This window comes from Nitratireductor sp. J20-h4, assembly GCF_056780505.1.
In genome coordinates, this window is record NZ_CM165557.1 from 3898477 (window position 1) to 4008981 (window position 110505).

A 110505-nucleotide genomic window follows, 5' to 3' on the forward strand; every position below is an offset into this window, starting at 1 on the left:
CTCTTCGGTGGCATGACCGCGCTGGAAAACCTGCTGGTGGCCCAGCACAACCCGCTGATGATCGCCTCGCTTTTTACCATTGGCGGCATTGTGGGCGTTCCCGGCTACAAGAAGGCGGAAAAGCAGGCGATCGAAAAGGCCAGATACTGGCTGGAGCAGGTGCATCTGACCGACCGCGCCGACGACCCGGCCGCCGACCTGCCCTATGGCGCCCAGCGCCGGCTGGAAATCGCCCGCGCGATGTGCACCGAACCGCTGCTTTTGTGCCTCGACGAACCCGCCGCCGGTCTTAATCCGCGCGAATCGCACGAACTCAACGAGCTTCTCAAATTCATCCGCGAGACCCACGGGACCTCGATCCTGCTGATCGAGCACGACATGGGCGTGGTGATGGAGATTTCCGACCATGTCATCGTTCTCGACTATGGCGTGAAGATCTCGGACGGCGACGCGCTGCATGTCAAAAGCGATCCGCGTGTCATCGCCGCCTATCTGGGCGTCGACGACGAGGCCGAGATCGACGTGCCGGAGATCCGGCACGATTTGGAAGAAGTGGTCGAGGAGGCCGAGGAACTGGCCGCGGCCGAAAAGCCCAAAGCCAAGCCAAAAAGGACACGGCCGTCCGCCAAGGCGAGCGCCGGCAAGCCGGCCGCCAAAAAGGCGGAGGCGCCGGCTGCCAGCGAAATCAAGATCAAGAACGCCGCCGATTTTCCAGGCCGCCAACCGCACGGCACCAGGAAACCCGGTCCGGACGGCGCCGACAATCTCACCCGCATCAAGGGTATCGGCCCGGCCAATGAAAAGAAGCTCAACGCGCTCGGCATCTGGCACTTTTCCCAGATCGCGGCCTGGAAGGCGCCACAGGTCGACTGGGTCGGCGCCTGGCTCGCCTTTCCCGGCCGCATCCAGCGCGAGGAATGGGTAAAACAGGCCAAGACGCTGGCCAAGGGCCGCGCAACCGCCTTTTCCAAACGTGTCGACAAAGGCGAAGTCCCCACAAGCAAGGCGCGAAAACCCCGTGCGGGCAGCAAGGGAGGCAAGCCATGAGTGAGGCCGGGCAACCCCTGTTGCGCATCCGCAATGTCGAAACCTATTACGGCAAGATCATCGCCTTGCGCGGTGTCGACGTTGATGTGTTTGCCGGCGAGATCGTCACGCTGATCGGCGCCAACGGAGCCGGCAAGTCGACGCTGATGATGACGATTTGCGGCAGTCCGCAGGCGCGCACCGGCGAGATCGTCTATGACGGCGACGACATTACCCAGGCTCCCACCCACGAGATCATGCGCCGTGGCATCGCCCAGTCGCCCGAGGGCCGGCGGATTTTCCCGCGCATGACGGTGATGGAAAATCTCCAGATGGGCGCGCTGCTCGTCGACGACGAACATTTCGACGGCGACCTGGAACGCATCTTCACCTTGTTCCCTCGCCTCAAGGAACGCGCCTCGCAGCGTGGCGGCACCTTGTCGGGCGGCGAACAGCAGATGCTGGCGATCGCCCGGGCGCTGATGGGTCGGCCGAAGCTGCTTCTGCTGGACGAGCCCTCGCTCGGCCTCGCCCCGCTGATCGTCAAGCAGATATTCGAGGTGATCGGCGAGCTTAACAAGCGCGACGGTCTCACCGTCTTCCTGGTCGAGCAGAATGCCTTTCACGCGCTCAAGCTGGCGCATCGCGGCTATGTCATGGTCAACGGCAAGATCACCATGAGCGGGTCGGGCACGGATCTGCTCAAGCGCGAGGAGGTTCGCGCCGCCTATCTCGAAGGCGGGCGGCACTAATGTTCCGGCACGCAAACCCGCATGTTTCGCCGACGGGCGCCATACGGATATCGGAGCCGGTCGCAACGTCGGCATAATCACGGGCAATGCCGCCGGCTTATCCAGTCGGCATCCCTGCCCGGACGGTTCGGAGAAGACGGAAGCCGCGTCTCGTTCCGAAACGGTAACGAAAACCAGGCGAGAGGGCGGCGTTCTCGTTTTCGCGGAGCGAAACCGCCCTACTCTCGATCGCTGCGGAGGCTTGGAACGCGCTATGGAAAACGAGAATTCGCTGCTTTGGGAAGTGACGTTTTGGGAGTTCCTGTTCGTCACCGTGCTGCTAGCGGGCGCCGCGGCCTTTCTGACCGGACGCGCCGCTGCGCGCAGCTGGCTGCCGAAGGCGCAGCTTGCCTTTTATGTCCTGCTTTTGACGGCGGCGACACGGTTCATCCATTTCGCCCTGTTCAACGGGACCCTGCTGTCCCTGCAATATTTCGTCGTCGACCTGATCGTACTTCTGGCGATCGCCTTTGCCGGCATGCGCATCACCCGCGCCTATCAGATGTCGACACAATACAGTTTCGCCTTTCTGCGCTCCGGCCCGTTCGGATGGAAGCAGCGGTGAAGCCGGGACATGGCGGTCAAACCGCCGACCAGGCGCGGCAGAAAGCCTTTATTTCCCCGCGAAATTGGGCTTTTATGTCGAGAGGCGGGAAGGGAACCCCGCATGCAACCGGACCGGAGAAAAAACACCATCGCCGCCGGTTTTTCCAATTGTCAGGTGTTTAAGGGAGTCACCATGAAAAAGGCATTATTGGCGAGCGTTGCGCTGACCTTCGCAATGTCGACCGCAGCGTATGCGGACATCGTAATCGCGACAGCCGGCCCGATGACCGGACAGTACGCGTCTTTCGGCGCACAGATGAAGGCCGGCGCCGAACAGGCCGTGGAAGACATCAACGCCGCCGGTGGCGTCAATGGCGAAATGCTGAAGCTGGAGATCGGCGACGACGCATGCGATCCCAAGCAGGCCGTGGCTGTCGCCAACCAGTTTGCCGGCTCGGGCGTTGTCTTCGTGGCCGGGCATTTCTGCTCGGGGTCGTCGATCCCGGCCTCGTCGGTCTATGCCGATGAGGGCATCGTGCAGATTTCGCCGGCCTCGACCAATCCGAAATTCACCGACGAGCGTCCGGGCGAAGGCGTGTTCCGCGTCTGCGGCCGCGACGATCAGCAGGGCGATGTCGCCGGCGCCTATCTGGCCGAAAACTTCGCCGACAAGAAGGTTGCCTTCGTCCACGACAAGACCGCCTATGGCAAGGGTCTCGCGGACGCCACCATGTCGGCCTACGAGAAGGCGGGCGGCAAGCCGGCCCTCTACGAGGCCTACACCGCCGGTGAAAAGGACTACACCGCGCTGGTCTCGAAGCTGAAGCAGGAAGGCGTCGGCGTGCTTTATGTCGGCGGCTATCACACCGAAGCTGGCCTGATGGCGCGCCAGATGCGCGAACAGGGCATGGACACCATCCTGGTTTCCGGCGACGCGCTCGTCACCGACGAGTATTGGGCCATTACCGGCGACGCCGGTGAGGGCACGCTGATGACCTTCTCGCCGGATCCGCGCAAGAACCCCGACGCAGCTCCGCTGGTCGAGAAGTTCCGCGCCAAGGGCATCGAGCCGGAAGGTTATGTGCTTTACACCTACGCCGCGATCCAGGCCTGGGCCGACGCGGTCAAGACGGGCGGCTCGACCGATTTCGAACCGGTGGTCAAGGCGCTCAACGACGGCAAGTTCAATACCGTCCTTGGTGAGCTGGAGTTCAACGAGACCGGCGACGTGACGCTGCCCGGCTACGTCTTCTACGAGTGGAAGGACGGCAAGTACGACTATCTCTGATCCCGGCATCGGCCAGGATCCTGTCCAACCGAAGGCCCGGGCGCGTCCCGGGCCCAGAGGCTCGAAAAACCCCGCCGATCTTCGGCGGGGTTTTTTCATCGGGGCGACGGTGCCGGTTTGTGGCGCGTCCCGGACTGATTGCCACCGTGGCGTGCGGTCTCCCAGCGATACCGCTGCGGCATTATCCACCGGATGATTGACACCAACTCGGCCGCCGCTGGCTGCGTCTCGAGACCGATCCGGTCTTGCACGACCGTCTTCGACATGCCCCTCGGGGCGAAGATCGGCAAGCGCCGGCAATCTGGCGCAATAAAAAAGCCCGGTCGGAAGTCGACCGGGCTTTCTCGCAAATGCTGACGGAAGAGAGCTTACGCGGCTTCTTCCTGCTCGGAATCTTCATTGTCGGCCTTGGCGCCGCGACGCGGACCCTTGGCCAGATTGGCCTCGATCAGGCGGACCGACTCCGTCTCCGACATCTTGTTGACGGCGGCGATTTCGCGCGCCATGCGGTCAAGCGCGGCCTCGTAGAGCTGGCGTTCCGAATAGGACTGTTCCGGCTGGTTCTCGGCACGATAAAGGTCGCGCACCACTTCCGAAATCGAGATCAGATCGCCCGAATTGATCTTGGCGTCGTATTCCTGCGCGCGGCGCGACCACATGGTGCGCTTGACGCGGGCGCGGCCCTGCACGACCTTCAGCGCACGTTCGACATAATCGGTTTCAGCGAGTTTGCGCATGCCCACGGAGGTCGCCTTGGCGACCGGCACTTTCAGCCGCATCTTGTCCTTCTGAAAGTCGATCACGAACAGTTCCAGCTTGTGTCCGGCAACCTCCTGCTCCTCGATCGCGACAATCTGTCCCACGCCGTGCGCGGGGTAGACGATGAATTCCGCGGTCTTGAAGCCCTGGCGGCTTGCGCTTTTCTTCTGCTGGGATGCCATACGCCCTAAACTCCTTGTTTGCGGCTCCGGCTTTTGTGCCGGATTCCTGTCCCGAACGACGAAATGCCGTCCGAAACCCTGGCAGGGACGCAAAACGAACTGTTTCCGGCAAACGGGCAGCGACCGGCGCGCAGGCGGTGAACCTGGCCAAGTCGCCTCGGACCGGAAACTGTAAGCACCTTTCGATGATTAAGGTTTTTGCGCCATCAAAAGACGAGGTAACGCCTATAGGATGATCACTTCTATCACAATTATGCGAAAGAATCAACAACTTGCCGCAACAGCGAACGCCTTCGCGGCCTTATGCTTAAGGTCGCGAAACGTTCAGTCGGCAAATTCGTCGGCCCGGCTGACGGATGCCTAATCGCCCTCTCCGGGCTCCGGAGAAAAATACTTCTCGAATTTATTGTCGACGCCGTCGAAGTCCTTGCCGTCGGCCGGCGGCTCCTTCTTGGCGGTAATGTTCGGCCATTTCTCGGCGTAGTCGGCATTGACCTTCAGCCATGAATCAAGGCCCGGCTCGGTGTCCGGCTTGATCGCGTCGGCGGGGCATTCAGGTTCGCACACGCCACAGTCGATGCACTCGTCGGGATGGATGACGAGCATGTTCTCGCCTTCGTAAAAGCAATCGACCGGACAGACCTCGATACAGTCCATGTATTTGCACTTGATGCAATTGTCGATGACGACATAGGTCATGAAGGCACTCCGGGAGCATGCGGCCTGCAACGTTTGCCGGTGAGGTAGCGCCTTTGCAATAGCCGTGCAAGAGGCGCCTTGTCGTCAATCCGGGACTGCGCGGAATGGTTTTGCGCCGACCGCTGGGGCGTTAGGGTTCGCCGCGCCATTTGTCCATCGCGCGGCGTTCCTTCTTGGTCGGGCGGCCTGCGCCGGCGTCGCGGAGACCGGCCACGACGGGCTTCTCGCTCGCCACCGGCTTCGGCGTCAGGTCCTCGTACAGCGCGCGCGCTTCCGTGGCCGGGCCGCGCCGCATGCCGGTGTCGAGGATGCGGTAGACCAGAATGTCGCGGGCACGCGCAATGGTCAGCACATCGTCGGCGCGCACCTGGTAGGCGGCCTGGGTGATCTTTTCGCGATTGACCCTGACACCGCCCGCCTGCACCAGTCTGGCCGCCAGGGAACGCGACTTGGCCACGCGGGCGTAGAACAGCCATTTGTCGATGCGTTGGCGCTCGGGCCCGGCCATGGTCTACTTCTTGAGCTGCTCCTTGAGCGCGGCCAGCTTGGCAAACGGAGAATCGGGATCGATGCGATCCCGTTTGTCGTCGCGCCGGGGCGTGAAATGCGGCTTGTCCTTGCCGCCTCCGCGCCGATTGCCGCCGCCCTTGCGGCCTGGTTTGCCGGCCCCGTCGCCATCGCCACCGCTCTTGGCGCGCCCGCCCTGGGCCTGGTCGCCTTTGGCATGCTTGTTGAAGCGCTGTCTGCCGTCTCCCTCGCCCGCCGCGTGACGATGTTTGCGCGCTGCGCCGTCGCGGCCGGAGCGGTTCCGGTTGCCGCCCGTGCGGCCGGGGCGCCACAGCGTCACCAGTTTCGGTTCGCCCGTCCCGGCGTCCGCCTCCGTCTGTGCCGCGCCGCCGTCCCCGGCGCTCGTCTGGTCGACGGCTTCGACGGCCGCTGCGGTCTGCCCTTCGCCCGGCCTGACACGATCGGAAGACTGCTTCTCTGCCGGATCATGCCCGACCACTGCCGGCGTTTCGTCGGCAGTGGTTTCCGACGCCTCCGGCGCGGCAACGGGCGCTTCGGCCTCCGCCGCGCCGTCATCCGCGGTCATCGGCGTTTCGACGCCAGCTACGGGATCCGTGTCGTTTGCGCTGAGCGGGTCCGCCTGCGGCGCGGCGCCTTCCGTTGCCGTTTCCGTCCGGCCGTCACCGGCTTCGGCGCCGGCTTCCGTTGTGCCCGTGCCCGAAGCAGGAGCCGGCTCTCCCTCGTCCGTTGCCCCGGCGGCGGCCTGGGCTGCGGCGGAAGCCTTCGCTGCGGCTTCGGCATCGAGCGCGTGGATCCGCGCTTTCACCTCTTCGGCCGGCTTGGGCTCGCCGCGATAGCCAAGGCCCTTGAGAATCTCGTCCATGTCCTCCGCGGTCGCGCCGAGGATCGACATCATCGCCGGCGTGACCACAAAGGCATTGCCGTCGAAGCCCCCGTCGGGGCGCGAGCCCGTACCCGGCCGCCATGCCAGCGCGGGGCGGATCAGATCGGCCAGCCGCTCGAGAATGTCGATGCGCACCGCCCGCCGTCCGAGTCGGCGAAAGCCCGCAAGGCGATAGAATTCCTTTTCGAAGCCCGGCTCGATGACCAGCGACGTCCGCCCGGTGGCGAGCCCGTTGACGACATCGCCGAAACCGGGCTTGTCCTTGCCGTCGTTCGGCAGCGCCCACAACAGCGTCACCAGCCCGGCCGGGCCGGGCTTCAGCAGCGCCGGCACGAAGATGTGATAGGCGCCGAAGCGCACGCCAAGCCGCCGAAGCGCGCCACGCGCCTCCTGATCGAGCCCGCGCACCTCGTCGGCCACCTCGCGGCGGGCGATCAGGCCGAGATTTTCAACCAGCCGGAACGCAATGCCGCGGGCGATGCCGGAAAGCTGTTCGGCGTCGCGCAAATCGACCAGCGGCTTGAGCAGACTGGCGATCTGGAAGGCGACGAAACGCTCGATGCGCGCCGCGATCTTGTCGCGCGCCGGGCCGGTCACCTGCTCGTCGGCCAGAAGCACCGCGCGCGGTCGCAGAATATCCTCGCCGGCCACCAGCGTGGCCACCGGCGCGCCGATCCAGCGCACGACGCCGTCGGACCCGAGCGCAAGGTCGCCGTTGCCGGTGGCCGCGAAGCGCTCGGCACGGGCCTCGAATTCCTGCGCCAGCGCCTTTTGCGCGGCCGCCTTCACCGCGCGCGCGTCCTCGCCGCCGGCCGACTGGTCGGCGGTGAAGCGGAATCCCTGCAATTCGCCGACATGATGGCCCTCCACAAGGACCTGTCCGGACGGATTGATTTCAGCGTCAAGCATCGTGTTTTCTCTCAGCCGCTTCATAAGCACGGAAGTCCTGCGGTCAACGAAGCGTTTCGTCAACCGCTCATGTAACGCATCGGACAGCCGATCCTCGATCTCACGCGTTTTTTCCTGCCAGTGTGCCGGATCGGCAAGCCAGCCAGGACGGTGGGAAACGAAGGTCCAGGTACGGATCTGCGCGATCCGCTGCGACAGCGCGTCGATCTCGCCCTGGGTCGTATCGGCCCGGCGCACCTGCTCGGCCATGTAGTTTTCGTCGACATGACCGCGGCGCACGATATCACTATAGATGGCGCCGATCAGATCGGCATGCTGGGCCGGCGCGATCCGGCGATAGTCCGGCAACGCGCACACATCCCACAAGGCCGCGACCCGCTCGCGCGTCGTGGCCAGGTCGCGGATGGCGGCATCCCGGATCACCGTCTCCAGCGCCTGCTGATCGACCGCCGGCGGCGCCCGGGTCAGCCCTTCGACCGGCGCCGCGGTCTCGATCGACCGGCGCAACGCGTCGAGACTGGAAAACTCGAACTCGGCGGTGCGCCATTGCAGCACCCGGACCGGCTCGAAATCGTGCGCCTCGATCTTTTCGACGAGGTCGTCGTCGAACGGATCGACCTGGCCGGTGACCCCGAACGTACCGTCGCGCATGTGACGGCCGGCGCGGCCGGCGATCTGGCCAAGCTCCGCGGCGGTGAGCTGACGGTACTGGTAGCCGTCGAATTTGCGGTTCTGCGCGAAGGCGACATGGTCGACATCGAGATTGAGCCCCATGCCGATTGCATCAGTGGCGACCAGATAGTCGACATCGCCCGACTGGTAGAGCGCGACCTGGGCATTGCGCGTGCGCGGGCTGAGCGCGCCGAGCACCACCGCCGCGCCGCCGCGCTGGCGACGGATCAGCTCGGCGATCGCGTAGACCTCGTCGGCGGAAAAGGCGACGATTGCCGTGCGCGGCGGCAGCCGTGTGATCTTCTTGGAGCCCGAATAGGCAAGATGCGACATGCGCGGCCGGGTGACGACCGACAGGCCCTTGAGCAGCTTTTCCAGAATGCCGCGCATTGTGGCCGCGCCGAGCAGCAGCGTTTCCTGCCGGCCGCGAAGATGCAGGATACGGTCGGTGAAGATATGGCCACGCTCCAGATCGCCGGCGAGCTGCACCTCGTCGATCGCCACGAAGGCGGCGTCGGTGTCGCGCGGCATCGCCTCCACCGTACAGACCGAGAAACGCGCGCCGGGCGGCTGGATCTTCTCCTCGCCGGTAATCAGCGCGACATTGTCGACGCCGACCTTCTCGGCGACACGCCCGTAGACCTCGCGCGCCAGAAGCCGCAATGGCAGGCCGATCACGCCGGTTTCGTGCGCGACCATCCGTTCGATGGCCAGATGGGTCTTGCCGGTATTGGTCGGTCCGAGAATGGCGGTCACGTCGCGCCCGGACACAATCAGCGGACCATGCTGTTTCGGCTGGATATTCATGAAATGGCAATCAGGCCCTTCGCGCCAATGCCCTTTTGTCGCCGTCCGATTGTTCCGGCGCCATGCACGGTGGGCGAAGTGAGGGCGGATTTCGCTACGAAGACATAGGTGCTTTCGTCTCCGAACACAATCGTCGGCGCACTCGACACGGTGTCCGCCGCAATTGGAACGAGACTGGAACGAATCGGCTACGAATCGCTCACACATGCTGATTCAGGTTTTGTTCCCTGCCCCCATATGGTGTCGACCCGACCGCCGGACACCAGATCGTGATTCAGCCGCCCTGCCGGTGTTGCGTATATCGGTGCCATCAGACTTGGCCTCGGGACGCGGCCGGTGCAGGATGCGGCCTATCGGCCAAACGGCTGCGGGACGGACCCGGGGTGGAGCCGGACATGCGCGGGCATCATCTTGAAACGGCAGTAGCCGGGACAGCGCCGCGATGGCTGTTTGCGGCGGCTTTGCTGCTCGGCGCCATCGCGCCGAGCGCGGGCTGGGCGGGCGACGAAACCCGGATCACCCGGCGTTATTACGCCATCAGCGGCCAATCCCGCGCCGAACTGGTTGCATCGGTGCGGCGCAATGCGCCCCGCGCCGGCTCGGCCTATGGCATCGGCTTCATCGATTTTGACCCGCGCTATACATTCACGCCGCACGCCAGGGGCTGCCGGGTCGACAAGGCCACGGTCGGCCTGCGGATCGTGTTGCGCCTGCCGCGCTGGAACGGAGCCGGGGACACGCCGCGCGCCGTCAGGCGGCTTGCCGCCCGTTTCGAGCGCGCGATCACAGCGCATGAAATGCAGCATGTGCGCATCGCCAAGCGTCATGCAAGACGCATGGCGCGCCAGATCGCTGGTCTCAAGCCGGCCGAGAACTGCTGGAGGTTGCGGCAAACGGCTCAGGCCCTGATCGCGCGACACAAAAAGGCCCACCGCGCCAGTCAGGCCGCCTTCGACCGGCGCACGCGCAAGGCCATCAAGCGGCTCTTGTGAAGACGCCGCGGCAGCGCCGTTCATTCTTCAGCTAAAATACTGTCCGCCATTGGCCGTGATCGTCGAGCCGGTGATGAAACCGGCATCGTCGGAGGCGAGAAAGACAACGCAGCGCGCGATCTCGTCCGCCTCGCCGAGGCGTCCGACCGGAATCTGGGCGATGATCGCCTCGCGCACCTTCTCCGGGACGGCCATGACCATGTCGGTCCCGATATAGCCGGGGCAGATCGCGTTGACGGTAATGCCGTTGCGCGCGCCTTCCTGGGCCAGCGCCTTGGTGAAGCCGAGATCGCCGGCCTTGGATGCGGAATAGTTGGCCTGGGCGAACTGGCCCTTCTGGCCGTTTATGGAGGAGATGGTGATGACGCGGCCGAACTTGCGCTCGCGCATACCGTTCCAGACCGGGTGGGTCATGTTGAAAACACCGTTGAGATTGGTGTTGATGACATCGGCCCACTGCTCCCTGGTCATCTTGTGGAACGGCGCATCGCGGGTGATGCCGGCATTGTTGACCAGGATGTCGACCGGGCCGAGATCGGCCTCGACCTGAGCGATGCCGCCGGCGCAGGCGTCGTAATCGGCCACCGACCATTTGTAGACCGGAATGCCGGTCTCGGCGTTGAAGTTCTGTGCCGCCTCGTCATTGCCGGCATAGTTGGCCGCAACCTTGCAGCCGGCATCCTTGAGCGCGACGGCGATTGCCGCCCCGATGCCGCGCGTTCCTCCGGTGACGATCGCCGTTCTGGCCATGTGGTCTTCCTCCCTGTCTGCGGAGAGGCTTGCGGCCTGCGGCGGCTGGCGAAGTGCGGGTGGAAGCCGCTTCGCTCTTGTCCCGCCGGTCCCGCGCGCCCTCCCTGCTTTCTTGGTTTGCTCAGTTCATCGCTTCCACGCACATGGCGACCCCCATGCCGCCGCCGATGCACAAGGTGGCAAGGCCCTTCTTCGCACCGCGCCGCTGCATCTCGTGCACCAGCGTATTGAAGATGCGCGCGCCGGAGGCGCCGATCGGATGGCCGATCGCGATCGCGCCGCCATTGACGTTCACGATCTCCGGGTTCCAGCCCATATCCTTGTTGACCGCGCAGGCCTGCGCGGCGAAGGCCTCGTTGGCCTCGACCAGATCGAGATCCCCCGCTTTCCAGCCGGCCCGTTCCAGCGCCTTGCGCGAGGCCGGGATCGGCCCCGTCCCCATCACCTTGGGATCGACGCCGGCGGTCGCCCACGACACGATGCGCGCCAAAGGCTTGACGCCGCGACGGGCCGCCTCGTCCTCGCTCATCAGCAGCGCCGCGGCCGCGCCGTCATTGATCCCCGACGCGTTCGCCGCCGTCACGGACCCCTCTTTGTCGAAGGCCGGCCGCAGCTTCTGCATGGCCTCGATGGTGGCGCCGTGGCGGATATATTCGTCGGCGTCGACCACGATGTCGCCCTTGCGCGTCTTGATCGTCACGGCCACGATCTCGTCCTTGAACCTGCCGGCCTTCTGGGCGGCTTCCGCCTTGTTTTGCGAGGCGAGCGCGAACTGGTCCTGGTCGTCGCGGGAAATCTGGAACTGGCGCGCCACGTTCTCCGCCGTCACGCCCATGTGATAGCCGTTGAACGCATCCCACAACCCGTCCCGGATCATGGTGTCGATCATGGCGTAGTCGCCCATCTTCACGCCGGCGCGCAGATGCTGGCAATGCGGCGACAGCGACATCGATTCCTGGCCGCCCGCCACGATGATCCGGGCATCGCCGCTGGCGATCTGCTGCATGCCGACCGCGATCGCCCGCAGGCCCGATCCACAGACCTGGTTCAGCCCCCAGGCGCTGGTTTCCTTGGGCATGCCGGCCGCCATCGAGGCCTGGCGCGCCGGGTTCTGGCCCTGTCCGGCCGTAAGCACCTGCCCCAGGATCACCTCGTCGACCTCGGCCGGCTCGACACCGGCCCGCGCCAGCACTTCCTTGAGCACGACCGCGCCGAGATCGTGCGCGGGCGTGGTGGCGAACGCGCCGTTGAAGGAACCAACCGCGGTGCGCGCGGCGCTGGCGATGACGATGGAGGGCGAAGCGGACATCCTGGTCTCCCTGTGTGCGGGCATCTGGCAACTTTGTTGCCCGTAGCATGGCGCGAGTCAAATTCGAAATGCGCGGCAGAGCGCCTCGCCGCCCCGCAAGCCCGGAGCGGCCGGGCGCTGTTTCCTGCAGCGCACAAATCGCTTTTCATTGATGCGGCTTTGCGCATATCGTGAAATATGCGACATGTCGCAACCGCGGACGAAGTATCGTTTCGGCAATCTGGGAGGTTCGCGTGCCTGGCAAGGACGATCCGGTGATCATCAAGAAATACGCCAACCGCCGCCTCTACAATACCGGCACATCCACCTATGTGACGCTTGAGGACCTGGCCGAAATGGTCAAGCGCGGCGAGGACTTCACCGTACAGGACGCCAAGTCCGGCGAAGACATCACCCATCCCGTGCTGACGCAGATCATTTTCGAACTGGAAAACAAGGACGGGCAGAACATGCTGCCCGTTTCCTTTCTGCGGCAATTGATCTCGTTTTACGGCGACCAGATGCAGATGATCGTGCCCAGTTTTCTGGAGCAGTCGATGTTCGCCTTCGCCAAGGAGCAGGAGCGGTTCCGCGAACAGATGAAGGATGCCATCGGCCAGGCTCCCATGGACATGATGGGCATGTCGACGCCGATGAAGGCGATCGAGGAACAGACCCGCCGCAACATGGAAATTTTCCAGAACGCGATGCGCATGTTCACGCCTTTTCCCGCGACCGCATCCCCGGACACGGCCGATAAACCCGAACAGGCGCCGGCCGCGTCCGGGGATGCGCCCGACGATCTGCGCGACCTGAAGGAGCAGATCGCCGCCATGCAGCGCAAGATCGATGCGATGGACAAGGGCTGAACCACCCGATCGGTTCAACGGCGATCACGAAATCCACGGTTCGAGGTCCGCCATGTGCGGTTTCACGGTGGCAGGCGCCCAGCTTCGGTGGCAGTGCCGTCTTCAACGACCGCGGACGAGCGCACCAACCAGACGAATTCCCGCCGAAAAACGCGCACCTGACACGACACCCTCCCGATTGGTGAAACTATTTCGACAGAACGCGCCGTACAGAACCGGCAGCGGGTCCAATACAGCTGTCACCACATGGAAACGGGAGAGACCCTTGAGCGACCTGAAACTCGAAACCGCCAACACCATCATCGAAACCGCCTTTGCCAAGGGAGCGGAGATCGGCCTGAAACCGCTCGCCGTAACCGTGCTCGATGCCGGCGGGCATCTCGTCGCCTTCCAGCGCCAGGACCTGTCCTCGCTGATGCGCTTCCAGATCGCGTTCGGCAAAGCCTATGGCGCGCTTGCGCTCGGCATGGGATCGCGCGGCATCGACGCCATGGCGCGCGCGCGTCCGCATTTCATGGCCGCGGTATCCGATGTCGCCGGCGGGCGCCTCGTCCCGGTGCCCGGCGGCGTCCTCATGCGCGACGCGGCCGGCCGTCTCGTCGGCGCGGTGGGCGTTTCGGGCGACACGTCCGACAATGACGAAGCCGCCGCGGTCGCCGGCATCGAGGGCGCCGGCCTCGTCGCGGATGGCGGCTGAGAAATCTGGTCGCCGACCACTCGAAAGCCGGCGCAGCGAGCGTGGCGACCGCCTCGACGACGGGCCAGCGACGGTAGGGTTCAGCGGTCTCGTGCCATGGTCCCCGCCTTCGCTCGATAGTGGCGCGCCTCCGGGCAAATCCGCGCCGGACGCTAAACTGTAACAAAATGTCCGCGAGGCCGTCTCCTTAACCGAGGCGGGACGATTTCGGGCGGCCGCGAATGGCGAGGCCGCTGCCGAAGATCCGCCGTGCAAACCGACAAACCGGAGCAAGACACGGAGGCTGCCAGATGCAAACACTCCAGGATGAACGCACAAATCGCCAAATCATCACGATCTACGCGCCGATCTTCATGGAGAAGCTGGAAAGGCTCGAAAGACGCGGACAAGGCCATTGCCTGGAAGCGGTCGAGCTTCGAAAAACCCTCGCGCTGATAGACCGCGCGCAGGCCCGATCCCGCCTTGAAGACGACGCCCGCCGTTTCTCGTCGCTGCCGCGTGACGGGGGCGCAGAGACCCGACCAAGTTGACGATGGCGAGCGCTCCATGTCGGTGAATCGCGAGATCGAATTGAAAGGGGCGATCCGATCCGAGTATCTCGACCGGGTCGAGACCCTTCCGGCAATCGAGCGACGCACGGTCGGGCGGACGAAAACGAGAAAGCTCGTGACCGTCTATTTCGACACGCCAAATTATGCGCTGCGTCGGCTGGGTCTGTCGCTGCGGGTGCGTAAGGTCGGGCGCGCCTATGTGCAGTGCGTCAAGCAGGCGCACAAGAAACTGGGTGGCATTCTGGTGCGGACGGAGTGGGAGGGCCCGGTCCCGAGCCAGGCCCCCGCTATTTCGGTTATCGAGAACAAGGCCCTTCGGCGCCGGATAAAGCGCGTCGGAATCGAGCATTTGCAGCCCGTCTTTCGCACGGACGTTCTGCGCCGCTCGCGAACCCTCAAATTCGAAGACGGCAGCACGGCCTCGATCGATATCGACGTCGGCGACATCCTGGCAGGCGACGCCTCCGAACCGATCGGCGAATTCGAGTTGGAGCTCGAAACCGGCGCCCCCGAACGGATATTCGAACTCGCCTCCGAAATCGGCAAGACGATCCCCTTTCGGCTTGCGGCGCCGAGCAAAGCCTCGCGCGGCTACGCGCTTTTGACCGGGGACGGGCCTCGACCGCGCAAATATGTCAAGGTCAAACTCGCCAAGGATGCGACCGTCGAGCAGGTCCTGACCGAGCTGGTTCAGAACTGCCTCGATCATCTGCAGGCCAACGAAGCCGCCACTCTGGCCACCGACGACACCGAGGGCGTACACCAGATGCGTGTTGCGCTGAGGCGGCTGCGCGCCGCGCTGAGGCTTTTTAAATCTACCCTTCCGGAGGATCAGTACGGCTGGGGCGCCCGCGAAGCGAAGTGGCTGACGGGCGAACTGTCAGAGGCGCGTGCATGGGATGTCTTCAGCGATGAATTCCTGGCGCCCGTGGCGCGGCTTTACGGCGAGGAGTGTGGTTTCCACGCCCTGACGGCGGCCGTCGAGCAGGCAAGGCGGCGCAGCCGCCGGCGCGCGCGCGATGCCATCGGAACGGAGAGGTACACCGAGTTCCTGCTGCACCTCAGCGCCTGGCTCTCCGGCCAGGCCTGGCGCGACCAGCCGGTTACGGAACGCACGACCCGCCTTCTCGATCCGATCGGCGCCCATTGCGTGCAACTGCTGCAGAAGCGGGACCGGAGCGTGCGAAGGCGGGGGCGGGATATCGCGAACCTATCCGGCGCCGCGCTTCACGAACTGCGCCTCGCGGTCAAGAAGCTGCGCTATGCGGTGGACTTTTTCGAGAGTCTCTATTCGAAAAAGCAGGTGAAGGCCTATCGCAGGCATCTTGCCGGCCTCCAGGACGGGCTCGGGTATCTGAACGATGTCGCGGCTGCGGACACGCTCCTGCGCGAACTGGCTCTCTCCGGCGGCGGTCAAACGCCTCCGGCCTGGGTTCACGCAGGCGGCCTGACGGTCGGCTGGCATCGCCATGCCGCGATCGCGGCCAAGGAACGCCTGGTCGAAACCATGACGGGCTTCCTGCGCACCGAACCGTTCTGGCATGACGGATGAGGGCGTGAAGATGGCCGGTCGAGGCACAGCATTCCTGGCTCGCGCGAAACCGCTCGCCGATCGATGAGCGCGGTCGTGGCCCTGATGATCGTCGGCGTGCTTATCGTGCTCGTGTACGACTATACGAACGGCTTGCAGGATGCCGCGAACATGCTGGCGACAATCGTGGCGTCGCGGGCCACAACGCCGATCCAGGCGGCGATACTCGTCTCCGCGTTCACCTTTCTCGGCCCCCTCCTCGGCGGCACGGCCGTCGCCAACACCATCGGCAATTTCGTCGACGTGACCGACCTGGAGACCGCCGCCTCGCTGACGGTCGTGCTTGCGGGGCTTGCAGGCGCCGTCGCGTGGAACCTGGTCACCTGGTGGTTCGGCCTGCCGGCATCGTCGTCGCAGGCACTCGTGGGCGGTCTCGTCGGCGCCGTCGTTGTCGCGGCCGGGCCGGGCTACGTCGTCTGGGGGTTTTCCGCCATGGCGCGCGGGCAACTCACCGGTGTCACCAAGGTTTTGGGCGCCCTCCTCGCCTCGCCGGTCCTCGGCTTCCTCCTTGGCTGGGTGACCCATCGGATCATGAGTTTCGCCTTGCGCGGCGCACGCCCTGGCGCCAACCGGTATCTTCGCGGCATTCAATGGCTGACCACGGCCGCGCTGGCCTTTTCCCACGGCACCAACGACGCGCAAAAAGGCATGGGCATGATCGCCATGCTGCTGGTGCTCGGCGGCGTCAATGCCGAATTCCAAGTGCCTTTGTGGGTTATCCTGGTCAGCGCGACGGCGATCGCGCTGGGCACGCTCGCGGGAGGATGGCGGATCGCGCGCACGCTGGGTTTCGGCATCTACAAGGTGCGGCCGATCCATGCGCTCGATGCCCAGCTGGCGTCGAGCGGCGTGATCCTGGCCGCCTCCGCCATCGGCGGGCCGGTATCGACCACGCAGGTGGTCAGCACCGCCATCATGGGCATCGGCGCCTCCGAACGGCCGAAATCCGTACGCTGGGGCACGGCCCAGCACATCGTCGGCACTTGGCTTATCACCATGCCGGGGGCAGCCGCCATATCGATCGGATTCTACGTCCTGATCCAGCTTTTCGCGCGAAATTTTTAGAAAAATCGAGCCGCGCATGGCCTGGAGAGGCAAAATATGATGGAAAATGAAGCAAATGCGAAGCCCGCCACATCGACATCGCGATTTTCACGGCTTTTGAACGCGATATTTCCCCGCATGCCAGATTTTTACGGTCTGCTCGATGACCAGTCAGCTCTCGCCGTGCGCGCAACCGCCGAGCTCGTCGCCTTCATGGAAACCGGGGACGAGGTCAGGGCGAGAGAAGTGCGCCGGCTCGAGCACGAAGGCGACAAACTCAAGGCACGAAACATCGACGTGCTTCATCGCTCCTTTTCGACCCCGTTCGACCGCGAGGATATCCACCGGGCGATCACGGCCATCGACGACGGGCTCAACTACGCCAAGACCACGGTGCGCGAGATGGAGATCCTCGAGGTCGAACCGGACGCGCGCATGCTCGAGATGGCGCGGTTCCTGCACCAGGGCGCGACGGCGCTGCAATCGGGATTCGGCAAGTTGAAATCGGGCCCCTCCGAGGCGGAACGCGACGCCGACGCCGTCCGAAAGGCCGAACGCCGGGCCGAAAAGGCCTATCGCAGGGCCATCGCCGAACTGTTCGATCCGCAACAATATGCGCGAGACCTGGCGGAACGGTGCAAGGAACCGGGAGAAGACCTCGGGCTTTTGCTGGAACCGATGGATCGGGTGGCGTGCGGCGCGGTCGTCCAGGGACTGTCCTTCGTCTTGGAAGCGTTGAAGCGTCGCGAGGTCTACCGGCACCTCTCCAACGCGTCCGACCACATGGCGCATGCCGGCGATATCTTGCACGACATCGTCGTCAAGTCAGGCTGAGAGACGCGGCGCAGCGACACAGCAAGGGGTTTGACGGATGAGCGAGAAAGCCAGGAAAAACGAAAATCCCGACGCCGGCCGCTACAAGGAGACCCTGAGACGGCTTCAGGTCGAACTGGTCAAGCTGCAGCGACATCTGATCAAGAACGACCTTCAGATCCTCATCTTGTTCGAGGGTCGCGATGCAGCAGGCAAGGACGGCGTCATCAAGCGCATCACCCAGCATCTAAGCCCGCGGGAAACCCGGGTCGTTGCGCTCGGCAAGCCGTCCGACCGAGACCGCCATTCCTGGTACTTCCAGCGCTACGTGCCGCATTTGCCGTCAACCCAGGAAATGGTGCTGATGAACCGCAGCTGGTACAATCGCGCCGGCGTCGAGCGCGTCATGGGCTATTGCAGCGACGACCAGGTTCAGGATTTCCTGAAATCCGTACTGCCCTTCGAGCACATGCTGGTGGATGACGGCGTCCAGCTGTTCAAATATTACCTGGATATCTCAAAAAAGGAGCAGAAGCGCCGGCTCAGGGACCGTCGCGTCGATCCACTCAAGCAGTGGAAGATCAGTCCGATCGACAAAGTCGCGATCAAGCACTGGGACGATTACAGCGCCGCCCGCGACGAGATGTTCGAGCGTACCCACAACGAGATCACGCCCTGGTATGTGGTGCGGGCCGATAACAAGAAACGCGCACGCCTCAATGTGATCCGTCATCTCATGTCTCTGGCCGAATGTCCCGACCGGGACGAGCACGCGGCCAGGCCGGATCCGGAAATCGTCTTCGCCTATGACGCGAGGCATCTCCAAAGCGGCGCGATTGCCCGGTAATGGTCGAGGCCGTCCCGGTCCTCTGTGTTCGCTGACACAGCGACGCATGCCGTGTGTGACAAACGCACGCCGATTGGCCGGCGTGCCGCTAGTGAAAGCTGACGTCGCGGCCGGCTGAACGGATCGACACCGAAAACCCGGCGATCAGGTCGACCAGCGTGATCACCATCAGGATGAAGAACACCGAGTGCGCGGCGCCGCGCACCAGCAGAAACTCGACCAGAAAGGCGACGAAGACGAAGGTGGACAACAGATGGTCGACCACCGACGCGTTCGAGGTGCGGGTCGACTTCATGATCTCCAGGAACAAGAACACCAGCCCGATCACGATCATCAGGTCGCCGAGGCTCATGACGAAGACCCCGCCCGACATCATGGCGAGCGAGAATATTTCCTGCGCCCAGGGATCGGCGCCGCCGCCGAACATGCCGGCAAGGCCGAGATTGTAGAGAATGAAGGGAATGATCAGCAGGGGGACGATGCCCAGCATGGCGCGGCTCCGTTGCGGCAAGGAACTCCTGGTTTCACCAAGAAGCGCGCCACGTCAAGACGGTGGTGCCGCCGCGTTACCCCCCTGCACCCGCATAAACGCGAAAAGACCGGCCGGAGCCGGTCTTCGATATGCGGTGCGAAAGAAAAGCCTCAGCTTTCCTTGGGCTCCAGCACCTGACGGCCGCGATACATGCCGGTCTTCAGGTCGATATGATGCGGGCGCCGCAATTCACCGGAATTGCGATCCTCGACATAGGTCGGCGCCTTGAGCGCGTCGGCCGCGCGGCGCATGCCGCGCTTCGACGGCGAAGTTTTTCGTTTCGGTACAGCCATGGACCTGCTCCATCACTCAAATCAATGCCTGTCGCGCCCTTCAGGAAAGGACCGTATCTCGACAGGTCGACATCTGGAAAGTTGGGTGCCTATACACGCTGCCACGGCCTTTGACCAGTCGAGCCCTTCACTTTTTTTCGTGCCCGCTGCCGCGATCCGGCCCAGGCCTAGCGCACGCACCCGACATAGTCGCCGGCGCCCGCCGCGCGCTTTTCGATAATGGAGGCGAGCCGGGCCAGCCCCTTGCCGGGTTTGGCCGGGTTCCGCTCGGCCGGATTGGGTAGCGTCACCGCGAGTAAGGCCGATTGGCGGCGCGTCAGCTTGGCGGCCGAGCGGTTGAAATGATGTTGGGCGGCCGCCTCGGCGCCATAGACGCCCGGCGCCCATTCGACGATGTTGAGATAGATCTCCATGATGCGCTTCTTGGGCACGATGGCGTCGAAAATCAGCGCCAGCGGCGCCTCGATCGCCTTTCTCAGCAACGACCGGCCGTGCCACAAAAACAGGTTCTTCACCGTCTGCATGGGGATCGTGGACGCCCCGCGCGTCGGCTCTCCCGACAGGGCGTCGTCGATGACCACGTTGAGTTCGCCCCAGTCGATGCCGCGATGCGAGCAGAACTGTCCGTCCTCCGACATCATCACCGAGTGGATAAGCACCGGCGCGATTTCCTCGATCGGCACCCAGCGCCGCTGATAGGCGGTGCCCGTCACCAGATCCCGGACCATCAGCGTCGAAACCGGATGGATTGCCGGCCAGACATAAAGCAGCGACAGCGCCAGCGGCAGCAGGGCGACCACAACACAGGCGGCGACCATGCGCCGCAGCCATGTCGTCCATCTCGATTTGCGCCGTTTGCGCCGTGCCATGCGCTCCTCCGCCAGCGGCCGCTTGCCCGCACACCGGGCCGGATCAACGTTGTCTAGCGCACATAAATCGGCGCTACCATCCATGGAACGCGGGCGCCCCTGCGGATTGCCGCGGCCGATGGACTTGACCGCGCGCGAAATTGTCGCCATCGCACCCTCATGACGACCGAGCTTTCCGCCCTGTTCGAACAGAGCCTCGCCATGCGCGCCGAAACCGTCGAATTGGTGCTGCGCGGGCTTTTCGACGATCGCACGCGCGCCGGCGAGATCGCGCGGCCACCCCGGCTCATGGCCGCGATCCGGCACGGCGTGCTCAATGGCGGCAAGCGCCTGCGCCCCTTTCTGGTCTTGGAGAGCGCGGCGCTGTTTGGCGGCGCATCCGACGCGGCGGTCCATGTCGCCGCAGCGCTTGAATGCGTGCATTGCTATTCATTGATTCATGACGACCTGCCGGCGATGGACGACGACGATCTGCGACGCGGCCAGCCGACCGTGCACCGCGCCTATGACGAAGCGACCGCCATCCTGGCCGGCGACGCGCTTTTGACGACAGCCTTCGATATCCTGACCGGCGGCGATTTCGAGCTCGCCGACACGACACGCCTGACCCTGGTACGGGGCCTGGCGCGCGCCGCCGGCATCGGCGGCATGGTCGGCGGACAGATGCTCGACCTGGCCGCCGCCGCGGCCCCGCCCGACGAAACGGGGGTCATCACGCTGCAGGCCATGAAGACGGGGGCGCTGCTGCGTTACGCCTGCGAGGCCGGCGCCGTCGTCGCCGGCGCGAGCGCGGCCGATCGGGAGCGCCTGTCCGAATTCGGCGCGGCTGTCGGTCTCGCCTTCCAGCTCGCCGACGACCTGCTCGACCTGACCTCCGACGTGGCGACCCTCGGCAAGGCCGCCGGCAAGGACGCCGGCGCCGGCAAGGCGACGCTTGTCGGGCTCAACGGACCGGCCTGGGCGCGACGCCAGCTCGACGGCCTGATCGTGCAGGCCGAAACGCTGCTGGAGCCGTTCGGCGCCGACGCCCGGATGCTGACGGCGGCCGCGCGCTTCGTCGCCACGCGCACGTCCTGACATAACGCCGGGCAGATCCTGGGTCGCGGACAAACGCAGGGCTGGCGGACAGGCCGGATTATCGGCCCAGGTCAACGACCCGGGCACGGCGCGCCCACCCGAGGTTGCAGCGCCCCTCCGGCACAGCGTTAAGCTGAATTTAATTTAGCGCATTCAATTTGAGCCATCTGTCTGAGTGCGGGGTGGACGTGTCGATGTCCTCAAAGTTTACGCGCGCCTATATGCGCGGGCGCCTCTATACGGTTCTGATCAGTTTCGTCCTGGCAGTCGCCGTCGGGACCGGCTTCATCTTGTGGAAGCTCGAAAACGCCAAGATCGACGTCAAATTCGGCGCGGTCATCGGCTATATGGCCGAAGCCACCAGCGACGTTATCTACCAGTCGCTGCGACTGGAACATTTGAGCGCCAGTCTGCAATCGCAAGTGCGAAACGCTACGACCGCACCCATGGCGCCGGTCGCCGGGCCAGCGCCGCTCGGAGCGGCCGGACCGGCCGACGTCAACGCCGTTCATGCCGAACTGGCGGCGGCCCTCAAGCGGTTGGAACGCGCCTACGACACGTTGGAGACATCGTCCGGCGCCGAGCGCCGAATGCTCGAAAGCCGGCGCATCGCCATCGAGGAAGGCGGCGATGCGGCCGAGGCGCCGCTGGAACACATCAACACCGTTTTTGACGCGATTTCGGGCCTTCGGGCTCCGTTGGCCGTGCGTCAGGTCTGGGATGACAGCGACAGCGGCATGTCGTTGAAAACCGAAATCCGTCAGGTGCTGACGCTGGCCAACCGCCTGGAGATTTTCGCCGACTACACCACGCCGAGCGCGCAACGCGTCTTCCGCGAGCTGCAGCAATTGGCCAACCGCACCATCAAGCCGCATCTGGCGCTTATCCAGGACGATCTGAGCGAGGACATGGCCTACAGCTACACCACCTTGCAGTGGTTCATGGTGCTGGTCGGACTCACGATCGTTCTGGCAAGCGCGCTGGTCGGCCTTCGTATCCTTGATCCGATGATGCAAAAGGTCGCCACCAGCCACGAAAACCTGCGCGAAGCCCACGAATTGATCGAGGCCGCGCTCGAGCGGGCAGAATCGGCCGACCGGGCCAAGTCCGAGTTCCTGGCCAATATGAGCCACGAGATCCGTACGCCGATGAACGGCGTGCTCGGCATGGCAGAACTCCTGTCACGCTCGGAACTCGACAAGCGCCAGGCGATGTTCGTCGATGTCATCTTGAAGTCGGGCAGCGCGCTGCTGACGATCATCAACGACATCCTCGATTTTTCCAAGATCGACGCAGGCCAGCTCGAGCTCGATCCCGCGCCCTTTCGCCTCGGCGAGGCGATCGAGGATGTCGCCACGCTGGTGTCGGCCCGCGTCGCCGAAAAGGATCTCGAGCTGATCGTGCGGGTCGATCCGAATCTGCCGTCCTCCGTCACCGGCGATGTCGGCCGTTTCCGGCAGATCATCACCAACCTCGTTGGCAATGCGGTGAAATTCACCGAAAAGGGTCACGTGCTGATCGACGTCTCGGGCACGGTCGACAAGGGCATCGCTACCGTCACCGTACACGTGGAGGACACCGGCATCGGCATTCCCGAAGCCAAGCTTGCCAGTGTCTTCGACAAGTTTGCCCAGGTCGACGCTTCCTCCACGCGCAGGCATGAAGGCACCGGCCTCGGACTTGCGATCGCCTCGCGCCTTGTCGAGCTGATGGACGGCCGAATCTCGGCTGACAGCGTGCTCGGCAAGGGCTCGGCCTTCTGGTTCACCGTCAGGTTGCCGGTCGACGAGACCGACACCGGCGACAGACCCGTGCCTTTCGACGTATCGGGCGCTCGAATCCTGATCGTCGACGACAATCCGATCAATCGGGACATTCTGTCCGAACAGATGCGCAGTTGGGGCTTCGAGTGCGCGGCCGTCGAGAACGGCGAAACCGGGCTCGCGTTCCTGAAACGCGCGTCGGAACTCGGCGCCCGGGTCGACTGCGTGGTGCTCGACTACCAGATGCCGGGTATGAACGGCGTCGAGACGGCCCGCACGATCACCGCCGATCCCGCCACCGCCGCGATCCCGATCCTGCTTTTGACCTCGGTCGATCAGTCCGATGTCGGCCGGCTTGCCGCCGAATGCGGAATCCGCGCGCAATTGCCCAAGCCCGCCCGCTCATCCGCGCTGCTGGAAGCAATCGTGACGATGCTGCAAGCCGCTCGGGCGGCCATGACGGCGCCTGAAGAAAAACCGGCTGTGCCGCCGCCCGGCCAGCGCACCGCCCCCCGTCGGGCGGCAGAGCGACGCATTTCGGCGGCTTCGCTGCGCAAATCCCCGGATCTCGACGTGCTGGTGGCCGAGGACAACGAAGTGAACCAGCTGGTTTTCCGGCAGATTCTCGACGGTCTCGACCTGTCCTACCGCATCGCCTCCAACGGCCGCATGGCGGTCGAGATGCACCGGTCCCTACGTCCCCGGATCGTCCTGATGGACGTGTCGATGCCGGAGATGAACGGACTGGAGGCGACCAGAACGATCCGGAAGGCCGAAGCGGGAACGGGCGAGCACACGCCGATCATCGGCATCACCGCCCATGCGCTGAAGGGCGACCGCGACAAGTGCATGGACGCCGGCATGGACGATTATCTGTCCAAGCCGGTGTCGCCGAACAAGCTCTCGATCAAGATCGAGACCTGGCTGCGCGGCGGCGACATGGCCCGCACCGCCTGACGGGGCGGGACGCTTTCCGCGTCCCGGGCCGGCGCCGCCCTATTCGGCCGCGTCGGCGCCGGCACGACCGAACCGGCGCTCGACATAGTCGGCGACCATCTGTTCGAATTCGGCCGCGATCGCCGGGCCGCGCAGGGTCGCCGCCTTGCGGCCGTCGATGAAGACAGGCGCCGCCGGCATCTCGCCCGTGCCCGGCAGCGAGATGCCGATATCGGCATGTTTGGATTCGCCCGGTCCGTTGACGATACATCCCATCACCGCCACCTTCAGCTCTTCCACGCCGGGATATTTGGCGCGCCAGACCGGCATGTTGCGACGCAGATCGCCCTCGATCTTCTGGGCCAGCTCCTGAAACACGGTCGACGTCGTGCGGCCGCAGCCCGGACAGGCCGCCACCACCGGCACGAACTGCCTGAAGCCCATCGTCTGCAGGAGTTCCTGCGCCACCTGAACCTCGCGCGTGCGGTCGCCGCCCGGCTCCGGGGTCAGCGAAATGCGGATCGTGTCGCCGATCCCCTGCTGCAGGAGCAGGCCCATGGCCGCCGACGAGGCCACCACCCCCTTGGTGCCCATGCCGGCCTCGGTCAGGCCCAGATGCAGCGCGTGGTCCGAGCGCCGCGCCAGCTCCGCGTAGACGGCGACGAGATCCTGGACCTGGCTCACCTTGGCCGACAGGATGATCCGGTCGCGCCCGAGCCCGATCTCCTCGGCGAGCGCGGCCGACAACAGCGCCGACTGCACGATCGCCTCGCGCGTGACTTCGGCCGCCGTCCGCGGCGAACCGGCGTCCTGGTTCTCGTCCATCAGCCTGGTGAGCAGCTCCTGGTCGAGCGAGCCCCAATTGACGCCGATCCGCACCGGCTTGTCGTGCCGGATCGCCAATTCGACGATATCGGCGAACTGGCGATCCCGCTTTTCCCTGAACCCGACATTGCCGGGATTGATGCGGTATTTTGCCAGCGCCTCGGCGCAGCCCGGATGATCGGCGAGCAGCTTGTGGCCGATATAATGGAAATCGCCGATCAGGGGCACTTCGATGCCGAGGCGCGCGAGGCGATCGCGGATTTTCGGGACCGCCGCGGCACTTTCGTCGCGGTCGACGGTGATGCGGACCAGCTCCGATCCGGCGCGATGCAGCGCGGCCACCTGCGCGACGGTAGCATCGATGTCGGCGGTGTCGGTATTGGTCATCGACTGGACCACGACCGGCGCTTCGCCGCCAACCAGGACGGACCCGACCGTTACGCCGACCGATCGGCGGCGCGGCAGCGGGGCGGAAAGATAGCCGGTCATGGCCGGGCTCCCGTGTGGAATTACCGTTATTGTCGAGTTGGCGAAGCGGCGTAGCGATGTCAACCGCGCCGGCCGATCATCCTTATCACGAAAATCGTGATGCCTGGCGACTGGAAATACCGCCGGGAGCTTGCCATTTGTGCATTGCACAAAGTTTGCTAATGCATCGCAGCATGACGCGCAAGACAACGAAGTCAATCGAACACGCAAGGAGATTCGACCCATGAGCCAGCGCAAGACCGCCCTCGTCACCGGGTCCACGTCGGGCATCGGCCTCGCCATCGCCGAACGGTTTGCCGCAGACGGCTTCAACGTGGTGCTGAATTCCTACACCGATGACGGCCAGGATCACGCGCTCGCCGCCGAACTGTCGCAAAAACACCCGGGCGCGGTGGTTTACATCCAGGCCGACATGTCGAAACCCGACCGTTGCCGGGCGCTGGTTGCGGCCGCCGCCGAGCGCTTCGGCACGGTCGACGTGCTCGTCAACAATGCCGGCATCCAGCATGTCGCCCCGGTCGAGGAGTTCGCGCCGGAAAAATGGGACGCGATCATCGCCATCAACCTGTCGTCGGCCTTCCACACCATCGCCGCGGCCGTGCCGCTGATGAAGAGGGCCGGCACCGGGCGTATCGTCAATATTGCCTCCGCGCACGGCCTCGTCGCCTCGCCCTTCAAATCGGCCTATGTGTCGGCCAAGCACGGGATCATGGGCCTGACCAAGACGGTGGCGCTCGAACTCGCCACGCACAGGATCACCTGCAACGCGATCTGCCCCGGCTATGTGCTGACACCGCTGGTCGAGGCGCAGATTCCCGACCAGATGAAGGCGCACGCCATGGACCGCGAGACCGTCGTGCGCGAGGTCATGCTCGACAGGCAGCCGACCAAGGAATTCGCCACGGTCGAGCAGATCGCCGCGACCGCCGCCTTCCTTGCTTCCGACGCCGCGGCCCAGATTACCGGCACGCATATTTCGGTCGACGGCGGCTGGACGGCCGCGTGAACCCGGCGCTGCGCTGGCGCTAACGAGAGTGGCAATGATGGCTGGAAAAGGCGGCGGAGCAAACCGCAAGACGGTCAATGTCGCGCTTCAGGGCGGCGGCTCGCACGGCGCCTTCAGCTGGGGCGTGCTCGACTGCCTGCTCGAAGACGGCCGGCTCGACATCGCCGCGATCTCCGGTACCAGCGCGGGCGCGATGAACGCCGTCGCGCTCGCCGACGGCTGGGTCAGGGACGGTGCCGACGGCGCGCGCGCCAAGCTGCACGACTTTTGGCGTTCGGTCGCCCGCAAGGGCCGCTTCAGCCCTGTCCAGCGCATGCCCTGGGACGTGGCGCTCGGCAATTGGTCGGTGGAACACACGCCCGGCTATCTCTGGTTCGAAGCCATGTCGCGCACCCTGTCGCCCTATGCCGCCAACCCGCTCAACATCAATCCGCTGCGCGACGTGGTCGAACACGAAATCGATTTCGACCGCGTGCGCGCCTGCGACGCGATCCAGCTCTTCGTGTCCGCCACCAATGTCCATACCGGCAAGCTGAAAGTGTTTTCCACCGCAGACCTGTCGCTCGACGTGGTCATGGCCTCGGCCTGCCTGCCGCAGATGTTTCAGGCGGTGACCATCGACGGCACGCCCTACTGGGATGGCGGCTACGGCGGCAATCCGGCCCTTTATCCCTTCTTCGAGACGAATCGGGTCGAAGACCTGCTTCTTGTTCAGATCAATCCGGTCACCCGCGAGACCACCCCCGTCACCGCGACCGAAATCCAGAACCGGATCGACGAGATCACTTTCAATGCCGCGCTGTTGAGCGAATTCCGCGCGATCGCTTTCGTCAAGAAGCTGATCGCCACCGGCAAGCTCGGCCATGGCGACTATCGCGACATCCGCATGCACCGCATCGACGCCGACGAGGCGCTGAAAGGCCTGACGGCGGCCTCCAAGGTCAATGCCGAATGGGCGTTCCTGGAATATCTGCGCGATCTCGGCCGCTCCGCTGCCCAGGACTGGCTGGACGAGAACTTCGACGCCGTCGGCGTGCGCCAGACCCTGCCGATCGAGGAGGAACTCGACAAGGGGCCGCATGGGCGCCCACACGCGCTCGGCCGGCGGGTGCGCGAATTCCTGGCCGGGCGGCCGAAACCGGCGACCATGCGCGGTCAGGGCTGAAGGGCGAGGCCGACCAGCCGCACCAGCCGGCGCGCCGCCGGCTCCCATTCCTCCGGCCCCGCCGCGCGCGCCTTCATGCCCTCGATCCCGTCGAGAACGAGCGCGGCCAGCGTGTCGGGCGAAAAGCCGCGCGCGCCGAGATCGACGGAACGCGCGGTCGCCTCGGTGGCGAGCGCTGCCGCGACAATGGCGAGGAAGCGATCGCGCCATGCGGCCATTTCCTCGGCTGCCAGGCTGTTCTTGACATCGAGGATTTCCGCACCGTGCGGTGCGTCGAAAAGCATCCGCATCATCGAGAACAGGCTCTTGTCCAGCCCGTCCATCAGCCTGGCCTCGATATCGCCGTCGCCGGTCAGCGCCCGCTCCAGCGCGCCTGTCGATTCGGCGAATTTGCGCGCCGCGATCGCCCGGTAGATATCGGCTTTGTTCTTGAAATCGAGATAAAGCGCCGGCCGCGACAACTCCGCCGCGCGCGCAATGTCGTCCATGGTGGTGCGCTGGAAACCGTAGGCGAGAAACACCCTGATCGCCCCCTCGACGATACGCTCACGACGTGCCTCGTCGGCGCCCGGCCCGACGGTCTTGATATCCTGCTTCACGGCAACGCTCAAAAGCCCCTGCACTCAAGTTGGTTGACAAAATAACAGAAAGTGTCAGGATGTCCATCGACAACCTCGCCTCGGCGAGGCTCGAAAGGCACTGGATGACAACGAAGGGTATCCCCATGCGCCTCACCGTCAACGGAAACCCGATCGATATCGACGCCGACCCGGACATGCCGCTGCTGTGGGCGTTGCGCGACCTTGCCGGCATCACCGGTCCCAAATTCGGCTGCGGCATCGCCGCCTGCGGCGCCTGCACCGTGCTTGTCGACGGCACGCCGGTGCGATCCTGCGCACTGCCGGTCGGTTTGGTGGACGGCGATGTTGTAACGATCGAGGGCCTGGCGGGAGCGGACGGACTTTCCCTCGTGCAGCAGGCCTGGCTCGATGAACAGGTACCGCAATGCGGCTATTGCCAGGCCGGGCAGATCATGAGCGCGCATGCGCTACTGCAAGAGATTCCAGAACCCACCGACGAAGACATCGACAACGCGATGGCCGGCAATCTGTGCCGGTGCGGCACCTATCCGCGCATCCGCGCCGCCATCAAACGCGCGGCGGCCGAAAAAGCCAGAACGGGAGCCTGAGCCATGGCCTCTCTCGGAAAGATCGCCCGGCGCACCTTCCTGATCGGCGCCGCCGCCGTCGCCGGCGGTGTCGCCGTCGGCTATTATATCTATCGCCGCCCCTACCCCAACCCGCTCGAGGACGAACTCGCCGAGGGGGAGGCGACGTTCAATCCCTATGTGATGATCGGCGCCGACAACGCCATCACGGTGATCGCACCGCGCGCCGAGATGGGCCAGGGCGTGGCCACGACGCTCGCCGCCCTGGTGGCGGAGGAACTCGACGTCGATCTCGATGCCGTCACCGTCGAGCACGGCCCGGCCTCCTATGCCTATTACAATTCCGAGATGCTGGCCGAGGGCGGACCGTTTCCGTTTTTCGAGGAAGGCGTGGTCGCCGAACTGATGCGCGGCGGCATGGGCGCCTTCGGCAAGTTTCTCGGCCTCCAGGGCACCGGAGGCTCGTCGTCGGTGCGCGACGGTTTCGACAAGATGCGCGCCGCCGGCGCCGCCGCCCGGCAGATGTTGCTTGCCGCCGCCGCCCTCAGGCTGGACGTTGAAATCGGCGCGCTTGCCACCGCGAACGCCACGATCACCCACGAGGCATCGGGCCGCACACTGACCTATGGCGAGGTTGCTGCCGATGCCTCGCGCCTGGACCCGCCCTCCGATATACGCCTCAAGCAGCCGGCCGAATGGCGCCTGCTCGGCAAGGCGCAACGGCGCACCGACATGCACGCCAAGGTGACCGGCGCGCCGATCTTCGGCGTCGATGTCAGCCTGCCCGACATGCTCTACGCCACCGTCAGGATGAGCCCGCGTTTCTGGGTCGAGCCCGTCAAGGCCGATTTTTCCAGGGCCGAAAAAATGCCCGGTGTCGTCAAGATCGTGCCGATCGACACCACCTACGGCCACGGCTTCGGCATCATCGCCGAGAACACCTGGGCCGCCTTCCGCGCTGCCGAGGCGATCGAGGTCGAGTGGGGCGAAGCCGACTATCCGCAAGACAGCGCCGCAATGTCGGCCTTTCTGCGCCGGGCGCTCGAAACGGGGAGCGGCGATGCGCTGCGTGACGACGGAGATGTCGACACCGCGTTTGCCGACGCGCCGCGCGACAAGGTCGTGGAGGCCGAATATGAGGTGCCCTTCCTGGCCCACGCCTGCATGGAGCCGATGAACGCGACCGCGCGGCTGAAGGACGGCCTGCTGGAGGTCTGGTCGCCCAACCAGATGCCGACCCTTACCCGCCAGCTCTGCGCCGACGTGGCCGGCGTCGACACCGAAGACACCCGCGTCCACACCACCTTCATGGGCGGTGGCTTCGGCAGGCGCGGCGAGATGGACTATTCCATGTTCGCCGCCCTGCTCGCCAGGGAAACCGACGGCCGGCCGGTCAAGGTCATCTGGACGCGCGAGGAGGACATCCGTCACGACACCTACCGCCCGGCGGCGATAGGGCGTTTCCGCGCCCGCCTCGGAGCCGACGGCCTGCCAGAAGCGGTCGACATGAGGATCGCCTCGCCCTCGACGATCGCCAGCACCTTGCGGCGCACCTTCCCCTCGCTCTCGCCCTTGGGACCCGACAAGACGATCGCCGAAGGCGCGTTCGATCAGCCCTACACCATCCCCGATTATCGGGTGGCGGCGGTCAAGGCCGACACCGGCGTGCCGGTCGGTTTCTGGCGTTCGGTCGGCAATTCCTTCAACGGCTATTTCCACGAATCCTTCCTCGACGAGCTGGCGGCCGCAGGCGGCCTCGACCCGGTCGCGATGCGGCTGACGCTGATGGCCGACCATCCAGCCGCCGTCAAAGTGGTCGAGAAGGCGGCCGCGCTCTCCAACTGGGGCGAAACCCTTCCCGCCGGCCGCGCCAAAGGCTTCGCCTTTACGCTTTCCTTCGGCAGCTGGGTCGCGGAAGTCGTCGAGGTCGCGGAAACCGACGCCGGTATCCGCATCGAAAAGGTCTGGATCGTCGCCGATGTCGGCACCGCGCTCGATCCCGGCATCATCGAGGCGCAATTGACGTCGGGCGCGGTCTTCGGCCTGTCCTCGGCGATCGGCCAGGAAATCACCTTCGCCGACGGCATGGCCGAGCAGTCGAATTTCCACGACTACGACGCCATGCGCATCCACCAGTGTCCGGCCTTCGAGGTGGCGATCCTGCAGAACTACCACAAGATGGGCGGCGTCGGCGAAATCGGCACGCCGCCCGCCGTGCCGGCGCTCGCCAACGCCGTCTTTGCCCTGACCGGCAAGCGCATTCGCTCGCTGCCGCTCAGCCGTGAGGTCGATTTCGCATGACCGTTTTGGCGAGATTGCTGACAGCAGCTGTCATAGCAATGCTGGCGGCAAGCCCCGTCCACGCGCAGGATGCGCCGGCCGTCGACGACGATGCGATCGCCGTCGATCGCGAAAAGGGCCTGGCCGAATGGGACAGGATCGTCGCCGTCCTGTCGCATCCGCGCTGCGCCAATTGCCATGTCGAGGATGCCTATCCGCGCTGGTCCGGTCCGCATTACGGCGCCACCCGCCTCCACGCCTTCAACATTACGAGAGGCGAGGACGGCTCCGGCTTCGGCAACGCCGCCCTGCGCTGTACCTCGTGTCATTTCTCAAGCAATTCCAGCAAGTTGCATGGACCGCCCGGCGCGCCTTTATGGCATCTCGCACCGGCGGAGATGGCGTGGTGGCAAAAATCCTCGGCCGAGATCTGCGCCCAGATCAAGGATCCCGAGCGCAATGGCGCACGCACGCTCGAGGACATTGCGGCCCATGTCCGCGACGACCCGCTGGTCGGCTGGGGCTGGGCCCCGGGGCCGGGCCGCGAGCCAGCGCCTGGATCGGCCGAAGCCACGTTCAGGGCCATCGAACGCTGGGCCGAGGCCGGCGCGCCCTGTCCGGCCGATTGACCGGTCATCACCGCAATTGGTCGAACCTATCGTCAAAAGTGTCTTTTTTCGCTGGAACAATTGCGGTACACAACCGCCGCCGGGAGAAGGTGGATACCCATCGCCGATTGAATCCGGCCGCTTCAAAGACCACATGAGCCCAGCGCCCCGACGTCCGGCGCGTCAATGGCGGAACGTTTGCGCGGGAACCACGCATGCCGAGAATCAAACTCCATAAGCTGGCAGCCGTTATCGTGCTTGCAGCGACGGCTGGCTGGATTCTGACCGGCGAGTTCAGTTCCGTCGGCAGCGCGATCCCCGGATCCGATACCCCGCCGGTCGAGGACGAGAAGGTTGCTATCGAGACGCCGCTGCGCACCGTCGCCGTGGTCGTGCCGCCGCGCACCATGCATTCGCGCACAATTCGCGTCTCCGGGACGACGGAAGCCAACAAGCACACCAGGCTCGCCGCCCGCGTCGGTGGCATCGTCTCGGAACTGCCGGTCGCAAAGGGCAGCCCTGTCGATGAGGGCGATCTGATCATGCGCCTCGACGCGGAAGGCAAGGTCGCCGCCGTGGACATGGCCAAGGCAATGCTTGCCCAGCGCGAGGCTGAAGCCAAAGCCGCCGAGCGCCTGGCCAAATCCGGCAATATGGCGAAGCTTCGCCTCGATGGCGCGCAAACGGCGCTGGCGCAGGCCCGCTCGCAGCTGGAAGCTGCCGACGCCGAGCTTGCCCGCAACGAGGTACGTGCCCCCTTCGCCGGCCTTGTCGACCGCGTCGCCGTCGAAAAGGGCAGCGCCATCCTGCAGGGCGCGGAGATCGCGACCGTGCTCAGCCTCGATCCGATCCTGGCCGTCGGCCAGGTCAGCGAGCATGACCTCGCCGAACTGGAGATCGGCAACACCGCCACGGTGCGGCTGGTGGACGGCACAAGCCTGGAAGGCACGCTGCGCTATATCAGCCGCGAGGCCGCGCCGCAGACGCGCACCTTTCGCGTCGAGATCGCGATCGCCAATCCGCAGCTGGAGATACCGGCCGGCATGACCGCCGAGATCAGCCTGCGCGCCGACATGGTGCAGTCGGTCTTCCTGCCGCGCTCCGTCGTCACATTGTCGGAAACCGGCGATCTCGGCGTGCGCATCGTGACGCCGCAGGACCTCGTCGATTTCGTACCCATCGACCTGATCGACGACACCCCCCAGGGTCTCGTGCTGGGCGGCATACCCGACGACGCGCGCATCATCGTCGCCGGCCAGGATCTGGTGAAGACGGGCGACGCGGTCAACGCCGTGGAAGCCGATGCCGAAACGGTCAAACGCCTGGTCGGCCAGCTGGCCGGCCCGGTCAACTGACGGCGGCGTGATGGGTATCGTCGACTACGCCATCCGCAATGCGCGACTGACGATTTCGATCCTGCTGTTCTTCCTGGTGGCGGGCACGATGGCCTATCAGGCCATTCCCAAGGAAGCCGAGCCGGACATCCAGATTCCGATCATCTATGTGAGCATGACCTATCAGGGCATCTCGCCGGAGGATGCCGAACGCCTGCTCTTGCGACCGGTCGAGACGCGGCTGAAATCGATCAGCGGCATCAAGGAAATGCGGTCGAGCGCCTATCAGGGCGGCGGCAATGTCGTGGTCGAGTTCCAAGCCGGGGCCGACCTCGACAAGGCGCTCGACGACGTGCGCAACAAGGTTTCAGACGCCGAGCAGGACCTGCCGCAGGGCGTCGACGAACCGAGCGTCAACGAGGTCAATATCTCGGAATTCCCCGTCCTCGTCGTCACCTTGTCGGGCGATGTGCCCGAGCGCGCGCTGACGGCCGCGGCGCGCGAGCTGCGCGACCGCATCGAGGAAGTTACCGGCGTGCTCGACGCGGCCTTGCGCGGTGCGCGCGACGATCTGGTCGAGGTCATTATCGATCCGGTCAAGCTGTCGTCCTACGGGTTGCGGCTCGACCAGCTGGTCGCCGCCGTCAACGCCAACAATTCGCTCGTCGCCGCCGGCGCGCTACAGGGCGATGAAGGCCGCTACGCCGTCAAGGTTCCGTCTCTGATCGAGACGGTGGAGGACGTCGCCAATTTGCCGATCGTCGCCGACAGCGATGCGGTTGTGCGCGCCCGCGATCTCGCCACCATCCGCTCCACCTTCAAGGACGCCGAGACGATCACCCGGCTCGACGGACGCCCCGCGATCGCGATCGAGGTGTCCAAGCGCACCGGCGCCAATCTGGTCGAGACGGTCGACAAGGTGAAAGCGGTCGCCACCCAGTTCCAGGAGATCCTGCCCGAGGGCGCGACGGTGTCCTTCAGCCAGGACAAGTCGACCGTCATCCGCCAGCTTCTCGGCGACCTCGAAAACAGCGTCCTGACCGCCGTCATCCTGGTTTTCGTGGTCATATTGTACGCGCTGTCGGGGCGCGCCTCGATGCTGATCGGCCTGGCCATCCCGGCCTCCTTCCTGATGGGCATCATGTGGCTGTCGCTGGCCGGCTATACGGTCAATATCGTCGTGCTGTTCTCGCTGATCCTGGCCGTCGGCATGCTGGTCGACGACGCCATCATCGTGACCGAATTCGCCGAGCGGCGCATGACGGAAGGCATGCCCAAGGCCGAGGCCTTTTCGCTTGCCGCCAAACGCATGGCCGGCCCGGTCGTGGCGGCGACGGCGACGCGCGTGGCCGCCTTCTCGCCGCTCCTGTTCTGGCCCGGCATCGTCGGCGAGTTCATGAAATACATGCCGATCACACTGATCGTCACGCTATCGTCGTCGTTGATCTACGCCCTGGTCTTCACGCCCGCGCTCGGCGCGCTGTTTGCAAAGCCGGTGATCGAGGAAGAGCATCGCGACGGCTGGTACATGCGTTTCGTACGGCGCGCCGTACGCCACCCTTTCATCGTCACCTTTGCCTCGCTCGCGGCCCTGGTCGCCGTGCCCTACGCCTACGCCACCTATGGCAAGGGTGTCGAATTCTTCCCCAATGTCGAGCCGGAATACGGCCTGCTCTACGTCCATGCGCGCGGCAACCTCTCGCTGGAAGAGCAGGACGCTCTGGTGCGCCAGGCGGAAGAGCGCATTCTCGGCTGGCCCGGCATCGAGACCGTTTACACGCGTGTCGGCAGCGTGCGCGGCGGCGGCGCCGAAATCGACGAGGATGTCGTCGGCGTCATCCAGTACGAATTTCTCGACTGGCGCGAGCGCAAGCCGGCAAGCGCCATCCTGGAAGATTTGCGCGTCGCCATGACCGGCATCCCCGGCGCCGAGATCGAAGTGTCGGTGCCCGACGCCGGCCCGCCGACCGGCAAGGCGATCCAGGTCCAGCTCTCCGCCAACGACCCGTCCGGGCTGGACGAGGTCGCCGGCAAGACGGCGGCCATGCTCGCCACCATTCCCGATGTAATCGACATCGGCGACGGCCTGCCGCCGCCCGGCATCGATTGGGAGATCCAGGTCGACCGCACCAAGGCCGCCCAGTACGGCATCGGCCCGGGCGCGGTCGGCACGGTGGTCCAGCTCGTCACCACCGGACTGAAACTGTCGGATTATCGTCCGGCGGGCGCCGACGATGCCGTCGATATCCGCCTGAGGCTGCCGGAGGACCGGCGCACGCTCGCCACGCTCGACCAGTTGCGGGTGGAGACGGCACAAGGCTCGGTGCCGATCTCGAACTTCGTCAGCCGCGAGCCGGCGCTACGCACCGGCATTCTGACCCGCATCGATGGCGTGCGCACCGTCACCGTCGACGCCGGCATCCGCGAGGGCGTTCAGGCCGACGCCGTGCGTCAGAAGGTAATCGCCAATCTCGAGGCGATGAATCTCGACGCCAGCGGCATCCGCTGGAAGCTCGCGGGCGAGGACGAGGAGCAGAAGGCGGCGGGCGAGTTCCTGTCGAAGGCGTTCGGCGCCGCGATCTTCCTGATTTTCGTGGTCCTGCTCGCCTTGCTCAACAAGTTCATGTCTGTCGGCCTGGTTCTGTCGGCGGTGGTGATGTCGACCATTGGCGTCTTGCTCGGGCTCTTGATCATGGGCCAGCCCTTCGGCGTGGTCATGACCGGCATCGGCATCATCGCGCTGGCCGGTGTCGTGGTGAACAACAACATCGTTTTGATCGACACCTACGACCGCCTGCGCCACGAGGGCTGGGACAAGCTCGAAGCCGTGTTGCAGACCTGCCGCGAGCGCGCGCGCCCGGTCGTGCTGACGGCGGTGACGGCGATCCTCGGCGTGCTGCCGATCGCCTTCGGCGTCAATCTGGAACTGATGAACCACGAGACCACCTATGGTGCGCCGTCGACGCAGTGGTGGATCGCGCTGTCGAGTTCGATCGTCTTCGGCCTCGCCTTCTCCACCGTGCTGACGCTGGTGGTCACCCCGTCGCTGCTGATGATCTTCACCCGCAGCAACGATTCCAAGGTCTCGGCTTTCCTCAATCGCCTCTTCCGCCGGCGCGGCGCAAGGAAGGAGGCCGAGCCGACGGCCGGAAAACCCGACGTCGACCTGACATCGGGCTATCCCAAGGCGGCGGAATAGCAGGCCGGGACGGCGATCAAGCTCCCGTTCTCCTCGAGCGCTCGGGAACCGTAGCGCCCTTCGCGCATTGATGTGTGTTAGCCACGCATCGGAGGGAGCATCATGACGCTCGGCACCATTCTCATCATCATCCTGATCCTGATCCTGATCGGCGCGGTTCCCGCCTGGCCGCATTCGCGGGCCTGGGGTTACGGCCCGTCCGGGCTCGTCGGCGCGATCCTGCTCGTGATCCTGATCCTGGCCCTGCTCGGTAGGATCTGACCGGGCTGGCCGACCGCCGTGCGGCTCAGGCGGCCCGCCGCCGCGGGGCATCGAGGCCGAGATCGGCGATCGCCTGGCCGGTCGCCGTGGCCGGCTCGGTTGTCGGCTCCGGCCCGATCAGCCGAGCGAACCGTCCGCCGTCGAGCGAATGCGCCGTGCGCCACAGATAGGACATCGCCGCCACCTCGCGCAAAAGCGGCACGAAGAGGCCGCCGGCGCGCACCAGCGTCCACGGCACGCCGCGTCGCGTCAGCGGACGTCCCAGCGCCTGTTCCGTCGCCGCCTTGAACTGGGCGCCGGTCAGCGTATGGCCGGCCAGATGAAAGCGCTCGAATTTTGCCAGCCCGGAGCGTTTTTCCGCAGCCATGACAAAGGCGCGCGCCAGATCTGGCAGATAGGCAAAGGCATGCGGCACATCCATCGAGCCCGGCCAGGTGAAGATATTCTTGCGCAGCTTGGCGAGAATGAAGATGTCGAGCCAGCTTTCCGGCCGGTGTCCACCGTAGAAATCGCCGGCGCGCAGCACGATCGTGCGCACGCCGCGCTCGCGCGCCCGCGCCGCGAACAGCTCTTCCATGGCGATGCGGATGCGCGCCTTCGGCGTGGAGGCGACCTGGGGCGCGTCCTCCGTCGTTTCGAGCCCGATTTCGTAGCCGAAATTATAGACATTGCCGGGCACCATGTGCGTCGCCCCCGCCTTTTCAGCGGCGAAGATAACGTTTTCGGCCATCGGCAACACTTTTTCCTCCCACTCCGTATAGGCTGGGTTGAGCGCGTTGAGGACAATGTCGGCGCCAAGGCAGGCAGCCGCCAGCGCCTCGCGATCGAAGGCGTTCGCCTGCACGGCTTCGACGCCCGGCGCCAGCGCCGCCCCCTTGGCCCCCCGCGCCACGCCCTTGACCCGCCAACCAGCGTCCAGGAAAGCGCGCGCGGCCGCATCGCCGATACGTCCCGCCGCGCCGAGAATGACAATCGTCTGCATGTGAAACTCCCTTGCTCTGTCGGGAGCAAGATGCTTTATTCTTCATTGAATTGAAATTGCAGTCACTTGCAGTCTAGATATTCATGAATGAATAGAAACGGTCCCGGATGGCCGACGATCTCGACTGGAATCTGATCAAGAGTTTCGTGGCGGTGGCCGAGGCCGGCAGCCTGTCTGCGGCCGCGCGCAGCCTGCGGTCCAGCCAGCCCACGCTTGGCCGGCACGTGGCGGAGCTGGAACGGGCGCTTGGCGTGACCTTGTTCCGGCGCGGCCGCGGCGGTTATGTGCTGAGCGAGGACGGCGCGGCGCTCCTCGACCGGGCCCGCGCCATACGCGAGCAGGCCGCGGCCTTTTCACGGCTTGCGCTGGGGGCGAGCGAGCAGGTTTCGGGAACGGTGCGGATTGCCGCCAGCGAGGTGATGGCCGCCTACGCCCTGCCGACGCTTACCGCTGCGCTGGCGGTCGAGGAGCCTGGCATCGAGATCGAGATCGTCGCCTCCAATCAGGTCGAAAACCTGCTGCGCCGCGACGCCGATATCGCGATCCGCATGGTCAAACCCGCCCAGCTCGATCTTGTCACGCGCAAGATCGCTGACATCCCGCTCCTTGCCTGCGCCGCCACCACCTATCTCGAACGCCGCGGCCGGCCGCGACAACCCGACGATCTCGTCGCCCACGACCTTGTCGGTTTCGACCGCGACGCCAGCATCATCGAGGGTTTTGCCCGTTTCGGCGTCGAGGCCGACCGTCACGCCTTCCGCTTCCGCTGCGACAGCCAGATCGTCTACTGGCAGGCGATCCGCGCCGGCAACGGCGTCGGGTTCTTTCAACGGCCGCTAATCGACCGCGACGACGGTGTCGAGGCGTTGCTGCCCGGAATGCGGCTGCCGGTATTGCCGATGTGGCTCGCCATGCATCGCGACGTGCGCACGAGCCCGCGCATCCGCCGGGTCGCCGATTTTCTGCATGAAGGGCTCAAGCGCTATGCGGCCGAGTGAGACGGTCCGCCGCGCGCGAATTCGGCTTTTCTGGCCAAGCCCGCCATCACCACAACGAGCACCAGCAGTCCCGACAGCACCGCAAAGATCGGCGCAAAGCCGGTGCGCTCGCCGATGAAGCCGATCACCGACGGCGCCACCAGCAGCCCGGCATATCCCATGCTCGTCACCGTGCTCAGCCCGGCGCCGGCGGAGATGTCGTCCTGATTGCCGGCGGCGGAAAAGGCGATCGGCACCATATTGGCGATACCCAGTCCGGACAGGGCAAAGGCGACGATCGCCAGCGCCGGATCGGGCGACCAGGCCGCCACCATCATGCCGGCGGCGGCGACCAGGCCGGAAACCCGCAAGGTCGTCACCGCGCCGAGCCGGTCGCGCACCGCATCGCCGGCAAAGCGCATCAGCGCCATCGTTCCCGAGAAACCGGCAAAGGCGAGCCCGGCCGTGGCAAGGTCCGCGCCGCGTTCCTGGCGCAGATAAAGCGCTGCCCAGTCGAGAACCGCGCCCTCGGGCACCATGGAAAACAACGCGATCAGGCCGACCAGATAGACGAGCGGATTGCGCGGCAGGGAAAAACGCCTGCCGGACGCCACCTCCGGCGAGGCCTCGCCCGACAAATGCCGCGTGGCGACCAGCGTCGCCAGAAGCGCGATCGCAGTCACGGCGAGGCCGTGGCCGACAGGGCCGAGCGCCACGATGGCGAACCCGCCGAGCCCGCCGCCGGCAAAGCCGCCGAGGCTCCAGAATCCGTGCGAGGACGACATGATGGCGCGGCCGAGCCGGCGCTCCACCGCCACCGCGTTGGCGTTCATCGACACGTCCGTGCCGCCGATCAGCGCGCCGAACGCCACCAGCGCCAACGCCACGCTGGCAAGACCTGGCGCCATCGCCACGCCCAACAGGCCGAACGAGCAGGCAGGCGCCAGCACGCGCAGCACCGGCGTAGAGCCGTACCGGGCGATCAGATAGCCGGCCGTCGGCATGGCGATAAGCGCGCCGGCGCCGAAACCCAGGATCAGAAGGCCGAGCGTGAATTCGCTGATCTGCAGGCGGTCGAGCGTAACCGGTATCTGCGGCGCCCAGGACCCGACCAGAAACCCGTTGACCAGGAAGATCGCGGCGACGGCCCAGCGCCCGCGCTTCAGCTCCGTGGATGACGTTCCGGTTGCCCGCACCGCCCGCTCTCCTGTTGCGCCATGTTTTCTAAATCGATTTAGAAAGACGTCAACCGACACGGCCCGCCAATGGTTGCGCCAGAGCCGGCCAGGGCGGCACGGCGCGATGATCGCCGCGCCGCGCGCTCTGCGCTACCGTTGCCGGTCGCGCGCCGCCAGCGTGCGCAAACGCAGCGCATTGAGCCGGATGAAGCCTTCGGCATCCTTCTGGTCATAGGCGCCGCGATCATCCTCGAAGGTGACGAGCGCTTCGGAATAAAGCGATTTCGGCGAGCGCCGGCCGGCAACGATGACATTGCCCTTGTAGAGCTTCAGCCGCACCTCGCCCTCGACGTTTTCCTGGCTCCTGTCGATCAGCGCCTGCAGCATCTCGCGCTCCGGCGAGAACCAGAAACCGTTATAGATCAGCTCGGCGTAACGCGGCATCAACTCGTCCTTCAGATGCGCCGCGTCGCGATCGAGCGTCAGCGATTCCATCGCCCGGTGCGCCGCAAGCAGGATCGTGCCGCCCGGCGTTTCGTAGACGCCGCGCGATTTCATGCCGACGAAGCGGTTTTCCACCAGGTCGATGCGGCCGATGCCGTTGTCGCGGCCGAGATCGTTGAGCGCGGTCAGGATCGCGGCCGGCGACATCGCCTTGCCGTCGATGGCGACCGGATCGCCCTTGACGAAAGAGATCGTGACCTCGGTCGCCGTATCGGGTGCCTCCATCGGCGAGATGGTACGCTGATAGACATATTCGGGCGCCTCCGACCACGGGTCTTCCAGCACCTTGCCCTCCGAGGAGGAGTGCAGAAGATTGGCGTCGACCGAGAACGGCGCCTCGCCCTGCTTGTCCTTGGCGATCGGGATCTGGTGCGCCTGGGCGAAATCCAGCAGCGCCGTGCGCGACTTGAACTCCCAGTCGCGCCACGGCGCGATCACCTTGATGTCGGGATTGAGCGCGTAGGCCGACAACTCGAAGCGCACCTGATCGTTGCCCTTGCCGGTCGCGCCATGCGCGATCGCGTCCGCGCCGGTCTCCTCGGCGATCTCGACCAGCCGTTTGGAAATCAGCGGCCGGGCGATCGAGGTACCGAGCAGGTAGACCCCCTCGTAGAGCGCATTGGCCCGGAACATCGGAAAGACGAAATCCGAAACGAACTCTTCGCGCACGTCCTCGACATAGATCTGTCTGATCCCCAGCATCTCGGCCTTCTGGCGCGCCGGCTCCAATTCGCCACCCTGGCCGAGATCGGCGGTGAAGGTCACCACCTCCGCGCCGAGTTCGGTCTGCAGCCATTTCAGGATGATGGAGGTATCGAGGCCGCCGGAATAGGCGAGCACGACCTTCTTGACGTCTTTCCACTTGCTCATGGGATTTCTCGTCTTTCGAATTGCCGGCGCCGGACGGCAAGGCCGGATGCGCCCCTTGAAGTCGCTGCCCTTTTATCAGGAAAGCGCGGCCGGGCAAGGCTGTCGCCTCGCCTTCGGTTGCGGCACCCTTGGTCTGCTGAAACGGCTACGCGACGCAGCCGTCGAGGCCCGGTTTGCGCCGGTTTCGCGATCGGTTAATCTTGCGCGGGGTTCGAATCGGGAAGCGGGACAAAACCTTTGCCACCAGCTCATACGCGCGCCACGCGGCATTGGCTGCTCCGCGGCCGGATTGGCGGCCTCGCGATCGCGGGGGCAGGGCTGTCGGCCCTGCTTGGTCTTGCCGGCCCGGTATCGGCCGCCGAACGCTGGACGGTCGCACCTTTCGGCGCCATCGCATACGCCCCCCCGCCTGTTGCCGCCCGCCGCGTCGAGGCCGTGCAGCTCGACTGCCGCGAACAGCGCTGGACGCTGCTCCTGCGCGTCGCCGCCGACACCGACGCCCAGGCCCTGCCCGACACCGCCCGGTTGCGGATCGACCGGTCCGATTTCGAACTTGAACGCGTCTCCAGCGGGAGAGGCGTCGCGCTCAAGGTGCCGCGCGAACTGCTCGATCCGCTGAAGAGCGGCGGCGAAATGTCGGTCGAGGTCGGGGAAGGCCCGACTGTCGTGCAGGCGCGCCTGTCGCTGCGCGGCTCGCGCAAGGCCATCGAAGCGGTCGCGCCGGAATGCTCGCCGCGCGACATGTCGGCCTATGAGGCGATCACGCTCGAACAGACCGGCGAGGCGGTCGACATTGCAACGAAGCTGCTTGCCGACGAGATCGCGCGTTTCCGCGCCGCCGCCGGTTTTGCCCCACAGATCCAGGCGCGGCGTGTTGATCTCGATGCGCAGCGCGCGCTTCTGGTCGCCAGCCTGTGCGGGGCGAGTTCCTATTTCGGCGATACCGGCTGCAACGTGACCGTACACGCCCGCGCGCATGCCGCGGCCGACTGGCACGAAGTGTTCAACAGCGAGGGCATGGCGCTGCATTGGGATCCGGGCGCGGCAACCGACGGCTGGCCCGACCTAGTGGCGCTGCCGCCGGGCGAGGACGACGAATTCGTCTGGTTCTGGGACGGCGGCGGTTATTCGTTGCGCGTTCCCGCCAGCCAGCCCGCGCGCGACTGACCAGCGCCCTGTCCTATCGGTCGCCGCGAAACAGCGAGCGCCACATGTCGTAACCGGACAGCCCGAGGCCGATCAGACAGGCGACGTAGAGGTCGACCCGATGGACCTTGACGGCGATGATGCCGAGAAACCCGGCCAGAAGCGCATAGGCCAGCAGGGCGAACAGGCGGTCAACGAGCATGGTGGGACCTCTCCGAGATGCGGTCGATCGCGTGCCTGACCATCGTCACCGCCCGTAGAACAGTTTCGGCAGCGCGTGCACGATGTCGGGCAGCACGTAGAGCACGACCATGGTGACGAACACCATGAAGACATAGGGCAGCGAGCCGGCGAAGATCTGCGTCAGGCGCACATGCGGCGGCGCGATCCCCTTGAGGTAATAGGCCGACATCGCCATTGGCGGCGTCAGGAAGGACGTCTGCAGGTTCAGCGCGATCAGAATGCCGAAGAACAGCGGATCGATGTCGAAAAGCGGCAGCAAGGGCAGGAAGATCGGCACGAAGATGATGATGATTTCTGACCATTCCAGCGGCCAGCCGAGCAGGAAGATAATGATCTGAGCCAGGATCAGGAACTGCAGCGGCGTCAGATCCATGCCGACCACGAATTCGCGCACGACCTGCTCGCCGCCGAGATAGGAAAACACCGAGGCGAACGTCCACGAGCCGACGAACAGCCAGCACACCATGGCGGTCGTGCGCACCGTCAGATAGACCGACTCGCGCAGCCTGTCCCAGGTCAGCGCGCGATAGGCGGCGGCCAGCACGAGCCCGCCGATCGCCCCGATCGCCGCCGCCTCCGAGGGTGTGGCCAGACCGAACAGGATCGCGCCAAGCACCGACAGGATGAGGATCGCCAGCGGAAAGAAGGATGTCAGCAACATCACGACCAGCCGTGTCGTCGGGATCGGTTCGTCTGGCTCTTCCGGGCGCGGGGCGAGCGACGGCTGCAGCGTGGCGCGGCCGACGATGTAGATCAGATACATGCCGGCCAGCAGGAAGCCCGGCAGCAGCGCGCCGGCATAAAGCCGTACGATAGACACGCCCGAGGCCGCGGCGTAGACGATCAGCATGATCGAGGGCGGGATCAGGATGCCGAGCGTCCCGCCGGCGCAGATCACACCCGACGCGAAACGCTCGTCGTAGCGCGCCCTGAGCATGGCCGGAAAGGCAAGCAGCCCCATCAGCGTCACGACGGCGCCGACGATGCCCGTGGCGGTGGCGAACAGCGCGCAGGTGATCAGCGCCGCGACCGCCATCGACCCTGGCAACCGGCGGCTCGCGACGCTCAGCGTCTCGAACAGCCGATCGACGATATTGGCCCGCTCGACGATATAGCCCATGAACAAAAATAGCGGGATCGCTGTCAGTACGTCGTTGGCCATCACCGAATAGGTCTGGTTGACGAACAGATCGAAGATGCGATTGTCGAACAGGGTGCGCATGCGCTCCGCGTCGAAATAGGCGTAATAGCCGAAGCCGATACCCATCGCCATCAGGGTGAAGGCGATCGGGAAGCCGAGCATGATGACGAAAATGAACAAGCCCAGCATCAGGATCGCGATTTGCGGATCGGTCATGGACGCCTTTCCTTCGGGGTGACGATGTCGATCGCTTCGGAGCCGTGCGCCAGCACCGAACGGCCGGCCTTCTGCAGCCTCGTCTCGAGCTCCTCGACGTCTTCTTCGGGAAGCGGCCACGCGCCGGTGCGGATCGTGAGCACGCAACGGAAAACCTGGGCCACGCCCTGGAAGACCAGCAGGATGCCGGCTGCGATGATCACCGATTTGAACTGGAAGATCGGCACGTTGGCCGGGCTCATGCTGGAGACTTCGAAATAGCGCCAGGAGCGTCCGGCGTATTTCCAGCCGGAAATGACCAGCGCCAGCACGCCGGGAAAGAAAAACAGCAAATACAGGATGAGCTCGACCTTGGCCTGCGTCGCCGGTTTCCAGAGCCTGTAGACGAAGTCGCCGCGCACATGACCGTCGCGGGACAAGGTATAGGCGCCCGCCATCATGAACATCGTGCCGTACATCATATAGGACAGGTCGAACGCCCACGGCGTCGGCGCGTTGAGCGCGTATCGCACGAAAACCTCGTAACCGACCCCCAGGGTCATCACGAGCACGCACCACGCGAACACCTTGCCGAACCAGGCCGACAATTTGTCGGCAAACCTTATATAGCTTCGCATCACCCTTAGCCCCGCATTGTCTTGACCAGGCTCAACCGCAAGCCGTGAGCGGGGGACGCGGCCGCCTATCGGCTGCATCCCGCCACGCCAGGGCCGGTCGTCGTCCGGAGTGCGCGCGGCGCACGGCGGGTCTCGAGTCCGAAACCCGCCGCTTGCGACCATACCGCGCCTCCGGAGCCGGACGCAGATCGGCCCTGGCCGGGCCCTGCGAGACGATCAGAGCTTGCCCGGATAATAGTGCTGATAGGCCAGACGGTAGTCCGGTGCGTTCTGCAGGCTGTAGAACACCACCCGCTCGCACCATTCCTTCTGGCTTTCCACCACCTTGGCGAAGAACGGATCCTCCATCAGTGGCGGCAGGATCTCGTCCCAGGCGTCGAGCTGGGTCTTCAGGACGTCGTCGGGCGTGCGCTTGACGTTGACGCCGGCCTCCGTCTGCAGCTTTTCCAGATCGGTCGAATATTGATGGAGCGCCAGCGCCGTATTGGCCAGATGCACGGCCTCCACGCCGTATTTCAGGATCGCCTGCAGATCGGGCGGCAGGCTTTCATATTTGTCCTTGTTGAAGATGAACTCGAACGATTCGGAGGCTTGGTGATAGGACGCCAGCATGTAGTTCTTGGCCACGTCCTGCGCCCCGAAGCGGCTGTCGGAGGTCGGGTTGTTGAACTCGAACGCATCGATCACACCCCGCTCCATCGCCGGCACGATCTCGCCGCCCGGAAGCTGGGCCACCGCCGCTCCCATCGCCTGGAACAGGTCGGCCGCCAGGCCGACCGTGCGGTATTTAAGGCCTGCGACCTGGTCGGCGCTGGTGATTTCGTCCTTGAACCACCCGAAGGGCTGCGCCGGCATGCCGAAGGCGAAGAAGCCGACAATGTTGAGGCCCAGAACGTCCTGGGTCAGTTCGCGGTAAAGCTCGTTGCCGCCGCCGTGATACATCCACGCGATCATCTCGGTCGCATTGGCGCCGAACACGGGGCCGGTGCCGAAGAGCGACGCGGCCTTGTTCTTGCCGTACCAGTACACCGGAACCGTGTGCGCGACATCGATGATGCCGTCGTGACAGGCGTCCTGCACCTGGAAGGCGCCGACGACGGCGCCGGCCGGCAACAGGTCGATTTTCAGCCGACCACCGGCCATCTCCTCGACGCGTTCGACATATTGCTGCGCCATTTCCTGGAAGACGTCCGAGGACGGCCAGGACGACTGCATTTTCAACGTGATCGGGGCCTGCGCGAGAACCGCCGGCGTCGCCAGCGTGGTCGTCGCCACCGCGCCGGCCCCGGCGATCGAGCTGTTTTTCAGAAAGTGTCGCCGCGAAATTTTATCGGTCGTCATTTTTTCCTCCCTGATATGCGTGTAGCATTTTTCAGCACATCAAGAATAATCTATGCGAACATTTGTGCAATCCGGTGATTTTCAAGGATATTGCTGCAGTCGCTTCTAATACGAAAGTTTTATTTCTCATATTGTTCGCAATCAAACCATAAATTCTATATTGAATTTATATCTTTTGCATTCTTGATCATATTTGCACTGCAGCAAAATTTGTAATTTTGAGAATATTACTTAGAATCAAACACTTGTATCTGAATGATCCGGCTCGGTTCGAATTTCTGCGAAGCGTCATCGGCAAACGCTGTCAGCTTGGACCTTCGCCTTGGCATGCATTCTGGCGGAAATGGCTCGGCGGCGAGCTTTTCGCAGTGCCGTCCATGCTGTAAAGCGAAGCCTCGACACTGCAACAATGGTCCGGTGCCAGGTTTCGATGTTCGTGCCCGAATTTTCCGTCCTGCTGCAATTTGCCGTCGCGACCTTCATCATCGCGATCACCCCGGGACCCGACATGACCCTGTTCGTGGGTCGCGCCCTGTCGGAGGGACGCGCGGCGGGGCTCGCATGCATGGTGGGCGCCATGACCGGCATCGTCATCCACACCTGCATGGTCGCGCTTGGGCTCTCGGCGTTGATCGTCGCCTCGCCCCAGGCCTTCCTGGCGCTGAAGATCGTCGGGGCCGGCTATCTGGTCTGGCTTGCCTGGCAGGCGATCCGCAACGGCTCGGCCTTTTCGCCGGAGACCCGCGCCGGCAAATCGCGCTCGCTTTACCGCAACTGGGCGACGGGGCTGGGGATCAACCTGCTCAATCCGAAGATCATTTTGTTCTTCATGACCTTCCTGCCGCAATTCGTCTCGGTGTCCGACCCGCACGCGTCGGGAAAACTGTTCTTTCTCGGCCTGATGTTCATCCCGCTATCCTTGCCGCTGACCATTCCGATGGTGCTGGCGGCCGACGGCTTTGCCGGCCTCTTGAGGAAAAGTCCGCGGGTGACTCGGGTGATCGACTATCTGTTCGCGGGCGTGTTTTCCGCCTTCGCGATCAAGATCCTGACCGCTCAGGCGCGTTGAATTCGGCCCGGTCGCGCCAGCGGCCGGCGCTTCGGCCGCACAGGGCCCAATAGACGATACCCCCGGCAATGCCGGCCCCCAGCAGGGACAGGATCGGCCTGTCGATCAGGGACCCGGCTTCAGCCGTGGCGCCGCCATCCAGCAGCGCCGACACCGCGGCCGCGATCACGCCGCCGCAGACCGCGTAATAGAGCCATTCCCGACGGCGCGAAAATTCGCCGAACAATATGGCCGCGATTGCGGGAATGAAGGCGTAGTACGAGGCCAGCAGCGCCACGAACAGGACCGAGAACAACCAGGCGCCCAAATCGCCGGGACCCTGCCCGAGCTCGGCCTGGGCCCTTCCGAGCAGGATCGCATGCAGGAAACCGCTCGCCGCCAGCGCAGCGGCCGCATAAGCGACGATGATAACCGCGAAGCGGACCAGCAGGACAAGAATGCGGATCAAGCCTCGCCGTGCCCGGCAATCATCATTGCCTCGAGCGCCAGCCGTTCGGATTTCTTCATCCGTTCGGATTCCGATTTGAGCTGTCCGCAGGCCGCCAGGATATCACGCCCGCGCGGCGTGCGGATCGGGGAGGCGTAGCCGGCCTGATTGACATAGTCGGCGAAGGTTTCGATCGTTTCCCAGTCCGAACACTGATAATTGGAGCCGGGCCAGGGATTGAACGGGATCAGGTTGATCTTGGCCGGAATGCCCCTGAGCAGCCGCACCAGCTCCTTTGCGTCGGCCAGCGAATCGTTGACGTCGCGCAGCATGACATATTCGAAAGTGATCCGCCTGGCGTTGGAAAGGCCCGGATAGTTCCGGCAGGCTTCCAGAAGCGCCTTCAGCGGATATTTCTTGTTGATCGGCACCAGCATGTCGCGCAGATCGTCGCGCACCGCGTGCAGCGAGATCGCCAGCATGACGCCGATTTCCTCGCCGGTGCGGTAGATTTCAGGCACCACGCCGGAGGTCGACAAGGTGATGCGGCGTTTCGACAGGGAAAGCCCGTCACCGTCCGAGGCGATCAGAAGCGCCTTCTTCACGTGGTCGAAATTGTAAAGCGGCTCGCCCATGCCCATCATGACGATGTTGGAAATCTTGCGCCCTTCCGCCGGCACGATCGCCCCCATCGGCGTTTCCCGCTGGGGAAAATCGCCGAGCCGGTCGCGCGCCGTCAGAAGCTGCGACAGGATCTCTTCGGCCGTCAGGTTGCGCACCAGTTTCTGTGTACCGGTGTGGCAGAACGAGCAGGTCAGCGTGCAGCCGACCTGCGAGGAAATACACAACGTGCCGCGGCCCTGCTCGGGAATATAAACGGTTTCGACCTCGACAGGACGTCCCGCGCCGCGCGGCGGAAAGCGAAACAGCCATTTGCGGGTGCCGTCGGCCGAGATCTGCTCCTCGACGATTTCCGGCCGCGCCACAGTGAAATGGCGACCGAGCGCCTCACGCAGGTCGCGCGAAATATTGGACATTTCGTCGAAATCGGACACGCCTCGCACATAAAGCCAGTGCCAGAGCTGCTGCGCGCGCATCCTGGCTTGTCGCTCGGGCACGAGCCCGCTCTCCACCAGGGTGGCGGCAAGCTCCTCCCGGGTCAGGCCGACCAGGGTCGGTGTGTCCGATTTCGCGCGTTCGGCGGCGAGAGCGTTGCGCGTCTCGACGGAGGTCAGATCGATCGTCAGGGCCATGGGCGTCAAAATATGGTCGGCTTATGCCGGTTTCCAGTTTCAGCGGCTTTATCAGAACCGCGCGCCCGCGTCATCCGCCTTGCGACTGGAGCGCTGCGAGCGCAGGAAACTTGATAAGAACCATTTTCTATCACGAAAGTCTTCTATTACGCTCCAGCGGTCTTTGCCATCGGCGGTGAGCCGAGGGGAAATGGCTGATAGCTGCCAGTCCGTTTTCCGGTCATGATTGCGACACGGCAGATTCGGCGCGACCGCAATGCCGGGTTTCCTGGAATCCTGGCGATTGTTTTCAAACTGGTTTTGGTTCTTATGCGCACGCGGCGGTTTCCTCATCCCGGGACGGCTATCCACATCTTTCAACGGTCAAATAGGCTGATAACCGACGGATTTTATTCCATTTGCCAAATTCCGATGTATCTCGGTCTGGCGCTGGCGCCGTTCGGCCTTGCAATCAAGGTCAACGCGCCGATCACTTGCGCGCTCGCGGCCGCTTCGGCCCTCGTCAGCGACTTCTGACAAAATCCGCCGTCGACGGCTGCGGGTCCAGTCGGTCTTCGGCGAGGCCGTTTGCCGCTGCCGGCGCCGGACCTGCGGATGGATCTGATATTTGCCGAGACCGAAAACCGACATCGCCGCCGTACGGAAAAAACTCCTTGAGGCGGCCGAGCGCCACATCAAAGCCCATGGGCCGAAAAAGCTCACCGTGTCGGATATCGCTGCCGAATGCGGCATGTCGCAATCGAACGCCTACCGCTTCTTTCACAGCAAGCGTGATCTGCTCGAGGCGGTCGGCGAACGCTGGTTCGCGGAGATCGAGCGCGAACTCGCCGACATCGCCGCCTCCCGCCAGCCCCCGGCCGAGCAGTTGGTGCGCTTCATCCTGCGCCAGTACGAATTGAAGCGCGCACGCTACGCCGACGACCCGGAGCTGTTCCGGGCCTATCTGGCGCTCGGCATGGCCAATGTCTCGATCGTCGAGCGCCATTTGAACCGCATGCACGCCCAGCTCGAGGCGATCATGCAGCGCTGCGGCGAAGACGGGCTGCTCGGCGGTCGCGAACCGGGCGAAGCGGCAAACCTGGTCGAGGCGATGACCGCGCGCTTCCGCGATCCCGGCCAGATCATGCGGTTTTATGACACGGATTCGCCCGCCCGCGTGGCCGAGATCGCCGGTCTGATCCTGGCCGGCATGGCCCATTTGCGCAGGAACGCCGCCTGAGCCTGCGACCCGCGGGCCAATCCGCGCCGGCCAAGCCCGCGCGGTCCCACGACCGGACGCCTTTTGCCCGCAACCCTATTTACAGCTTGAGATGGACTGCAACGCGGCGGTGATTCCCCGCAGCGAAAAGGCGTAATTGGTGTCGTTGCCGCGGCCGGACACCGCCTTCACCGACATTTCGGCACCCGCTTTCATGGCGGCCACCAGTTGCGGCTCTTCCGCGGCATTTTCCAGCCAGGCCGACTTGCCTTTGGTAAACAGCGAGAACGAGCGGTCGCCCACCTTCACCAGGACTTTTGAGTTTTCCTTGAAATTGTAGGACGCGATAAACTGCGGTTCGTAGGCGATGTTCTGCCCCGGCTTCTGGCTCACGAAAAAGAAGATGTCTCCGTGATCCAGCGAGGCGGGCTGCTTGTCGGTCGGCACGGACAGCACATAACAGACCTTTCCGCTTCCTGACTGGTAGGAATAAGTCCCCCAAGCGTTGTGCTGTCCAACCTTCGTCGCGGTCTGCGCTCCGGCCGGACCTGCGACCACCAAAATGGCGGCGGCGCCCGCGAGGAACGAAATCAGTGCACGCATGTCGATACCATTTTCCTGTGTTTGGCCTGTTCAACCCGTTGCCGGGTGCCCTTTCCGGGCCGCACTCGCCTTAATTTTAGTTAATCGGAGTTACCAAAAGGTGAATCCGACCGAGGAGAATGCGTCCGCTTCCGCCAGTTCCGGCCCAACCGCGCTCACGGGATATTTTGCGCCGAAACACCTTGATTGAGGCAAAGAGCGCAGGAAAACGGCAACAGTTTGTCAGGCGTGGGCGCCCCCGGACCCGCACACGCAGGACACGCCCAAGGCCGTATTGCGCCGCAGCAGCCGCGCTCGTAGGGTCGTTACCGGGCGGTTATCGCCCGAAAGGCGTGAATGGGGAGCCGATTGCGCAACAATCAACCTGCCCCGCAGTCACAACATGCCCGCCTGATGGCGCGCGTGGCGGCCAGCCGCGATCGAAACGCCTTCGCGACGTTGTTCGATCATTTCGCCCCGCGCATCAATGGATTTCTGCAAAAGCAGGGCATGGGGGCCGGCGCCGCCGAGGACCTGACTCAGGAAGTGATGGCGGTGATGTGGCACAAGGCGCATCTCTTCGATCCGGTCAAATCCTCGCTGGCGACCTGGCTTTTCCGTGTCGCCCGCAACCGCCGCATCGACGGGTTTCGCCGCGACCGGTCCCACCTGATCGATCCGCACGACCCGTTCTTCTGGCCCGACCCCGCCGAGGCGCCAGATGACGGGCTCGACGCGCGCCAGCGCGACGAGCGGGTCCGCCTCGCTTTGGCCGAGCTGCCCAACGAACAGGCCGAATTGATCAGGCTGGCCTTCTTCAACGGGCTCACCCACAGCCAGATCGCCGACCACGCCAGGCTTCCGCTCGGCACCGTGAAGTCGCGCATCCGTCTTGCTTTCGCGCGGCTGCGCCGGGCGCTCGAAGCAGATCCGAGGGTTGACGCCGACGGCTGACAGGCCGCCGGTCAGTCCTGTTCGTCGAGAAACTCCCGCGCCGCCTTGCGATGGGCCGGCGTGATGTGGCCGCGAATCGCCGTCAGCGCGGCCGTCAGCACGGCGACATCGTCGGTAAAGCCGAACCCGACCAGAAAATCGGGGATCGTGTCGAGCGGCAGCACGAAATAGGCGAGCGCGGCCAGAAGCACCCCGCGCACGCGCGTCGGAGTCTTGTCGTCGAGCGCGCAGTAATAGGCCGCGATCACCTCGTCCATGAACGGTATCTGACGGGCCGCACGCCGCGCGGTGCGGCGCAGATTGTCGCGCACGCGCTGCCTGCGCCTGCCGTTTTCGGCTTCGCTTACGGGACCCAGCACTTCGGCGAGGCGCTCATTGTCCATCATCTTGTCCATGGTCGCAAATGTGGTGCCGGCTGCGCGCCGGTGCAAGTCCGGCCGCCATCCGGAAACCGGCTGAAACGCCTGCAGGACAGTGATTTCAGAACGTTTCCCGGCTCAACGCCGGCAACGTCGTCGGCTTGGTTTGGCGCCACGTCCCTGATCCATCCTGCCGCTCCGCCTCACGAGGAGCGCTCCCGTTTGCCCGCGCAGGCCTCGATCGCCTTGGCAAGCGCCACGTCGAGCGCCGTCAGCCCGCCCGCATCGTGCGTCGACAGCGCGATATCGACCGTCTTGTAGACATTCGACCAGTCGGGATGGTGGTCCATCTTTTCCGCCGCCAGCGCGACCCGCGTCATGAAGCCGAATGCCTCGCTGAAATTCCCGAACACGAAGCGTTTGGTGATCGCCGCCCGATCCGCGGCCCGTTGCCAGCCGTCCAGTCCGGCGAGCGCCTCGGCCACGGCCGCATCGTCGAGTTTTTCGCGCTTCATCGCCAACTCCCATTCTGCCGGCCGCCGGTTTTCATGATAACGCACATGTCATGACTTCGCAGCCCCGCCATGCCGTCCTGTTCGTCTGTCTTGGCAATATCTGCCGTTCGCCGCTTGCCGAGGGCGTTTTCCGGCATGTGCTGCAAACCCGTGGCGCGGCCGGGGGTTTTCTGGTCGATTCGGCCGGCACGGGCGGCTGGCATGTCGGATCGCCGCCCGATCCGCGCTCGGTCGAGATCGCCGCCGGGCACGGTATCGACCTGACGGGTCAGCGCGCGCGCAAGGTCGCGGACGGGGATTTCGCGCGCTTCGACCTGGTGCTTGCCATGGACCGCGCCAACCAGACGGAACTGAAGGCGCGCGCTGCCAGCAACCGGCACGACCGGATCCATCTTTTGATGGACTTCGCGCTCGGCGAGGCGCGCGACGTGCCCGATCCCTATTACGGCGGCGCCGACGGTTTCGAAACGGTCTACCGCATGCTCCGCACGGCATCCGAGGCGCTGGCCGAAAAGCTCGCGGCCCCCTGGGACGAGCCGGACAGGGGCCAGGCCTCTTCCACCAGGTAGGGGCCGCCGCCGACCGAATCACGCGACGACATCAGCACGAAACGGGCGACCCTGAACGGTGCGGTGGCGAAGTTCCCGCGTCCCGAAAGATAGGCCGCGAGTTCATGCGGGGCCGCGTTGCGCAGCCGCGCCAGCGTCACGTGCGGGGTAAACTTGCGCGGATCGGGCGCTGCCCCGTGGCGCAGGCATATGCGATCGATCTCCGACTGCAGCGCGAAAAGTTCGGGCGATGGCGCCACCCCGGCCCACAGCGCATGCGGCTTCTTCGATCCGAACGTTCCCACCCCTGATAGGTTGATCTGGAATCCCGGCCGCCGCACCCGGTCGAGGCCGTTGACGATATCGTCCGCCACGCGGCCGGGCACGTCGCCGATGAACCGCAGGGTGATATGGTAGTTTTCGACGTCGATCCAGCGCGCGCCGGGCAGGCCGCCGCGCAGCAGGGAGAGCGACAGGCTCGCATCGCGGGGTATCTCGAGGGCGGTGAAAAGTCGCGGCATGGCTACCTCCTCGAATCGCTCTTCTAACCTCAGCGAATCATCGTTTTGCCGCGCCGGCAAGCCCGCGGGGCGGGGTACGGCCTATTTCGCGTCAGTCGTGATCGGCGCCGCCGGGCTTCAGCGCGCCGAGCCTCTCCTCGACCACCGGCAGGGCCGTTTCCACCATCCGCTCCACGCCTTCGGCGTTGGGGTGCATGCCGTCCGCCAGAAGCAGCCCGCCCTTGGCTGCAACCCCGTCCATGAAGAACGGAATCAGCGCGATATCGTGTTTTTCGGCCAGACGGGGAAAGATCGCGTTGAACGCATCGGCGAAGTCCGCGCCCAGATTGGGCGCGGCCAGCATGCCGGCCAGCACGACCACGACGCCGCGATCCTTGAGGCGGGCAATCATCGTGTCGAGATTGTCCTCGGTGGTGGCCGGCGGCAGGCCGCGCAGCATATCGTTTGCCCCGAGCTCGAGAATGACCAGGTCCGTGTCGTCGGGCACCGACCAGTCGAGCCGCGCCAGCCCACCGCTGGTCGTGTCGCCGGAAACCCCGGCATTCGTCACGGCGACGTCGTGCCCTCGCGCGCGAAGCGCGGCTTCGAGCCGTTCTGGGAAGGATTCCCCCGGTGCGAGCTGATAGCCCGCCATCAGACTGTCGCCCAACCCGACGATGGTCGTGGACGCCGCCGCGACGCCAAGCTGGACAAGCAGGGCCAATCCACCGAACATGAACCCGCGTAAGGTTCCTTTGAAACCCATGCCGTATTTCCCATATGTGCCTGACGCGACCTGTCGGGCGCGCGTGGGGATTTCGCCTTGTCGCTTCACCATATAGGATGGTTTTTCCGTGACCAAAGCGGTTATCGAACTGAAGAACGTGCAGCTCACGCTGGGGCGCGGCGCGTCATCCGTTCATGTGCTCAAGGGCGTCGACCTCGAAATCGCCGCCGGTGAGCGCGCCGGCATCGTCGGACCGTCGGGGTCGGGAAAGTCGACCCTTTTGATGGTTATCGCCGGGCTCGAAAGCGTCGATGCGGGCGCCGTCACGATCGCCGGCGAGCCGCTGGTGGGCCGCAGCGAGGACGAGATCGCCGCCTTTCGCGGCCGCAATATCGGCATCGTCTTCCAGTCCTTCCATCTCATTCCCAACATGACGGCGCTCGAAAACGTCGCCGTGCCGCTCGAGCTTGCCGGCCATGACGACCCGTTCGCCCGCGCCGCGTCGGAACTCGAAGCGGTCGGGCTGAAGGACCGCGTTAAGCATTATCCGGGCGAATTGTCCGGCGGCGAGCAGCAGCGCGTCGCGATCGCCCGCGCGCTGGCGCCACATCCCAAGATCCTGATCGCCGACGAGCCGACGGGCAATCTCGACCAGGCGACCGGCCGCCAGATCGCCGATCTCTTGTTCGCGGAGGCCGCCGAACGCGGCATGACCCTGCTGCTTGTCACCCACGATCCCACGCTCGCCGAACGCTGCGACAGGCAGATCGCCATGCGCTCCGGCCGCATCGAGCCGGCGCCCGCGCACGCCGTCCCGGCCTGAGGCCGCGTCGATGAGCCTTGTCCGCACGCTGCGCCTCGCCACCCGCTTTTCGTTGCGCGAAATGCGCGGCGGTCTGTCCGGTTTCATGATCTTTCTCGCCTGCATCGCGCTCGGCGTTGCCGCGATCGGCGGCGTCAACTCGCTGGCGCGCGCCATCACTACGGGCGTGGCCAATGAGGGGCAGATACTTTTGGGCGGCGACATCCGTTTCGAGCTGGTGCATCGGGTCGCATCGCAACCAGAACGCGCTTTCCTCGATAGCCATGGCGCCGTTGCCGCCAGCGCCAAGATGCGCTCGATGGCACGCCTGCCCGACGGCTCCGACCAGACGCTGGTCGAGGTCAAGGCGGTCGACGGTCTCTACCCGCTCTACGGCGCGCTGGAAACCAGTCCGCAACTTGACCACGAGGCGCTGTTTTCCGCCCGCGACGGTATCCATGGCGCCGCCGCGCCGGCGCTCCTGTTCGAGCGGCTGGCGCTTGAGCCGGGCGCGCGGCTGAAGCTCGGCAACACCGAATTCGAGCTGCGCGCGGTGATCGAAACCGAACCCGACCTGGTTTCCGACGGCTTCGGCTTCGCGCCGCGGCTGATGATCTCGCTCGACGGCCTGCGGGCCTCGGGACTGATGCAGCCCGGCAGCCTGGTCGAGCATGCCTACAAGCTGCGCCTGCCCGCGGCGACCGACGAGGCCGACATCCAGGCGCTTGCCGAACAGGCGCGCGAGGCCTTTCCCGAAGCCGGCTGGAGCATCCGTTCGCGGGCCAACGCCGCGCCGGCGCTGTCGTCCAACATCACCCGCTTTTCGCAGTTCCTGACGCTGGTCGGTCTCACCGCGCTGGTGGTGGGCGGGGTCGGCGTGGCCAATGCGGTGCGCGCCTATCTCGACGGCAAGCGCGGCGTGATCGCGACGCTGAAGAGCCTCGGCGCCTCGAGCGGTCTGGTCTTTTCCGTCTATCTCGTGCAGATCATGATCATCGCCGCGCTCGGCATCGCCGCCGGACTGGTCATCGCGGTGGCGGTGCCGTTCTTCGCCGGGGCGGCGCTTGCCACCGTGCTGCCGGTTCCCACCGAAGCGGCGGTCTATCCCGGCGCACTTGCGATCGCGGCGCTGTTCGGCCTGTTGGTCACGCTTGCCTTCGCGCTGCTGCCGCTTGGGCGCGCCCGCGCCGTTCCGGCCACCGCCCTGTTTCGCGAAATGGGGTTCGAGGCGCGCGGTCTGCCCGCTCCGGCCTATCTGGCCGCCACCCTGACGATCAGCGCCTTTCTGGCGGGACTGGCCGTGTGGTATTCGACCGACCGCCTCCTCGCCGCTTTGTTCGTCGGCGCCACGGTCGTCACCTTCATCGTCCTGCGCCTCGTCGGGATGCTGGTACAGGCGCTCGCCCGACGCAGCCCGCGCGTGCGCTCGACCGCGCTTCGGCTGGCCATCGGCAACATCCACCGTCCAGGCGCCCTGACACCATCGGTCGTGCTGGCACTCGGCCTCGGCCTCACGCTTTTGGTCGCGCTGGCGCTGATCGACGGCAATCTGCGCCGTCAGATCGCCGGCAATCTCCCCGAAAGGGCGCCGAATTTCTTCTTCGTCGACATCCAGAACACCGAGGTCGACGCCTTCGCCGAACTGGTGCGGACACAGGCCGGCGACGGCAAGCTGGTCCGCGTGCCGATGCTGCGCGGCCGCATCATGGAATTCAACGGCGTCGACGTGCAGGAGATCGAGGTGCCGCCGGAAGGTCGCTGGGTGCTGCGCGGCGACCGCGGCATCACCTATGCCAGAAACATTCCCGAGAACTCGACGCTCGCCGAAGGCGACTGGTGGGCGCCCGACCATGCCGGCGAGCCGCTGGTGTCTTTCGCGGAGGAAGAAGGCCGCGAGCTCGGCCTCAAACTCGGCGACACCATCACGGTCAACGTGCTCGGCCGCAACATCACCGCCAGGATCGCCAATTTCCGCAGTGTCGAATGGGAATCGCTGGCGATCAACTTCGTCATGGTGTTTTCGCCCAACACGTTTGCCGGCGCACCGCACGCGTGGCTGGCCACGCTGACAATCCCCGATACCAGCGCGCAGGACGAAGCGCGTATTCTCAACGCCGTCACCCGCGCCTTTCCGACCGTCACCACCGTGCGGGTCAAGGACGCGCTCGACATCGTCAACCGGCTGGTCGGTCAGCTCGCCACCGCGATCCGGGGCGCGGCCGCCGTTGCGCTGATCGCCTCGGTGCTGGTGCTTTCGGGCGCGCTCGCCGCCGGCAACCGCGCGCGCATCCACGACGCCGTGGTGTTGAAGACGCTCGGCGCCACCCGCCGGACATTGATGACCGCCTTTTCGCTCGAATATGGGTTGATCGGCCTGTCGACGGCGGCCTTCGCGCTTGCTGCCGGGGGTGCGGCAGCCTGGTATGTGCTGTCGCAGATCATGGGACTGCCCGCCACATTCATGCCCGAGATCGCACTGTCGACCATCCTGATCGCGCTGGTGCTGACCGTCGGGTTCGGCCTGATCGGGACCTGGCGGGTGCTCGGCCATAAGGCCGCGCCGGTGTTGCGCAACCTGTAGCTACCGGCACGCGGCGCTAACCTTTGGTCAACCGTGTCGCCCGACAGGCGCCGAAAGTTCGAAAACCGGGCCTGTGCGACGGCCGGGCGCGGCGAACAGGGCTTGTTCTTGGCCTAAAGAATAATCATATTCCCCACAGGCATGCTGGAGTCTCGCCAGCGGCGCCTGGGCGTATGGCCATACGGTCCCGCCCGACACCGGACGAGACATGAGCAGTTAAGAGGAAAACATGGCTGACCTTCGCAACTATAATGCGCGTGTCGCATCGGCGCCCGCCCGCGCCGGCGCGGACATAGACGAGGGGCTGCGCGCCTACATGCTGAAGGTGTACAACCTGATGGCGCTCGGCCTTGCGATCACCGGGCTCGCCGCATGGGGCACCTTCAACTTCGCCGTCGTCGACGGCCAGCTTACCGCCTTCGGGCAACTCGTTTACGCCTCGGCCTTTCGCTGGGTCGTGATCCTGGCGCCGTTGGCGATGGTGTTCTTCCTGTCCTTCAGGATCAACAAAATGAGCGTTCCAGCGGCGCAGACGACGTTCTGGCTCTATGCCGGCCTTGTCGGCATGTCGCTGTCAACGATCTTCCTGGTCTATACCGGGACCAGTATCGTGCGCACCTTCTTCATCACCGCCACCGCCTTCGGCGGGCTGTCGCTTTACGGTTATACGACCAGGCGCGATCTGTCGGCGATGGGTTCGTTCCTGGTGATGGGCCTGTTCGGCCTGATCATCGCCATGATCGTCAACATCTTCCTGGGTTCTTCCGCGCTGCAGTTCGCCATCTCGGTGATCGGCGTGCTGATCTTCGCAGGCCTGACCGCCTACGACACCCAGCAGATCAAGGAAATGTACTACGAGGGCGATGGCGCCGAGGTGGCCGGCCGCAAGTCGATCATGGGCGCGCTGCGGCTTTATCTCGACTTCATCAACCTGTTCATGTTCCTGCTCCACTTCCTGGGCAATCGCGAATAGCCCGGCCGGACAGGCATGGGAACGACGAGGGCGGCCCGGCGGCCGCCCTTTTCTTTTGCCCGCTGGTCTGCTTGAGTTTCGGGCTCTTCATTCGACAGCGTGATCCATGCCCGACATCGCCATCACACCCGCCACCGTCTCCGACATCCCGGCCATAACCGCGATCTACGCCGACGCGGTGGTAAACGGCACGGCGAGCTACGAGCTCGAACCGCCCGGCGAAGCGGACATGGCGGCTCGCTTCAAGGCCTTGAGCGAACCCGGATACCCCTATCTCGTCGCCCGAACCGGCGACGGCATCGTCGTCGGCTACGCCTATGTCGGGCCGTTCCGCCCGCGTCGCGCCTACCGTTTCATGGTCGAGGATTCGATCTATCTTGCCCCGTCAGCGCAAGGGCGCGGGCTCGGCCGCCTGCTGCTTACCCGCCTGATCGAGGAAACGACGGCACGCGGCTTTCGCCAGATGGCGGCCGTGATCGGCGACGGCGCCTGCAATCTCGGCTCGGTGAGACTGCACGAGACGCTCGGCTTCCGCCATGCCGGACAGCTCCAAGGCTCCGGCTTCAAGCATGGCCGCTGGCTCGACACCATTTTCATGCAGCGGGCGCTGAATGACGGCGCCGACGCGCCGCCCGATCCGGCCTCCCTGCCCGAGCGCAATTTCCGCGACGGGCTGTGAACCGGCCCCGATGCCATTCAGTCTGAAATGAGGCCTCAGCCTTCCACCAGGCTGAGCCGCTTGTCGAAAACGCCGAGCACGCGCGTCAACTCGTGGCCGCGTTTCATGATCAGCCCGGTTGCGGCGACAACCGAATAGGCGCCCTGCTTGCGCGCCAGTTTCGGATTTTTGACGATCTGGAAAAGCGGCACCTCGCTGGTGCGCCGGAAGACGGAGAACACCGCCCGGTCGGGGAGGTGGTCGATCGCGTAGTCACGCCATTCATTGGCCGCGACCATGCGGCCGTACAGCCTCAGGATCTGGTCGAGTTCGCGTCGCTCGAAAGTGACGGGGCCTTCCCTTTTTTGATCCCGCCTCGCCTCGTGAAGCGGGATCAGGATAGCGGAACCGTCCGTATCCTCCGCGGACTCGGCGCGTGTGACCATGGGCGATTTCCTTCCATGACAGTTTCGCCACAAAAGGGTCGCCCTTTCGTCAGCGAATTGCAAGCTTTCGGCCAAAAGCGCGCATCATCAAGCACTTGCTTCAGCCGGCCGGCCGACGCGCGGTCGTTGGGGAACGGCCCTCGGTCACGTTCGGGAACACGATGTCGGAATTGGTGATTGGCCGCCACATTCCTGCCGCGAATTATCCCGTTTCCAGCCCCAATAGATGGCGAACATCCACTCGTTGCCTGAGACGGTTCGGTCTGGCGCTGACACTGTAACCCCAAGCCCCCCGCCCACGGTGTCCTCGCTGGGCCGAACCAACCTCAGGCGGCAATCCCTCCAATATGTGGACGCTTGAGTATGTGGGCGCTTGCTGATTGCGGCCGCCAGGCTGCGCGGCCGGCAGGTCGACCTCAGCCCTGCGGCATGTCGAGGATCGCCGCGCCGAGGATCGCGCCGGGATTGCCGTCGTCGTCGAGCGACTGCAACAGCACCGCGCAGCCCGCCGCGCCGCGTTTCTTGAGTTCGCTCGCCGGAATCTCGACGCGGATTTCCCGCCCGCTCCACATGCCGACCGACTGGATGCCCGAGACGGCGTTCCAGTAGGTGACCGTCTTGCCGGCGTTTTCGCCGCGCTTGATTTCGACCGGCGTGACCGGATCGAAAAACACTAGAAGCAGGTTTGCCTTGCGCGCGGCTCCGGGCGCGGCGCCCGCCTCGATGATCACGCTTTCGACCCCCTCGGACAGGGTCAGGTCGACCGTCAGCCCCTTGCCGGCATCCTTGAGCGCGCCGAGCGCCTCCTCGACCTTGTCTCGACTGGCGCCGTTCATATGGACCCGGCCGTTGACGACCGCCTGAGGCGTATAGACCGACCGTTCGCCGAGAGCGCGCGCATATTCGCTTTGCCTCCCGGTATTCTCCGCCGTCGCCATGGTGTCGCGCCAGCCGAGATAGTCCCAGTAGTCGACATGGTAGGCCAGCGCGACCACGTCGCCGCTGCGCGCCAGTTCGCCGAGATAGGCGTCGGCCTTGGGGCAGGAGTTGCAGCCCTGGCTCGTGAAGAGCTCGACGACGCCACGCGGCCGCGCCTGTTCCCCGCCGCCGGCCGCCACGGCCGTGCCGAAAAGCGCGGCGGCGGCGAACGCCAGCCTCAACCCGCGATAGAGATTCATCTGCGCTATCCGATCGTCTTGCGTCGGCGCCAATGCGCGACTACCCAACTGGTGAAGACTAGGCCGGCGGAAGGTTCAACAGGAAGTCACGTTGCGGTGACCCTTTGTCGCCGCCGATACCACCTGAAGGTTGGGGCATGAACAACACGTTTTTCGATCCGATCGACATCTATTGCGAACGCACCGGGCCGGAATTGTGGGCCGAACCGCTGAACGCGCTGACCAATCTCGCATTCGTCGCGGCCGGCCTTTGGGGCCTGCGCGAGGCGCGCCGCCGCAACGCCGGCCGCTTCGCGACCGTCCTGTGCTGGTGGGTCATCGCGATCGGCATCGGCTCTGGCCTGTTTCACAGCTTCGCCAACCGCCTCACCATCTGGGCCGACATCGTTCCGATCGCCACTTTCGTGCTCGCCTACACGCTCTATAATCTGCGCCGCTTCCTGCGCCTGCCGCTGGCATCGTCGTTGTTCGCATTGGTGGCGTTCTACGCCGTGGCCGGCCTCGTCACCTGGCTGGTGCCCGACCAGTTGAACGCGGCCACCAACGGTACGCTGGGTTACCTGCCGGCCTTGCTGGCGCTCGTGTTCTTCGGTGCCTTGCTTGTCGCCCGCGGCCACCCCGCCGGTCGCTACAATCTCGCCGCGGCGATGCTATTCGTCGTCTCGGCGACGTTCCGCGCCATCGATCCCGATATATGTTCGGCCCTGCCGATCGGCACGCATTTCCTGTGGCACACGCTTAACGGTCTGATGCTGGGCGTGCTTCTGGCGGCGACGACGCGTTTTGCCGGCAACCGGCGCTGACGCCGGCGTCCGGTCAGCCGCCCTCAGTGGTGGGCCAGGATGTTGACGAGGCGTCCGAACGGGTCGCGCACATAAAACCGCCGCACGCCCCAGGGCTCGTCGACCGGTCCGTATTCGGGCTCAAACCCGGCAGCGGTCAATCGCTCAAGCGCGGCCTCGACGTCGTCGACCTCGATCGACAGATCGGGCACCGGCGTGCCGGAACCGCCTTCGGATGCGAAGCTCACCTGCACGCGCGCCTCCTGCGGCGCGCCATAGGTCGCGATCCAGCCGTGATCCATCACAAGATCGAGACCCAGCGCGTCGCGGTAGAACCGGCCGGCGGCGCCAACGTCCGGCGTGGCGATATTGGCGACGATCCGTCTTACCTTCATGGGAGCGTCCTCGTCTGACCGCTTGTGAAAACGCCTCCCCGGCGCGGGGCAGGGGAGGCGTTCTGTTTTGGTCGGCTTCGACGACGTCAGGCCGCCAGATCCCGCAGCACATATTGCAGGATGCCGCCGTTCTTGAAGTAGTCGAGCTCGTCGAGCGTATCGATCCGGCACAGGATCGGCACGTCCTTCCGCGAACCGTCGGCATAGCTCACCTTGGCGGTCACCTTCTGGCGCGGCTTGATCGTCTCCAGTCCCTCGATCGTGACGGTCTCGTCGCCCTTCAGGCCGAGCGACGCCCAGGAGACGCCGTCCTCGAGTACGAACGGGATCACGCCCATCCCGACCAGGTTCGAACGGTGGATACGCTCGAAGGACTGGGCGATCACCGCGCGCACACCGAGCAGGTTGGTGCCCTTGGCCGCCCAGTCGCGCGACGACCCGTTGCCGTATTCGACGCCGGCAAAGATCACCAGCGGCACGCCTTCCTGCTTGTAGCGCATCGCCGCGTCGTAGATCGACATCTCCTCCTTGGAGGGATAGTGGATCGTATAGCCGCCCTCGCGGCCGTTCTCGCCCAGCATGAAGTTGCGGATGCGGATATTGGCGAACGTGCCGCGCATCATCACTTCGTGATTGCCGCGCCGGGTGCCGTACTGGTTGAAATCCATCACATCGACGCCGTTATCCATCAGATATTTGCCGGCCGGGGACTGGGCCTTGATGGAGCCGGCGGGCGAGATGTGGTCGGTGGTGATCTTGTCGCCGAACAGACCGAGCACGCGCGCGCCCTTGATGTCGCTGATATCGCTGACCGTCTTCGACATGCCGGCGAAATAGGGCGGGTTCTGCACATAGGTCGAGTTGTCGTCCCAGACATAGGTTTCCGACTGCGGTGCCTCGACCGCGCGCCAGTTTTCGTCGCCGGCAAAGACCTCGGCATATTTCTTCTCGAACAGGTCGCGCGTGACGTGCTTCTGGATGAAGCTCTGGATCTCCTGGTTGGAGGGCCAGATATCCTTCAGGAACACATCCTTGCCGTCCTTGTCCTGCCCGATCGGCTCCTTGGTCAGGTCGATGGTGACGGAACCGGCGAGCGCATAGGCGACCACCAGCGGCGGCGAGGCCAGATAGTTGGCCTGCACGTCCGGAGAGATCCGGCCTTCGAAATTGCGGTTGCCCGACAGCACGCCGGCCGCGATCAGGCCCTTGTCGTTGATGGTCTTGGAGACCGGGCCGGGCAGCGGGCCCGAATTGCCGATACAGGTCGTGCAGCCGAAACCGACCAGGTTGAAACCGATCTGGTCGAGTTCGGTCTGCAGGCCGGATTTTTCCAGATATTCGGCCACCACCTGGCTGCCGGGCGCCAGCGACGTCTTGACCCACGGCTTCTGCTTGAGGCCGAGCCGGTTGGCGTTGCGGGCCAGAAGGCCGGCGCCGATCAGCACCGACGGGTTCGAGGTGTTGGTGCACGACGTGATCGCCGCGATCGCCACGTCGCCATGGCCGAGATCGTAGTCCTGGCCCTCGACCTGCCAGCGCTTGTCCTTCTCGGAAGCGTCCTTCTTGTATTCCGAAACGAGCACCTCCTCGAAGCCGGCGGCGATGCCCTCGAGAGGAATGCGGCCTTCCGGGCGCTTCGGCCCGGCCATGGACGGCACGACCGCGCCGAGGTCGAGCTCCAGCGTGTCGGTGAAGACCGGGTCCGCGCTGCCGGTCTCGCGGAACATGCCCTGCGCCTTGCTGTAGGCTTCGACCAGCGCGATGCGTTCCTTGGTCCGGCCGGACACGTTGAGATAGTTCAGCGTTTCCGAATCGACCGGGAAGAAGCCGCAGGTCGCGCCATATTCGGGGCCCATATTGCCGATGGTGGCCGCATCGGCGAGGGTGAGATCGTCGAGGCCGTCGCCGAAGAACTCGACGAACTTGCCGACCACGCCCTTCTTGCGCAGCATCTGCACGACGGTCAGCACCAGGTCGGTGGCCGTCACGCCTTCCTTCAGCTTACCGGTCAGCTTGAAGCCGACGACTTCCGGCAGCAGCATGGAGATCGGCTGGCCGAGCATGGCCGCCTCGGCCTCGATGCCGCCAACGCCCCAGCCGAGCACGCCCAGGCCGTTGATCATCGTGGTGTGCGAATCCGTGCCCACGCAGGTATCGGGATAGGCGACCGTCTCGCCGTTCTCGTCCTTCGTCCACACGGTCTGGCCGAGATATTCGAGATTGACCTGATGGCAGATGCCGGTGCCAGGCGGCACGACGCGGAAATTCTCGAACGCCTGCTGGCCCCATTTCAGGAAGCGATAGCGCTCGCCGTTGCGCTGGTACTCCAGCTCGACATTGCGCGCGAAGGCGTTCGGATTGCCGAACTCGTCGACGATCACCGAATGGTCGATGACGAGATCGACCGGCACCAGCGGATTGATCTTCTGCGCGTCGCCGCCCAGCGCCTTGATGCCATCGCGCATCGCGGCAAGGTCAACGACTGCCGGCACGCCGGTGAAATCCTGCATCAGCACGCGCGCCGGGCGATAGGCGATCTCGTGGCCGGCCGCGCCCTTGTCGTCCAACCACGACTTTATGGCCACGATGTCGGCCTTGGTGACGGAACGCCCGTCCTCGTTGCGCAGCAGGTTTTCCAGAAGCACCTTCATCGAGAAGGGCAGGCGCGAGATTCCGTCCAGTCCGTTTTTCTCGGCCTCGGTCAGGCTGAAATAGACATAGTCCTTGTCGCCGACCTTGAGCGTGCGGCGGCAATTGAAGCTGTCGAGAGATTTTGACACGTGCGATCCCATCCTGGTCTGTTCGGCCAAAGCGGGAACGGACTCCTGTGGCATGCTGCGCAAAGGTGCGGGTACGGCCATTTCCGCTGTCCGCTCCCAGGCGTCACGTCCGTTCAAGGCGGCGGACGCCGGTTCGGCGCAAATTGGTTACCATGCCGACCGCTGGCACGGTTGCCGATCTCTTAGAGACTTTCTAAACAGGTTTCCAGTCTGGGTGCGGGGAATTTTGCCGCACCGCACATCCGGCCGGGCGCCGGAGGGAATGGCAGGGGTGGAATGCGTCTGGTCGCCGACAACCTTGCCGGAGAACGCGGCGGCGAAACCGTCTTTTCCGGCATCGGGTTCACGCTGGAGATCGGTGGGGCCCTGGTCGTCACGGGGCCGAACGGCATCGGCAAGTCGACGCTGCTGCGCACCGTGGCCGGCCTGCTGCCGCTGGCGGCGGGCCGACTGGCGCTGGAAGGCGGCGGCGACAAATGGTCGGATATCGCCTCGGCATGTCATTATCTCGGCCACCAGAACGCGATGAAGACGGCGCTGACGGTCACCGAGAACCTTGCCTTCTGGCGCGACTTCCTCGGCGAGGCGCATCTGCCGCTCTCCGATGCGCTCGACATGGTCGGCCTCGCCGATATCGGACACCTGCCGTTCGGCTACCTGTCGACCGGCCAGCGCCGACGTATCGCGATCGCCCGCCTGTTGGTGGCCTATCGCCCGGTCTGGCTGCTCGACGAGCCGACGGCCGGTCTCGACCATGCCTCCGAGGCACAGTTCGCCGACCTGATGGCCGCCCATTGCGAGGATGGCGGCATGATCGTCGCCGCCACTCACCTGCCGCTCGCCTTGGAAAAGGCGCAGCAACTGCGGATGGGGAGCGCGTAACCCGGATGCAGCACTTCGTTTTTCCGGCACACGGGGGAGGCGCGCAATGCTAGCGCTCTTCCGTCGCGATCTCAGGCTCGGCATCCGTGCCGGCGGCGGCGCGCTGGTCGGCATCCTGTTCTTTCTCGCCGTGGTCGCCGTCATTCCTTTCGGCGTCGGCCCGGATCTGAACCTGCTTGCCCGCATCGGTCCGGCGATCCTGTGGATCGGCGCGCTGCTTGCCGGCCTGCTCGGGCTCGACCGCCTGTTTCAGGCCGACCGCGACGACGGCGCGCTCGATCTGATGGTGCTCAACCGCGACCGGCAAATGCTTGCCCTGGCCGTGTTCGTCAAATGCCTGGCTCACTGGACGGCGAGCATCCTACCGCTGGTGGTCGCCGCGCCTTTGCTCGGCCTGTTCATGAACATGTCGCCCGCAGGCATCGGCGCGGCGACGCTGACGCTGCTCTTCGGCACACCGGCGATCGCCTTCATCGGCGCGACCGGCGCGGCCGTCGCCATCAGCCTGCCGCGCGGCGGATTGCTGGTTTCAGTGCTCGTTCTGCCGCTGATGATCCCCGTCCTGATCTTCGGCGTTTCGGCCAGCTATGCCGCCGTCGCCGACCCCGACCCGTTTCTGCCGCCTTTCCTGCTCATGCTGGCGCTGACGCTGTTTTTCGCGGTGATCGGGCCGGTTGCGGCCGCCACCGCTTTGCGATGGGCGACGGATTGACGCGCCATGCCGGGCGAAACCAACCTTCAAATGCTGCTCGCCACCATGGCTCCCAGGCTGCACGACCTGCCTCTCGCCTACGTGACGATCGCACCGGGAAAACCCGAACCGGCCGGCCTCGAGCCGGTTCTGCGTTTCGAGGAGGTCGAGGGCACGACGCTGGTCGTGCCGCGCCGGCAGGCGCTCGACTGTGGCCTCGATCCGGTTTTTGCCTGCAAAATGATCACGCTGGAGATCCATTCCGCACTCGAGGCGGTCGGCTTTCTGGCCGCGCTGTTGCCGCCCTTGGCTGCCGCGGGTATCGGCGTAAACCCGGTTTCGGCCTATTTTCACGACCATCTTCTCGTGCCGGCCGACCGCGCTGGGGAGGCGATGGCGATCTTGGAAGGGATCGCCGAAAAAGCGCGCAGCGGCCCGCACTAACGGCAATTCCGCTCTGCGCCATCACGCCGCCTTGATCGCCGTCGATTGCAGAGGCTCGCGAGTGGAGGTATTGACAGGACCATGAGCCAAACCGCGATTTCTTCCTCGCGCTGGATGGATCTGGCCAATCCGACGCGTTTTCTCGCCTTTGCCGGCGCGGTCATTCCATGGTTGGCCGGCCTGGCCGCGCTCGTCATCGCGATCGGGCTCTATCTGGGCTTCACCGCGCCACAGGACTACCAGCAGGGCAGCACGGTCAGGATTATGTATATCCACGTGCCTTTCGCCTGGTTGGCCATGATGTGTTATTCGGTGATGGCCATTTCCGCGCTCGGCACGCTTGTGTGGCGCCATCCGCTGGCCGACGTCGCCTTGAAGGCAGCCGCGCCGATCGGTGCCGTCTTCACCGCGTTGGCGCTTTTGACCGGCTCGATCTGGGGCAAGCCGATGTGGGGCACCTGGTGGGTCTGGGACGCGCGCCTGACCTCCGTCTTCGTGTTGTTTTTGATGTATCTCGGCCTGATCGCGCTCACCCGCGCGCTCGACGATCCGGCGCGCTCGGCGCGCGCCGCCGCCATCGTCACGCTTGTCGGCGCCATCAACATCCCGATCATCAAATTTTCGGTCGATTGGTGGAACACGCTGCACCAGCCGGCTTCAGTCTTCCGCCTCGACGGGCCGACAATCCATGCCAGCCTGCTGTGGCCGCTGCTGGTGTGCGCGGCCGGCTTCACCCTGCTGTTCTTCACCCTGCATCTGATGGCCATGCGCGTCGAGATCTGGCGCCGCCGGGTTATCGCCATGCGCCGCATCAGCGCGCGCCGCGCCGACCGCAAGCAGGGAGGCACGCCATGACCCATGCGTTTTACGTCGCCGCCGCCTACGGGTTGTCCGCGCTTGCGATCGGCGGTCTGGTCGCCTGGACGCTGTTCGACCAGCGCGCCCGCAAGGCCGAACTGGCCGCCCTGGAAGCACAAGGCGTGCGCCGTCGTTCCGACGCCAAGACCAAGGACGCACCCGCATGAGTACCGGTTCCGTCACGCCGCCGCGCAACAGCCGACGCTGGATGGTGTTCGTGCCGCTCGCCCTCTTCGTCGCGCTGGCGGGGCTTTTTCTGCTCCAGCTCCTGTCGGGCCGCGACGGCGCCGCCATCCCCTCCGCGCTGATCGGCGCGCCGGCGCCCGAGACCGACCTGCCGCCGATCGAGGGAACCGACATGCCCGGCCTGTCGAGCAAGGATTTTCCCGGCCGCGTCACGGTGGTCAATGTGTGGGCGTCCTGGTGTGCGCCCTGCCGCCAGGAGCATCCGCTGCTGATGCAGCTCTCCCGCGACGAGCGGATCACCGTCGCCGGGCTGAATTACAAGGACGAAGCCGAGAACGCGCGGCGCTTCCTCGGCGAACTCGGCAATCCCTACGCCGCCGTGGGCGCCGACGGCACCGGCCGCACGGCGATCAACTGGGGCGTCTACGGCGTTCCCGAAACCTTCGTGGTCGGACGGGACGGCACCATCCGCTTCAAACATGTCGGCCCGCTCAGCCCGCAAAGCCTGACCGGCGATCTCATCCCCGCGATTGAAAAGGCGCTCGCCGCGCAATAGCCGCGCCGCGTCACGGCCGCAAACAACCGATCGGCCGGCACAAACAAAAAAGGCGGCCCGAGGCCGCCTTTTCGATTGGGATCCGACCCAGGTCTATTCGCCGCCGCTCTTTTCAGCAGCTTCGGCGGCGGCCTTCTCGGCGGCCAGCGCCTGCGCGGCGGCGACCTTCTCGGCCTCGATCCGCGCCTTTTCGGCCAGCATGGCCTGGCGGTCGTTTTCGTTCAGCTTGCGTGCGCGCACGCTGGTGTTTTCGGTGATGCGGGCCGACTTGCCGCGACGGTCGCGCAGATAATAGAGCTTGGCGCGGCGCACCTTGCCGCGACGCACGATCTCGACGCCCTCGACCATCGGCGAATAGACCGGGAACACGCGCTCCACGCCTTCGCCATAGGAGATCTTGCGGACGGTGAAGTTTTCCTGGAAGCCCGATCCCGAACGCGCGATGCACACGCCCTCATAGGCCTGCACGCGGGTGCGGGTACCCTCGGTGACGCGCACCTGGACGCGCACGGTATCGCCGGGCTCGAATTCGGGGAGCGTGCGCTTTTCTTCGATCTTCGCGGCCTGCTCGGCCTCGAGCTGACGGATGATGTCCATCGTCTCAAACCTCTTCTTTGTTCTCGACAGCCAGAGCGCCCGACGCTTGCCCCGCAGTCCTGTGACCGGGCGGCAATGCTTTCGCGCCGAAAGGCGCGGCGGCAGGGGCGAATTCACCGTTCTTGTTGACGGGTCCGGAAGATCGTTCCTCCGGTCGGCGGGCTCATACACGCTTCGTGCCGGTTTGTCACCTGCCGAACCGCGTTTTCTCGCCGGATCGGCGCGGCGGCGCGGATTGCCGGTGCCTGGCCGGTACGACCCTTGCCTCGTGGGGCGCCAGCGCCTACCACTCCTCGATCGCACGCCAACCTTCCCGAGCCGCATCGTGGATATCTTCTCCGCCCTTCTGCTCTTCCTGGCCGGTGTCCTGTCCGGCGCCATCAACGCCGTCGCCGGCGGCGGCACCTTCCTGACTTTCGGTGCGCTAACGCTTGCCGGCGTCGCGCCGATCTCGGCCAACGCCACTTCCTCGATCGCCCAGTTTCCAGGTTACGTCACCTCAACGCTGGCCTATTGGAGCGACATCCGCCAAATGTGGCGCGGCGCGCTGATCTTCTGCGCCGTTTCGGCCGTTGGCGGCCTGGCCGGCGCGCTGATCCTTTTGTCGCTCGATAACCCCTCCTTCCGCGCCCTGGTGCCCTGGCTGCTGATCGCTGCCACGGCGCTGTTTGCCGCCGGGCCGTGGCTGAAACCGAAACCGCGCGGTGATGCTACGTCCGCGCGAACCGGTTCGCTGAAAGGCTGGCTGGTCCAGTTCGTCACCGCGATCTATGGCGGGTTCTTCGGCGCCGGCATGGGCATCATGATGCTTGCCACGCTCGGCCTGACCGAAAACGGCGACTATCACCGCCTCAACGCGCTGAAAAACATGTTGTCGATCATTATCGCCATCGTGGCGATCGTGGTTTTCGTCTCCGGCGGCGTGGTCTCCTGGCTCGAGGTCGCCTTCATGGTGCCCGGCGTGGCGCTGGGCGGCTATGGCGGCGTCTGGGCGGCCAGGCGCGTTCCGCTCTGGAGCGTGCGCGCCTTCGTCATCGCGGTCGGCCTGTTCCTGGCCGGCTATTATTTCCTCACCGGCTGAGGCCCCGGCTTAAGGTCCGGCCGGCGCTCGCGCGTCAGCCGTTCGGCCTCGCCACGCCGCCAGGTGGCGATCCTGGCGTGATTGCCCGAAATCAGCACCTCCGGGATCGGCCGGCCCTCGAAATCCTGCGGGCGTGTATAATGGGGATGTTCGAGCAGGCCGTTCTCGAAACTTTCCTCCGTGCCGGAGGCCGCGTTGCCCATCACCCCGGGCAACAGCCGCACCACCGCGTCGAGCAGCACCAGCGCCGCCGGCTCGCCGCCCGACAGAATATAGTCGCCGATCGACACCTCCTCCAGGCCGCGCGCCTCGATGATGCGCTGGTCGACGCCCTCGAAGCGCCCGCACAGGATCACCGCGCCGGGACCGGCGGCCAGCGCGCGCACCCGCTGCTGGGTCAGCGGCCGGCCGCGCGGGCTCATCAACAGTTTCGGTCGCGTATCGTCCGGCGGCGCAACCGCGTCGATCGCCTTGGCCAGAATGTCGGCGCGCATCACCATGCCGGCGCCGCCGCCGGCCGGCGTGTCGTCGATCGTGCGGTGGCGGTCGCTGGCGAAATCGCGGATCTGCACCGCCTCCAGCGCCCAGTCGCCGCGCTCGAGCGCCTTGCCCGCCAGCGACAGGCCGAGCGCGCCGGGAAACATTTCCGGATAGAGCGTGAGAACCGTGGCGCGGAACATCAGCGATTGCCCCCCGAGGCTTCCGGCCCGCGCGGCCGCCCGGTCCGGCTGTCAGGCGCTTCCCCGGCCGCGCCGGTGTCGTCGAGCCCGGCCGCGATCCGGTCGAGCACCACGGCCCGCCCGCCGAGATCGACCGACGGCACCGCCGCCTTGGTGAACGGCACCAGCACGCTGCCGCCGCCGGGCCGGGTGATGTCGAGTATGTCGCCGCCGCCGAAATTGAGCACCGCCTTGACCGTACCGACCGTCGCGCCCTCCCGATCGACCGCGTCGAGACCGACCAGGTCGGCGTGATAGAATTCCTCCTCCTCGAGGTCGTCGGGCAGTGCGCCGCGATCCACGAACAGCGCCGTGCCGTTGAGCGCCTCGGCCGCCGAGCGGTCGGAAATCCCCTTGAAGCGCGCCACCAGCATCGCCTTGTGCGGGCGCAGGTCGAGGATGTCGAAGCGCCGGCCGGTCTCGTCGTAAAGCGGGCCGTACTCGGCGAGCGCCATCGGGTCGCCGGTGAAGGTCTTGACCCGCACCGCGCCCTTGATGCCCTGCGCCGCGCCGATCACGGCCAATTGCACGGGTGTTTCGGGTCTTGCCATCGCGCCTGTTCCAAAACCGTTCGAGAAGGCCGCGCCCTCGCCGGCGGCCTGTTTCCTTCCCTATCGGCTGACGCCCGGCAATTCAATTCGCATCGGCTTCACCTCGCGCTAACCGGGACGGGTGACACTGTGTGCCCAAATGGAACGCGCTTCGAACACATGACAGCCTATCTCGTCATCGCCCGGCCCGACCTTATCGCCGCCCGCGCCGAGTGGCTGGGCGCGCTCAGAAACGAAAAACGGCTCGCGCCGCTGACGCTCGCAGCCTATGAGCGCGACACGCGCCAGTTCCTGCAATTCTTCACCGGCCATTGCGGCGGCGCGCCGGGCCTTGCCGACATCGCCGATCTGCGCCCGGCCGACCTGCGCGCCTTCCTTGCCTGGCGTCGCCGCGAGGGCGTGGGCGCGCGCTCCCTCGGCCGCGGCCTGGCCGGCATCCGATCGCTGCTCAGGCATCTGGAACGGCGCGGCCTGGTCAGCGCCGCCGGCGCCGGCGCGCTCAGGGCGCCGAAACAGCCGCGCTCGCTGCCCCGACCGCTGAGAGCCGACGAGGCCCGGCGGCTGACGACGGCGGATGCGCAGCTCGCGGAGGAGCCCTGGATCGCGGCGCGCGACGCCGCGGTGATGGCGCTTCTCTACGGCTGCGGCCTGCGTATCTCCGAAGCGCTCGGACTGACCGGCGGCGATTTCGGCACGCCACCTCCGGCCAGCCTGCGCATCACCGGCAAGGGCGGCAAGCAGCGGCTCGTCCCGGTGCTGCCCGTGGTCGCCGAGGCGGTCGCAACCTATCGCCGGCTCTGCCCCTACGGTCTCGATGACGACCGGCCGCTGTTTCGCGGCGTGCGCGGCGGTCCGTTGGCCGCCGCGATCGTCCAGCGCGCCATGCGCCGAATGCGCACCGCGCTCGACCTGCCCGACGACGCGACCCCGCACGCGCTGCGCCATTCCTTCGCCACGCATCTTCTCGGTCGCGGCGGAGATCTGCGCACCATTCAGGAACTGCTCGGCCATGCCAGCCTGTCGACCACCCAGATCTATACGGATGTCGACACCGAACGCCTGCTCGAAGTCTACGGCAAGGCGCACCCGCGCGCCTGAACGGGGCGCAAACCCCGCATATTTGTGGCTCTGCCTTAACGGTTTTGCCGCTTTTTGCCGCTAGGCTTCTGCCCATGACCCCTTCGATTGCCATTGCCGAACGCATAGCGGGACTGTCGCTGAAACTGATTGCGGCCGTGAATATCCTGTTCTTGCTGTCCTTCCTTCTCGTGACCGCGCTTGCCGTGACCCGTGCCGATGCGCAGGAGACGGTATGCACCGGGCAGGACCTTCTCGAAAAACTGGCCAGGGACGATCCCGCCGCGCTCGAGCGGTTGGAGGCGCAGGCACGCCGAACGCCGAACGGCCGGAATCTGCTCTGGAAGGTCGAAAAGGAGGGCGCGGCGCCCTCCTTTCTCTTTGGCACCATGCACCTGACCGATCCGCGCGTGATCGAGCTCACGCCTGCCGCCGACGGCGCCTTCGACAGCGCGTCCACCATCGTCATCGAGACCACCGAGGTGGTCGACCAGGCAACGGCGATGACGGCGATGATGGAGCGTCCGGATCTGATGATGTTCACGGACGACAAGACGATCTTCTCCTTCATGAGCGACGACGAGGAAAACGACGTCCGCGCGGCGCTGGAAAAGCGCGGCATCCCGCCGGTCAGCATTCAGAAGATGAAACCCTGGATGCTTGCCTCCGCGATCGCCCTGCCGGCCTGCGAGATGGCCCGCAAGGCTGCCGGTGCGCCGTTCCTCGACATCAAGCTCGCCAGGCGCGCCGAAGAGGACGGCAAGACGCTCGGCGGGCTTGAAACCCTGGTCGGCCAGCTCGACGCGATGGCGTCCCTGCCGATGGAGTTTCATGTCCAGGGCCTGATCGAGACCCTTAAACTCGGTCCGCGCATGGACGACATCTTCGAAACCATGATCCAGCTCTACGAGCAGGAACGCATCGACATGATCTGGCCGCTGTTCAAGATCGTGCTTCCGGCCGCAGACGACGAGGGCGCCGAAACCGGTTATGCCGCCTTCGAGGAAGCGATGATCACCACGCGCAACCGCACCATGGCCGACAACGCCGCCGCCTTTCTGGAGGCGGGCAGCGCCTTCATCGCCGTCGGCGCGCTTCACCTGCCGGGCGAAAAGGGGCTCGTCGCGCTGCTGCGCGCCCGCGGCTACCACGTGACGCCTATTCCCTGAGAGTACCCGCGAAAGCGCCGTTCACCGAGGCCGCGGGCCGGACTATGGCCGGCGGCGACCGATCACCAAAAGCGTGATTTGGCGTCGTTGCCCCGTCTTGGTAACATCCGACCGTCCGATCCGACGATCAGGGAGACTTTCGCATGAAAACCACCCTCCTCCTTGCGGTTGCGCTGGGTCTGTCGACAGCCGCCGCCCAGGCCTGCCAGATGCACGGCGATCACGAGTCCGCCAGCGCCGGGAAGATGACTGTCGCCAGCATCGAGGACAAGAAGGCGCCGATGACAACGGTCGACGAGGACGCCAGGACCGCCGCGATCGAGAAACCGGCGACAAAGGCCGCCTCACCGGACATGGCTGAATAAACCCGCCGGCGACCTGCCGGAATTCCGTTGGCGGAACTGCGCGGGCAAGCTGCCGGCCGCGGTCGCGAAGGGTGACCGGCCTTTAAGTCTAACGATCTCGCGCAGGCGCCGCCATTGTGCATCCCAAAGGCGCCGCTTTTCGACAATGCGCTGAACCGCCTTCACAATCTGTGATCAAGTGCGCCTCTTCGTGATGAAACCGCTCGCCTCGGGTTTCGTTGTCTGCGGAGCATTGCACGAAGGAGGTGTAGTATGAACGCTCCAGGCAGACGTCCCGAAATCGATCCCGTCGATCCTGTTGGCATCGACCGCGATATCGCCGATCCTTCCCAGCCTTACGATCCGCGCCTGCAGCGCGAAATCAACCCCGGTCCGCGCGGCCTGATGGCGGCTACCATCGCCGTCGTCGTGGTCCTGCTCGCCATCGTGGCCTTCAGCCTTGTCGGTGGCGGTGCCGATCCGCAGACCGCCGACACGATCGGCAATGCGCCGGCGGCCGAACGCGTCGACGACACCACCACCAGCGCGCTCGGCACCGAGACCGGGCAGCCGCGCGCGGAAATTCCGCCGCTGGAGGCGCAGGATGGCGCACCGGTCGAGACCGGACCGGCCGACTGATTTTCTTCGAATTGTCTTGACCGGCCCCCTTGAGGAAGACCGGATCGCTGACGGACCCCGCCTATTCTCGGCGGGGTCCGTTGTCTTTGGCGGTCTCGGGCGTGGTGAGGCCCCGGCTGCGGGCAGCGGGGCAGGATCTGTCGGGCGACGGCGCGGTAAGCTGCACCGGACGAGGCCACAGACCGGCAATACGGTCAAGACCAAGCTGCGGTGCTGCCAGGCGTCGCCTCCGCGGCGCCGGCGCGACGTCGGTTATTTGCACTGCAGCATTTTCCCGTTATGGATGGCGCGACCTTCTGCCGCTTCGAAAATAGGGGTTCCCGCATTGCCGATATCCAAGATCCTCGTCGCCAACCGGTCCGAAATCGCGATTCGTGTCTTTCGCGCCGCCAACGAACTCGGTCTGCGCACCGTCGCGATCTGGGCCGAGGAGGACAAATATTCCCTGCACCGCTTCAAGGCCGATGAATCCTACCAGGTCGGCCGCGGCCCCCATCTGGCCAAGGATCTCGGCCCGATCGAAAGCTATCTGTCGATCGACGAGGTCATTCGCGTGGCCCGGCTGTCGGGCGCCGACGCCATTCACCCCGGCTACGGCCTGTTGTCGGAAAGTCCGGAATTCGCCGAGGCCTGTGCCGCAAACGGCGTCATCTTCATCGGCCCGAAACCCGAAACCATGCGCCGGCTTGGTAACAAGGTCGCCGCGCGCAATCTGGCCGTCGAGGTCGGCGTGCCGGTCGTGCCCGCCACAGAACCCTTGCCCGACGACATGGACGAAGTCGCCAGAATGGCCGAGGCGATCGGCTATCCGGTCATGCTCAAGGCCTCGTGGGGTGGCGGCGGACGCGGCATGCGCGCCATCCGCGCGCCCGGGGATCTCGCCCGCGAGGTGACGGAGGCCAAGCGCGAGGCCCGCGCCGCCTTCGGCAAGGACGAGGTCTATCTGGAAAAGCTGGTCGAGCGCGCCCGCCATGTCGAGGTCCAGGTGCTGGGCGACACGCATGGCAATGTCGTGCATCTGTTCGAGCGCGACTGTTCGATCCAGCGGCGCAACCAGAAGGTCGTGGAGCGCGCGCCCGCGCCCTATCTCGACGCCGCGCAACGCCAGGAACTGGCCGACCACGCGCTCAGGATCGCGCGGGCCACCGACTATATTGGCGCGGGAACCGTCGAATTCCTGATGGATGCCGATACCGGCGCGTTCTATTTCATCGAGGTCAACCCGCGCATTCAGGTCGAGCACACCGTCACCGAGGAGGTGACGGGCATCGACATCGTCAAAGCCCAGGTCCACATCCTCGACGGCGCCGCGATCGGTACGCCGGCCTCCGGCGTGCCGGCGCAGGACCAGATTCGCCTTAACGGCCACGCCATGCAGTGCCGGATCACCACCGAGGATCCCGAGCAGAACTTCATTCCCGACTACGGTCGCATCACCGCCTATCGCGGCGCCACCGGTTTCGGCATCCGGCTCGACGGCGGCACCGCCTATTCCGGCGCGGTCATCACCCGCTTCTACGATCCGCTGCTTGAGAAGGTGACCGCCTGGGCCCCGACGCCGCAGGAGACGATCGCGCGCATGGACCGAGCCCTGCGCGAATTCCGCATTCGCGGCGTCGCGACCAATCTCACCTTCCTGGAGGCGATCGTCGCCCATCCGAGCTTTCGCGACAATTCCTATACGACCCGTTTCATCGACACCACGCCCGAGCTTTTCGATCAGGTCAAGCGACGCGACCGGGCGACCAAGCTGCTCAACTACATCGCCGACGTGTCGGTCAACGGCCACCCCGAAACGCGCGGCCGGCCGCGACCGTCGGCGGAAGCCGCCGCGCCGGTCCTGCCTTATGTCGGCGGCGACGTGCCCGACGGCGCCAAGCAGCATTTCGATCGGCTCGGGCCGGAGAAATTCGGGCGCTGGATGCGCGACCAGACCCGCGTGCTTGTCACCGACACGACCATGCGCGACGGCCATCAATCGCTGCTGGCGACCCGTATGCGCACCCACGACATCGCCCGTGTGGCCGGTGCCTATGCCCGCGCCCTGCCGCAATTGCTGTCGCTCGAATGCTGGGGCGGCGCCACGTTCGACGTCGCCATGCGCTTTCTGACCGAAGACCCGTGGGAGCGGCTCGACCTGGTGCGCAAAGGCGCGCCGAACCTGCTCTTGCAGATGCTGCTCAGGGGCGCCAACGGCGTCGGCTACACCAATTATCCCGACAATGTCGTCAGGCATTTCGTCAAACAGGCCGCTGCCGGCGGGATCGACCTGTTCCGCGTTTTCGACTGCCTGAACTGGGTCGAGAACATGCGTGTGGCCATGGACGCGGTCGGCGCCGAAGGCAAATTATGCGAGGCCGCGATCTGCTATACCGGCGACATTCTCGATCCCGACCGCGCCAAATACGACCTGAAATATTATGTCGGCCTGGCCCGGGAGCTGGAAGCCGCGGGCGCGCATATCATCGCCGTCAAGGACATGGCCGGCCTGCTGAAGCCGAACGCCGCCCGGGTGCTGTTCAAGGCGCTGCGCGAGGCGACGGACCTGCCGATCCATTTCCACACCCACGACACGTCCGGCATCGCGGCGGCCACCGTGCTCGCCGCCGTGGAGACCGGCGTCGACGCGGTCGACGCCGCCATGGATGCGCTGTCGGGCAACACCTCGCAGCCCTGTCTCGGCTCGATCGTCGAGGCGCTCAAGGGTTCGGAGCGCGATCCCGGTCTCGATCCCGAATGGATCCGGCGCATCTCCTTCTACTGGGAAGCGGTTCGCAACCAGTACGCCGCATTCGAAAGCGACCTGAAAGGGCCCGCTTCCGAGGTCTATCTGCACGAAATGCCCGGCGGCCAGTTCACCAATCTGAAGGAGCAGGCCCGTTCGCTGGGACTGGAGACGCGCTGGCACGAGGTCGCGCAGGCCTATCACGACGTCAATTTGATGTTCGGCGACATCGTCAAGGTGACGCCGTCGTCGAAAGTGGTCGGCGACATGGCGCTGATGATGGTCAGCCAGGACATGACGGTTGCGGAGGTCGAGGACCCAGCCCGCGACATCGCCTTTCCCGACTCGGTCGTCTCCATGCTGCGCGGCGATCTCGGCCAGCCCCCGAGCGGCTGGCCCGCCGCCCTGCAGGCCAAGGTATTGAAAGGGGAAAAACCGGTCACCGCGCGGCCGGGCGCGCTGCTTGAACAGGCCGACCTGCCCGCGAAGCGCCGGGAACTGGAAGACCAGCTTGGCCGCGAAGCCAGCGAGTTCGAGTTCGCGTCATGGCTGATGTATCCGAAAGTGTTTTCCGACTTCGCCGCCGTCACGGACGATTACGGCCCCGTCAGCGTGCTGCCGACGCCGACCTATTTTTACGGCATGCAGCCCGAGGACGAGATTTTCGTCGAGATCGAGCGCGGCAAGACGCTGGTCGTGCGCTGCCTGGCGATCGGCGAGACCAACGACAAGGGCATGGTCACCGTCTTCTTCGAGCTCAACGGCCAGCCGCGCCGGGTCAAGGTGCCGGACCGTGCGCATGGCGCCGCCAACGGCAAGACGCGGCGCAAGGCCGATCCCGGCAACGACAACCACGTCGCCGCGCCGATGCCGGGCGTGGTGTCGACGCTGGCGGTCGCGGCCGGCCAGGAGATCAAGGCCGGCGACGTGTTGTTGTCGATCGAGGCGATGAAGATGGAAACCGCGCTGCATGCCGAGCGCGACGGCGTGATCGCCGAGGTGCTGGTCGCCGCCGGCGACCAGATCGACGCCAAGGACCTGCTCGTCACCTATGACGAGCAATAGTCCTCGACCCGAAGACGGGGCGCGGCGGAAAGATCCCGCCCGCCCCCTTGCGTCGGTCAGCCGTCGATCTGCGCGCCGATGATCGCGATCGCCTGCTGGTAGACGCTCGCCGCGTTCCAGCCCTTGATGGCACGGAAATTAGGCTGGCCGGGCTGATAGCCCGCGCCGGGACGCCAGCCATGCGCGCGCAGGAAATTTGCCGTCGAGGCCAACGCGTCGGCGCGCGAGCGCACGAGGTCGAGCCGGCCATTGCCGTCGCCATCGGCGCCGTAGCGCAGGATGCTGCCCGGCAGGAACTGCGTCTGGCCGAGCTCGCCATGCTTGGCGCCGACGCTGGAGCTGGAAACCACGCCGCGATCGACCAGCGTCAGCGCGGCGATCAGATGGCCGGTGAAGAACTCCGAGCGCCGGCAGTCATAGGCGAGCGTGGCCGTCGCAGACAAAAGGTTCGAGTTGCCCATGAAGCTGCCGAAGCCGGTCTCCATGCCCCAGATCGCGATCAACGGGCCGGGCGGCACGCCGTAGCGCCGCTCCAGATTGGCGAACAGCTTGGCGTGCTGTTTCTTCAGCCGCTTGCCCTTGCTGGCGATCGTGCTGGCGCCACGCACCTGCATGAATTTCTTCAGCGAATATTTGAAGCTTTTCTGTCCCCGGTCGGCGCGTATGGTCGCTGTCGCATAGCGCGTCTGCTGCAGCGCCTTGAGGCCGCGATTGCCGATACCCTTGGCGCGGGCCTCGGCCGTCATCTGCTGCTTCCAGGTCTCGAACCCGCCCGCATTGTTGCCGCATTGGGCCGCCCAGCCCGCACCGCTTCCAGCCAAAGTCGCGACGGCCAAAACCGCCGCCATCACCATGCCCTTGGACCTGATTGTCATTCCGTTCTCCCGCTGCCTGCACCGGTCACGACGCGCCCGCCACGGCCACCAGGTAAACCCCGCCTGGCCAGGCACGCAGATCGCGCCAAAAGTATGGAGCTAGTTTCCAAACAAGTCTATTCTTGGGCCGGTTAACGGTGGGTTGCGGCTATGTCCGACTTCGAAGGCATGATCGTCGACGCGGCGGCGGCGAGCGGCCCGACGGGTTGTCCGGCGCTCGAGCGCGCATCTGGCGTGCTTTTGCTTGACTTTCGCGGCCAAATCCTGTCTATCCGGCTCGAATTCCGCGACGAGTGACCACTCCGAGCAGCCGACCGGGACCCTTCTTGAAGGTATAAAGCGATCCCGGAGGCCAACACCCGGCAGCGCGATGCGCCCCCGGGTGCTTTTTGGCTTTGTCGGTTGGTCGAACGCGGCGGACATACTACCTCTGACTGAGAACGGTCGGAGACAAAGGACGGACGATGTTTGAATCGCTGCAGGAACGCCTTGGATCGATCCTGAACGGGCTGACCGGGCGCGGCGCGCTGTCGGAAGCCGACGTGTCCGCGGCGCTGCGCGAAGTGCGCCGGGCTCTCATCGAGGCCGACGTCGCGCTCGAGGTCGTGCGCTCCTTCACCGATCGCGTACGCGAGAAGGCCGTCGGCGCGGAAGTCCTGAAATCGATCAAGCCCGGCCAGATGGTCGTCAAGATCGTCCACGATGAGCTGGTCGCCATGCTCGGCTCGGACGGCGAGGTGATCGACCTCAATGCGCCGGCGCCGGTTGTCATCATGATGGTCGGCCTGCAGGGCTCGGGCAAGACGACGACCTCCGGCAAGATCGCCAAGCGGCTTGCCGAGCGGCAGGGCAAGAAGGTCCTGATGGCCTCGCTCGACACCCGCCGGCCGGCCGCGCAGGAACAGTTGCGCCAGATCGGCGAGCAGACCGGCATCGCTACCCTGCCCGTCGTGGCCGGCCAGTCGCCGGTCGACATCGCCAAGCGCGCCGTCCAGGCCGGCAGGCTCGGCGGCCACGACGTCGTCATCCTCGATACGGCCGGCCGCACCCATATCGACGAGCCGCTGATGATCGAGATGGCCGACATCCGCAAGGTGTCGGACCCGCACGAGATTCTGCTCGTCGCCGATTCGCTCACCGGCCAGGACGCCGTCAACCTGGCGCGCTCCTTCGACGAGCGGGTCGGCGTCACCGGGCTGGTGCTTACCCGTATGGATGGCGACGGACGCGGCGGCGCCGCGCTGTCGATGCGCGCCGTCACCGGCAAGCCGGTCAAGCTGATCGGCACCGGCGAGAAGATGGACGCGCTGGAGGAGTTTCATCCCAAGCGCATCGCCGACCGCATTCTCGGCATGGGCGACATCGTCTCCCTCGTCGAAAAGGCTGCCGAAACCATCGACGCGGAACAGGCCGCCGCGATGGCCAAGAAGATGCAGTCGGGCAAGTTCGATCTGAACGACCTCGCCGACCAGCTGCGTCAGATGCAGAAGATGGGCGGCATGGGCGGCATCATGGGCATGATGCCCGGCATGGGCAAAATGAAGGACCAGATCGCGGCAGCCGGCCTCGACGACAAGATGTTCGGCCGCCAGCTCGCCATCATTTCCTCGATGACGAAGAAGGAACGGGCCAATCCCGACATCCTCAAGCACAGCCGCAAGAAGCGCATCGCGTCAGGATCGGGAACCAGCGCCGCCGAGATCAACAAGCTCTTGAAGATGCATCGCCAGATGGCCGACATGATGAAAGCCATGGGCGGCAAGGGCAAGGGCGGCGGCGCCATGCGCGGCCTGATGGGCGGCATGGCCCAGAAGATGGGCCTTGGCGGCTTGGGCGGCGGCATGGGCGGCATGCCGGACCTGTCGAAAATGGATCCCAAGCAGCTCGAGCAATTGCAAAAACAGGCCGAGGCGGCGGGCCTCGGCGGCGGCATGCCCAGGCTTGGCGGCGGTGGTCTGCCCGGCCTGCCCGGCGGAGCGAAGCTACCGGGACTGGGCACGGGCCTGCCCGGCCTGCCGAGGAAGAAATGAACGGAGGAACGGCATTGGCGGAAACGTCGGACACCCAGAAGGCGCGCGAGATCCTGGCCGGCTACCGGGCCTCGATCGACAATATCGACGCCGCGCTCGTGCATATGCTTGCCGAACGTTTCCGGTGCACCAAGGCGGTCGGCCATTTGAAGGCCACGCACGATTTGCCGCCGGCCGACCCCGCGCGCGAGGAGCGCCAGATCGCGCGGCTGCGCCAGCTTGCCGCCGACGCCCATCTCGACCCGGATTTCGCGGAGAAATTCCTCAATTTCATCATCCGCGAGGTGATCCGGCACCACGAAATGATCGCTCGTGAAAACGGCGCCGGGGATGCTCCCCATGCCGGCACGGACGGCTGAACCCGATATTACCGATCAGTGAGACCCTAGGAGACAAAAATGGCACTGAAGATCAGACTGGCCCGGGCGGGCTCGAAAAAGCGCCCCTACTATCACGTCGTCGTCGCCGACGTGCGCAGCCCGCGCGACGGCCGCTTCATCGAGGCGATCGGTTCGTGGAACCCGACGCTGCCCAAGGATGCCGAGCGCGTCAAGATCGACGAGGAGCGTGTCAAGCACTGGATGGCCCAGGGCGCCAAGCCGACCGACCGCGTGCTGCGCTTCCTCGACCAGGCTGGTCTTGCCAAGCGCCCGGCGCGCTCCAATCCCAAGAAGGCCGAGCCGGGCAAGAAGGCCCAGGAACGCCTGGCGCTGATCAAGCAGGCCGAGGAAGAGCTCGCCGCCAAGCTTGAGGAAGAAAAGGCCGCGGTATCCGAAGCCGCCGAAGCGCCGGCCGAGGAAGCAACGTCCTAATCGTTTTCGCTCCGAAACGAAATGATCGACGGCGGGCCACGGTCCGCCGTCTTCTTTTTGTGGGCGCCGAAGCCCGGGCTTCCCCCTATTGGAATGGACATGACCCCGCTCGCCCAGGCCGGGTGCGGCAATTTTCCGCTGGACCGGAACCGGGTCGATAAGGCAATCTGGTCCGACCAGTTTGCCCGAGATCGTTCGGGCAAGACCCGTAGGCGGAGGAGCACACGGTGAGCATCCAATCGACCGCGGCCGGGGAGGCCGACACGCCATTCGATCGCGCGCGGCTCGATCGCCTGATGGAGGAAGCCGGCATCGACGTGCTTGTGGCGACCTCCAAGCACAATGTCCAATATCTGCTCGGCGGCTATCGCTACATCTTCTTCCACGCCATGGACGCGATCGGCCACAGCCGTTACCTGCCGGTCCTCGTCTACGAAAAGGGCCGGCCCGACCGCGCCGCCTATGTCGGCAATAAGATGGAGGGCATGGAACAGCAGGTGAACCCGTTCTGGACGCCCACGGTCAAGACGACCTGCTGGGGCAGCGTCGATGCCGCGCATGAGGCGATTGCCCAGATCAAGGCGATCGGCCGTCATGGCGCGCGGATCGGCATCGAGCCGTCCTTCCTCCCCTCCGACGCCTGGCTGGCGCTGACCGCCGGGCTCGAGGATGCGAGTTTCGTCGACGCGACGGGCACGCTGGAGCGCCTGCGCGCGGTCAAGACCGCGGCCGAACTCGACCTATTGCGCACGGCGTCCGAACTGATTACCGATTCCATGCTGGCGGTGTTTTCCGGCCATGGCGAAGGCGCCGGCAAGGCCGAACTGGTCGATGCGCTGCGCCGCGAGGAGACCGAACGCGGTCTCCAGTTCGAATATTGCCTGATCACCATCGGTTCGAGCCACAACCGCGCCGTCTCGTCGCAAAGCTGGCAGTCGGGCGAGGTTCTGTCGCTCGATTCGGGTGGCAATTATCGCGGTTATATCGGCGATCTGTGCCGCATGGGCGTTCTCGGCGAACCGGATTCCGAACTGCAGGACCTGCTGGCGGAGGTCGACGCCGTCCAGCAGGCGGCGTTTTCGAGGATCCGGGCGGGCGCGACCGGAGCGGAGATGATCGCCCACGCCGAAGAGACGCTGAAATCGCTGCCCAATGCCGCCTGCAACGACTTTTTCGCCCACGGCATGGGCCTGATCAGCCACGAGGCGCCGTTCCTGATGACCGACCACCCCGTCGCCTATGACGGCGTCGACGCCGACAGACCGCTCGAAGCCGGCATGGTGATATCGGTCGAAACCACCATGCTTCATCCGCGCCGCGGTTTCATCAAGCTGGAAGATACGGTCGCCGTCACCGGTAACGGCCACGAATTGATCGGCGATCGCGGCCGGAGCTGGAATCGCGGGCAGGCATAGGCCAGGCGATCAAAGCCGGATCATGGGCGTTTCCACGCAACTTTGCCGGCAAAGGGAATTTTTTATCGCGACCGCCGCCCTTCTCATCCGCCCAGCGGGGCGGGCGAAAAGGGCGGCTGCGCGACGACGAACTACGCCGCCTGCTTCTTCGGCGTGATCAGGCCGCGCGTCACCAGGATTTCGGCGATTTGCACGGTGTTGAGTGCTGCGCCCTTGCGCAGATTGTCGGAGACGACCCACAGATTGAGGCCGTTGTCCAAGGTCGAATCCTCGCGGATGCGCGAAATATAGGTCGCGTCCTCGCCGGCCGATTCCAGCGGCGTGACGTAGCCGCCATCCTCGTGCTTGTCGACGACCAGGCAACCCGGCGCCTCGCGCAGGATCTCGCGCGCCTCATCGGCGGTGATCGGCTTTTCGAACTCGATATTGACCGCCTCGGAATGGCCGATGAACACCGGCACGCGCACGCAGGTCGCCGTCAGCTTGATCTTCGCATCGAGCATCTTCTTGGTTTCGGCCACCATCTTCCATTCTTCCTTGGTGGAACCGTCCTCCATGAACACGTCGATATGCGGAATGACGTTAAAGGCGATGCGCTTGGTGAACTTCTTCGCCTCGATCGGGTCGGCGACGAAGACGGCGCGCGTCTGCTCGAAGAGCTCGTCCATGCCTTCCTTGCCCGCGCCCGAAACCGACTGGTAGGTGGCGACCACCACACGGCGGATGGTGGCCGCATCGTGCAGCGGCTTCAGCGCGACGACAAGCTGGGCGGTCGAGCAATTGGGATTGGCGATGATGTTCTTCTTGGTGAAGCCTTCGATCGCGTCTGCGTTCACCTCCGGCACGATCAGCGGCACGTCGGCGTCGTAACGCCAGGCCGACGAATTGTCGATCACCACGCAGCCCTGCTTGCCGATACGCGGCGACCATTCCTTCGACACGCCGCCACCGGCCGACATCAGGCAGATATCGGTGTCGGAAAAATCGTAGGTGTCGAGCACCTTTACCTTCAGCGTGCGATCGCCGTAGGACACCTCGGTCCCGAGGGAACGCCGCGAGGCGAGCGGCACGACCTCGTCGGCCGGAAAGCCGCGCTCCTCGAGAATATTGAGCATTTCGCGGCCGACATTGCCGGTAGCGCCGGCGACTGCAATCTTGAAACCCATTTCGGTCATCTCCTGTCACTCCCCTTTTGCTGGAAGGTCCGCCGGCGGCGCAGGCGGCTTTCCCCGGCCGGACCCGGGGAGAGGGGGAGTAAGGCCGAGAAAATCAGACCGTTTTGGCGGTCGTTTTGGCTCGGGTTTTACGGGTGGTGCAGCGTGCGCGCATGTCGTCGCCGGAGAGTGATCCGGGCGAATGACGACGAGAATCTGCAAAAACACCGGCGCGCATGGCCTGCTCCACGAAACGCATCGCTTCTAGCGGTTCTGCTTGAAGAGTCAATTGCCTGGTCCGCCAACCGCCGATCGTGCGCAATCCGGGTCATCGCCTTTGCTGCGCGATGGCCCGGCCGTTGACTTCCCGCCTCCGGCGCGGAAACCTAGCCGATGGATGAGGTCAAACCCGGAAGGGCGGCATGCGCGGCGAAGTTCTCTATTTCGATGACCAACGCGGCATCGGCTTCATCGACGGCGATGACGGCAACCGCTATCATTTCGCCAGCCCGGACCTCGTTGCCGCGGCCGCGCCGGGCAAAGGCGCCAAGGTCGAATTCCTGACCGAGGGCAATCGTGCCCGCGACGTCATGGCTGTCGGCAGCCGGACGGAAAATGCCGCCGGGCCCAGGGACGAGCCTTCCACCATCGCGCCGACCCGGCTTGCCGGAAACAAACCGCGCGGCCGGCGCTCGCTTTTCGGGTTTTTCCTCGATTGCGTCACGATCTCCTATGCCAGGCTGGGGGCACGCGCGCCGCGCCGGGAGTTCTGGGGATTTTTCCTGTTCGTGTTCATCGTGATGGTTGTTGCGATCTTTGCCGGGCTGATCGCCGACGGCGTGGCCGGCAATCTCGATCGCGAGGAACCGGTGCTGGCGCTCGGCCTGACCGGCATTCTGGTGCTGGCGCTGGCGCTGCCCTCGATCGCGGTCACGATCCGCCGGCTGCACGATATCGGCCTGTCAGGATGGTTCATCCTGCTTGGCTTCGTGCCCACGGTGGGCAATCTGATCATCCTCGTTTTCGCGCTGATCCCGTCGCAGAAATCCGAAAACAAATGGGGGCCGCCCCCTGGTAGGTGACGGCCCCGCACCGGCAAACGAACGGTCTCAGGCCGACAGGGCCAGATATTTCGTCGTGATCGCGTCGCCCATCTCCGCAGTCGAGAGCTGGGTCATACCGTCCGACATGATGTCGGCGGTGCGCATTCCGTCCTCGAGCACGCCGGCGATCGCCGCCTCGAGCCGGTCCGCCTCGGCGACCATGTTGAAGGAATAGCGCAGGCACATCGCGAACGAGGCGATCATCGCGATCGGGTTGGCGAGTCCCCTGCCGGCAATGTCGGGCGCGGAGCCGTGCACCGGCTCATACAGCGCCTTGCGGGCGCCGGACTTGGGATCGGGCGCGCCGAGCGAGGCCGACGGCAGCATGCCGAGCGATCCCGTCAGCATCGCCGCGACGTCCGACAGCATGTCGCCAAACAGATTGTCGGTGACGATCACATCGAACTGCTTGGGCCAGCGCACCAGCTGCATGCCGCCGGCATCGGCCAGCATATGGGTCAGCTCGACATCGGCGTAGTTCGCCTTGTGGGTCGCCGCCACGACCTCCTTCCACAGCACGCCGGACTTCATCACATTGTGCTTTTCCATCGAGCACACCTTGTTGGCCCTGGTGCGCGCCAGTTCGAATGCGACGCCGGAAATGCGCTCGATCTCGAACGTGTCGTAGACCTGGGTGTCGATGCCGCGCTTCTGGCCGTTGCCGAGATCGATGATCTCCTTGGGTTCGCCGAAATAAACGCCGCCGGTCAGCTCGCGCACGATCAGGATATCGAGTCCCTCGACGACCTCCTGCTTGAGCGACGACGAGGCGGCCAGCGCCGGATAGCAGATCGCCGGGCGCAGATTGGCAAACAGCTCCATCTCCTTCCTGAGCCGCAGCAGGCCGGCCTCCGGCCGCGCCTCGTAGGCGACGCCGTCCCATTTGGGTCCCCCGACCGCGCCGAACAGCACCGCGTCGGCGTTGAGGGCCTTTTGCATATCCTCATCCGAGATCGCCTGGCCGTGCGCGTCGTAGGCCGCGCCGCCGACCAGCCCTTCCTCAACCGTGAAACCGGCCGACTGGCTGTCGTTCAGCACCGCAATCAGCTTGCGCACCTCCGCCATCGCCTCGGGGCCGATACCGTCGCCGGGAAGAAGCAGGAGATTGCGCGTCACCATGGAAAACCCTTTCAAAAAGGCGGAAATCCGCCGCCATGTGTGGTGGAAACGAGGTCGACTGCGAAGTCGCGACACTAGCTAGACGCCAGACGCCGATTGCGCAAGTCGCACCCGGGCGGGCGCGCCAGGGCCAGGTCCAGGCCTGGGCGGCCGGCGGATCAGCCCGCCGCACCGCGCCGCAGGGCCGTCACCTCGATCTCGATTTTCATCTCCGGCTCGTTGAGCTGACACACGATCATCGTCGCCGCCGGCCTTATTGCGCCGAAGATTTCCCCGAGGATCGGAAACACCGTTGGCACGAAAGCGCGGTCGGTCACGTAATAATGCGCCCGCACCACGTCGGCGAGGTCGAAGCCGGCTTCGGCCAGCGCGGCGGCGATCGTGGCGAGGCAGTTGCGCGTCTGCGCCTCGACCGTCTCCGGCATCGTCATGGTGGCGTAATCGTAGCCGGTCGTGCCGGACACGAAGCACCAGTCGCCCTGGACGACCGCGCGCGAATAGCCGGCGGTCTTCTCGAAGGGGGAACCGGTGGAAATCAGGCGTCTCGTCATGTCTTGCCTTCCGCTTGCTTCAGCCGCTCCAGCACCGCCGGGTCGTGCTGCGACCTGGAAAGGTCGACATGATTTTTCGCGTCGCTGGGCGGCAGCACGGCGCTGTTGAAGGGTTCGGCCACCACGCCGCCGAACCGCGCCTCGTGCACCACGACCCGGCGTTTGCGGATAAGACATATCACCAGGATCGCGCGGGCGTCGTAGCGGGACCGATCGTCGGCGAAACCCCAGACCAGGCCACCGGACAAAGATGCATTGCCGAAGACGAGGCGCCGGCCGGATCCGTCCTCGGCCGTCGCCAGGCAGTCCCGGCAGAAATACCAGGGATAGCGCGCGAAGGCCCGCTGGACCTTTCCGCAACCGGGACAGAAATGATCGTCCATGCTCATCGGCCGCGACCCGGCCGGATATCGGCTCGATCGACACTCACAGATCGTCCGGCACCAGATCGGCGATCGCGGCCGGCCACTGATCGCGCGCCGGCCAGAAGCGCGGCGCCGGTTCAGCCTGTTGCTGGGCGAAATACAGGGCGCGGTTCTTGGCGTCCACGGCCACGAACGTGTCCTGCGATCCGCAGGCATGCGGCACGCAGCCGCGCGCCGTCAAAACACCGTCATCGGTGATTTCGGGTGCGCTCGCGGTGCCAAGCCCGGCCGCGACTGAAAACAGCTCGTCCCCGAGCAGCGCCTGCGCCGTCTCGTAGAGGCTGGCATTGCGGAAAAGCTCGACCGGATGGCTGACCGTTTCGGGATCGAAACTCGACCAGTCGGTGCCTTGTTGTGGCGCGTAGGACAGCACACCCGCCGTCTCGAACCCCTCGTCGGGACCCCAGGAGCGGACCACGGTCTGTTCGCCGGGCCTCAGATAGGGAATGAAATAGATATATTCGTCCGTCACCGCCGGCGGCGGCGCGCCGCACTCCTCGCCGACGATCTCGGTCTTGACGTCGCCGTTCTCAGGCTTCCACAGCATGATCGTGTAGGGGCCGCAGGCATTGCCGCCATTGCCGGCCGTCAACAGCGCGACCTCGACGTCGCGCACGGTGACGATCCGGTCGAAGCCGATGAAATAGGCGCGATGCAACGCGCGTCCCTCGTAAGCCAGCACGCGCTCGTAATCCTGGCGGGCGATCGTCAGTTCCCCGCCCTGGAACGAATAGCGCTGCACCTCCTCCGCCTCGGCCCGTGCCGCGCCGGTGGCCAGAAGTGCGCCAAAAACGGAAATCAGGATGCGTGAGACAATCGACATGGTTGCTCCGGAGCCTTTGGGCCGGAGCGCGAATGGAAAGCCCGGCCGGTCTGCGACGCAGAGTAGCGGCAAAATCGCATGGCGTGAAACCGTCTCGGCGTCCGGTTCGGTATTTTTTACGCGCCGGCCGGGCGCGACCGGTCAGATCACGATGCGCCCGACGATGCGGCGCACGACCGGGGCCACCACCAGCACGGCGGGAAAGGCCAGCGCCCAGGACGGCAGCCAGGCCGAAAGCCAGTAAAAAAGGAACGCCGCGTCGACGCCGCGCGCGATCGCCGTCGACAGGCCCGACACGAGAAACGACATCAGCCCCGACAACAGCAGGCCGAAGACAAGCGGCTCCAGCCGCCGGGGCACGAAGGGGCGCATGACGAACCCGGTGTCGCCGATCAGGCCCAGGGCCGGACGGCGGCAGCTTTTTCCTCGTAGGTGGCGATCGCCGGCGCCTTCTTCATGGTCAGGCCGATATCGTCGAGGCCGTTGAGCAGGCAATGACGCCGGAATTCGTCGAGATCGAAGGCGATCGCGCCGCCGTCGGGGCCACGGATCTCCCTGGCCTCGAGGTCGACGGTGACGGTCGCGTTGGCGCCGCGGCTGGCATCGTCCATCAGCTTGTCGAGATCGTCCTGGCTGACCTTGATCGGCAGGATGCCGTTCTTGAAGCAGTTATTGTAGAAAATATCGGCGAAGGAGGTCGAGATCACGCAACGAATGCCGAAATCCAGCAATGCCCAGGGCGCATGCTCGCGGCTCGACCCGCAGCCGAAATTATCGCCCGCCACGAGGATCTGTGCATTGCGGTAGGCCGGCTTGTTGAGCACGAAATCCGGATTCTCCGACCCGTCCTCATTGTAGCGCATCTCCGCGAACAGCCCGGTGCCGAGACCGGTGCGCTTGATCGTCTTGAGATAGTCCTTGGGGATGATCATGTCGGTGTCGACATTGACGATCGGCAAGGGGGCTGCAACGCCGGTTAAGGTGGTGAACTTGTCCATTCCGCGGGCCTGTCGGTTGTTCGGAAATTCTGTCGGCTCCGCTTTATACGGATCGCGCGCGCAAATCAAAGGGCGGCCGCGACGTTACGGCGGGACCGTTCGGTCCCGCCGCCCCGTCTGCTCTATGTTAGGCCTGCGCCGCGCGGCGCAGCGCCATGACGCCGGTCTCCGTGCCGGTCAACCGGCGCGAGCGGCCGTCCCCGCCGACGATCATGGTGATGCGCCGCCGCTCCGAGGAGAACAGCTCCGACGTCACCACGTCGACCGGCGGGTCGAACGCGATGGTGGCGCGCCACAGGCCCGGCTTGATGGTCTCCGAAAGTCCGAAGACCCGCCCCTGCGCGGGCTTGCCGTTGAAATCGCCCTCGACCCGGTCGCCGACGGCGAAGGGGGCGCCGGCGGCAGCGCTGGCCGGCGCGGACGCGGTGGCGGCAAGCGTGTTCCAGTCGCGCGCGCCGTTCTGGCGGGCGACGAGCTCGAGCGCCTTGCCGTGCGAGACGGCGATGCCGTCCGCCGCCAGCGCCGCGCGTAACCGCTTGGCATGGGTCTTGTAGTCGGTGGATGATGTCATCACCGTTCACTCCTATCGCTTTGCGAGCGGCATTCTGCTCACGGGAGCCCGCATTGCCGTTTCGGCCGCCACATCGACAGGGAAACGATAAGATCGTCGGAAGCTTCACCATGGCTTGCGCCGCGGGCGGCAGGGGCTTCCGGCCCTTGCGAGCCGCTCAGATAGGCATGCGGACCGGCCGCGTCAATATGCAGCATGCCGCGCACCGGAACTGGAGCGCCGGACCGCGACCGGACCGTCAGATCACGTTGAGTTCGCGGAACGGCCGGCCGGCGGCGATGCGTTCATAGCCGAAGGCGGAACAATCGACCGTGCGGTAGCCGCCATGCACCAGAAGTTCCGCCAGCGCCTTGCCGACGGCCGGCGCCTGCTGCAGGCCATGGCCGGAAAAGCCGTTGGCGAACACGAAATTGCCGACCTCGGGATGCGGGCCGATGACGGCGTTCTGGTCGAGCGTGTTGTAGTCGTAGTGCCCGGCCCAGGCGCGCTGCAGCTTGATCGCCTCGAAGGCGGGAATGCGGGTGGCGAGCGCCGGCCAGATCGCCGCCTCGAACAGCGTCCAGTCGGGATCGAAATCGGCCGGATCGGCAGGTCCGTCATTGGCCGCGTCCTCGGCGCCGCCGGTGATAAAGACCGAGCCTTCTGGCCGGACATATATACCGCAGGGATCGACGATCAGCGGCATGTCGTCGAAACGCGCGCGGGCCTCGAACACGAACACCGTGCGCTTGCGCGGCTCGACCGGCAGCGCCAGCCCGGCCATCGCCGCGACCGCGCCGGCATTGGGCCCGGCCGCGTTGATGACCACGCCAGCGCCGATCCGTTCGCCCGTGTCGAGCATGACGGTTTCGACCCGGTTGCCGGTGCGCTCCAGCCCGGCCGCCGAAGCGGACAGGAAATCGATCGCACGCCCGCGCAATGCCTTGCGAAACAGCATCAACAGCGCATGCGCGTCGAACCAGCCTTCGCCCGTCTGCCCATAGGCGCCCGCCGCGATGCCCTCGGTCGACAACCAGGTGAAACGCCGCTTCAGGGCGGCCGCGTCCTCAAGCAGGATGTCGCCGCCCTCGGCCCGTTGCACCGCATGGTTGGCGGCCAGGATCGGCCGACCGGCCTCCGAGGCCAGAATCAGGTAGCCTTTTTCGCGCAGGCCGATATCGGCCTGCGGCCCGAACACTTCCGTCAGCCGGCGGAACAGCTCGAGGGTGAAGCGCGACAGGCGGATATTTTCGGGGCTCGAGAATTGCTGGCGGATCGAGGCGCAGGACAGGGTGGTCGCGGCGGTGGCGAACTGCGGATCGCGCTCGACGAGTGCGATCGACCCCGAAAACCCTTCCTCGCGCAGATACCAGGCGATCGCGCTGCCGACGATCGCGCCGCCAATGATGACGATGTCGTAGGTCTTCACCCTGTCCTCCCCGGCTTGCACCCGGTACGCCGCCTGATGGCGCGCCGTCCCGCATCAGACAGATTCCGGGCCCACTTGCAAGCCGGCCGTCCCGGCGTCATGAAGGAGCCATGCACACAGCCACGCCGCCGCCGCTTCGCTCCGTCCTTTATGTTCCGGCCGCCAACGACAAGGCGCTCGCCAAGGTTGCCGGGCTTGCCTGCGACGCGGTGATCGTCGACCTGGAGGACGCCGTCGCGCCGGAGGAAAAGACGACCGCGCGCGAACGCATGGTGCGGTTTTTCGCCGGCCGCGCGCGCGACGGTCGCCCGGTCGCGGTGCGGATCAACGCGCTCGCCAGCGCATGGGGCGCCGACGACCTGGAGGCCGCCCGCGCCTGCCGGCCGGACGCGATCCTGCTGCCGAAGGTCGAGACGCCGCGCGACGTGCTGGAGGCCAATGACCGCCTCGACCGGGCCGAGGCCGCGCCCGACCTGGCATTGTGGGCGATGGTGGAAACGCCGCGCGCGATCCTCAATCTCGGCGCCATCGCCGAGCTCGGCCGCGACCGCGGTGCCCGGCTTGCCTGTCTGGTCGCCGGCACCAACGACCTCGTCAAGGAAACCGGCGTCGCCATGACCGCCGACCGGCAATGGCTGCTCGCCTGGCTGCAGCAGATCGTGCTCGCCGCGCGCGCGGGCGGCCTTGCCGCGCTCGACGGGGTCAGCAACGATTTTCGCGATCTCGACGCTCTGGCGCGCGAATGCCGTCAGGGCGCGGCGATGGGCTTCGACGGCAAGACGCTGATCCATCCGGCCCAGATCGGGCCGGCCGAGATCGCCTTTTCGCCCTCGGCGGAAGAAATCGCTCAGGCCGAACGGATCGTCGCCGCCTTCGCCGCGCCGGGCAACGAAAACAAGGGCGTGCTGTCGATCGACGGCCGCATGACCGAACGGCTGCATCTCGACCAGGCCAGACGGCTGCTGGCCAAGGCGGGCCGGCGGACCGGAGAGGAAACCGCATGAAACTCTATCGTTATCTCACCGGGCCGGACGACGCCGCCTTCTGCCACAAGGTTACGGCGGCGCTGAACAAGGGCTGGCGGCTGCACGGCTCGCCCGCCTACGCCTTCGACGCCGCCAGCGGAACGATGCGCTGCGGCCAGGCGGTGGTGAAGGAGGTCGACGGCCTCGATTACGAGCCCGGCATCAAGCTCGGGGAGTATTGAGCGAGCAGCCGCGGCATCAGCTCGGCGAGCTCTTCCGGGAAGATCGTTTCGGCGGTCCGGGAAAGTGTGGCCGCGCTCCACCAGCGCCGGTCCGCGATCATCTCGCGCTCGCGCGCGTCGGAATTGTTGCCGGCGATCCGCTTTTCGGCGACCCGCACCAGGAAAAAGCGCTCCTCGGCCACGACCGGCATGCCGTCGGGCAGATCGAACCGGTTGGTGCGGGCATGGACTTGTGGACCGATGGCCAGGTCGAGCCCGGTTTCTTCGAACAGCTCCCGTCGCGCCGCCGCCTGGAAACTCTCGCCGGGTTCAAGCGCGCCGCCGGGTGTGGCCCAGAAGCTGAAACCGGCCCGCGGACCGTCACGATAGACGAAGCGGAACAAAAGCACACGGCCGCCGGGATCGATCACCAATAGCCGCGCCGACGGTCGGGATTGTGGCCGCGTCACGCCACGCTTTCCTCGATCTTTTCCATGTCCTCGTCGGACAGGCCGAAATGGTGGCCGAGCTCGTGAATCAGCACATGGGTGACGATGTCGCCCAGCGTTTCCTCGTTCTCGGCCCAATAGTCGAGAATGGCGCGCCGGTAGAGCGTGATGCGGTTCGGGCCTTCGCCGGTGGCCGGGTTCCAGCGCTCGGCGATGCCGCGGCCCTCGAACAGGCCGAGCAGGTCGAACGGGGTTTCCAGCGACAGATCGTCCATGATCTCCTCGGTCGGAAACTCGGCGATCTGAATGACGATCTCGCCGGTCAGCGCGCGAAAGTCCGCCGGCAGATGCGCATAGGCTTCCAGCGCCAGGATTTCCATCTCGTCGACCGACGGGGAGAGTTGATCGTGCCAGGCGCGGGTCTGGTAGATGCGGGCCATGTTTTTGTCCTTTGGCCGCCATATAGCCTTTTGTTTCCGGCCTTGCGAGGGGCCCCGTGGCGCGGGATTTGCGGATTCGGGATTTCCCGATCTGTGCGCCGGTGCGGAATAAATTCTTATCGGCCCTGCTTGACTCTTGGGGCGGGCTCTGGAATCCATAAGAACATAACAGGAACAAGATGGTTTTGGAGCGACTGTCATGGCCAAGCCCGCCATGGCGCGGGAGACTGTTGTCGCTTTGCGTCGGGAAATCGCGAGGATCGAAGGTGTCCTGCCCGAAAGGCTGGCAGGGTCCGGTAACGACGATGGCCTTGTGCTGCGTCACGGCCCCGCCGCCAGACGGGAAACCCGTTTCGGGTCCGCCTTTTTGCCGACCGGTGCTTCAAGCTTCGATACCGCCCTGGGCAGCGGCCTGCCGCGCGCCGCCCTGGTCGAGATCCATGGCCGGCAGACCCGCGACGCCGGCGCGGTGGCGGGATTTGCCCTGTGTCTAACCGGCCTGTTGCGCAGGGCCGCACCAATGGAGCGGGATAATGCTTTGTGCTGGATCGGCACGGCGGAGATTTTTCGCGAGGCCGGGTTTCCCTACGCGCCCGGCCTGCGCCGGTTTTGCGGTCTGCCGGCCGGCGATCTCTTCCTGTGCGCGCCGAACGAGGCCAGGGACGCGCTGTGGATCGCCGAGCAGGCCGCCCGCCAGCGGGCTTTCGCCGCGATCGTGCTGGAACTGCGCGGCAATCCGGCACGCCTCGATCTGACCGCCACCCGGCGCCTGCACCGCCGGGCCCAGGAGGCGGACCGGCCGGTTTTCCTGATCCGCGAGGCCGGAACCGCCGAACCGACGGCCGCCCCGATCAGGATCGCGGTCGCGCCCGCTCCCGCCGCCCCGCGCTCGACCGTGTCCGGTCCTGTGGCGGCCTCGATCGGCCATCCCGCCTTCGCCGTCACCGTCACCAAAAGCCGCGCCGCCCCGGCCGGACGGCTCGTTCTGGAGTGGAACCCCGATGAATCCAGCTTCCGCGAAATCCGGCCAGAGAATTCTGGCGCTCTGGTTCCCGCATCTGGCCACCGACCGGATTCTTCGGCAGCGCGAGGGGCGGTCGTGGCGTTGCGGCCCGCCGTCGCGGCGTCCGCCGCTCCTGGTCAGCCATCGCGAGAACAACGCCCAGCGCATCGCCGCGCTCGACGAGCGCGCTGAGGCGCTTGGCCTGAAACCCGGCATCGGCATCGCCGACGCGCGCGCCATGCATCCCGATGTAGAGATCGTCGACGACCAGCCCCAGGCCGACCGCCGCCTGCTGGAAAGTCTTGCCGACTGGTGCGACCGCTACACGCCGCTCGTCGCCCTGGAGGGAAGCGACGGGCTGTTTCTCGACATTACCGGCTGCGCCCATCTTTTCGGCAATGAAAAACGCATGATGGACGACATTCTGTCCCGGCTTTTCCATCAGGGGTTCGACGCCCGCGCCGGGCTCGGCGCCAGCCCCGGCATCGCCTGGGCGGCGGCGCGGTTCCTGAGCCCGGCGATCGTCCTGCCGGGTGAGGAGGCCGAAACCCTGGCGCCGCTTCCGCTCGCCGCGCTGCGCATCGCGCCGGCCGTCCGCGCCGGCCTGGAAAGCGTCGGGCTGAAGACGGCGGGCGCGATCATGGCCGCGCCGCGCGCGCCGCTGGCGCGCCGTTTCGGCGCCGCGCTTCTGGCCCGGCTCGACCAGGCGCTGGGCCGGACCGAGGAAGCGATCACGCCGCGCCTGCCCGTGCCGCCGCTGTCGGTCGAGCGCCACCTGGCCGAGCCGGTCGTGCTGGCCGACGATATCCAGCACCTCGTCGGCTTGCTCGCCGCATCGCTGCGCGCCGAGCTCGAACGGCGCGGGGAGGGCGCCCATGTCCTGCAGCTTGCCCTGTTCCGGGTCGACGGCGCCATGCAGCGTCTTGCCGTCGGCGCCTCGCGGCCGCTGCGCGATCCGGCCCTGATCGAGCGCCTGTTCCGCGAAAGGCTCGCCGCGTTCGAGGACCGGCTCGACGCCGGCTGCGGCTTCGAGCTGGTCCGGCTTTCGGTCTTGAAGGCCGCGCCCTTCGCGCTCGAGCAGACCGATCTTGCCGGCGCGAGCATGGCGGCCGGGGAGGATCTGGCGCTTTTTGCCGACCGGGTCCGCGCCCGGCTCGGCGAAACGACGCTGCTGCGGCCGGTTCTCGTCGAAAGCCACCGTCCCGAACGCGCCGCCGCCTTCGTTGCCGCCGCGCGCGTGCCCGCCGGGTCGCCCGCCCGTCCGCGATTGGCCGAACCCGGCCTCGACCTGGCCGGGATGGCGCAAATGGCGGAACGGCCGATCCGCCTTTTTTCGCGCCCCGAGCCGGTCGAGGTGGTCGCCGCCGAGGTGCCCGAAGGGCCGCCGCTGCGGTTCCGCTGGCGCCGCGTCGTCCATCGCGTCGCCCGCTCCGAAGGGCCCGAGCGGATCGCGGCGGAATGGTGGCGCGATCCGCAAGACATGCCCACCCGCGACTATTTCCGCGTCGAGGACGATGACGGGCGCCGCTACTGGCTTTTCCGGCAGGGTTTTTACGGCGCCGCCGAGCCCATGCCGCGCTGGTTCATGCACGGGGTTTTTGCATGAACCCCGCCGCCCCGGCCTATGCCGAATTCGCCGTGCAGTCGAATTTTTCCTTTCTGCGCGGCGCCTCGAAGCCGGAGGAGCTGGTGGTGACGGCGAAGCATCTCGGTCATGACGCCATCGGGCTTGCCGACCGCAATACCGTGGCTGGCGTCGTGCGCGCCTGGAGCCAGTCGAAACATATCAGGCTGCCGGGCTCGGCCGCGCCGGGTAGGCTTGCCTACCATCCAGGCTGCCGGCTGGTGTTCGCCGACACGACGCCGGACGTGCTCGCCTATCCGCAGGACCGCCGCGGCTGGGGCCATCTGTGCCGCCTGCTCAGCGAGGCCAACATGCGCGCCGAAAGCGAAAAGGGGGCGCCGCGCATCTATCGCGACGATTTGCTTGGCTGGGGCGAGCGCATCTCGCTCGCCCTGATACCAAGGCTCGCCGGCGGCGAGGCGGACGAGCTGGAGCTCCTGCGCTGTCTGCGCGACCGGTTCGGCACCGCCGTCCGTCTCGCCGTCGCGCCGGCCTATGGCGGCAATGACCGGTTCCGCATCGCGCAGGCGGCGGCGATGGCGGCGGCGGCCGGCGTGCGGCTGATGGCCATCAACGATGTGCTTTATCATGTCCCCGACCGGCGGCCGCTCCAGGACGTGCTGACGGCGATCCGCCTCAACACGACCGTGGCGGAGGCCGGCTACGCGCTCGCCGCCCATGCCGAGCGCCATTTGAAACCGGCGGCGGAAATGGCGCGGCTGTTCCGCGGTTTTCCCGAAGCGCTCGCCGAGACCGTCAATTTCGCCGCAAGCCTCGCCTTCTCGCTCAGCGAACTGAGCCACAACTATCCCGACGAGACCACGGCAGCCGGCGTCGATCCCCAGGCCGAACTGGAAAGCCTGACCTGGCAGGGCGCGCGCGACCGTTACCCGCAAGGTCTCCCCGACGGAGTGGCGGACAAGATCCGCCATGAACTGGAGATCGTCGCGCAGAAGGATTACGCGCGCTATTTTCTCACCGTGCGCGACATCGTCGCCCACGCGCGTACCGAGAAGGGTATTTTGTGCCAGGGCCGGGGCTCGGCGGCCAATTCCGTCATCTGCTTCTGCCTGGGCATCACCGAGGTCGATCCCGTGCTGATGACGAACGGTCTTTTCGAGCGCTTCATCTCCACCGAGCGCGATGAGCCGCCCGACATCGACGTCGATTTCGAACATGAGCGGCGCGACGAGGTCATCGCCTATATCTACCGGAAATACAGCCACACGCGCACCGCGCTCGCCGCCTCGGTCGTGACCTATCGCGGCCGTTCGGCAATGCGCGAGGTCGCCAGGGCGATGGGCCTGTCCGACGATGTGCAGTCCGCCCTTTCCGGTTCGATCTGGGGCTGGTCGTCCTCCGAGCTCGGCGCGCGCGAGGCCAGGGCCGGCGGACTGGCAGAAGGCGATCCGACGACGCGCCATGTCATGCAGCGCGCCAACGAGATCATCGGGTTTCCGCGCCACCTCTCCCAGCATGTCGGCGGTTTTGTCATCACCCGCGACCGGCTCGACGAGATCGTGCCGATCGTCAAGACGGCGATGGAGGAACGCAAGATGGTCGAATGGGACAAGGACGACCTCGACGCCGTCGGGCTGATCAAGGTCGACGTTCTGGCGCTCGGCATGTTGTCGTGCCTGCGCCGCGCCTTCGATCTGCTCGAGGACCATTATCGCGAACGCGACCGGTTCGGCCGCAGGCTGACGCTGGCGACGCTGCCAAAGGAGGATACGCGCGTCTACGACATGATCTGCCGGGCCGACACGCTCGGCGTATTCCAGATCGAAAGCCGTGCCCAGATGTCGATGCTGCCGCGGCTCAAGCCGCGCGAGTTCTACGATCTGGTGATCGAGGTGGCGATCGTGCGCCCTGGTCCGATCCAGGGCGACATGGTGCATCCCTATCTGCGCCGCCGCGAGGGCAGGGAGCCGGTCGACTATCCGAGCCCGCAAATGCGCCGCATCCTGGAAAGAACGCTCGGCGTGCCGCTGTTTCAGGAACAGGCGATGAAGATCGCCATCGACGCCGGCGGCTTTTCGCCCAGCGAGGCCGATCAGCTGCGCCGCGCCATGGCCACCTTCCGGCGCAACGGCACCATCCACGATTACCGGGACAAGCTGATTGCGGGCATGGTCAGCCGGGGATACCGGCAGGACTTCGCCGAGCGTTGCTTCAAACAGATCGAGGGCTTCGGCGATTACGGTTTTCCCGAAAGCCACGCCGCCTCCTTCGCGCTGCTTGTCTATGCCTCCTGCTGGTTCAAGACCTTCTACCCGGACGTCTTTTGCGCCGCGATCCTGAATTCGCAGCCGATGGGGTTTTACGCCCCGGCCCAGCTGGTGCGCGACGCGCGCGAACACGGCATCGAGATCCGCCCCGTCGACATCAACGCTTCCGACTGGGAGTCAACGCTGGAGGAATCGCCCTTCGACCCCACGCGCATCGCCAACCGGCACGCGGAAATGGCCGGCGTCGTCAAGAGCCGCCACGCGGTGCGGCTCGGCTTCAGCCGCGTCAAGGGCCTTGCCGAGGCGGCGATGCGGCAACTGGTGGAAAAGCGCGGCGCGGGTTACGATTCCGTGCGCGATCTCTGGCTGCGATCCGGCCTGCCGGCCGGCGTGATCGCCCGGCTGGCCGAGGCCGACGCCTTCGGTTCGCTCGGCCTCGACCGCCGCGACGCGCTATGGGCGGCCAAGGCGCTCGACGACAAAAGCGCGGCCGAGCGCCTGCCGCTGTTCGATCGTCCCGATACGCAGCTGCGCGACCGGGAGCCCGACATCGCGCTGCCGCCGATGCCGCCCGGCCAGCATATCGTCCACGACTACCGCACCCTAAGCCTGTCTTTGAAGGGGCATCCGCTCCAGTTCCTGCGCGCGCGCCTTGCGGCCGAGGGCGGCCTGCCCGCCATCCGTCTTTCCACCGTGGCGGACGGCCGCCGCGTGAGCGTGGCTGGCCTCGCCTTGGTGCGCCAGCGCCCGGGCAAGGGCAATGTCATCTTCATCACCCTGGAGGACGAGGGCGCGATCGCCAATATCATCGTCTGGCCAAGGGTCTTCGAGCGCTACCGCCCGGTCGTGCTCGGCGCCCGGTTGATGCGGGTGCGCGGGCGGCTGCAATCGGCCTCGGGCGTCATTCACGTCGTGGCCGAAACCCTGGAGGACCTGACGCCGTGGCTGGGTGCGCTTATGGCCGACGCCGCGCCCGCCGCGCAGTCCCTGCCGCTGCCGGGTGGCGCCCCGGTTCCCGATCCGCCGGCCGCCGTCGTCACCGACAGGGAACTGGCCGAACAGACCGGCAAGGTGATGCCAAAAGGCCGCAATTTCCACTGAAGTGGGCCAAACCACAGGACAGCCGCGCCGTCGTCTTGCCGCCACGCGCGGCTTCGGCCATGCCTATTTCCGCCTGGAGGGTGGCCTCGTGCCATCCTCCCCGATCCGGCGCGCTTCCGACGGCAGCATGATCGGAATGCCGTCGCGCACCGGATAGGCGAGCGCGGCGGCCTTGGAGACCAGTTCGCAGCGCTCGGCGTCGAAGGTCAGCGGCCCCTTCGTCAAGGGACAGGCCAGAAGCTCGAGAAGCTTGCGGTCGATGGTCACCGTCGAGTGCCGTGATCCGATCCGCTTTCCGTCCTCGCCCGCCATCGTCATTGCAGCCCCGTGCCGGCGTCATCGTCATTGCGGGCCAGAAGTATTTCGGTGATCGCAACCAGCGTTTCGGCCCGCGTCTTCAAATCGGGCGCTTCCAGCAGCGCCTGCTTTTCGCTTGCCCCGTAAGGCGACATCATCGACAGCGCATTCACCAGCGTCGCGTTTTCCGCCCGGCTGACGCTCTCCCAGTCCGCGTCGAGTCCGTTCGCGTCGAGATAGGCCTTAAAAGTCTTCAGCAACGCCGTGCGGTCGACCTCCTCGGTCCCGGCAGTCTCGTCAAGGTCGCCGCCAAAGGGCGCGATATGACAGGTGCGGAACGGCGCGGACCCGGCAACCTCCTGCAAAACGCGAAACCGCGCCACGCCCTGCAGCGACACCAGATAGCGCCCGTCGCCGGTCTCCGCAAACGAGGTGATCCGGCCGAGACAGCCCACCTGGCACAGCTCGGGCTCGCCGTCGCTGCGCACCGCGCCGTCCAGCCGCGGCTGGATCATGCCGATCACGCGTTCGCCGCCCAGCACCGCGTCCACCATCTGCAGATAGCGCGGCTCGAAAATGTTCAGCGGCAAACGTCCGCCCGGCAGCAGCAACGCCGCGGTGAGCGGAAACACCGGCGCCGTGCTCGGCAGGTCTTCAAGCTTGAGATAATGCGCGTTTCCCGCCTGCAATCGGTTGTCTCCCTGACAAGTCTGACGCCACCCAACATAGGGCAGAAATCCCTGCCCGCCATGCCTGGGATGCGACATGCCCCGCCCGACGCGTCACGGCTGGCGGGGCGAACCGCGCAATCGCGCTCAGGAAAACAACAATGCCGACAGTTTGCGCCGCGCCGACAGGGTCGCCTCGTCGGTCGGGCCCCAGGCTTCGAAGAAGGTCAGCAATTGCGCGCGCGCGCCATCGTCGCGCCATTCGCGGTTGCGGCGCACGATATGAAGCAGGCTGTCGGCCGCCTCCTCGCGCGCGCCGGAAGCGTTCTGGATCAGGGCGAGGTCGAAACGGGCGTCGTGATCGTCGGCATCTTTCTCCAGCCGGCGCAGCAGCTCCTGCGGGTCGCCCAGCGCGCTGGTCTCCTCGGCCAGCGACAGGCGGGCGCGCACGCCGGCAATCTCTGCCGTGTCGCTGTCCGGGGCAACCTGCTCCAGCAGCGCCCGCGCCCCGTCGAGATCGCCCCGATCGAGGCTGAGACCGGCCAGGCCGGCGATCGCGGCCGGATGTCCGGCCTCCTCGGCCAGCACGGCGCTGTAGATTTGCGCCGCCAGCTCGTCGTCGCCCGCCTGTATTGCGGCCGCGGCCTGTTCCAGGGCCGCCTCCAGCCCCGACTGTTTCGGGTCGCCGCCCAGGCGCTGAATGAAATCCTGCACCTGGCTCTCGGGCACCGCGCCCATGAACCCGTCGACCGGCTGGCCGTCGCGAAACGCGATCACCGCCGGGATCGACTGCACGCCGAGCTGGCCGGCAATCGCCGGATGGTCGTCGATATTCATCTTGACCAGCTTGACCGTGCCGCCCGCGGCGCGGACCGCCTTTTCCAGCACCGGCGTCAATTGCTTGCACGGGCCGCACCAGGGCGCCCAGAAATCCACCAGAACCGGCTGGTTGCGCGATTCCTGGATGACATCCTTGGTAAATTCGGCCGTGGTCGTGTCGCGGATCAGGTCGCCGGCCGGGCCTGCGCCCGCATTCGGCGCTCCGAACGAGATCTCGGTGGCGTAGTCGCCCTGCGATGCGGCAAACGGGTTGTCCTTCACGCTCATCCTCGTGTCTTTCGGTTCGCTTCGTTGCCGATTATGTGGCTATTGGCCGGTCACGTTCAAGATCACCGGCGGGTGGGCGATCGCGTCGAGAAAGCGCAAAAGGTCGTCTTTTGCAATCCGGGTCGTGGCGTCGTTGGTCAGCGGATGACAATTGACGAAATCGTGGCGCATCAGCCCGGCGTCGAGCACCAGCTTCACCTGATGGTCGACATCGTTGATGAGCCCGAAAACCGTCACCGATCCGGGTTCCACGCCGAGCAGCCGCATCAGCGCATCGGCGCTGCCGAACGACACCCGGCCGGATGCGCCGATCACGCGATGGATGGTTTTCAGATCGACCGTCGCGTCCTCCTCGACCGTGACCAGGAAATACGCACCCTTCTTGTCCTTCAGAAAAAGGTTTTTGGTGTGCCCGCCGTCGATCGTGCCGCGCAGGGCCTGCGACTGCGCCACCGTATAGAGCGGCGGGTGATCGATGGTCGTCGCCTCAACGGCGAGCTCATCGAGATACGCCAACAGTTCGGCACGGGTTTTTGCGGCCATGATCTCACTTCGCTTCCGGTCATGTGCGGCCATGACTAGGACAAACCGGGCAGGCAGGACAAGTCCGCCGCCCATGTAACGGCCCGAGCCGGATGCGTCGCGCCGCAAGCCCGTTCTTGCCGTCATGCCGGTCAGGACGCCGCCCGCCACGGCGGTTGAATGGGTGCCGGCAGCCTTGCTGGTTCGGCGCCCGGCAAGGCTCGCGCACAACATCGCCGACAGCCCTAAATTCCCTGTTGCAATCGCATGGCGTTTCCGCCATATAGGCGCGGCTTGCGGCGTGACGCCGCGCGAGCGGGTGTAGCTCAGGGGTAGAGCACAACCTTGCCAAGGTTGGGGTCGAGCGTTCGAATCGCTTCACCCGCTCCAAAATTTCCTTAGATTTGAATAGCTTAGGGCTCGGGTATCCGGGCCTTTTTGCTGTTCGGGCACGGGGGAGCGCGCGGGGGAGTTCTTTATATTTTTTGTTTGCTCCCTGGAATCGCAGACTCTAGGATTCGCGCTTGGGGACCGCATCAGGGGAATGGCCGTGAAGTTCATAGAGGACCAGACGCCCCAAAAACTGCGGGGGGGCTATTATACCCCCCTCGACCTCGCGTGTTTCATTTCCCGTTGGATTGCCGAGCTAAATCCCGACAAGGTCTTGGAGCCGAGTTGCGGTGATGGCGTCTTCTTTCAGGCGCTGGCCGATGTCGGTGGTTTCGGCAATACGAAGCTTGCGGGCTTCGAGCTTAATAATGATGAGGCAGAGAAGGCCGCTCGGCGGGCTAAGGAGCTTGGACTTCGGCAGGCTGATGTGCGTGCCGAGGATTTTCTCGGCTGGGCAATCGACAACATGGATGAAGGAGGAGAGCGCTTCGACGCTGTGATGGGAAATCCGCCGTTCGTCCGCTATCAGTTTCTCCCTTCCGAATTCCAGATGCGGGCAGCCATAATCTTCGATGAACTTGGCCTAAAGTTCACGAAGCATACCAATGCGTGGGTACCCTTTATCTTGGCGTCCATGTCGCTGCTTCGACCAGGTGGCCGACTGGCAATGGTGGTCCCAGCAGAGATAATCCACGTTACCCATGCACAGTCGCTTCGGAGCTATCTCGGCAGGGAATGCCGCCGCCTCGTCATCATCGACCCAGAGGAGTTGTGGTTTGACGGCACGCTCCAAGGTGCTGTCATCCTGCTGGCGGAGAAGCGCGGAAGCTCAAGGCAGAAGGCGGAAGGTCTCGGCATAGTGCCGGTACGCGGGAGAGAATTTCTTCGCCGCCCGCCTGCCGAAGTCTTTGCAGAGCCCCAGTCGATCAATGGCAAGACTGTAGCGGGCAAATGGACGCGAGCACTGCTCGACCTTGAGATGCGGAACCTTTTCGATGAGCTTGAGGCGCATGACGAGGTCCATCGCTTCGACGACATCGCACATGTGGAGGTTGGCATCGTAACAGGGGCTAACAAGTTTTTCCTCGTCCCCGACGGGACGGTGAGTGCTTACGGCTTAAGCCAGTATGCCCACCCGATGTTCGGCCGCAGCGAGCATTGCCCCGGCGTGATCTACGATGAGCGACAGCATGCGGCAAACGCGGAGAGAGGGAGCCCGACCAATTTCCTGTGGTTTGACGACGCGCCCTGCAAGATGCCAGCGCGTGCGCGCCTATACATCGAGCGCGGGGAGCGTGAGAAACTGCACACTCGCTACAAATGCCGCATTCGCACACCTTGGTATAGGGTGCCCTCGGTCTACTCGACTGAGGTCGGGATGCTCAAGCGGTGTCACGATACGCCGCGCCTGATCCTGAACAAAATAGGGGCCTACACCACGGATACCGCCTATCGCATCCGCACCCGTGATATGGAGGGCGCGCGGCTGGTTGGGTGCTTCGTCAACCCGTTAACGGCCCTAAGCGCAGAGTTGGAGGGGCGGCATTACGGCGGCGGGGTGCTCGAACTCATCCCATCGGAGATAAAGCGCCTGCTGATCCCCTTACCCACGGTGGTCGAACTGGACCTTGAGGCGTTAGACGCCTCCATTCGCAACCGGCCAGCACATGAGACGCTTGAGCGTCAAGGGAAGGCCATCCTTGGAGCGCTTGGCATCTCCGAGGTAAACCAGGCTATCGCGTTGGAGGGATGGCGAAAGCTTCGGGACCGACGCCATCGGACCTCGACAGAGGCAATCGAAGCTTAGTCGATCTCCACTACATAGCGACCGCTGGGAAGCGAGGGAGCAAACAACCGCAGCGTCCGTCCGATTAGACCAGGTTTGCGAATGTGATTTACAGCATCGTCCCAATGCAAACCGGTCGTATAATTGGCTTGCTCAGACGCCCAAGCAGGTTTGTGGCTGAGGTGGAGGTCGAAGTCCCCCACATACACCCCAGCGATCACCAGTGATACGCCCACATTCGCCATCTCTTTGCCGGGGTCGCTTGGGTCAACCGCCCAAGCAAGTGTGTGGAATACTACGTTGCGGAAGTATGACGCCTGATTGATTACCTTGCCGTTCACCTTGAACCCCGCCTGCGTCAGGCGCACGACACCGGGATTGTTTCCATGGGTGAGTAGCTGGAGGTCGCTAGTCGGGAGATTGGGTTTTGCCCAAAGGAGAGCACCATACTGCGGCATGACCGATATCGCAGTACCCGGCACGGACGCTGGCGGCTTGGGCCGGCGGGTCCGCGTAGAAGGTATTTTGAAAGGCAGATTGATTCGTGGTTTGCTGGTATTCGGTCCCTGACGGCCAGCGCCAAGAGCGGAAGTGGTGGTCGGCCTGCGTTCGTCTTCGAGCACGCCCTCCCGCATTAATGTCACAATCTGTCGGCCCGACTGGATTGCGAAACAGTGGTCCGGGAATGCGGTTTCTAGCGTGTTGAAGCCCGCAACGAACGAATTGACAAAACTCGCATCGGTTCCGTCCGAGAGATTAAGTTCGATGTTAGCGCCGGCTTCGATGTTGTTGTGGAGACCTGCATGAGTAAGGTTGGCGCTTCCCATAACGATGCGCGCCGCTCCATTTCCAAGCGCGAGATAAAGCTTGGGGTGGAAAATCCGCGCACGCATGGCTGTATCGACAAGATAAACCTTTGCACCTGTCGCGAGCAGCCCAGCGATGGCTTGCGCCGTCGTGGACCCGTTGCGTGCGCCAATGAAAAGCTTGCATCGGTTTCCCAAAAGGTGAAGTGCTGGCGCGATCTCGGCAACCCCGTTTGAGTTTACGAAAGCGGACGAAAGGATCACGGACGTGATCCAAGGCTCCGCCAACAGATTGTTCAGTTCGCCCGCATGCTGATGTCCAGCCGTGATCGGCTGAAATATTGCTCTTACAACTGCCACAAACGCCCCCTGAATTAACAAAAGGGAACGTAGAAGGAGAGTCGTGCACAATCCAGCCTTGAATGCTACTTGTGTGTCCGAATACCGCCAAGCGCGGTCCTCATTAATGAACGCCATCTCTTCGGCACGATCTACATGCTGGGCGATAAGGTCGGCCGCGATGGCTTCAATTTCGGCTTGGGGGATCCGGCGCGGCCAGATCAACCCGTGCCAGACCTCCCAGGCAATCGCTCCGATGATCGGGCTGACCGCCAGAATGATGAAGGCCCACCCGGCGAGAGTGAGTAGGAGAATCCCAACTGTTTGAAGCTTCGCCCTCATCCCCCGCTGCCACAGCGGGATGATGATTATCGTCTACATGCTCAACACCAAAGCGAAATGTGACTCATAGTCCGTGGGCCAACCGGCACAATACCTGACAAAGCACCGTCTACCCCTCATCCCGCACTCAGACCAGCTCCAATCTACAAGAGAGATTGGAATAGGGAATGCAGCCTGGTCGGCCTTTCCGGATTTCGCCATGGCGAGCGCCCTGGCTTTGTGCTAGCCGCAGGCAATGGCGCAGAAGAAGGCACATGAGGTCGGCGGCTGGCTGTCAAAGCCCGACCCGAAAACGCGGGTTGTCCTGGTTTACGGGCCGGACCGGGGCATGGTGTCGGAACGCGCCCGTGGCTTTGCCGAGAAGACCGGCCTGCCGATGGCCGACCCGTTCGCGGTGGTGAAATTCGATCTCGCCGACAAGGACGCCGATTCCGGCCGCCTGTTCGACGAGATCGCGGCCCGGCCGCTGTTCGGCGGCCACCGTCTGTTGTGGATTCGCAATGCGGGCGCGCAGAAATTCCTCGCCGACGCGCTCAAGGAGATGCTGGCGTCGCCCCCGGACGATCTGACGATCCTTGTCGAAGCCGGCGAATTGAAGAAGGCGTCGCCGCTGCGCAAGCTGGTCGAAACGACGGACCGGGCGATGGCGCTGCCATGTTACCCCGACGAGGCGCGCTCGATCGACGCCCTGATCGAGGGCGAACTGGGCCGGGGCGGTCTGTCGATCGATCCCGACGCCAAATCCGCGCTCCGCGCCGCCCTCGGCGGCGACCGGCTGGCCAGTCGCGGCGAACTTGAAAAACTCGTGCTTTATTGTCAGGGCAACAAGACCGTCGCGCTCGCCGACGTGCTGGCCTCGACCGGCGACGTCTCGGCGCTGTCGGCCGACGACATCGTCGATTGCGCGATGGCCGGCAGAGTGGCCGCGCTCGATACGCGCATGCGGCGCTATCTCGCCGGCGGCGCGCCGCCCTTCCTGCTTCTGTCGTCGGCCATGCGCCAGTTTCAGCTTCTGTCGATGCTCAAGCACGAAATGGAGGCCAACAGCCAAAGCGCATCGGCGGCCGTCGCGCGCGCCAGGCCGCCGGTATTCTTTTCCCGCCGCGCCCTGGTGGAAGCCGCGCTCAGGCAATGGAGCGCGCCGTCGATCGGCCAGGCGCTCGATCGGCTGCAGGCAACCGTGCTGCAGACCCGCATACGCGCCGAACTCGCCGCCGATCTGACCTGCCAGGCGCTGCTGGCGCTCGCCGTCCATGCGCAGGCGCGCGCCCGCAACGCGCAACAGCGATCGCCATAGGGATGATGACCGCTTGACGCCATTGGCCATAAAAGCCGGCTAATAAACTCTTCGGGCGTCCGGTCCCCGGAATCGGCCACCGGCATAGCCATGGCGCCCATCGATCGTCGAAAGAGCCAAAACAGCAAACGAAAACAATCTGTTATCCGGCAGGTCCGGAACGGGACCGGCCCGTCAATGGCTTTGCAGCCGCCGGCACACTTCGTCGAGCTGTTCCAGCGTTTTATAGTCGATCCGGATCTGGCCGCCGCTATCGCGATGGTGGATCGAGACCGAAAGCCCGGTCACGTCCGACAGGAGCTTTTCGAGCGCCTGCGTATCGGCGTCTTTCTGCGGCGTTGTCTGCTCGCCTTTGGCGCTCTTGGTCTCCGGCGCCCGCGGCGTCTGGGCGAGCAGTTCCGCCTGGCGCACCGACAGGCCTTCCTCGACGATCTTTTTGGCCAGCCCCGCCGGATCCTCGGCGGTAACCAGCGTACGGCCATGACCGGCCGAAAGCGACCCGTCGACAAGCATGTCGCGGATCACCGGCGGCAGCTTCAGCAGCCGCAGCGTGTTGGCGACATGGCTGCGGCTCTTGCCGATGATGCGCGCCAGGTCGGCCTGGGTGTATTGATGCTCGTCGACGAGCTGCTGGTATCCGGCCGCCTCCTCGACCGGGTTGAGGTCGGCGCGCTGAACGTTTTCGATGATCGCCAGTTCCAGCGCCACCCGGTCGTCCACGTCGCGGACAATCACCGGCACCTTGGCAAGGTTGGCGCGTTGCGCCGCGCGCCACCGGCGCTCGCCGGCGATGATCTCGAATCGGCCGTCGGCGGCCGGACGCACGACGATCGGCTGCACGATGCCGTGTTCGCGGATCGACTGCGACAGGTCGCCAAGCTCTTCTTCCAGGAACTGGCGGCGCGGATTGCGCGGATTGGCGAGCAGGAATTCGATCGGCAGATCCCGGTCCGCCGGCGGCGTGTCCTGCGCCGTCGCCGGCTTGTCCATGTCACCGATCAGTGCGGCGAGACCCCGCCCGAGCCGGCGCCGCGATTGTTCCTCGGTCATCTCACTGTCGTCCCGACATCGTTTCGCATCTGAATCGGTCTATGCGGCCCGCAAGCGCCGCTCGCGCCGGATCACTTCCGACGCAAGCTGCAGATAGGCCTGGCTGCCCGTGCATTTGAGATCGTACAAAATCGCCGGCTTGCCGTGCGAGGGCGCTTCCGACACCCGCACATTGCGCGGGATGACGGTTTGATAGACCGCCTCGCCCATATAGGCGCGCACGTCGTCAACCACCTGATTGGCCAGATTGTTGCGCCCGTCGAACATGGTCAGCACGATCCCCTGGATCGTCAGGCCGGGATTGATCCCGGCGCGCACCTGTTCGACGGTTTCCAATAGCTGGCTCAGCCCCTCCAGGGCGAAAAATTCGCATTGCAGCGGCACCAGCACCGAATCGGCGGCCGCCATCGCGTTGATCGTCAGAAGGTTGAGCGATGGCGGGCAATCGACCAGCACGTAGGAATACCGGTTTTCGCCCTCGGGCATCGGCCGCAGCGCGTTGCGCAGCCGCAGGGCGCGATCCGGCAGGCCGGAAATCTCCATCTCGACCCCGAGCAGGTCGAGCGTCGAGGGAACGATCGACAATTGCGGCACCGCGGTCTGCATCGCGGCCCCGGCGATGGAGGCCTCGCCGACCAGGACGTCGTAGGACGACAGGGTTCTGTCGCGGCGATCGATGCCGAGCCCGGTGCTGGCATTGCCCTGCGGGTCGAGATCGACGATCAGCACGTTTTCGCCGATCGCCGCCAGGGCGGTCGCCAGATTGATCGCCGTGGTCGTCTTGCCCACGCCGCCTTTTTGATTGGCGATGGTGATGATGCGTGTCGCGCTGTTCATGTCTGTCCGCAATCCCTGTGCCGCGCGCCGTTACGTCCGCGTGGCCTTGCTGATCTCGAGGACCACACTGTCGTCATCGACAGAACTGCGGTGTTGTACCAGATCGAGATTCCAGGTGTCATGCGCTAGTTTGATTTCTTCACCACTATCGCGGCCTTTGTGAAACATGGCCCGCGTTCCGGCCGCCAGCCACGGCTCCGTGAGCGCCAGAAGCTGCGGCAGCGGCGCCAGCGCGCGCGCCGTCACGATCTCCGGCGCCGGGGAGCATTCAACCACATCCTCGATCCGGCGTGCGAGGATTTCCGCCCGCGGCGCCAGCCCGGACAAGGCGTTTTGCAAGAAGGCCGCCTTTTTCCGGTTGCTTTCGACCAGTCTTACCGCCGCGTCGGCGCGGTCATGAACGAGAATCGCAATCACGGCGCCTGGAAAGCCGCCGCCTGAGCCGAGATCGGCCCAGTCTCGGGCCTCGGGGGCAATGGCGAGGAGCTGGGCGCTGTCGAGAATATGCCGCCGCCAGAGACTGTCGAGGGTCGACGGCGCCACGAGATTGATGCGCCGCGCCCATTTGCCGAAAATCGTTTCGAACTGGCGCAGCCGCTCGAATGTTTCACGTGAAACGGGCCCGGCGACGCGACACAGAGCCTGATAGTCGTCCTCGCTCACGCCGCCGACCGCCCCGCGCGCGGCGCGCCCGCCCGAACCTGCGCGATGATCAGCGCGATCGCGGCCGGCGTCATCCCCTCGACCCGATAGGCCTCGGCCACCGATTCGGGCCGGCTTTTCTCCAGCTTCTGGCGCAGTTCGTTCGACAACCCGGCAATCGCGCCATAGTCGAGCCCGTCGGGGATCGCCAATTGCGCCTCGCGCTTCATCAGTGCGATATCGCTTGCTTGGCGCTCGAGATAAACCGCGTAGCGCGCCTCCGTTTCCAGGGTCTCGGCAATCGCCGGCTCGATCTCCGCCAGTTCGGGCCAGATCCGCGCCAGGGCCTGGATCGACTGGCCCGGATAAGAGAGGAGATCGTAGGCTGACCGACGCACGCCGTCCTGATTGATCGCGATCCCGGCCCGCGCGGCCTGCGGTGGTGTCAAAGAGACGTCGAGGCATGCCGCGCGCGAGCGCGCGAGCGCCTCCGATTTGGTGGTGTAAGCAGCCACACGCTCGGGTCCGGCAATACCGAGCGCCATCGCCTTCGGCGTCAGCCGCTGGTCGGCATTGTCGGCCCGCAGCGTCAGGCGGAACTCAGCCCGCGAGGTGAACATGCGATAGGGCTCCAGCACCCCGCGCATGGTCAGGTCGTCGACCATCACCCCGATATAGGATTCGCCGCGCCCGAACGTCGCCGCCGTCAGGCCGGCCACCGAACGCGCCGCGTTCAGCCCGGCCACCAGCCCCTGCGCCGCCGCTTCCTCGTACCCGGTCGTCCCGTTGATCTGCCCGGCAAGGAAAAGGCCCGGTATCTTCCGGGTCTCCAACGACGCCCGCAATTCGCGCGGATCGACATGGTCGTACTCGATCGCGTAGCCCGGTTGCACGATCCCAGCCTTCTCCAGCCCGGGGATCGTGCGCACCAGAGCCTGTTGCGCATCTTCCGGCAGCGAGGTCGAAATCCCGTTCGGATAGACTGTCGGGTCGTCAAGGCCCTCCGGCTCCAGAAAAACCTGATGGCCGTCGCGATCGCCGAATTTGACGATCTTGTCCTCGATCGACGGACAATAACGCGGTCCGACGCTGTCGATCTGGCCCGAATACATCGCCGAGCGATGCAGATTGGCGCGAATCACAGCATGGGTTTCATCCGTCGTGCGGGTAACGCCGCACTCGATTTGCCGCTGCGTGATCGAGCCGGTCAGAAAGGAAAACGGTACCGGCTCGTCGTCTCCGGG

113 protein-coding genes and 1 tRNA gene (2 of these 114 cut by a window edge) are annotated in these 110505 nt (G+C 65.3%); 60 read left to right on the forward strand and 54 right to left on the reverse strand.

Features of this window, described 5'->3' with window-relative positions:
• From ACT2B0_RS18780 to ACT2B0_RS18795, 4 genes are all read left to right on the forward strand, one after another.
• Positions 1-1047, forward strand: partial view of an ATP-binding cassette domain-containing protein gene (locus ACT2B0_RS18780; protein ID WP_473466099.1) — the 3' portion only. 318 nt of this gene lie to the left of the window's left edge; the window shows 1047 of its 1365 coding nt (coding positions 319-1365); its start codon lies beyond the left edge, outside the window; its stop codon occupies positions 1045-1047.
• Positions 1044-1778 (forward strand): ABC transporter ATP-binding protein, encoded by a 735-nt coding sequence (locus ACT2B0_RS18785; RefSeq protein ID WP_473459845.1) that lies wholly within the window; start codon positions 1044-1046, stop codon positions 1776-1778. Before ACT2B0_RS18780 ends, ACT2B0_RS18785 begins: the two co-directional genes overlap by 4 nt.
• A 253-nt stretch (positions 1779-2031) precedes the next feature.
• Positions 2032-2382 carry a DUF6867 family protein gene (locus ACT2B0_RS18790; protein ID WP_348419400.1) on the forward strand — a complete coding sequence of 117 codons (351 nt, stop codon included), beginning with the start codon at positions 2032-2034 and terminating at the stop codon, positions 2380-2382.
• A 174-nt stretch (positions 2383-2556) separates the two neighbouring features.
• A complete protein-coding gene (locus ACT2B0_RS18795) occupies positions 2557-3651 on the forward strand; it encodes a branched-chain amino acid ABC transporter substrate-binding protein (protein ID WP_473459846.1) in 1095 nt (364 codons plus the stop codon).
• Positions 3652-4019: 368 nt separating this feature from the next.
• Here ACT2B0_RS18795 and ACT2B0_RS18800 read toward each other — a convergent pair whose 3' ends face one another.
• The 4 genes from ACT2B0_RS18800 to ACT2B0_RS18815 all read right to left on the reverse strand — a co-directional run bounded on the left by ACT2B0_RS18800 (position 4020) and on the right by ACT2B0_RS18815 (position 9090).
• Positions 4020-4592 (reverse strand): CarD family transcriptional regulator, encoded by a 573-nt coding sequence (locus tag ACT2B0_RS18800; protein ID WP_348419397.1) that lies wholly within the window; start codon positions 4590-4592, stop codon positions 4020-4022.
• Positions 4593-4952: 360 nt separating this feature from the next.
• Positions 4953-5291, reverse strand: a complete 339-nt coding sequence (fdxA, locus tag ACT2B0_RS18805; RefSeq protein ID WP_348419396.1) for a ferredoxin FdxA — start codon at positions 5289-5291, stop codon at positions 4953-4955.
• Positions 5292-5421: 130 nt separating this feature from the next.
• A complete protein-coding gene (locus ACT2B0_RS18810; RefSeq protein ID WP_473459847.1) occupies positions 5422-5799 on the reverse strand; it encodes an RNA-binding S4 domain-containing protein in 378 nt (125 codons plus the stop codon).
• A gap of 3 nt (positions 5800-5802) precedes the next feature.
• Positions 5803-9090: a helicase-related protein gene (locus ACT2B0_RS18815; RefSeq protein ID WP_473459848.1), complete on the reverse strand. Its 3288-nt coding sequence runs from the start codon at positions 9088-9090 to the stop codon at positions 5803-5805.
• 395 nt (positions 9091-9485) lie between these two features.
• Between ACT2B0_RS18815 and ACT2B0_RS18820 the strand changes: the two genes are divergently transcribed.
• Positions 9486-10082: a DUF922 domain-containing protein gene (locus ACT2B0_RS18820; protein ID WP_473459849.1), complete on the forward strand. Its 597-nt coding sequence runs from the start codon at positions 9486-9488 to the stop codon at positions 10080-10082.
• Between the two features lie 27 nt (positions 10083-10109).
• Here the strand turns inward: ACT2B0_RS18820 and phbB are convergent, their stop codons facing one another.
• On the reverse strand, positions 10110-10832 hold the full coding sequence (phbB, locus tag ACT2B0_RS18825) for an acetoacetyl-CoA reductase (protein ID WP_348419391.1): 723 nt from the start codon (positions 10830-10832) through the stop codon (positions 10110-10112).
• A 121-nt stretch (positions 10833-10953) separates the two neighbouring features.
• Positions 10954-12141: an acetyl-CoA C-acetyltransferase gene (locus ACT2B0_RS18830; protein ID WP_473459850.1), complete on the reverse strand. Its 1188-nt coding sequence runs from the start codon at positions 12139-12141 to the stop codon at positions 10954-10956.
• A gap of 233 nt (positions 12142-12374) precedes the next feature.
• Here ACT2B0_RS18830 and phaR point away from each other — a divergent pair, with 233 nt between their 5' ends.
• From phaR to ppk2, 7 genes are all read left to right on the forward strand, one after another.
• Positions 12375-12989 (forward strand): polyhydroxyalkanoate synthesis repressor PhaR, encoded by a 615-nt coding sequence (gene phaR / locus ACT2B0_RS18835; RefSeq protein WP_348419389.1) that lies wholly within the window; start codon positions 12375-12377, stop codon positions 12987-12989.
• Positions 12990-13254: 265 nt separating this feature from the next.
• On the forward strand, positions 13255-13686 hold the full coding sequence (locus ACT2B0_RS18840) for a GlcG/HbpS family heme-binding protein (protein WP_348419388.1): 432 nt from the start codon (positions 13255-13257) through the stop codon (positions 13684-13686).
• Positions 13687-13976: 290 nt separating this feature from the next.
• Positions 13977-14216: a hypothetical protein gene (locus ACT2B0_RS18845; protein WP_348419387.1), complete on the forward strand. Its 240-nt coding sequence runs from the start codon at positions 13977-13979 to the stop codon at positions 14214-14216.
• Entirely contained in the window at positions 14149-15789 is a 1641-nt protein-coding gene (locus ACT2B0_RS18850; protein ID WP_473459851.1) for a CYTH and CHAD domain-containing protein, read from the forward strand. The genes ACT2B0_RS18845 and ACT2B0_RS18850 overlap by 68 nt, the downstream gene beginning before the upstream one ends.
• 63 nt (positions 15790-15852) lie before the next feature.
• Positions 15853-16893 carry an inorganic phosphate transporter gene (locus ACT2B0_RS18855; RefSeq protein WP_348419385.1) on the forward strand — a complete coding sequence of 347 codons (1041 nt, stop codon included), beginning with the start codon at positions 15853-15855 and terminating at the stop codon, positions 16891-16893.
• A 117-nt stretch (positions 16894-17010) separates the two neighbouring features.
• Complete coding sequence (locus ACT2B0_RS18860) at positions 17011-17706, forward strand: DUF47 domain-containing protein (protein ID WP_473459852.1); 696 nt, start codon at positions 17011-17013, stop codon at positions 17704-17706.
• A 37-nt stretch (positions 17707-17743) separates the two neighbouring features.
• Positions 17744-18532 (forward strand): polyphosphate kinase 2, encoded by a 789-nt coding sequence (gene ppk2 / locus ACT2B0_RS18865; RefSeq protein WP_348419383.1) that lies wholly within the window; start codon positions 17744-17746, stop codon positions 18530-18532.
• Positions 18533-18620: 88 nt separating this feature from the next.
• Here ppk2 and ACT2B0_RS18870 read toward each other — a convergent pair whose 3' ends face one another.
• The 3 genes from ACT2B0_RS18870 to mtgA all read right to left on the reverse strand — a co-directional run bounded on the left by ACT2B0_RS18870 (position 18621) and on the right by mtgA (position 20226).
• Positions 18621-19022, reverse strand: coding sequence for a hypothetical protein (locus tag ACT2B0_RS18870; protein WP_348419382.1), 402 nt, complete (start codon positions 19020-19022; stop codon positions 18621-18623).
• A gap of 152 nt (positions 19023-19174) precedes the next feature.
• Positions 19175-19357, reverse strand: coding sequence for a 50S ribosomal protein L32 (gene rpmF / locus ACT2B0_RS18875; protein WP_106570231.1), 183 nt, complete (start codon positions 19355-19357; stop codon positions 19175-19177).
• 167 nt (positions 19358-19524) lie between these two features.
• Entirely contained in the window at positions 19525-20226 is a 702-nt protein-coding gene (mtgA, locus tag ACT2B0_RS18880) for a monofunctional biosynthetic peptidoglycan transglycosylase (protein ID WP_473459853.1), read from the reverse strand.
• Positions 20227-20385: 159 nt separating this feature from the next.
• Here mtgA and ACT2B0_RS18885 point away from each other — a divergent pair, with 159 nt between their 5' ends.
• Both ACT2B0_RS18885 and ACT2B0_RS18890 read left to right on the forward strand, forming a co-directional pair.
• Positions 20386-21303 (forward strand): polyprenyl synthetase family protein, encoded by a 918-nt coding sequence (locus ACT2B0_RS18885; RefSeq protein WP_481658422.1) that lies wholly within the window; start codon positions 20386-20388, stop codon positions 21301-21303.
• Positions 21304-21497: 194 nt separating this feature from the next.
• Positions 21498-24023: a response regulator gene (locus tag ACT2B0_RS18890; protein ID WP_481658423.1), complete on the forward strand. Its 2526-nt coding sequence runs from the start codon at positions 21498-21500 to the stop codon at positions 24021-24023.
• A 39-nt stretch (positions 24024-24062) separates the two neighbouring features.
• Here ACT2B0_RS18890 and ispG read toward each other — a convergent pair whose 3' ends face one another.
• Positions 24063-25316: a flavodoxin-dependent (E)-4-hydroxy-3-methylbut-2-enyl-diphosphate synthase gene (gene ispG / locus ACT2B0_RS18895; protein WP_348419378.1), complete on the reverse strand. Its 1254-nt coding sequence runs from the start codon at positions 25314-25316 to the stop codon at positions 24063-24065.
• A 223-nt stretch (positions 25317-25539) separates the two neighbouring features.
• Here ispG and ACT2B0_RS18900 point away from each other — a divergent pair, with 223 nt between their 5' ends.
• Both ACT2B0_RS18900 and ACT2B0_RS18905 read left to right on the forward strand, forming a co-directional pair.
• Positions 25540-26322 carry a 3-hydroxybutyrate dehydrogenase gene (locus tag ACT2B0_RS18900; protein WP_473459855.1) on the forward strand — a complete coding sequence of 261 codons (783 nt, stop codon included), beginning with the start codon at positions 25540-25542 and terminating at the stop codon, positions 26320-26322.
• A 37-nt stretch (positions 26323-26359) separates the two neighbouring features.
• The gene (locus tag ACT2B0_RS18905) at positions 26360-27487 is read left to right on the forward strand and encodes a patatin-like phospholipase family protein (protein ID WP_473466101.1); all 1128 of its coding nucleotides are present in this window, start codon (positions 26360-26362) and stop codon (positions 27485-27487) included.
• On the opposite strand, the gene ACT2B0_RS18910 is transcribed toward ACT2B0_RS18905, so the two are convergent.
• On the reverse strand, positions 27478-28086 hold the full coding sequence (locus ACT2B0_RS18910; protein WP_473459856.1) for a TetR/AcrR family transcriptional regulator: 609 nt from the start codon (positions 28084-28086) through the stop codon (positions 27478-27480). The genes ACT2B0_RS18905 and ACT2B0_RS18910 overlap by 10 nt on opposite strands.
• A 125-nt stretch (positions 28087-28211) precedes the next feature.
• Here ACT2B0_RS18910 and ACT2B0_RS18915 point away from each other — a divergent pair, with 125 nt between their 5' ends.
• The 6 genes from ACT2B0_RS18915 (at position 28212) to ACT2B0_RS18940 (ending at position 36337) form a co-directional block, all read left to right on the forward strand.
• Positions 28212-28676 carry a (2Fe-2S)-binding protein gene (locus ACT2B0_RS18915; protein WP_473466104.1) on the forward strand — a complete coding sequence of 155 codons (465 nt, stop codon included), beginning with the start codon at positions 28212-28214 and terminating at the stop codon, positions 28674-28676.
• A gap of 3 nt (positions 28677-28679) precedes the next feature.
• The gene (locus ACT2B0_RS18920) at positions 28680-30956 is read left to right on the forward strand and encodes a xanthine dehydrogenase family protein molybdopterin-binding subunit (RefSeq protein ID WP_473459857.1); all 2277 of its coding nucleotides are present in this window, start codon (positions 28680-28682) and stop codon (positions 30954-30956) included.
• Between the two features lie 14 nt (positions 30957-30970).
• Entirely contained in the window at positions 30971-31564 is a 594-nt protein-coding gene (locus ACT2B0_RS18925) for a hypothetical protein (RefSeq protein ID WP_481658424.1), read from the forward strand.
• Positions 31565-31758: 194 nt separating this feature from the next.
• Positions 31759-32898, forward strand: coding sequence for an efflux RND transporter periplasmic adaptor subunit (locus tag ACT2B0_RS18930; RefSeq protein WP_473459859.1), 1140 nt, complete (start codon positions 31759-31761; stop codon positions 32896-32898).
• A 10-nt stretch (positions 32899-32908) separates the two neighbouring features.
• Positions 32909-36076 carry an efflux RND transporter permease subunit gene (locus ACT2B0_RS18935; protein ID WP_473459860.1) on the forward strand — a complete coding sequence of 1056 codons (3168 nt, stop codon included), beginning with the start codon at positions 32909-32911 and terminating at the stop codon, positions 36074-36076.
• Positions 36077-36178: 102 nt separating this feature from the next.
• Positions 36179-36337 carry a DUF3309 family protein gene (locus ACT2B0_RS18940; protein WP_348419370.1) on the forward strand — a complete coding sequence of 53 codons (159 nt, stop codon included), beginning with the start codon at positions 36179-36181 and terminating at the stop codon, positions 36335-36337.
• A 25-nt stretch (positions 36338-36362) separates the two neighbouring features.
• Here the strand turns inward: ACT2B0_RS18940 and ACT2B0_RS18945 are convergent, their stop codons facing one another.
• Entirely contained in the window at positions 36363-37319 is a 957-nt protein-coding gene (locus ACT2B0_RS18945; RefSeq protein ID WP_473459861.1) for an NAD-dependent epimerase/dehydratase family protein, read from the reverse strand.
• A gap of 107 nt (positions 37320-37426) precedes the next feature.
• Here ACT2B0_RS18945 and ACT2B0_RS18950 point away from each other — a divergent pair, with 107 nt between their 5' ends.
• Positions 37427-38317: a LysR family transcriptional regulator gene (locus ACT2B0_RS18950; RefSeq protein WP_348419368.1), complete on the forward strand. Its 891-nt coding sequence runs from the start codon at positions 37427-37429 to the stop codon at positions 38315-38317.
• Here ACT2B0_RS18950 and ACT2B0_RS18955 read toward each other — a convergent pair.
• Complete coding sequence (locus ACT2B0_RS18955; protein ID WP_473459862.1) at positions 38302-39492, reverse strand: MFS transporter; 1191 nt, start codon at positions 39490-39492, stop codon at positions 38302-38304. The two genes, ACT2B0_RS18950 and ACT2B0_RS18955, sit on opposite strands and share 16 nt — an antisense overlap.
• Positions 39493-39624: 132 nt before the next feature.
• The gene (locus ACT2B0_RS18960) at positions 39625-40848 is read right to left on the reverse strand and encodes an argininosuccinate synthase (RefSeq protein WP_473459863.1); all 1224 of its coding nucleotides are present in this window, start codon (positions 40846-40848) and stop codon (positions 39625-39627) included.
• Positions 40849-41085: 237 nt separating this feature from the next.
• Between ACT2B0_RS18960 and ACT2B0_RS18965 the strand changes: the two genes are divergently transcribed.
• Positions 41086-42015: a hypothetical protein gene (locus ACT2B0_RS18965; protein WP_473459864.1), complete on the forward strand. Its 930-nt coding sequence runs from the start codon at positions 41086-41088 to the stop codon at positions 42013-42015.
• 13 nt (positions 42016-42028) lie between these two features.
• On the opposite strand, the gene ACT2B0_RS18970 is transcribed toward ACT2B0_RS18965, so the two are convergent.
• From ACT2B0_RS18970 to ACT2B0_RS18985, 4 genes are all read right to left on the reverse strand, one after another.
• Positions 42029-42196: a hypothetical protein gene (locus ACT2B0_RS18970; protein ID WP_473459865.1), complete on the reverse strand. Its 168-nt coding sequence runs from the start codon at positions 42194-42196 to the stop codon at positions 42029-42031.
• Between the two features lie 45 nt (positions 42197-42241).
• A complete protein-coding gene (locus ACT2B0_RS18975) occupies positions 42242-43594 on the reverse strand; it encodes a TRAP transporter large permease (protein ID WP_473459866.1) in 1353 nt (450 codons plus the stop codon).
• On the reverse strand, positions 43591-44211 hold the full coding sequence (locus tag ACT2B0_RS18980; protein ID WP_106570254.1) for a TRAP transporter small permease subunit: 621 nt from the start codon (positions 44209-44211) through the stop codon (positions 43591-43593). Before ACT2B0_RS18980 ends, ACT2B0_RS18975 begins: the two co-directional genes overlap by 4 nt.
• A gap of 216 nt (positions 44212-44427) precedes the next feature.
• The gene (locus ACT2B0_RS18985; protein ID WP_348419362.1) at positions 44428-45552 is read right to left on the reverse strand and encodes a TRAP transporter substrate-binding protein; all 1125 of its coding nucleotides are present in this window, start codon (positions 45550-45552) and stop codon (positions 44428-44430) included.
• 430 nt (positions 45553-45982) lie between these two features.
• Between ACT2B0_RS18985 and ACT2B0_RS18990 the strand changes: the two genes are divergently transcribed.
• A complete protein-coding gene (locus tag ACT2B0_RS18990) occupies positions 45983-46621 on the forward strand; it encodes a LysE family translocator (RefSeq protein WP_348419361.1) in 639 nt (212 codons plus the stop codon).
• On the opposite strand, the gene ACT2B0_RS18995 is transcribed toward ACT2B0_RS18990, so the two are convergent.
• Positions 46593-47069, reverse strand: coding sequence for a hypothetical protein (locus ACT2B0_RS18995; RefSeq protein ID WP_348419360.1), 477 nt, complete (start codon positions 47067-47069; stop codon positions 46593-46595). The genes ACT2B0_RS18990 and ACT2B0_RS18995 overlap by 29 nt on opposite strands.
• Positions 47066-48301, reverse strand: coding sequence for a dual-specificity RNA methyltransferase RlmN (gene rlmN, locus ACT2B0_RS19000; RefSeq protein ID WP_348419359.1), 1236 nt, complete (start codon positions 48299-48301; stop codon positions 47066-47068). Before rlmN ends, ACT2B0_RS18995 begins: the two co-directional genes overlap by 4 nt.
• A 222-nt stretch (positions 48302-48523) precedes the next feature.
• Here rlmN and ACT2B0_RS19005 point away from each other — a divergent pair, with 222 nt between their 5' ends.
• The gene (locus tag ACT2B0_RS19005) at positions 48524-48817 is read left to right on the forward strand and encodes a methyltransferase (protein ID WP_473459867.1); all 294 of its coding nucleotides are present in this window, start codon (positions 48524-48526) and stop codon (positions 48815-48817) included.
• A gap of 91 nt (positions 48818-48908) precedes the next feature.
• Positions 48909-49520 carry a TetR/AcrR family transcriptional regulator gene (locus ACT2B0_RS19010; protein ID WP_473459868.1) on the forward strand — a complete coding sequence of 204 codons (612 nt, stop codon included), beginning with the start codon at positions 48909-48911 and terminating at the stop codon, positions 49518-49520.
• 75 nt (positions 49521-49595) lie between these two features.
• On the opposite strand, the gene ACT2B0_RS19015 is transcribed toward ACT2B0_RS19010, so the two are convergent.
• Positions 49596-50102, reverse strand: a complete 507-nt coding sequence (locus ACT2B0_RS19015; RefSeq protein WP_348419357.1) for an invasion associated locus B family protein — start codon at positions 50100-50102, stop codon at positions 49596-49598.
• 393 nt (positions 50103-50495) lie between these two features.
• On the opposite strand from ACT2B0_RS19015, the gene ACT2B0_RS19020 reads away from it, so the two are divergent.
• Positions 50496-51035, forward strand: a complete 540-nt coding sequence (locus ACT2B0_RS19020) for a sigma-70 family RNA polymerase sigma factor (protein WP_473459869.1) — start codon at positions 50496-50498, stop codon at positions 51033-51035.
• Positions 51036-51046: 11 nt separating this feature from the next.
• On the opposite strand, the gene ACT2B0_RS19025 is transcribed toward ACT2B0_RS19020, so the two are convergent.
• Both ACT2B0_RS19025 and ACT2B0_RS19030 read right to left on the reverse strand, forming a co-directional pair.
• Positions 51047-51418, reverse strand: coding sequence for a YkvA family protein (locus ACT2B0_RS19025; RefSeq protein ID WP_473459870.1), 372 nt, complete (start codon positions 51416-51418; stop codon positions 51047-51049).
• A gap of 179 nt (positions 51419-51597) precedes the next feature.
• Positions 51598-51909, reverse strand: a complete 312-nt coding sequence (locus tag ACT2B0_RS19030; protein ID WP_473459871.1) for a 4a-hydroxytetrahydrobiopterin dehydratase — start codon at positions 51907-51909, stop codon at positions 51598-51600.
• 50 nt (positions 51910-51959) lie between these two features.
• On the opposite strand from ACT2B0_RS19030, the gene ACT2B0_RS19035 reads away from it, so the two are divergent.
• Entirely contained in the window at positions 51960-52478 is a 519-nt protein-coding gene (locus ACT2B0_RS19035; RefSeq protein ID WP_473459872.1) for a low molecular weight protein-tyrosine-phosphatase, read from the forward strand.
• Here the strand turns inward: ACT2B0_RS19035 and thpR are convergent.
• Both thpR and ACT2B0_RS19045 read right to left on the reverse strand, forming a co-directional pair.
• Positions 52382-52978, reverse strand: a complete 597-nt coding sequence (thpR, locus tag ACT2B0_RS19040) for an RNA 2',3'-cyclic phosphodiesterase (RefSeq protein WP_348419352.1) — start codon at positions 52976-52978, stop codon at positions 52382-52384. The genes ACT2B0_RS19035 and thpR overlap by 97 nt on opposite strands.
• Before the next feature lie 91 nt (positions 52979-53069).
• A complete protein-coding gene (locus tag ACT2B0_RS19045; RefSeq protein WP_348419351.1) occupies positions 53070-53723 on the reverse strand; it encodes an arylesterase in 654 nt (217 codons plus the stop codon).
• Positions 53724-53811: 88 nt separating this feature from the next.
• On the opposite strand from ACT2B0_RS19045, the gene ACT2B0_RS19050 reads away from it, so the two are divergent.
• The 4 genes from ACT2B0_RS19050 (at position 53812) to ACT2B0_RS19065 (ending at position 58719) form a co-directional block, all read left to right on the forward strand.
• Complete coding sequence (locus ACT2B0_RS19050; RefSeq protein ID WP_473459874.1) at positions 53812-54507, forward strand: ABC transporter ATP-binding protein; 696 nt, start codon at positions 53812-53814, stop codon at positions 54505-54507.
• A gap of 10 nt (positions 54508-54517) precedes the next feature.
• Entirely contained in the window at positions 54518-57067 is a 2550-nt protein-coding gene (locus ACT2B0_RS19055; protein WP_473459875.1) for an ABC transporter permease, read from the forward strand.
• A 229-nt stretch (positions 57068-57296) separates the two neighbouring features.
• Complete coding sequence (locus ACT2B0_RS19060; protein ID WP_473459876.1) at positions 57297-58040, forward strand: Bax inhibitor-1/YccA family protein; 744 nt, start codon at positions 57297-57299, stop codon at positions 58038-58040.
• A gap of 106 nt (positions 58041-58146) precedes the next feature.
• Entirely contained in the window at positions 58147-58719 is a 573-nt protein-coding gene (locus ACT2B0_RS19065; protein ID WP_348419347.1) for a GNAT family N-acetyltransferase, read from the forward strand.
• Positions 58720-58754: 35 nt separating this feature from the next.
• Here the strand turns inward: ACT2B0_RS19065 and ACT2B0_RS19070 are convergent, their stop codons facing one another.
• Complete coding sequence (locus tag ACT2B0_RS19070) at positions 58755-59144, reverse strand: DUF2794 domain-containing protein (RefSeq protein ID WP_348419346.1); 390 nt, start codon at positions 59142-59144, stop codon at positions 58755-58757.
• Positions 59145-59560: 416 nt separating this feature from the next.
• Positions 59561-60322: a DUF1223 domain-containing protein gene (locus ACT2B0_RS19075; RefSeq protein WP_348419345.1), complete on the reverse strand. Its 762-nt coding sequence runs from the start codon at positions 60320-60322 to the stop codon at positions 59561-59563.
• Between the two features lie 137 nt (positions 60323-60459).
• On the opposite strand from ACT2B0_RS19075, the gene ACT2B0_RS19080 reads away from it, so the two are divergent.
• A complete protein-coding gene (locus ACT2B0_RS19080) occupies positions 60460-61125 on the forward strand; it encodes a ceramidase domain-containing protein (RefSeq protein ID WP_348419344.1) in 666 nt (221 codons plus the stop codon).
• 23 nt (positions 61126-61148) lie between these two features.
• Here ACT2B0_RS19080 and ACT2B0_RS19085 read toward each other — a convergent pair whose 3' ends face one another.
• Both ACT2B0_RS19085 and acnA read right to left on the reverse strand, forming a co-directional pair.
• Positions 61149-61499, reverse strand: a complete 351-nt coding sequence (locus ACT2B0_RS19085; RefSeq protein WP_348419343.1) for a VOC family protein — start codon at positions 61497-61499, stop codon at positions 61149-61151.
• A gap of 86 nt (positions 61500-61585) precedes the next feature.
• Entirely contained in the window at positions 61586-64279 is a 2694-nt protein-coding gene (gene acnA / locus ACT2B0_RS19090; protein WP_473459877.1) for an aconitate hydratase AcnA, read from the reverse strand.
• Between the two features lie 276 nt (positions 64280-64555).
• Between acnA and ccmA the strand changes: the two genes are divergently transcribed.
• From ccmA to ACT2B0_RS19120, 6 genes are all read left to right on the forward strand, one after another.
• A complete protein-coding gene (ccmA, locus tag ACT2B0_RS19095) occupies positions 64556-65161 on the forward strand; it encodes a heme ABC exporter ATP-binding protein CcmA (RefSeq protein WP_473459878.1) in 606 nt (201 codons plus the stop codon).
• A 46-nt stretch (positions 65162-65207) separates the two neighbouring features.
• A complete protein-coding gene (gene ccmB, locus ACT2B0_RS19100; protein ID WP_348419341.1) occupies positions 65208-65873 on the forward strand; it encodes a heme exporter protein CcmB in 666 nt (221 codons plus the stop codon).
• 6 nt (positions 65874-65879) lie between these two features.
• Positions 65880-66296, forward strand: coding sequence for an ACT domain-containing protein (locus tag ACT2B0_RS19105; RefSeq protein WP_348419340.1), 417 nt, complete (start codon positions 65880-65882; stop codon positions 66294-66296).
• Positions 66297-66377: 81 nt separating this feature from the next.
• Positions 66378-67151, forward strand: a complete 774-nt coding sequence (locus tag ACT2B0_RS19110) for a heme ABC transporter permease (protein ID WP_473459879.1) — start codon at positions 66378-66380, stop codon at positions 67149-67151.
• Positions 67148-67321 (forward strand): heme exporter protein CcmD, encoded by a 174-nt coding sequence (gene ccmD, locus ACT2B0_RS19115; protein ID WP_473459880.1) that lies wholly within the window; start codon positions 67148-67150, stop codon positions 67319-67321. Before ACT2B0_RS19110 ends, ccmD begins: the two co-directional genes overlap by 4 nt.
• Positions 67318-67896, forward strand: coding sequence for a DsbE family thiol:disulfide interchange protein (locus ACT2B0_RS19120; RefSeq protein WP_348419337.1), 579 nt, complete (start codon positions 67318-67320; stop codon positions 67894-67896). Before ccmD ends, ACT2B0_RS19120 begins: the two co-directional genes overlap by 4 nt.
• 93 nt (positions 67897-67989) lie before the next feature.
• Here ACT2B0_RS19120 and rplS read toward each other — a convergent pair whose 3' ends face one another.
• Positions 67990-68493: a 50S ribosomal protein L19 gene (rplS, locus tag ACT2B0_RS19125; protein WP_473459881.1), complete on the reverse strand. Its 504-nt coding sequence runs from the start codon at positions 68491-68493 to the stop codon at positions 67990-67992.
• Positions 68494-68818: 325 nt separating this feature from the next.
• Here rplS and ACT2B0_RS19130 point away from each other — a divergent pair, with 325 nt between their 5' ends.
• On the forward strand, positions 68819-69574 hold the full coding sequence (locus ACT2B0_RS19130; protein ID WP_473459882.1) for a sulfite exporter TauE/SafE family protein: 756 nt from the start codon (positions 68819-68821) through the stop codon (positions 69572-69574).
• Here ACT2B0_RS19130 and trmD read toward each other — a convergent pair.
• Together trmD and rimM are read right to left on the reverse strand one after the other, a co-directional pair.
• A complete protein-coding gene (gene trmD, locus ACT2B0_RS19135; RefSeq protein ID WP_473466107.1) occupies positions 69556-70257 on the reverse strand; it encodes a tRNA (guanosine(37)-N1)-methyltransferase TrmD in 702 nt (233 codons plus the stop codon). The two genes, ACT2B0_RS19130 and trmD, sit on opposite strands and share 19 nt — an antisense overlap.
• Positions 70254-70844: a ribosome maturation factor RimM gene (gene rimM / locus ACT2B0_RS19140; protein ID WP_473459883.1), complete on the reverse strand. Its 591-nt coding sequence runs from the start codon at positions 70842-70844 to the stop codon at positions 70254-70256. The genes trmD and rimM overlap by 4 nt, the downstream gene beginning before the upstream one ends.
• Before the next feature lie 159 nt (positions 70845-71003).
• Here rimM and ACT2B0_RS19145 point away from each other — a divergent pair, with 159 nt between their 5' ends.
• From ACT2B0_RS19145 to pyc, 5 genes are all read left to right on the forward strand, one after another.
• The gene (locus tag ACT2B0_RS19145) at positions 71004-71942 is read left to right on the forward strand and encodes a tyrosine recombinase XerC (protein ID WP_473459884.1); all 939 of its coding nucleotides are present in this window, start codon (positions 71004-71006) and stop codon (positions 71940-71942) included.
• A gap of 74 nt (positions 71943-72016) precedes the next feature.
• A complete protein-coding gene (locus ACT2B0_RS19150) occupies positions 72017-73090 on the forward strand; it encodes a TraB/GumN family protein (protein WP_473459885.1) in 1074 nt (357 codons plus the stop codon).
• 143 nt (positions 73091-73233) lie between these two features.
• Positions 73234-73455 carry a hypothetical protein gene (locus ACT2B0_RS19155; RefSeq protein ID WP_473459886.1) on the forward strand — a complete coding sequence of 74 codons (222 nt, stop codon included), beginning with the start codon at positions 73234-73236 and terminating at the stop codon, positions 73453-73455.
• Positions 73456-73707: 252 nt separating this feature from the next.
• On the forward strand, positions 73708-74073 hold the full coding sequence (locus ACT2B0_RS19160; protein ID WP_473459887.1) for a hypothetical protein: 366 nt from the start codon (positions 73708-73710) through the stop codon (positions 74071-74073).
• Between the two features lie 325 nt (positions 74074-74398).
• On the forward strand, positions 74399-77863 hold the full coding sequence (gene pyc / locus ACT2B0_RS19165) for a pyruvate carboxylase (RefSeq protein WP_473459888.1): 3465 nt from the start codon (positions 74399-74401) through the stop codon (positions 77861-77863).
• Positions 77864-77919: 56 nt separating this feature from the next.
• Here the strand turns inward: pyc and ACT2B0_RS19170 are convergent, their stop codons facing one another.
• A complete protein-coding gene (locus ACT2B0_RS19170; protein WP_473459889.1) occupies positions 77920-78738 on the reverse strand; it encodes a lytic murein transglycosylase in 819 nt (272 codons plus the stop codon).
• A 150-nt stretch (positions 78739-78888) separates the two neighbouring features.
• Between ACT2B0_RS19170 and ACT2B0_RS19175 the strand changes: the two genes are divergently transcribed.
• From ACT2B0_RS19175 to ACT2B0_RS19195, 5 genes are all read left to right on the forward strand, one after another.
• A complete protein-coding gene (locus tag ACT2B0_RS19175) occupies positions 78889-79035 on the forward strand; it encodes a hypothetical protein (protein ID WP_348419328.1) in 147 nt (48 codons plus the stop codon).
• Between the two features lie 167 nt (positions 79036-79202).
• Positions 79203-80768: a signal recognition particle protein gene (gene ffh, locus ACT2B0_RS19180; protein WP_473459890.1), complete on the forward strand. Its 1566-nt coding sequence runs from the start codon at positions 79203-79205 to the stop codon at positions 80766-80768.
• Positions 80765-81127: a chorismate mutase gene (locus ACT2B0_RS19185; protein WP_348419326.1), complete on the forward strand. Its 363-nt coding sequence runs from the start codon at positions 80765-80767 to the stop codon at positions 81125-81127. The genes ffh and ACT2B0_RS19185 overlap by 4 nt, the downstream gene beginning before the upstream one ends.
• A 39-nt stretch (positions 81128-81166) precedes the next feature.
• Positions 81167-81580: a 30S ribosomal protein S16 gene (rpsP, locus tag ACT2B0_RS19190; protein WP_473459891.1), complete on the forward strand. Its 414-nt coding sequence runs from the start codon at positions 81167-81169 to the stop codon at positions 81578-81580.
• A gap of 227 nt (positions 81581-81807) precedes the next feature.
• Positions 81808-82995, forward strand: a complete 1188-nt coding sequence (locus ACT2B0_RS19195) for a M24 family metallopeptidase (protein ID WP_473459892.1) — start codon at positions 81808-81810, stop codon at positions 82993-82995.
• 131 nt (positions 82996-83126) lie between these two features.
• On the opposite strand, the gene ACT2B0_RS19200 is transcribed toward ACT2B0_RS19195, so the two are convergent.
• Both ACT2B0_RS19200 and ACT2B0_RS19205 read right to left on the reverse strand, forming a co-directional pair.
• The gene (locus ACT2B0_RS19200; RefSeq protein ID WP_348419411.1) at positions 83127-84161 is read right to left on the reverse strand and encodes an aspartate-semialdehyde dehydrogenase; all 1035 of its coding nucleotides are present in this window, start codon (positions 84159-84161) and stop codon (positions 83127-83129) included.
• Positions 84162-84264: 103 nt separating this feature from the next.
• Positions 84265-84471, reverse strand: coding sequence for a hypothetical protein (locus ACT2B0_RS19205; RefSeq protein ID WP_473459893.1), 207 nt, complete (start codon positions 84469-84471; stop codon positions 84265-84267).
• A gap of 100 nt (positions 84472-84571) precedes the next feature.
• Here ACT2B0_RS19205 and ACT2B0_RS19210 point away from each other — a divergent pair, with 100 nt between their 5' ends.
• Positions 84572-85231, forward strand: a complete 660-nt coding sequence (locus tag ACT2B0_RS19210; RefSeq protein WP_473459894.1) for a DUF805 domain-containing protein — start codon at positions 84572-84574, stop codon at positions 85229-85231.
• 27 nt (positions 85232-85258) lie between these two features.
• Here ACT2B0_RS19210 and leuB read toward each other — a convergent pair whose 3' ends face one another.
• From leuB to ACT2B0_RS19250, 8 genes are all read right to left on the reverse strand, one after another.
• A complete protein-coding gene (gene leuB / locus ACT2B0_RS19215) occupies positions 85259-86371 on the reverse strand; it encodes a 3-isopropylmalate dehydrogenase (protein WP_473459895.1) in 1113 nt (370 codons plus the stop codon).
• Between the two features lie 158 nt (positions 86372-86529).
• Complete coding sequence (locus tag ACT2B0_RS19220; RefSeq protein WP_473459896.1) at positions 86530-86922, reverse strand: RidA family protein; 393 nt, start codon at positions 86920-86922, stop codon at positions 86530-86532.
• Positions 86919-87311, reverse strand: coding sequence for a hypothetical protein (locus ACT2B0_RS19225; protein WP_473459897.1), 393 nt, complete (start codon positions 87309-87311; stop codon positions 86919-86921). Before ACT2B0_RS19225 ends, ACT2B0_RS19220 begins: the two co-directional genes overlap by 4 nt.
• Before the next feature lie 37 nt (positions 87312-87348).
• Entirely contained in the window at positions 87349-88170 is an 822-nt protein-coding gene (locus tag ACT2B0_RS19230; RefSeq protein WP_348419319.1) for a hypothetical protein, read from the reverse strand.
• 141 nt (positions 88171-88311) lie between these two features.
• Positions 88312-88542 carry a DUF2798 domain-containing protein gene (locus ACT2B0_RS19235; protein WP_473459898.1) on the reverse strand — a complete coding sequence of 77 codons (231 nt, stop codon included), beginning with the start codon at positions 88540-88542 and terminating at the stop codon, positions 88312-88314.
• Between the two features lie 20 nt (positions 88543-88562).
• A complete protein-coding gene (leuD, locus tag ACT2B0_RS19240) occupies positions 88563-89168 on the reverse strand; it encodes a 3-isopropylmalate dehydratase small subunit (RefSeq protein ID WP_473459899.1) in 606 nt (201 codons plus the stop codon).
• A 127-nt stretch (positions 89169-89295) separates the two neighbouring features.
• On the reverse strand, positions 89296-89739 hold the full coding sequence (locus tag ACT2B0_RS19245) for a glyoxalase superfamily protein (protein ID WP_348419316.1): 444 nt from the start codon (positions 89737-89739) through the stop codon (positions 89296-89298).
• 238 nt (positions 89740-89977) lie between these two features.
• Positions 89978-91147 carry an NAD(P)/FAD-dependent oxidoreductase gene (locus ACT2B0_RS19250; protein ID WP_473459900.1) on the reverse strand — a complete coding sequence of 390 codons (1170 nt, stop codon included), beginning with the start codon at positions 91145-91147 and terminating at the stop codon, positions 89978-89980.
• A gap of 110 nt (positions 91148-91257) precedes the next feature.
• Between ACT2B0_RS19250 and ACT2B0_RS19255 the strand changes: the two genes are divergently transcribed.
• A complete protein-coding gene (locus ACT2B0_RS19255) occupies positions 91258-92151 on the forward strand; it encodes an HpcH/HpaI aldolase/citrate lyase family protein (RefSeq protein ID WP_473459901.1) in 894 nt (297 codons plus the stop codon).
• Positions 92148-92354: a DUF1737 domain-containing protein gene (locus ACT2B0_RS19260; protein ID WP_106570303.1), complete on the forward strand. Its 207-nt coding sequence runs from the start codon at positions 92148-92150 to the stop codon at positions 92352-92354. Before ACT2B0_RS19255 ends, ACT2B0_RS19260 begins: the two co-directional genes overlap by 4 nt.
• Here ACT2B0_RS19260 and ACT2B0_RS19265 read toward each other — a convergent pair.
• Entirely contained in the window at positions 92321-92803 is a 483-nt protein-coding gene (locus ACT2B0_RS19265) for an NUDIX hydrolase (RefSeq protein WP_473459902.1), read from the reverse strand. The two genes, ACT2B0_RS19260 and ACT2B0_RS19265, sit on opposite strands and share 34 nt — an antisense overlap.
• Positions 92800-93222, reverse strand: coding sequence for a metallopeptidase family protein (locus ACT2B0_RS19270; protein ID WP_348419311.1), 423 nt, complete (start codon positions 93220-93222; stop codon positions 92800-92802). The genes ACT2B0_RS19265 and ACT2B0_RS19270 overlap by 4 nt, the downstream gene beginning before the upstream one ends.
• Before the next feature lie 199 nt (positions 93223-93421).
• Between ACT2B0_RS19270 and ACT2B0_RS19275 the strand changes: the two genes are divergently transcribed.
• From ACT2B0_RS19275 to ACT2B0_RS19285, 3 genes are read left to right on the forward strand one after another with little or no spacing between them, the layout of a single operon-like run.
• A complete protein-coding gene (locus ACT2B0_RS19275) occupies positions 93422-94417 on the forward strand; it encodes an ImuA family protein (RefSeq protein ID WP_473459903.1) in 996 nt (331 codons plus the stop codon).
• Positions 94359-95831, forward strand: a complete 1473-nt coding sequence (locus ACT2B0_RS19280; RefSeq protein ID WP_473466109.1) for a Y-family DNA polymerase — start codon at positions 94359-94361, stop codon at positions 95829-95831. The genes ACT2B0_RS19275 and ACT2B0_RS19280 overlap by 59 nt, the downstream gene beginning before the upstream one ends.
• A complete protein-coding gene (locus ACT2B0_RS19285) occupies positions 95828-99178 on the forward strand; it encodes an error-prone DNA polymerase (protein ID WP_473459904.1) in 3351 nt (1116 codons plus the stop codon). Before ACT2B0_RS19280 ends, ACT2B0_RS19285 begins: the two co-directional genes overlap by 4 nt.
• Positions 99179-99241: 63 nt before the next feature.
• Here the strand turns inward: ACT2B0_RS19285 and ACT2B0_RS19290 are convergent, their stop codons facing one another.
• The 4 genes from ACT2B0_RS19290 to ACT2B0_RS19305 form a co-directional block, all read right to left on the reverse strand.
• Positions 99242-99496, reverse strand: coding sequence for a Trm112 family protein (locus tag ACT2B0_RS19290; RefSeq protein WP_473459905.1), 255 nt, complete (start codon positions 99494-99496; stop codon positions 99242-99244).
• A complete protein-coding gene (locus tag ACT2B0_RS19295) occupies positions 99493-100164 on the reverse strand; it encodes an LON peptidase substrate-binding domain-containing protein (protein ID WP_348419308.1) in 672 nt (223 codons plus the stop codon). The genes ACT2B0_RS19290 and ACT2B0_RS19295 overlap by 4 nt, the downstream gene beginning before the upstream one ends.
• A gap of 126 nt (positions 100165-100290) precedes the next feature.
• Entirely contained in the window at positions 100291-101250 is a 960-nt protein-coding gene (gene trxA, locus ACT2B0_RS19300) for a thioredoxin (protein WP_473459906.1), read from the reverse strand.
• 39 nt (positions 101251-101289) lie between these two features.
• Positions 101290-101793, reverse strand: coding sequence for a prolyl-tRNA synthetase associated domain-containing protein (locus tag ACT2B0_RS19305; protein ID WP_473459907.1), 504 nt, complete (start codon positions 101791-101793; stop codon positions 101290-101292).
• Positions 101794-102087: 294 nt separating this feature from the next.
• On the opposite strand from ACT2B0_RS19305, the gene ACT2B0_RS19310 reads away from it, so the two are divergent.
• Positions 102088-102162 (forward strand) — tRNA-Gly (locus tag ACT2B0_RS19310).
• 154 nt (positions 102163-102316) lie between these two features.
• Positions 102317-103969, forward strand: coding sequence for an Eco57I restriction-modification methylase domain-containing protein (locus tag ACT2B0_RS19315; protein WP_473459908.1), 1653 nt, complete (start codon positions 102317-102319; stop codon positions 103967-103969).
• On the opposite strand, the gene ACT2B0_RS19320 is transcribed toward ACT2B0_RS19315, so the two are convergent.
• A complete protein-coding gene (locus ACT2B0_RS19320; protein ID WP_473459909.1) occupies positions 103966-105435 on the reverse strand; it encodes a phospholipase D family protein in 1470 nt (489 codons plus the stop codon). The genes ACT2B0_RS19315 and ACT2B0_RS19320 overlap by 4 nt on opposite strands.
• A gap of 235 nt (positions 105436-105670) precedes the next feature.
• On the opposite strand from ACT2B0_RS19320, the gene holA reads away from it, so the two are divergent.
• Positions 105671-106732 (forward strand): DNA polymerase III subunit delta, encoded by a 1062-nt coding sequence (gene holA / locus ACT2B0_RS19325; protein WP_473459910.1) that lies wholly within the window; start codon positions 105671-105673, stop codon positions 106730-106732.
• A gap of 174 nt (positions 106733-106906) precedes the next feature.
• On the opposite strand, the gene ACT2B0_RS19330 is transcribed toward holA, so the two are convergent.
• The 4 genes in view from ACT2B0_RS19330 to mnmG are tightly spaced (at most 39 nt apart) and all read right to left on the reverse strand, a layout consistent with a single transcriptional unit that may run on beyond the window.
• Positions 106907-107782: a ParB/RepB/Spo0J family partition protein gene (locus ACT2B0_RS19330; RefSeq protein WP_473459911.1), complete on the reverse strand. Its 876-nt coding sequence runs from the start codon at positions 107780-107782 to the stop codon at positions 106907-106909.
• A gap of 39 nt (positions 107783-107821) precedes the next feature.
• On the reverse strand, positions 107822-108619 hold the full coding sequence (locus ACT2B0_RS19335) for a ParA family protein (protein ID WP_473459912.1): 798 nt from the start codon (positions 108617-108619) through the stop codon (positions 107822-107824).
• Between the two features lie 30 nt (positions 108620-108649).
• The gene (gene rsmG, locus ACT2B0_RS19340; protein ID WP_473459913.1) at positions 108650-109282 is read right to left on the reverse strand and encodes a 16S rRNA (guanine(527)-N(7))-methyltransferase RsmG; all 633 of its coding nucleotides are present in this window, start codon (positions 109280-109282) and stop codon (positions 108650-108652) included.
• Positions 109279-110505, reverse strand: the 3' portion of a protein-coding gene (gene mnmG, locus ACT2B0_RS19345) for a tRNA uridine-5-carboxymethylaminomethyl(34) synthesis enzyme MnmG (RefSeq protein ID WP_473459914.1). 648 nt of this gene lie beyond the right edge of the window; the window shows 1227 of its 1875 coding nt (coding positions 649-1875); its start codon lies off the right edge, out of view — the gene reads right to left on this strand; it ends in the stop codon at positions 109279-109281. The genes rsmG and mnmG overlap by 4 nt, the downstream gene beginning before the upstream one ends.

What these genes read in the sequence shown, in the direction of transcription:
- ACT2B0_RS18785 (WP_473459845.1), top strand. Translation starts at nt 1,044, where the DNA reads ATGAGTGAGGCCGGGCAACCCCTGTTGCGCATCCGCAATGTCGAAACC.
- ACT2B0_RS18790 (WP_348419400.1), top strand. Translation starts at nt 2,032, where the DNA reads ATGGAAAACGAGAATTCGCTGCTTTGGGAAGTGACGTTTTGGGAGTTC.
- ACT2B0_RS18795 (WP_473459846.1), top strand. Translation starts at nt 2,557, where the DNA reads ATGAAAAAGGCATTATTGGCGAGCGTTGCGCTGACCTTCGCAATGTCG.
- ACT2B0_RS18800 (WP_348419397.1), bottom strand. Translation starts at nt 4,592, where the DNA reads ATGGCATCCCAGCAGAAGAAAAGCGCAAGCCGCCAGGGCTTCAAGACC.
- fdxA (WP_348419396.1), bottom strand. Translation starts at nt 5,291, where the DNA reads ATGACCTATGTCGTCATCGACAATTGCATCAAGTGCAAATACATGGAC.
- ACT2B0_RS18810 (WP_473459847.1), bottom strand. Translation starts at nt 5,799, where the DNA reads ATGGCCGGGCCCGAGCGCCAACGCATCGACAAATGGCTGTTCTACGCC.
- ACT2B0_RS18815 (WP_473459848.1), bottom strand. Translation starts at nt 9,090, where the DNA reads ATGAATATCCAGCCGAAACAGCATGGTCCGCTGATTGTGTCCGGGCGC.
- ACT2B0_RS18820 (WP_473459849.1), top strand. Translation starts at nt 9,486, where the DNA reads ATGCGCGGGCATCATCTTGAAACGGCAGTAGCCGGGACAGCGCCGCGA.
- phbB (WP_348419391.1), bottom strand. Translation starts at nt 10,832, where the DNA reads ATGGCCAGAACGGCGATCGTCACCGGAGGAACGCGCGGCATCGGGGCG.
- ACT2B0_RS18830 (WP_473459850.1), bottom strand. Translation starts at nt 12,141, where the DNA reads ATGTCCGCTTCGCCCTCCATCGTCATCGCCAGCGCCGCGCGCACCGCG.
- ACT2B0_RS18845 (WP_348419387.1), top strand. Translation starts at nt 13,977, where the DNA reads ATGCAAACACTCCAGGATGAACGCACAAATCGCCAAATCATCACGATC.
- ACT2B0_RS18855 (WP_348419385.1), top strand. Translation starts at nt 15,853, where the DNA reads ATGAGCGCGGTCGTGGCCCTGATGATCGTCGGCGTGCTTATCGTGCTC.
- ACT2B0_RS18860 (WP_473459852.1), top strand. Translation starts at nt 17,011, where the DNA reads ATGCCAGATTTTTACGGTCTGCTCGATGACCAGTCAGCTCTCGCCGTG.
- ppk2 (WP_348419383.1), top strand. Translation starts at nt 17,744, where the DNA reads ATGAGCGAGAAAGCCAGGAAAAACGAAAATCCCGACGCCGGCCGCTAC.
- ACT2B0_RS18870 (WP_348419382.1), bottom strand. Translation starts at nt 19,022, where the DNA reads ATGCTGGGCATCGTCCCCCTGCTGATCATTCCCTTCATTCTCTACAAT.
- rpmF (WP_106570231.1), bottom strand. Translation starts at nt 19,357, where the DNA reads ATGGCTGTACCGAAACGAAAAACTTCGCCGTCGAAGCGCGGCATGCGC.
- mtgA (WP_473459853.1), bottom strand. Translation starts at nt 20,226, where the DNA reads ATGGCACGGCGCAAACGGCGCAAATCGAGATGGACGACATGGCTGCGG.
- ACT2B0_RS18885 (WP_481658422.1), top strand. Translation starts at nt 20,386, where the DNA reads ATGACGACCGAGCTTTCCGCCCTGTTCGAACAGAGCCTCGCCATGCGC.
- ACT2B0_RS18890 (WP_481658423.1), top strand. Translation starts at nt 21,498, where the DNA reads ATGTCCTCAAAGTTTACGCGCGCCTATATGCGCGGGCGCCTCTATACG.
- ispG (WP_348419378.1), bottom strand. Translation starts at nt 25,316, where the DNA reads ATGACCGGCTATCTTTCCGCCCCGCTGCCGCGCCGCCGATCGGTCGGC.
- ACT2B0_RS18900 (WP_473459855.1), top strand. Translation starts at nt 25,540, where the DNA reads ATGAGCCAGCGCAAGACCGCCCTCGTCACCGGGTCCACGTCGGGCATC.
- ACT2B0_RS18905 (WP_473466101.1), top strand. Translation starts at nt 26,360, where the DNA reads ATGGCTGGAAAAGGCGGCGGAGCAAACCGCAAGACGGTCAATGTCGCG.
- ACT2B0_RS18915 (WP_473466104.1), top strand. Translation starts at nt 28,212, where the DNA reads ATGCGCCTCACCGTCAACGGAAACCCGATCGATATCGACGCCGACCCG.
- ACT2B0_RS18920 (WP_473459857.1), top strand. Translation starts at nt 28,680, where the DNA reads ATGGCCTCTCTCGGAAAGATCGCCCGGCGCACCTTCCTGATCGGCGCC.
- ACT2B0_RS18930 (WP_473459859.1), top strand. Translation starts at nt 31,759, where the DNA reads ATGCCGAGAATCAAACTCCATAAGCTGGCAGCCGTTATCGTGCTTGCA.
- ACT2B0_RS18935 (WP_473459860.1), top strand. Translation starts at nt 32,909, where the DNA reads ATGGGTATCGTCGACTACGCCATCCGCAATGCGCGACTGACGATTTCG.
- ACT2B0_RS18940 (WP_348419370.1), top strand. Translation starts at nt 36,179, where the DNA reads ATGACGCTCGGCACCATTCTCATCATCATCCTGATCCTGATCCTGATC.
- ACT2B0_RS18945 (WP_473459861.1), bottom strand. Translation starts at nt 37,319, where the DNA reads ATGCAGACGATTGTCATTCTCGGCGCGGCGGGACGTATCGGCGATGCG.
- ACT2B0_RS18950 (WP_348419368.1), top strand. Translation starts at nt 37,427, where the DNA reads ATGGCCGACGATCTCGACTGGAATCTGATCAAGAGTTTCGTGGCGGTG.
- ACT2B0_RS18960 (WP_473459863.1), bottom strand. Translation starts at nt 40,848, where the DNA reads ATGAGCAAGTGGAAAGACGTCAAGAAGGTCGTGCTCGCCTATTCCGGC.
- ACT2B0_RS18970 (WP_473459865.1), bottom strand. Translation starts at nt 42,196, where the DNA reads ATGCTCGTTGACCGCCTGTTCGCCCTGCTGGCCTATGCGCTTCTGGCC.
- ACT2B0_RS18975 (WP_473459866.1), bottom strand. Translation starts at nt 43,594, where the DNA reads ATGACCGATCCGCAAATCGCGATCCTGATGCTGGGCTTGTTCATTTTC.
- ACT2B0_RS18980 (WP_106570254.1), bottom strand. Translation starts at nt 44,211, where the DNA reads ATGCGAAGCTATATAAGGTTTGCCGACAAATTGTCGGCCTGGTTCGGC.
- ACT2B0_RS18985 (WP_348419362.1), bottom strand. Translation starts at nt 45,552, where the DNA reads ATGACGACCGATAAAATTTCGCGGCGACACTTTCTGAAAAACAGCTCG.
- ACT2B0_RS18990 (WP_348419361.1), top strand. Translation starts at nt 45,983, where the DNA reads ATGTTCGTGCCCGAATTTTCCGTCCTGCTGCAATTTGCCGTCGCGACC.
- rlmN (WP_348419359.1), bottom strand. Translation starts at nt 48,301, where the DNA reads ATGGCCCTGACGATCGATCTGACCTCCGTCGAGACGCGCAACGCTCTC.
- ACT2B0_RS19005 (WP_473459867.1), top strand. Translation starts at nt 48,524, where the DNA reads ATGATTGCGACACGGCAGATTCGGCGCGACCGCAATGCCGGGTTTCCT.
- ACT2B0_RS19015 (WP_348419357.1), bottom strand. Translation starts at nt 50,102, where the DNA reads ATGCGTGCACTGATTTCGTTCCTCGCGGGCGCCGCCGCCATTTTGGTG.
- ACT2B0_RS19020 (WP_473459869.1), top strand. Translation starts at nt 50,496, where the DNA reads ATGGCGCGCGTGGCGGCCAGCCGCGATCGAAACGCCTTCGCGACGTTG.
- ACT2B0_RS19025 (WP_473459870.1), bottom strand. Translation starts at nt 51,418, where the DNA reads ATGGACAATGAGCGCCTCGCCGAAGTGCTGGGTCCCGTAAGCGAAGCC.
- ACT2B0_RS19030 (WP_473459871.1), bottom strand. Translation starts at nt 51,909, where the DNA reads ATGAAGCGCGAAAAACTCGACGATGCGGCCGTGGCCGAGGCGCTCGCC.
- ACT2B0_RS19035 (WP_473459872.1), top strand. Translation starts at nt 51,960, where the DNA reads ATGACTTCGCAGCCCCGCCATGCCGTCCTGTTCGTCTGTCTTGGCAAT.
- thpR (WP_348419352.1), bottom strand. Translation starts at nt 52,978, where the DNA reads ATGCCGCGACTTTTCACCGCCCTCGAGATACCCCGCGATGCGAGCCTG.
- ACT2B0_RS19045 (WP_348419351.1), bottom strand. Translation starts at nt 53,723, where the DNA reads ATGGGTTTCAAAGGAACCTTACGCGGGTTCATGTTCGGTGGATTGGCC.
- ACT2B0_RS19055 (WP_473459875.1), top strand. Translation starts at nt 54,518, where the DNA reads ATGAGCCTTGTCCGCACGCTGCGCCTCGCCACCCGCTTTTCGTTGCGC.
- ACT2B0_RS19060 (WP_473459876.1), top strand. Translation starts at nt 57,297, where the DNA reads ATGGCTGACCTTCGCAACTATAATGCGCGTGTCGCATCGGCGCCCGCC.
- ACT2B0_RS19065 (WP_348419347.1), top strand. Translation starts at nt 58,147, where the DNA reads ATGCCCGACATCGCCATCACACCCGCCACCGTCTCCGACATCCCGGCC.
- ACT2B0_RS19070 (WP_348419346.1), bottom strand. Translation starts at nt 59,144, where the DNA reads ATGGTCACACGCGCCGAGTCCGCGGAGGATACGGACGGTTCCGCTATC.
- ACT2B0_RS19075 (WP_348419345.1), bottom strand. Translation starts at nt 60,322, where the DNA reads ATGAATCTCTATCGCGGGTTGAGGCTGGCGTTCGCCGCCGCCGCGCTT.
- ACT2B0_RS19080 (WP_348419344.1), top strand. Translation starts at nt 60,460, where the DNA reads ATGAACAACACGTTTTTCGATCCGATCGACATCTATTGCGAACGCACC.
- ACT2B0_RS19085 (WP_348419343.1), bottom strand. Translation starts at nt 61,499, where the DNA reads ATGAAGGTAAGACGGATCGTCGCCAATATCGCCACGCCGGACGTTGGC.
- ccmA (WP_473459878.1), top strand. Translation starts at nt 64,556, where the DNA reads ATGCGTCTGGTCGCCGACAACCTTGCCGGAGAACGCGGCGGCGAAACC.
- ccmB (WP_348419341.1), top strand. Translation starts at nt 65,208, where the DNA reads ATGCTAGCGCTCTTCCGTCGCGATCTCAGGCTCGGCATCCGTGCCGGC.
- ACT2B0_RS19105 (WP_348419340.1), top strand. Translation starts at nt 65,880, where the DNA reads ATGCCGGGCGAAACCAACCTTCAAATGCTGCTCGCCACCATGGCTCCC.
- ACT2B0_RS19110 (WP_473459879.1), top strand. Translation starts at nt 66,378, where the DNA reads ATGAGCCAAACCGCGATTTCTTCCTCGCGCTGGATGGATCTGGCCAAT.
- ccmD (WP_473459880.1), top strand. Translation starts at nt 67,148, where the DNA reads ATGACCCATGCGTTTTACGTCGCCGCCGCCTACGGGTTGTCCGCGCTT.
- ACT2B0_RS19120 (WP_348419337.1), top strand. Translation starts at nt 67,318, where the DNA reads ATGAGTACCGGTTCCGTCACGCCGCCGCGCAACAGCCGACGCTGGATG.
- rplS (WP_473459881.1), bottom strand. Translation starts at nt 68,493, where the DNA reads ATGGACATCATCCGTCAGCTCGAGGCCGAGCAGGCCGCGAAGATCGAA.
- rimM (WP_473459883.1), bottom strand. Translation starts at nt 70,844, where the DNA reads ATGGCAAGACCCGAAACACCCGTGCAATTGGCCGTGATCGGCGCGGCG.
- ACT2B0_RS19145 (WP_473459884.1), top strand. Translation starts at nt 71,004, where the DNA reads ATGACAGCCTATCTCGTCATCGCCCGGCCCGACCTTATCGCCGCCCGC.
- ACT2B0_RS19150 (WP_473459885.1), top strand. Translation starts at nt 72,017, where the DNA reads ATGACCCCTTCGATTGCCATTGCCGAACGCATAGCGGGACTGTCGCTG.
- ACT2B0_RS19155 (WP_473459886.1), top strand. Translation starts at nt 73,234, where the DNA reads ATGAAAACCACCCTCCTCCTTGCGGTTGCGCTGGGTCTGTCGACAGCC.
- ACT2B0_RS19160 (WP_473459887.1), top strand. Translation starts at nt 73,708, where the DNA reads ATGAACGCTCCAGGCAGACGTCCCGAAATCGATCCCGTCGATCCTGTT.
- ACT2B0_RS19170 (WP_473459889.1), bottom strand. Translation starts at nt 78,738, where the DNA reads ATGACAATCAGGTCCAAGGGCATGGTGATGGCGGCGGTTTTGGCCGTC.
- ACT2B0_RS19175 (WP_348419328.1), top strand. Translation starts at nt 78,889, where the DNA reads ATGTCCGACTTCGAAGGCATGATCGTCGACGCGGCGGCGGCGAGCGGC.
- ffh (WP_473459890.1), top strand. Translation starts at nt 79,203, where the DNA reads ATGTTTGAATCGCTGCAGGAACGCCTTGGATCGATCCTGAACGGGCTG.
- ACT2B0_RS19185 (WP_348419326.1), top strand. Translation starts at nt 80,765, where the DNA reads ATGAACGGAGGAACGGCATTGGCGGAAACGTCGGACACCCAGAAGGCG.
- rpsP (WP_473459891.1), top strand. Translation starts at nt 81,167, where the DNA reads ATGGCACTGAAGATCAGACTGGCCCGGGCGGGCTCGAAAAAGCGCCCC.
- ACT2B0_RS19200 (WP_348419411.1), bottom strand. Translation starts at nt 84,161, where the DNA reads ATGGGTTTCAAGATTGCAGTCGCCGGCGCTACCGGCAATGTCGGCCGC.
- ACT2B0_RS19210 (WP_473459894.1), top strand. Translation starts at nt 84,572, where the DNA reads ATGCGCGGCGAAGTTCTCTATTTCGATGACCAACGCGGCATCGGCTTC.
- leuB (WP_473459895.1), bottom strand. Translation starts at nt 86,371, where the DNA reads ATGGTGACGCGCAATCTCCTGCTTCTTCCCGGCGACGGTATCGGCCCC.
- ACT2B0_RS19220 (WP_473459896.1), bottom strand. Translation starts at nt 86,922, where the DNA reads ATGACGAGACGCCTGATTTCCACCGGTTCCCCCTTCGAGAAGACCGCC.
- ACT2B0_RS19225 (WP_473459897.1), bottom strand. Translation starts at nt 87,311, where the DNA reads ATGAGCATGGACGATCATTTCTGTCCCGGTTGCGGAAAGGTCCAGCGG.
- ACT2B0_RS19230 (WP_348419319.1), bottom strand. Translation starts at nt 88,170, where the DNA reads ATGTCGATTGTCTCACGCATCCTGATTTCCGTTTTTGGCGCACTTCTG.
- ACT2B0_RS19235 (WP_473459898.1), bottom strand. Translation starts at nt 88,542, where the DNA reads ATGCGCCCCTTCGTGCCCCGGCGGCTGGAGCCGCTTGTCTTCGGCCTG.
- leuD (WP_473459899.1), bottom strand. Translation starts at nt 89,168, where the DNA reads ATGGACAAGTTCACCACCTTAACCGGCGTTGCAGCCCCCTTGCCGATC.
- ACT2B0_RS19245 (WP_348419316.1), bottom strand. Translation starts at nt 89,739, where the DNA reads ATGACATCATCCACCGACTACAAGACCCATGCCAAGCGGTTACGCGCG.
- ACT2B0_RS19255 (WP_473459901.1), top strand. Translation starts at nt 91,258, where the DNA reads ATGCACACAGCCACGCCGCCGCCGCTTCGCTCCGTCCTTTATGTTCCG.
- ACT2B0_RS19260 (WP_106570303.1), top strand. Translation starts at nt 92,148, where the DNA reads ATGAAACTCTATCGTTATCTCACCGGGCCGGACGACGCCGCCTTCTGC.
- ACT2B0_RS19270 (WP_348419311.1), bottom strand. Translation starts at nt 93,222, where the DNA reads ATGGCCCGCATCTACCAGACCCGCGCCTGGCACGATCAACTCTCCCCG.
- ACT2B0_RS19275 (WP_473459903.1), top strand. Translation starts at nt 93,422, where the DNA reads ATGGCCAAGCCCGCCATGGCGCGGGAGACTGTTGTCGCTTTGCGTCGG.
- ACT2B0_RS19285 (WP_473459904.1), top strand. Translation starts at nt 95,828, where the DNA reads ATGAACCCCGCCGCCCCGGCCTATGCCGAATTCGCCGTGCAGTCGAAT.
- ACT2B0_RS19290 (WP_473459905.1), bottom strand. Translation starts at nt 99,496, where the DNA reads ATGACGATGGCGGGCGAGGACGGAAAGCGGATCGGATCACGGCACTCG.
- trxA (WP_473459906.1), bottom strand. Translation starts at nt 101,250, where the DNA reads ATGAGCGTGAAGGACAACCCGTTTGCCGCATCGCAGGGCGACTACGCC.
- ACT2B0_RS19305 (WP_473459907.1), bottom strand. Translation starts at nt 101,793, where the DNA reads ATGGCCGCAAAAACCCGTGCCGAACTGTTGGCGTATCTCGATGAGCTC.
- ACT2B0_RS19315 (WP_473459908.1), top strand. Translation starts at nt 102,317, where the DNA reads ATGGCCGTGAAGTTCATAGAGGACCAGACGCCCCAAAAACTGCGGGGG.
- ACT2B0_RS19320 (WP_473459909.1), bottom strand. Translation starts at nt 105,435, where the DNA reads ATGAGGGCGAAGCTTCAAACAGTTGGGATTCTCCTACTCACTCTCGCC.
- holA (WP_473459910.1), top strand. Translation starts at nt 105,671, where the DNA reads ATGGCGCAGAAGAAGGCACATGAGGTCGGCGGCTGGCTGTCAAAGCCC.
- ACT2B0_RS19330 (WP_473459911.1), bottom strand. Translation starts at nt 107,782, where the DNA reads ATGACCGAGGAACAATCGCGGCGCCGGCTCGGGCGGGGTCTCGCCGCA.
- ACT2B0_RS19335 (WP_473459912.1), bottom strand. Translation starts at nt 108,619, where the DNA reads ATGAACAGCGCGACACGCATCATCACCATCGCCAATCAAAAAGGCGGC.